The 115,343-nt window shown below is 47.7% G+C and carries 97 protein-coding genes, 6 tRNA genes, 1 pseudogene and 1 riboswitch (2 of these 105 running past the window's edge); of the genes and pseudogenes, 47 read left to right on the top strand and 57 right to left on the bottom strand.

Translation table 11 applies throughout. The features are described from left to right. Together ACXAGQ_RS24045 and ACXAGQ_RS24040 are read left to right on the top strand one after the other, a co-directional pair. Positions 1-41, top strand: the final stretch of a protein-coding gene (locus ACXAGQ_RS24045; protein WP_475257343.1) for a hypothetical protein. The gene continues 322 nt to the left of window position 1, outside the view; 41 of the gene's 363 nt are visible here — the last part of the coding sequence; the start codon falls outside the window, past its left edge; its stop codon occupies positions 39-41. 128 nt (positions 42-169) lie between these two features. Further along, a complete protein-coding gene (locus ACXAGQ_RS24040) occupies positions 170-1,342 on the top strand; it encodes an iron-containing alcohol dehydrogenase (RefSeq protein WP_475257342.1) in 1,173 nt (390 codons plus the stop codon). 310 nt (positions 1,343-1,652) lie between these two features. On the opposite strand, the gene ACXAGQ_RS24035 is transcribed toward ACXAGQ_RS24040, so the two are convergent. The 8 genes from ACXAGQ_RS24035 to ACXAGQ_RS24000 all read right to left on the bottom strand — a co-directional run bounded on the left by ACXAGQ_RS24035 (position 1,653) and on the right by ACXAGQ_RS24000 (position 7,489). Then, positions 1,653-1,729, bottom strand: a tRNA-Asp gene (locus ACXAGQ_RS24035). 41 nt (positions 1,730-1,770) lie between these two features. Continuing rightward, a tRNA-Ser gene (locus ACXAGQ_RS24030) sits at positions 1,771-1,861 on the bottom strand. A 99-nt stretch (positions 1,862-1,960) separates the two neighbouring features. Continuing rightward, a complete protein-coding gene (locus tag ACXAGQ_RS24025) occupies positions 1,961-2,476 on the bottom strand; it encodes a SixA phosphatase family protein (RefSeq protein ID WP_475257340.1) in 516 nt (171 codons plus the stop codon). Between the two features lie 199 nt (positions 2,477-2,675). Then, positions 2,676-3,923, bottom strand: a complete 1,248-nt coding sequence (locus tag ACXAGQ_RS24020) for an ABC transporter substrate-binding protein (protein ID WP_475257339.1) — start codon at positions 3,921-3,923, stop codon at positions 2,676-2,678. A 4-nt stretch (positions 3,924-3,927) separates the two neighbouring features. Further along, on the bottom strand, positions 3,928-5,373 hold the full coding sequence (locus ACXAGQ_RS24015) for an ATP-binding protein (RefSeq protein ID WP_475257337.1): 1,446 nt from the start codon (positions 5,371-5,373) through the stop codon (positions 3,928-3,930). Positions 5,374-5,401: 28 nt separating this feature from the next. Next, on the bottom strand, positions 5,402-6,127 hold the full coding sequence (locus ACXAGQ_RS24010) for a response regulator (RefSeq protein ID WP_475257335.1): 726 nt from the start codon (positions 6,125-6,127) through the stop codon (positions 5,402-5,404). Positions 6,128-6,351: 224 nt separating this feature from the next. Next, on the bottom strand, positions 6,352-6,558 hold the full coding sequence (locus ACXAGQ_RS24005; RefSeq protein WP_475257334.1) for a DUF3283 family protein: 207 nt from the start codon (positions 6,556-6,558) through the stop codon (positions 6,352-6,354). Between the two features lie 157 nt (positions 6,559-6,715). Continuing rightward, positions 6,716-7,489, bottom strand: a complete 774-nt coding sequence (locus ACXAGQ_RS24000; RefSeq protein WP_475257332.1) for a hypothetical protein — start codon at positions 7,487-7,489, stop codon at positions 6,716-6,718. Positions 7,490-7,635: 146 nt separating this feature from the next. Here ACXAGQ_RS24000 and ACXAGQ_RS23995 point away from each other — a divergent pair, with 146 nt between their 5' ends. Next, positions 7,636-8,091 (top strand): GNAT family N-acetyltransferase, encoded by a 456-nt coding sequence (locus tag ACXAGQ_RS23995; protein WP_475257331.1) that lies wholly within the window; start codon positions 7,636-7,638, stop codon positions 8,089-8,091. Between the two features lie 71 nt (positions 8,092-8,162). Here the strand turns inward: ACXAGQ_RS23995 and ACXAGQ_RS23990 are convergent, their stop codons facing one another. Then, positions 8,163-8,681 carry a porin family protein gene (locus tag ACXAGQ_RS23990; RefSeq protein ID WP_475257330.1) on the bottom strand — a complete coding sequence of 173 codons (519 nt, stop codon included), beginning with the start codon at positions 8,679-8,681 and terminating at the stop codon, positions 8,163-8,165. Between the two features lie 39 nt (positions 8,682-8,720). On the opposite strand from ACXAGQ_RS23990, the gene ACXAGQ_RS23985 reads away from it, so the two are divergent. The 9 genes from ACXAGQ_RS23985 (at position 8,721) to ACXAGQ_RS23945 (ending at position 21,262) form a co-directional block, all read left to right on the top strand. After that, entirely contained in the window at positions 8,721-10,184 is a 1,464-nt protein-coding gene (locus tag ACXAGQ_RS23985; protein WP_475257329.1) for an amidohydrolase family protein, read from the top strand. 451 nt (positions 10,185-10,635) lie between these two features. After that, positions 10,636-10,806, top strand: coding sequence for a XapX domain-containing protein (locus tag ACXAGQ_RS23980; protein ID WP_107300564.1), 171 nt, complete (start codon positions 10,636-10,638; stop codon positions 10,804-10,806). Between the two features lie 65 nt (positions 10,807-10,871). Continuing rightward, positions 10,872-11,582 carry a purine-nucleoside phosphorylase gene (gene deoD / locus ACXAGQ_RS23975; protein WP_317522342.1) on the top strand — a complete coding sequence of 237 codons (711 nt, stop codon included), beginning with the start codon at positions 10,872-10,874 and terminating at the stop codon, positions 11,580-11,582. 372 nt (positions 11,583-11,954) lie between these two features. Beyond that, positions 11,955-13,445, top strand: a complete 1,491-nt coding sequence (locus tag ACXAGQ_RS23970; RefSeq protein WP_475257328.1) for a transposase — start codon at positions 11,955-11,957, stop codon at positions 13,443-13,445. A 191-nt stretch (positions 13,446-13,636) separates the two neighbouring features. Then, positions 13,637-16,522, top strand: a complete 2,886-nt coding sequence (locus ACXAGQ_RS23965) for a hybrid sensor histidine kinase/response regulator (RefSeq protein WP_475257327.1) — start codon at positions 13,637-13,639, stop codon at positions 16,520-16,522. Positions 16,523-16,600: 78 nt separating this feature from the next. Next, complete coding sequence (locus tag ACXAGQ_RS23960; RefSeq protein WP_475257325.1) at positions 16,601-17,107, top strand: DUF3016 domain-containing protein; 507 nt, start codon at positions 16,601-16,603, stop codon at positions 17,105-17,107. A gap of 361 nt (positions 17,108-17,468) precedes the next feature. Next, positions 17,469-18,419, top strand: a complete 951-nt coding sequence (tal, locus tag ACXAGQ_RS23955; RefSeq protein ID WP_475257324.1) for a transaldolase — start codon at positions 17,469-17,471, stop codon at positions 18,417-18,419. Positions 18,420-18,501: 82 nt separating this feature from the next. Continuing rightward, a complete protein-coding gene (gene tkt, locus ACXAGQ_RS23950; protein ID WP_475257323.1) occupies positions 18,502-20,493 on the top strand; it encodes a transketolase in 1,992 nt (663 codons plus the stop codon). A gap of 292 nt (positions 20,494-20,785) precedes the next feature. After that, complete coding sequence (locus ACXAGQ_RS23945) at positions 20,786-21,262, top strand: TetR/AcrR family transcriptional regulator (protein WP_475257322.1); 477 nt, start codon at positions 20,786-20,788, stop codon at positions 21,260-21,262. 89 nt (positions 21,263-21,351) lie between these two features. On the opposite strand, the gene ACXAGQ_RS23940 is transcribed toward ACXAGQ_RS23945, so the two are convergent. Further along, positions 21,352-21,873: an NADPH-dependent FMN reductase gene (locus ACXAGQ_RS23940; RefSeq protein ID WP_475257321.1), complete on the bottom strand. Its 522-nt coding sequence runs from the start codon at positions 21,871-21,873 to the stop codon at positions 21,352-21,354. 205 nt (positions 21,874-22,078) lie between these two features. Between ACXAGQ_RS23940 and soxR the strand changes: the two genes are divergently transcribed. From soxR to ahpF, 3 genes are all read left to right on the top strand, one after another. Further along, a complete protein-coding gene (gene soxR / locus ACXAGQ_RS23935) occupies positions 22,079-22,528 on the top strand; it encodes a redox-sensitive transcriptional activator SoxR (protein WP_475257320.1) in 450 nt (149 codons plus the stop codon). A gap of 233 nt (positions 22,529-22,761) precedes the next feature. Next, entirely contained in the window at positions 22,762-23,319 is a 558-nt protein-coding gene (gene ahpC, locus ACXAGQ_RS23930) for an alkyl hydroperoxide reductase subunit C (protein WP_317522350.1), read from the top strand. 228 nt (positions 23,320-23,547) lie between these two features. Continuing rightward, positions 23,548-25,140, top strand: a complete 1,593-nt coding sequence (ahpF, locus tag ACXAGQ_RS23925; RefSeq protein WP_475257319.1) for an alkyl hydroperoxide reductase subunit F — start codon at positions 23,548-23,550, stop codon at positions 25,138-25,140. Between the two features lie 386 nt (positions 25,141-25,526). Here ahpF and ACXAGQ_RS23920 read toward each other — a convergent pair. Then, a tRNA-Asp gene (locus ACXAGQ_RS23920) sits at positions 25,527-25,603 on the bottom strand. 44 nt (positions 25,604-25,647) lie between these two features. Next, a tRNA-Ser gene (locus ACXAGQ_RS23915) sits at positions 25,648-25,738 on the bottom strand. A 405-nt stretch (positions 25,739-26,143) separates the two neighbouring features. Between ACXAGQ_RS23915 and ACXAGQ_RS23910 the strand changes: the two are divergent. Beyond that, a pseudogene (locus tag ACXAGQ_RS23910) lies at positions 26,144-27,186 on the top strand (amidohydrolase family protein); the annotation flags it as partial. 1,015 nt (positions 27,187-28,201) lie between these two features. Here ACXAGQ_RS23910 and ACXAGQ_RS23905 read toward each other — a convergent pair. Continuing rightward, positions 28,202-29,047: an enoyl-CoA hydratase/isomerase family protein gene (locus ACXAGQ_RS23905; protein ID WP_475257317.1), complete on the bottom strand. Its 846-nt coding sequence runs from the start codon at positions 29,045-29,047 to the stop codon at positions 28,202-28,204. A gap of 359 nt (positions 29,048-29,406) precedes the next feature. On the opposite strand from ACXAGQ_RS23905, the gene ACXAGQ_RS23900 reads away from it, so the two are divergent. The 5 genes from ACXAGQ_RS23900 (at position 29,407) to ACXAGQ_RS23880 (ending at position 33,447) form a co-directional block, all read left to right on the top strand. Next, positions 29,407-29,598: a hypothetical protein gene (locus ACXAGQ_RS23900; protein WP_475257315.1), complete on the top strand. Its 192-nt coding sequence runs from the start codon at positions 29,407-29,409 to the stop codon at positions 29,596-29,598. A 390-nt stretch (positions 29,599-29,988) separates the two neighbouring features. Then, positions 29,989-30,468, top strand: a complete 480-nt coding sequence (locus tag ACXAGQ_RS23895) for a hypothetical protein (protein ID WP_187464413.1) — start codon at positions 29,989-29,991, stop codon at positions 30,466-30,468. Between the two features lie 16 nt (positions 30,469-30,484). Continuing rightward, positions 30,485-31,411: a tripartite tricarboxylate transporter substrate binding protein gene (locus ACXAGQ_RS23890; protein WP_475257314.1), complete on the top strand. Its 927-nt coding sequence runs from the start codon at positions 30,485-30,487 to the stop codon at positions 31,409-31,411. A 68-nt stretch (positions 31,412-31,479) separates the two neighbouring features. Continuing rightward, positions 31,480-31,944 carry a tripartite tricarboxylate transporter TctB family protein gene (locus ACXAGQ_RS23885; protein WP_475257313.1) on the top strand — a complete coding sequence of 155 codons (465 nt, stop codon included), beginning with the start codon at positions 31,480-31,482 and terminating at the stop codon, positions 31,942-31,944. A 9-nt stretch (positions 31,945-31,953) separates the two neighbouring features. Next, positions 31,954-33,447 carry a tripartite tricarboxylate transporter permease gene (locus ACXAGQ_RS23880; RefSeq protein ID WP_475257311.1) on the top strand — a complete coding sequence of 498 codons (1,494 nt, stop codon included), beginning with the start codon at positions 31,954-31,956 and terminating at the stop codon, positions 33,445-33,447. 193 nt (positions 33,448-33,640) lie between these two features. On the opposite strand, the gene ACXAGQ_RS23875 is transcribed toward ACXAGQ_RS23880, so the two are convergent. The 3 genes from ACXAGQ_RS23875 to ACXAGQ_RS23865 all read right to left on the bottom strand — a co-directional run bounded on the left by ACXAGQ_RS23875 (position 33,641) and on the right by ACXAGQ_RS23865 (position 34,423). Beyond that, positions 33,641-33,717: transfer RNA gene (locus ACXAGQ_RS23875), tRNA-Asp, on the bottom strand. A gap of 41 nt (positions 33,718-33,758) precedes the next feature. After that, positions 33,759-33,849, bottom strand: a tRNA-Ser gene (locus ACXAGQ_RS23870). Between the two features lie 130 nt (positions 33,850-33,979). Beyond that, positions 33,980-34,423, bottom strand: coding sequence for an NUDIX domain-containing protein (locus tag ACXAGQ_RS23865; protein WP_475257310.1), 444 nt, complete (start codon positions 34,421-34,423; stop codon positions 33,980-33,982). A 173-nt stretch (positions 34,424-34,596) separates the two neighbouring features. Between ACXAGQ_RS23865 and ACXAGQ_RS23860 the strand changes: the two genes are divergently transcribed. Continuing rightward, positions 34,597-35,721 (top strand): M14 family metallopeptidase, encoded by a 1,125-nt coding sequence (locus tag ACXAGQ_RS23860; RefSeq protein ID WP_475257308.1) that lies wholly within the window; start codon positions 34,597-34,599, stop codon positions 35,719-35,721. An 81-nt stretch (positions 35,722-35,802) separates the two neighbouring features. On the opposite strand, the gene ACXAGQ_RS23855 is transcribed toward ACXAGQ_RS23860, so the two are convergent. Beyond that, complete coding sequence (locus ACXAGQ_RS23855) at positions 35,803-37,716, bottom strand: BCCT family transporter (RefSeq protein WP_475257307.1); 1,914 nt, start codon at positions 37,714-37,716, stop codon at positions 35,803-35,805. A 186-nt stretch (positions 37,717-37,902) separates the two neighbouring features. After that, positions 37,903-38,073: riboswitch (Lysine riboswitch) on the top strand. An 83-nt stretch (positions 38,074-38,156) separates the two neighbouring features. Here ACXAGQ_RS23855 and ACXAGQ_RS23850 point away from each other — a divergent pair. Further along, complete coding sequence (locus ACXAGQ_RS23850) at positions 38,157-39,743, top strand: Na+/H+ antiporter NhaC family protein (protein WP_475257305.1); 1,587 nt, start codon at positions 38,157-38,159, stop codon at positions 39,741-39,743. Between the two features lie 116 nt (positions 39,744-39,859). Here ACXAGQ_RS23850 and ACXAGQ_RS23845 read toward each other — a convergent pair whose 3' ends face one another. Further along, complete coding sequence (locus ACXAGQ_RS23845; RefSeq protein ID WP_475257304.1) at positions 39,860-40,600, bottom strand: hypothetical protein; 741 nt, start codon at positions 40,598-40,600, stop codon at positions 39,860-39,862. 282 nt (positions 40,601-40,882) lie between these two features. Between ACXAGQ_RS23845 and ACXAGQ_RS23840 the strand changes: the two genes are divergently transcribed. Continuing rightward, positions 40,883-41,797: a D-alanine--D-alanine ligase family protein gene (locus ACXAGQ_RS23840; protein WP_475257303.1), complete on the top strand. Its 915-nt coding sequence runs from the start codon at positions 40,883-40,885 to the stop codon at positions 41,795-41,797. A gap of 112 nt (positions 41,798-41,909) precedes the next feature. Here the strand turns inward: ACXAGQ_RS23840 and ACXAGQ_RS23835 are convergent, their stop codons facing one another. Beyond that, positions 41,910-42,800, bottom strand: coding sequence for a LysR family transcriptional regulator (locus tag ACXAGQ_RS23835; RefSeq protein WP_475257301.1), 891 nt, complete (start codon positions 42,798-42,800; stop codon positions 41,910-41,912). Between the two features lie 132 nt (positions 42,801-42,932). On the opposite strand from ACXAGQ_RS23835, the gene ACXAGQ_RS23830 reads away from it, so the two are divergent. Continuing rightward, positions 42,933-43,544 (top strand): LysE family translocator, encoded by a 612-nt coding sequence (locus ACXAGQ_RS23830; protein WP_475257300.1) that lies wholly within the window; start codon positions 42,933-42,935, stop codon positions 43,542-43,544. A 137-nt stretch (positions 43,545-43,681) separates the two neighbouring features. On the opposite strand, the gene ACXAGQ_RS23825 is transcribed toward ACXAGQ_RS23830, so the two are convergent. From ACXAGQ_RS23825 to ACXAGQ_RS23815, 3 genes are all read right to left on the bottom strand, one after another. Continuing rightward, on the bottom strand, positions 43,682-45,112 hold the full coding sequence (locus tag ACXAGQ_RS23825; protein ID WP_475244534.1) for a 6-phospho-beta-glucosidase: 1,431 nt from the start codon (positions 45,110-45,112) through the stop codon (positions 43,682-43,684). Between the two features lie 98 nt (positions 45,113-45,210). Then, positions 45,211-46,686 carry a PTS cellobiose/arbutin/salicin transporter subunit IIBC gene (gene ascF / locus ACXAGQ_RS23820; RefSeq protein WP_475244533.1) on the bottom strand — a complete coding sequence of 492 codons (1,476 nt, stop codon included), beginning with the start codon at positions 46,684-46,686 and terminating at the stop codon, positions 45,211-45,213. 126 nt (positions 46,687-46,812) lie between these two features. Next, a complete protein-coding gene (locus ACXAGQ_RS23815) occupies positions 46,813-47,430 on the bottom strand; it encodes a bifunctional 4-hydroxy-2-oxoglutarate aldolase/2-dehydro-3-deoxy-phosphogluconate aldolase (protein WP_475257299.1) in 618 nt (205 codons plus the stop codon). A 213-nt stretch (positions 47,431-47,643) separates the two neighbouring features. Here ACXAGQ_RS23815 and ACXAGQ_RS23810 point away from each other — a divergent pair, with 213 nt between their 5' ends. From ACXAGQ_RS23810 to ACXAGQ_RS23800, 3 genes are all read left to right on the top strand, one after another. Continuing rightward, positions 47,644-48,219: a gluconokinase gene (locus tag ACXAGQ_RS23810; RefSeq protein WP_475257298.1), complete on the top strand. Its 576-nt coding sequence runs from the start codon at positions 47,644-47,646 to the stop codon at positions 48,217-48,219. Beyond that, positions 48,216-50,012 (top strand): phosphogluconate dehydratase, encoded by a 1,797-nt coding sequence (edd, locus tag ACXAGQ_RS23805; RefSeq protein ID WP_475257297.1) that lies wholly within the window; start codon positions 48,216-48,218, stop codon positions 50,010-50,012. The genes ACXAGQ_RS23810 and edd overlap by 4 nt, the downstream gene beginning before the upstream one ends. Before the next feature lie 137 nt (positions 50,013-50,149). After that, the gene (locus ACXAGQ_RS23800; RefSeq protein WP_475251517.1) at positions 50,150-51,529 is read left to right on the top strand and encodes an IS4 family transposase; all 1,380 of its coding nucleotides are present in this window, start codon (positions 50,150-50,152) and stop codon (positions 51,527-51,529) included. A gap of 45 nt (positions 51,530-51,574) precedes the next feature. Here the strand turns inward: ACXAGQ_RS23800 and ACXAGQ_RS23795 are convergent, their stop codons facing one another. Further along, positions 51,575-52,582: a substrate-binding domain-containing protein gene (locus ACXAGQ_RS23795; protein ID WP_475257296.1), complete on the bottom strand. Its 1,008-nt coding sequence runs from the start codon at positions 52,580-52,582 to the stop codon at positions 51,575-51,577. A 216-nt stretch (positions 52,583-52,798) separates the two neighbouring features. Here ACXAGQ_RS23795 and ACXAGQ_RS23790 point away from each other — a divergent pair, with 216 nt between their 5' ends. Continuing rightward, the gene (locus tag ACXAGQ_RS23790) at positions 52,799-53,077 is read left to right on the top strand and encodes a hypothetical protein (protein WP_475257295.1); all 279 of its coding nucleotides are present in this window, start codon (positions 52,799-52,801) and stop codon (positions 53,075-53,077) included. Between the two features lie 64 nt (positions 53,078-53,141). On the opposite strand, the gene ACXAGQ_RS23785 is transcribed toward ACXAGQ_RS23790, so the two are convergent. Further along, positions 53,142-54,467 (bottom strand): ethylbenzene dehydrogenase-related protein, encoded by a 1,326-nt coding sequence (locus tag ACXAGQ_RS23785; RefSeq protein ID WP_475257293.1) that lies wholly within the window; start codon positions 54,465-54,467, stop codon positions 53,142-53,144. Beyond that, positions 54,460-54,993 carry a cytochrome b gene (locus tag ACXAGQ_RS23780; protein WP_475257291.1) on the bottom strand — a complete coding sequence of 178 codons (534 nt, stop codon included), beginning with the start codon at positions 54,991-54,993 and terminating at the stop codon, positions 54,460-54,462. The genes ACXAGQ_RS23785 and ACXAGQ_RS23780 overlap by 8 nt, the downstream gene beginning before the upstream one ends. A 610-nt stretch (positions 54,994-55,603) precedes the next feature. Between ACXAGQ_RS23780 and ACXAGQ_RS23775 the strand changes: the two genes are divergently transcribed. Then, positions 55,604-56,239, top strand: a complete 636-nt coding sequence (locus tag ACXAGQ_RS23775; protein ID WP_475257290.1) for an alternative oxidase — start codon at positions 55,604-55,606, stop codon at positions 56,237-56,239. Between the two features lie 72 nt (positions 56,240-56,311). Here the strand turns inward: ACXAGQ_RS23775 and ACXAGQ_RS23770 are convergent, their stop codons facing one another. The 7 genes from ACXAGQ_RS23770 to ACXAGQ_RS23740 form a co-directional block, all read right to left on the bottom strand. Further along, positions 56,312-58,432: a DUF262 domain-containing protein gene (locus ACXAGQ_RS23770; RefSeq protein WP_475257289.1), complete on the bottom strand. Its 2,121-nt coding sequence runs from the start codon at positions 58,430-58,432 to the stop codon at positions 56,312-56,314. Position 58,433: 1 nt separating this feature from the next. Beyond that, positions 58,434-60,251, bottom strand: coding sequence for a DUF262 domain-containing protein (locus ACXAGQ_RS23765; protein ID WP_475257288.1), 1,818 nt, complete (start codon positions 60,249-60,251; stop codon positions 58,434-58,436). A 641-nt stretch (positions 60,252-60,892) separates the two neighbouring features. Continuing rightward, positions 60,893-61,771, bottom strand: coding sequence for a metallophosphoesterase (locus tag ACXAGQ_RS23760; RefSeq protein WP_475257287.1), 879 nt, complete (start codon positions 61,769-61,771; stop codon positions 60,893-60,895). Further along, positions 61,761-62,831, bottom strand: coding sequence for an ABC transporter ATP-binding protein (locus tag ACXAGQ_RS23755; protein WP_475257285.1), 1,071 nt, complete (start codon positions 62,829-62,831; stop codon positions 61,761-61,763). Before ACXAGQ_RS23755 ends, ACXAGQ_RS23760 begins: the two co-directional genes overlap by 11 nt. 17 nt (positions 62,832-62,848) lie before the next feature. Beyond that, the gene (locus tag ACXAGQ_RS23750) at positions 62,849-63,685 is read right to left on the bottom strand and encodes an ABC transporter permease subunit (RefSeq protein ID WP_475257284.1); all 837 of its coding nucleotides are present in this window, start codon (positions 63,683-63,685) and stop codon (positions 62,849-62,851) included. Positions 63,686-63,687: 2 nt separating this feature from the next. After that, a complete protein-coding gene (locus ACXAGQ_RS23745) occupies positions 63,688-64,569 on the bottom strand; it encodes an ABC transporter permease subunit (protein ID WP_475257282.1) in 882 nt (293 codons plus the stop codon). 62 nt (positions 64,570-64,631) lie between these two features. Beyond that, the gene (locus ACXAGQ_RS23740; RefSeq protein ID WP_475257280.1) at positions 64,632-65,915 is read right to left on the bottom strand and encodes an extracellular solute-binding protein; all 1,284 of its coding nucleotides are present in this window, start codon (positions 65,913-65,915) and stop codon (positions 64,632-64,634) included. Between the two features lie 508 nt (positions 65,916-66,423). Here ACXAGQ_RS23740 and ACXAGQ_RS23735 point away from each other — a divergent pair. Further along, the gene (locus ACXAGQ_RS23735; protein ID WP_475257279.1) at positions 66,424-67,761 is read left to right on the top strand and encodes a hypothetical protein; all 1,338 of its coding nucleotides are present in this window, start codon (positions 66,424-66,426) and stop codon (positions 67,759-67,761) included. Between the two features lie 74 nt (positions 67,762-67,835). On the opposite strand, the gene ACXAGQ_RS23730 is transcribed toward ACXAGQ_RS23735, so the two are convergent. Together ACXAGQ_RS23730 and ACXAGQ_RS23725 are read right to left on the bottom strand one after the other, a co-directional pair. Next, positions 67,836-69,761: an alpha-amylase family glycosyl hydrolase gene (locus ACXAGQ_RS23730; RefSeq protein ID WP_475257277.1), complete on the bottom strand. Its 1,926-nt coding sequence runs from the start codon at positions 69,759-69,761 to the stop codon at positions 67,836-67,838. Then, positions 69,755-71,335: a glycoside hydrolase family 32 protein gene (locus ACXAGQ_RS23725; RefSeq protein WP_475257276.1), complete on the bottom strand. Its 1,581-nt coding sequence runs from the start codon at positions 71,333-71,335 to the stop codon at positions 69,755-69,757. Before ACXAGQ_RS23725 ends, ACXAGQ_RS23730 begins: the two co-directional genes overlap by 7 nt. A 351-nt stretch (positions 71,336-71,686) precedes the next feature. Between ACXAGQ_RS23725 and ACXAGQ_RS23720 the strand changes: the two genes are divergently transcribed. Genes ACXAGQ_RS23720 through ACXAGQ_RS23710 form a run of 3 tightly spaced genes read left to right on the top strand, consistent with a single transcriptional unit; the run spans position 71,687 to position 74,946 of the window. Further along, positions 71,687-73,018 carry an aspartate aminotransferase family protein gene (locus ACXAGQ_RS23720; RefSeq protein WP_475257275.1) on the top strand — a complete coding sequence of 444 codons (1,332 nt, stop codon included), beginning with the start codon at positions 71,687-71,689 and terminating at the stop codon, positions 73,016-73,018. 47 nt (positions 73,019-73,065) lie between these two features. Beyond that, entirely contained in the window at positions 73,066-73,917 is an 852-nt protein-coding gene (locus tag ACXAGQ_RS23715; RefSeq protein WP_475257274.1) for a beta-keto acid cleavage family enzyme, read from the top strand. 57 nt (positions 73,918-73,974) lie between these two features. Further along, on the top strand, positions 73,975-74,946 hold the full coding sequence (locus tag ACXAGQ_RS23710) for a TAXI family TRAP transporter solute-binding subunit (RefSeq protein ID WP_475257273.1): 972 nt from the start codon (positions 73,975-73,977) through the stop codon (positions 74,944-74,946). A gap of 121 nt (positions 74,947-75,067) precedes the next feature. Here the strand turns inward: ACXAGQ_RS23710 and ACXAGQ_RS23705 are convergent, their stop codons facing one another. The 15 genes from ACXAGQ_RS23705 to ACXAGQ_RS23635 all read right to left on the bottom strand — a co-directional run bounded on the left by ACXAGQ_RS23705 (position 75,068) and on the right by ACXAGQ_RS23635 (position 94,030). Further along, positions 75,068-76,540: a C69 family dipeptidase gene (locus ACXAGQ_RS23705; RefSeq protein ID WP_475257271.1), complete on the bottom strand. Its 1,473-nt coding sequence runs from the start codon at positions 76,538-76,540 to the stop codon at positions 75,068-75,070. A gap of 892 nt (positions 76,541-77,432) precedes the next feature. Continuing rightward, the gene (locus ACXAGQ_RS23700; protein ID WP_475257269.1) at positions 77,433-78,335 is read right to left on the bottom strand and encodes a LysR substrate-binding domain-containing protein; all 903 of its coding nucleotides are present in this window, start codon (positions 78,333-78,335) and stop codon (positions 77,433-77,435) included. Positions 78,336-78,557: 222 nt separating this feature from the next. Next, positions 78,558-78,770: a hypothetical protein gene (locus ACXAGQ_RS23695; protein ID WP_475257268.1), complete on the bottom strand. Its 213-nt coding sequence runs from the start codon at positions 78,768-78,770 to the stop codon at positions 78,558-78,560. A 254-nt stretch (positions 78,771-79,024) separates the two neighbouring features. Next, complete coding sequence (locus tag ACXAGQ_RS23690) at positions 79,025-80,008, bottom strand: OmpG porin family protein (protein WP_475257267.1); 984 nt, start codon at positions 80,006-80,008, stop codon at positions 79,025-79,027. Positions 80,009-80,239: 231 nt separating this feature from the next. Continuing rightward, positions 80,240-81,373 (bottom strand): ABC transporter ATP-binding protein, encoded by a 1,134-nt coding sequence (locus tag ACXAGQ_RS23685; RefSeq protein WP_475257265.1) that lies wholly within the window; start codon positions 81,371-81,373, stop codon positions 80,240-80,242. Between the two features lie 24 nt (positions 81,374-81,397). Continuing rightward, on the bottom strand, positions 81,398-82,033 hold the full coding sequence (gene pgmB / locus ACXAGQ_RS23680) for a beta-phosphoglucomutase (RefSeq protein WP_475257264.1): 636 nt from the start codon (positions 82,031-82,033) through the stop codon (positions 81,398-81,400). Continuing rightward, positions 82,026-84,368 carry a glycoside hydrolase family 65 protein gene (locus tag ACXAGQ_RS23675; RefSeq protein WP_475257262.1) on the bottom strand — a complete coding sequence of 781 codons (2,343 nt, stop codon included), beginning with the start codon at positions 84,366-84,368 and terminating at the stop codon, positions 82,026-82,028. The genes pgmB and ACXAGQ_RS23675 overlap by 8 nt, the downstream gene beginning before the upstream one ends. A 15-nt stretch (positions 84,369-84,383) precedes the next feature. Continuing rightward, positions 84,384-85,796: a carbohydrate ABC transporter permease gene (locus ACXAGQ_RS23670; protein ID WP_475257261.1), complete on the bottom strand. Its 1,413-nt coding sequence runs from the start codon at positions 85,794-85,796 to the stop codon at positions 84,384-84,386. After that, the gene (locus ACXAGQ_RS23665; RefSeq protein ID WP_475257259.1) at positions 85,789-86,883 is read right to left on the bottom strand and encodes a carbohydrate ABC transporter permease; all 1,095 of its coding nucleotides are present in this window, start codon (positions 86,881-86,883) and stop codon (positions 85,789-85,791) included. The genes ACXAGQ_RS23670 and ACXAGQ_RS23665 overlap by 8 nt, the downstream gene beginning before the upstream one ends. A 12-nt stretch (positions 86,884-86,895) precedes the next feature. After that, positions 86,896-88,131: a type 2 periplasmic-binding domain-containing protein gene (locus ACXAGQ_RS23660; RefSeq protein ID WP_475257257.1), complete on the bottom strand. Its 1,236-nt coding sequence runs from the start codon at positions 88,129-88,131 to the stop codon at positions 86,896-86,898. Between the two features lie 188 nt (positions 88,132-88,319). Next, complete coding sequence (locus tag ACXAGQ_RS23655; protein ID WP_475257256.1) at positions 88,320-89,291, bottom strand: LacI family DNA-binding transcriptional regulator; 972 nt, start codon at positions 89,289-89,291, stop codon at positions 88,320-88,322. Positions 89,292-89,576: 285 nt separating this feature from the next. Beyond that, entirely contained in the window at positions 89,577-90,206 is a 630-nt protein-coding gene (locus ACXAGQ_RS23650) for a CatB-related O-acetyltransferase (protein WP_475257442.1), read from the bottom strand. 458 nt (positions 90,207-90,664) lie between these two features. Next, complete coding sequence (locus tag ACXAGQ_RS23645; protein ID WP_475257254.1) at positions 90,665-91,555, bottom strand: carbohydrate ABC transporter permease; 891 nt, start codon at positions 91,553-91,555, stop codon at positions 90,665-90,667. 2 nt (positions 91,556-91,557) lie between these two features. Continuing rightward, positions 91,558-92,643 (bottom strand): carbohydrate ABC transporter permease, encoded by a 1,086-nt coding sequence (locus tag ACXAGQ_RS23640; RefSeq protein ID WP_475257253.1) that lies wholly within the window; start codon positions 92,641-92,643, stop codon positions 91,558-91,560. 22 nt (positions 92,644-92,665) lie between these two features. Then, positions 92,666-94,030 carry an extracellular solute-binding protein gene (locus tag ACXAGQ_RS23635; RefSeq protein ID WP_475257251.1) on the bottom strand — a complete coding sequence of 455 codons (1,365 nt, stop codon included), beginning with the start codon at positions 94,028-94,030 and terminating at the stop codon, positions 92,666-92,668. Between the two features lie 103 nt (positions 94,031-94,133). Between ACXAGQ_RS23635 and ACXAGQ_RS23630 the strand changes: the two genes are divergently transcribed. The 3 genes from ACXAGQ_RS23630 (at position 94,134) to ACXAGQ_RS23620 (ending at position 95,672) form a co-directional block, all read left to right on the top strand. Next, positions 94,134-94,748, top strand: coding sequence for a thioredoxin domain-containing protein (locus ACXAGQ_RS23630; protein WP_475257250.1), 615 nt, complete (start codon positions 94,134-94,136; stop codon positions 94,746-94,748). A 134-nt stretch (positions 94,749-94,882) separates the two neighbouring features. After that, positions 94,883-95,137 (top strand): hypothetical protein, encoded by a 255-nt coding sequence (locus ACXAGQ_RS23625; protein ID WP_475257248.1) that lies wholly within the window; start codon positions 94,883-94,885, stop codon positions 95,135-95,137. Positions 95,138-95,465: 328 nt separating this feature from the next. Then, positions 95,466-95,672 carry a hypothetical protein gene (locus ACXAGQ_RS23620; protein WP_475257246.1) on the top strand — a complete coding sequence of 69 codons (207 nt, stop codon included), beginning with the start codon at positions 95,466-95,468 and terminating at the stop codon, positions 95,670-95,672. 140 nt (positions 95,673-95,812) lie between these two features. Here ACXAGQ_RS23620 and ACXAGQ_RS23615 read toward each other — a convergent pair whose 3' ends face one another. From ACXAGQ_RS23615 to ACXAGQ_RS23600, 4 genes are all read right to left on the bottom strand, one after another. After that, positions 95,813-96,370, bottom strand: a complete 558-nt coding sequence (locus tag ACXAGQ_RS23615) for a YceB family lipoprotein (RefSeq protein WP_475257245.1) — start codon at positions 96,368-96,370, stop codon at positions 95,813-95,815. Between the two features lie 218 nt (positions 96,371-96,588). Further along, on the bottom strand, positions 96,589-97,701 hold the full coding sequence (locus ACXAGQ_RS23610) for an NADH:flavin oxidoreductase (RefSeq protein WP_475257243.1): 1,113 nt from the start codon (positions 97,699-97,701) through the stop codon (positions 96,589-96,591). Positions 97,702-97,880: 179 nt separating this feature from the next. Continuing rightward, a complete protein-coding gene (locus ACXAGQ_RS23605) occupies positions 97,881-98,645 on the bottom strand; it encodes a hypothetical protein (protein WP_475257242.1) in 765 nt (254 codons plus the stop codon). A 406-nt stretch (positions 98,646-99,051) separates the two neighbouring features. Then, on the bottom strand, positions 99,052-99,507 hold the full coding sequence (locus ACXAGQ_RS23600) for a MarR family winged helix-turn-helix transcriptional regulator (protein ID WP_475257240.1): 456 nt from the start codon (positions 99,505-99,507) through the stop codon (positions 99,052-99,054). A gap of 1,146 nt (positions 99,508-100,653) precedes the next feature. Between ACXAGQ_RS23600 and ACXAGQ_RS23595 the strand changes: the two genes are divergently transcribed. Continuing rightward, positions 100,654-101,055, top strand: coding sequence for a hypothetical protein (locus tag ACXAGQ_RS23595; RefSeq protein ID WP_475257238.1), 402 nt, complete (start codon positions 100,654-100,656; stop codon positions 101,053-101,055). On the opposite strand, the gene ACXAGQ_RS23590 is transcribed toward ACXAGQ_RS23595, so the two are convergent. After that, positions 101,052-102,365: a 6-phospho-beta-glucosidase gene (locus tag ACXAGQ_RS23590; protein ID WP_475257237.1), complete on the bottom strand. Its 1,314-nt coding sequence runs from the start codon at positions 102,363-102,365 to the stop codon at positions 101,052-101,054. The two genes, ACXAGQ_RS23595 and ACXAGQ_RS23590, sit on opposite strands and share 4 nt — an antisense overlap. A 111-nt stretch (positions 102,366-102,476) precedes the next feature. On the opposite strand from ACXAGQ_RS23590, the gene ACXAGQ_RS23585 reads away from it, so the two are divergent. From ACXAGQ_RS23585 to ACXAGQ_RS23550, 8 genes are all read left to right on the top strand, one after another. Next, a complete protein-coding gene (locus ACXAGQ_RS23585; RefSeq protein ID WP_475257235.1) occupies positions 102,477-103,400 on the top strand; it encodes a LysR substrate-binding domain-containing protein in 924 nt (307 codons plus the stop codon). A 396-nt stretch (positions 103,401-103,796) separates the two neighbouring features. Continuing rightward, entirely contained in the window at positions 103,797-104,336 is a 540-nt protein-coding gene (locus tag ACXAGQ_RS23580; RefSeq protein WP_475257234.1) for an outer membrane beta-barrel protein, read from the top strand. 602 nt (positions 104,337-104,938) lie between these two features. Continuing rightward, a complete protein-coding gene (locus tag ACXAGQ_RS23575; RefSeq protein ID WP_475257232.1) occupies positions 104,939-106,939 on the top strand; it encodes an alkyl/aryl-sulfatase in 2,001 nt (666 codons plus the stop codon). A 221-nt stretch (positions 106,940-107,160) separates the two neighbouring features. Next, positions 107,161-107,976 (top strand): hypothetical protein, encoded by an 816-nt coding sequence (locus ACXAGQ_RS23570; protein WP_475257231.1) that lies wholly within the window; start codon positions 107,161-107,163, stop codon positions 107,974-107,976. Between the two features lie 176 nt (positions 107,977-108,152). Beyond that, positions 108,153-108,410: a hypothetical protein gene (locus tag ACXAGQ_RS23565; protein WP_475257230.1), complete on the top strand. Its 258-nt coding sequence runs from the start codon at positions 108,153-108,155 to the stop codon at positions 108,408-108,410. A gap of 96 nt (positions 108,411-108,506) precedes the next feature. Next, on the top strand, positions 108,507-109,682 hold the full coding sequence (locus ACXAGQ_RS23560; RefSeq protein ID WP_475257228.1) for an amidohydrolase: 1,176 nt from the start codon (positions 108,507-108,509) through the stop codon (positions 109,680-109,682). A gap of 92 nt (positions 109,683-109,774) precedes the next feature. Further along, positions 109,775-111,139: an MATE family efflux transporter gene (locus ACXAGQ_RS23555; protein WP_475257227.1), complete on the top strand. Its 1,365-nt coding sequence runs from the start codon at positions 109,775-109,777 to the stop codon at positions 111,137-111,139. Between the two features lie 226 nt (positions 111,140-111,365). Next, complete coding sequence (locus tag ACXAGQ_RS23550; RefSeq protein WP_107301496.1) at positions 111,366-112,247, top strand: NAD(P)-dependent oxidoreductase; 882 nt, start codon at positions 111,366-111,368, stop codon at positions 112,245-112,247. Positions 112,248-112,279: 32 nt separating this feature from the next. On the opposite strand, the gene ACXAGQ_RS23545 is transcribed toward ACXAGQ_RS23550, so the two are convergent. Then, positions 112,280-112,771, bottom strand: a complete 492-nt coding sequence (locus ACXAGQ_RS23545) for a GNAT family N-acetyltransferase (protein WP_475257225.1) — start codon at positions 112,769-112,771, stop codon at positions 112,280-112,282. 74 nt (positions 112,772-112,845) lie between these two features. Here ACXAGQ_RS23545 and ACXAGQ_RS23540 point away from each other — a divergent pair, with 74 nt between their 5' ends. Next, the gene (locus ACXAGQ_RS23540) at positions 112,846-113,553 is read left to right on the top strand and encodes a hypothetical protein (protein WP_475257223.1); all 708 of its coding nucleotides are present in this window, start codon (positions 112,846-112,848) and stop codon (positions 113,551-113,553) included. 95 nt (positions 113,554-113,648) lie between these two features. On the opposite strand, the gene ACXAGQ_RS23535 is transcribed toward ACXAGQ_RS23540, so the two are convergent. Both ACXAGQ_RS23535 and ACXAGQ_RS23530 read right to left on the bottom strand, forming a co-directional pair. Continuing rightward, entirely contained in the window at positions 113,649-115,139 is a 1,491-nt protein-coding gene (locus ACXAGQ_RS23535) for a SulP family inorganic anion transporter (RefSeq protein ID WP_475257222.1), read from the bottom strand. Positions 115,140-115,226: 87 nt separating this feature from the next. Further along, a protein-coding gene (locus ACXAGQ_RS23530; RefSeq protein ID WP_475257221.1) for a hypothetical protein crosses the window boundary here: on the bottom strand, positions 115,227-115,343 show its 3' portion. Its footprint extends 54 nt past the window's final position; only the last 117 of its 171 coding nucleotides appear in the window; the start codon falls outside the window, past its right edge; its stop codon occupies positions 115,227-115,229.

Here is a 115,343-nt window from a genome sequence, read left to right as displayed (position 1 = left end):
AAACTTCCCCCCTAGCGGAGCTACTGGCCAATAGCCAATAGCCAATAGCCAATAGCCAATAGCCAATAAGCACATAGCATCACATTTTTGCTTAAGTATGAACCACATCCCATACACGAATGGCCTACGCTGTCTATAATTCAAACACGTGTTTAAAAGGATGTTCACTATGTTGCTCTACAAAACGGTGGTTGGAATCAATAAACAGCTCAACAAACTCATCTCGATTCCCTTCCCCCACTTGGAAATGGGTACCGACAGTATTACCCATGCTGGCTCTTTGATGGCAGCGCAAGGTGCAAAGAAAGTGCTTATTGTTACCGATGCCGTCCTCCACTCACTCGGCATGACCGATGCCTTATGTGATTCACTCGAAGGGCAAGGTATTAGTTATGTTATCTATGATGAAGTAAAACCCAACCCGACCATTGCCAACGTAGCAGTCGGTGCCGATGTATTCCGGGATCAAGGCTGCAATGCCATTATCGCTATCGGCGGCGGCTCACCCATCGACTGTGCCAAAGCCATTGGTGCCAAGGTAGTCAGAGATAGGCCAGTACGTAGATTGGCGGGCAAGTTGAAAATAAGAAAAAAGCTGCCTCCCTTTATGGCGATACCAACCACAGCGGGAACGGGTTCGGAAGCCACCGTTGCTGCAGTTGTCTCAGACCCGAGCGCACGGGAGAAGTTTGCTATTGTCGATCCAGTGATTATGCCAGACATTGCCCTGATCGACCCAAAACTCATGGTTGGCCTGCCCAAGCCCATAACAGCGGCTACGGGAATGGATGCACTCACCCACGCCATCGAATCATTTATCGGTACTTACCACACCCCGCTAACCGATAAATATGCCACCCAGGCGACCAAAAAGATCTTTGCCCATTTAACGACGGCTTTTGAAGATGGTAATAACCTTGAAGCCAGGGAGCAAATGGCCGTTGCTTCCTATGAAGCTGGCTGCGCCTTCACCCGTGCTTACGTCGGCTATGTCCATGCCTTTGCCCATCAACTCGGCGGCATGTACAACATCCCCCACGGACTAGCTAATGCCGTACTGTTGCCAGAAGTGCTAAATCTGTTAAAACCATACTGTGAAAAGCGGCTCGCGTTACTTGCCGAAGTCATTGGGTTAAATACCGCAGATGAGTTCATTGCTGCAGTAAGCGATCTCAACACCCAGCTGGCGATCCCAACAGCTTTCCCTGAACTCAAAGCAGAAGAAATTCCACTCATCACCCAACGCGCCCTTGCCGAAGCCCACGGTACTTACCCAGTTCCGGGTTACCTCAGCCAGCAGCAAGGCGAAGGGTTATTGAGGAAGTTTCTTGCCAAGGAATAGAGAGGAACGCAGCACTTTCGGGAGCATTAAATACGAAAAAAGCCTGACGCTTTCGCATCCGGCTTAAATCAGTGGCGGAGCGGCCGGGAGTCAACGCGCACGGCCAGTGCCGCGACCAAGAGGCCGAAGGACTCTCGTCGAGGGAATTTATATACAAAAAAGACCCAGTCTTTCGACTGAGCCTTCAGTGTAGTGGCGGAGCGGATGGACTCGATGGTCCGGCATCCCGGCCCGCAGACAAAAGTGCGCAGCACTTTCGGGAGCGGTAAATACGAAAAAGCCTGACGCTTTCGCATCAGGCTAATGTCGTTGGCGGAGCGGACGGGACTCGAACCCGCGACCCCCGGCGTGACAGGCCGGTATTCTAACCAACTGAACTACCGCTCCAATTCTTTGTAAAGCTCAACCTTGGTCAAACTTTTAGAATGTGGCGGAGAGATAGGGATTTGAACCCTAGATACGCTACAAACGTATGCCGGTTTTCAAGACCGGTGCTTTCAACCACTCAGCCATCTCTCCGTAAGTGCGGTGTATACTATATGGCTTTAGCAGGTATGTAAATCCCTTACAAACCAAGTGGTTGTTATTTCACCACAAACCAATAAAACAAAACAATGTTTACTCAACCTCTTTTGTCAGGTGCTCAGGACGCAACCGCTTGGGGTAGTCATAGTAGAACAAGGTACCCTGCTCTTCATCAACAGCCTGCCAGCAATCGACTTCAAAGCCGAATACAACAACCCCGCAGGTTGGCAAGTTCTCCTCCTTGAAGCCAAACATCTGGGCAAGCACCGTCATTGCTGGGTTATGCCCCACCAGCATCAGGCGCTCAACCACATCGCTGGTTTCGCGGATGATATCCATGAGTTCAAATGCTGACTCGGTATACACCCTTGGGTCTGATTCAAGCTTTGGCGAGCAGTCTAATCCCTCAGAAAAAGCATAAGCCGTCTGTGCCGCGCGCAGAGCCGAACTCGTTTTAATTAACTGCGGCCCCTGCTGCCAACCGTTCAGGCGGTGAACCATCTTCGGAACATTTTTCAGGCCTCGGTTATTGAGGGGGCGCTCATGATCGTCGAGCGAAGGGTTTCCCCAATCAGATTTTGCATGGCGCACTAAAAATAATAATTTCATTGCTCTTCCCCTATATAAAGCAGGCTAGAGACTTAGTCATTTCAGCTAAGGTATAGCCATAACCACACTTTTACTATCCGGGCTTTATCCGGATGTTTGGTATAAGTATATAAAAATTAAAGAGGAAGGCTGTTTCGATTACAAAAAAAGGGCTGCCTGTTGGGCAACCCTTTATGAAATTTTACCCAATAACAAAGCTCTACATGGCTGATTTCACAGCCCGTGCCAGCCTATCGACTGCCTGCTCCGGATCGGCAGTTTTCGCATTGAAGAAGTTACTGACCACATCGAAAATTGCCGCCTGCACGTAACTGGTCGTCGCCAAGCCTTGCGACACACTCGGCACCAGGCCACCGGAACGGCTGCTTTGCTTGAAGACGACCAGAGAATCTTTGGCGCACTGGTCAAACTCGGACAAATCCATATCCATCCGTACCGGAATTGAGCCCTTGCTAAGGTTAAACGAAGACTGGAACTCCTTATCCAAAATTGCCCTAGCCAAGTCTTTTTGCGCTTGGCTATTGGCGTCATCGGTCAACTTGAAGAAGGCAAAGCTATCTATATTGTAAGTAAACAGACCCTGTGTGCCTGGTGCTGCCATACACAGGTAATCTTTACCCGGTATTTTGCCATCGGCTTCGAATTCCCCTTTGGCCCAGTCGCCCATGATCTGCATCGCTGCTTCACCGCTACTCACCATGGCCGTTGCCGAACTCCAATCTCGCCCACGGTAGCTAGCCCCGACATATTCCCGCATCCGGCGGAACTGGGTAAAGACATCGACCATCTTATCTCCGCCAAGCACTGACATATCCAGCTCTACAAAGGCGCGCTGGTAGTCTGCCGGGCCGAGTACGGCAAGGGCTACCGCTTCAAACAAAGTGACGTTTTGCCATGGCTGGCCACCATGGGCCAAAGGAACGAACCCCGCTTGCTGAAGCTTTTCAGCAGCCACAAAAAACTCATCAAGTGATCTAGGCACCTCGACGCCCGCTTTGGCAAACACCTTAGGATTGGCCCACAGCCAGTTAACCCGGTGGATATTGACCGGCACCGCAACATAATCACCGCCATACATCATGATTTGACGGGCGACCGGAGGCAGGATTTTCGACCAGTTATCTTCAGCGGCAACATCATTAAGGTCGGTCAAAAAACCTAACCGCCCCCACTCCTGAATATCATGCCCTTTGATCTGCGCAGCTGAAGGCGGGTTCCCCGAGACCGCACGGGTTTTCAGTACCGTCATGGCGCTCTCGCCACCGCCTCCTGCAATGGCAAAGTCTTTCCAGTCATTCCCCTGTGCTTGGATTTTATTTTTCAGCAAAGAGACAGAACGGGCTTCCCCGCCGGATGTCCACCAGTGCAGTACTTCCACTTCCCCAGCAGAAGCCGAACCACCAGCGAACAACAACAAAGCCGATATCAAGGTGTGTTTCGTGTTCATTGACTCAATCTTCTTTCAACAGGCGGGGAATATACACTTTGACTTCCAAACCGCCATCTACCGCATTATGAATAGCCATATCTCCACCATGGGCATGGATAATATTTCGGGCGATACCCAACCCCAGGCCATGGCCTTCGTCATCCATCGCTACCCGTACATAAGGCTCGAACACCGCTTCGAGCTTATCTTTGGGGATACCCGGGCCTTTGTCTTTAATGATCAAAATCAGCGAGTCTTTCTCATCCACGATGATCAACCTCACTTCATCGCCGTATTTCACACCGTTATCAATCAAGTTGCTAAAGCAACGCTTGAGCGCCAAAGGCTTCCCCATCAAAGGGGCAATCTTCGTTGGCGGGATTGCCACCTTGACGTGATGCTGGTTATGCCGCTCAGCGATGCTAAATAGCAGCTCTTTCAAATCAACTTGAGCCAAGTTCTCATGCAAATCGGTATCTTTTACTGTCTGCAAAGCCCCTTTGACCATCATCTCAAGCTCATCGAGATCACGGTTGAATTTCTCCACCTTGGCATCATCATCGATCAGCTCAGCGCGGAGCCGCAAGCGAGTGATTGGTGTTTTCAGGTCATGGGAAATGGATGAAAACAAATGCTCGCGATCATCAATATAGCGCTGTACCCGCGACTGCATCCGGTTAAATGCCCGGGTCGCCGTTACCAACTCTGTCGCCCCTTCTTCTTTCAGGGGCGGCTGGTAAATATCAAAGCTCATGGCATTGGCAGCATAAGCCAAGCGTTTCAACGGTTTGGTCTGGCGACGGATCATCAAGAAAGTAAATACCAGCAACAATGCGGTCATGAACACCATGAATACCAGCTGCTGACCGGTAATGATCTCATCTTCCAGGGTGACATAAGGTGCCGGCAGCAGTGCCGCGATATACAGCCACTCGTTTTCAGCCAGCTCCAGCTGCACCACCAAAATCGGCGGGTTGAACGGCTCAAGGCTGAGGGTATAGTGCGCCCAGGAGCGAGGCAGATCGCTGAGCAAGATATCATTTTTCAGTACGTGCAATGTTTCAGGGCGTGAAAACTCAACCCTGATCACATCCAGCCGTGGCAGTTTTTCACTGAGGACTTCTTCAAAGGCCCCGACCGCGGTTCGCTTCATCAAGGAGTCAGCAATAGGGTCAATCAAAATCTCTTCTTGGTTGAAAGAGACAAAGAAGCGGGTGCCCCCCATATTGCGCAGCTGGTCGAGCACAATATGGCGGTATTCCAATGGTAAGGATTGGAAGAAGGTCACTGTCGAGGCAAACATATTAGCCATACTGGCAGAAGCCGACTGCAAGCCTTCCAAATCACGTTGCTTTGACTGCCCATACCAAATACTTGTTGCAATGACCTGGGCAAGAAATACGGCCAGGAGGGTAAACCACAGTGTGCGGGCCAGCAGAGATTTGGGCCACCACTTTCTTATATTCATAGATAAACCACCTGCTGTACGAGGGAAGTTATTCCTCGTAAGTTACCTCAGCATTGAACGAATAGCCGTTACCGCGGATTGTTTTGATAAGGCGCTGCTGGGTTCCCTTGTCTCCCAGACGCTGGCGCAAACGGCTCAGCTGAACATCAATACTGCGCGCAGATGGGGTTGCCTCACGACCACGGGTAGCAAATGAAATAGTGTCGCGATCCAGCACCTCGTTGGGGCGGGTCAAAAACAGCATCAGCAGGGCAAAATCACTGCCGCTAAGCTCATAGTCTTTTTCTTTGTCCAAATCGTACAGGCGCTGTGCCGCCGTATCCAAACGCCAATTTGCAAACCGGATAGCCTTCGGTGCCGACGGCATTTGCTGGGCTTCGGTTGGTTTTACCCGGCGCAGCAGAGCCTTGATACGCGCCATCAGCTGGCGTGGGCTGAATGGCTTGGCAATATAGTCATCGGCTCCCAGCTCAAGGCCAATGATCTGATCCATTTCATCCGATACAGCAGTCAGCATAATAATCGGCACATCAGAAGTTTTACGTATGTATTGGCACAGGGTAAAACCGTCATCACCCGGCATCATCACATCCAGCAAGATCAAATCAGGCGTACCCATCGCCAGCCAACGTTTCATTTCCTCCCCTTCAGCAGCGGTAATAACGGTAAACCCCGCTTTGGTGAGGAATTCGTCCAACAGCTCACGAATTTCCTGATCATCATCAACAACAAGAACCTTCTTGCTTGTGCTCATTATCTCTTCCTTCTGCCCTAGCATGGGCTTACCCAAGCTCGACTACACATTCTTCAGGGCAACATCATGCCAAAAAGCAATATATTAGCGCCAAATACATACCAGTGCGCTAACATATCAAACTGAATCAAAAAAGGCGCGTACCGCGCCTTATAATCATGATCTGAATAGATAAAAATGCCAAATCCAGCAAACGTTTGCTATCAGCCCTATACGGCTAACGCTTAAGCGACACCCATTTTGATCTTGTATTTAGACACCGCCTGCTCGAAGAACTCACGCTCGTCGTCATCACCGATGTTATTGGCAACTTCAGCAAAGACCTCGTAACCTTTCTTGCCGTTCTTTACCTGCCAAACGGAATAGGCTGCTTGCTTATCCAATTCCACCCGGTTTTTCTCTGATTCTGAAAGCAATGTCAAATTATGCATGGTATTAATCCTACCCCGATCATTTTGATGGCGATTTTATCCCAAACCCCAGTGATTCCCAAGGCACTCTTGCGGCAGGATGAACAAAAAAGCCCGTCGATTCCCCGATGAGCATCAAGGGAAACCACAGGCTGTTCAGGTAATGGGGCCGCGTCGCTTAAAAGCCGAGCAACCACTTAAAAGTAATAAAGAAACCAGCGACCACTACCATCGTCAGGGCGACACTGGCGACAGGGCTCAATGTCGCCGCACAGGGGTTATTTATTGCATCGGCCAGCGAGGGCTCGTTAAAGTCTGTTTTCTTTTGTGACTGGATCAGCTCGTTGACATAATGCTCAATGGTATCAATTGACTCTTCTACAGAATCAATAACCTGGGCACCGAGCCAACGTTCCTGGTCAATCAATTGCTGCGACTCAACATGGCGTACACCGGAAAAACGCCCGGTACGGCGATCGACAACTGATACTGCCATATACCCTTTATCTTCACTCCATACCCAGCAAGGAAGGTAATTGCCTTCAATGTTTACCTGGCTAGGGAATGGGAAGCGAGCATTGCTGACAATATCTAGCAGCTTGTCTTTGGCATCGCACAAGGTATGCAACTGCTGCAGGCACGTTTCCAGCCAATACGGGAAGTTATTTCTAAAGGCACTTTGGCGCAGCGGGGCAAGGCGGGCAGCCCCCCGAACAACAAACTCTGTGATTTGCTGGCTAACATCGCTCTGGTTAGGCCAACAACTCTCGGCAGAAACCATAGGCACCGTTAAGCGTTGGCAAATTGTGCCTTTCGGGGAGACCAGCTTCAACGCCTGCTGGTTGTCATCAACCGAGGGGAGGTACTCAATATGCCAAGGTTTGGCGACTTTTCGCATAACAGCCCGGTATACCTGCTCAACAGTCGATTGGTAATGTTCATGGTTGCTCATTGGTCACCTCCGGGCGGCTATCTGACTAACCTCATTTTACAATTAAACTGCATTCATATTGGTGATCAGAATCTTGTTTTAAAAAAGAGGTAAAAAACATCACAATGCGTTAGTATCAAACAAAATTTATTGATTACTCACCGATTATGCCGTCACTGACTTTTCAGAAAACACCCACCGATTCCGCACCAATGGCCTTGCTGCTAGAAGCCGATCCCAGCGAAAAGCAAGTACTGGCATACCTCAGTGGTAGCGATATTTATACGGCCTTATTCGAAGAGAAAACCATCGGGGTCTGTGTATTGCAACCCCGAACAGCGACCACGTTAGAGCTAATGAACATCGCTGTAGACCCAAACCACCAAGCACAAGGTATCGGCCGCCAGTTATTGCAATTCGTTATTGCGGAATCCAAAAAGCAACACGCCAAAGAACTCATCTTGGGAACCGGGACATTTGGTTATCAGTTAGCGTTCTACCAACGTGAAGGGTTTCGGGTAGTTGGCATCGACAAAGATTTCTTCTTGGACAATTACGATGAACCCATCTTTGAACACGGCATCCAGCACAAAGATATGCTGAGATTACAACTTATTCTTTAACTCCCACCACATTAGCCAACCAGCTATAGACCAATGTGGAGGGTATCCTTCCGGAAACGAAAAGGGCAAAATTAAAGACCAGCACTGATCCCGAACAAGATAGAGTTATTGGTCACATCGCCCATATCCCGGTACTCATAATTCAATGACAAATCGATAAATGGCAACATGGTGAAGACGACCCCGGCACCGCCGGCAAAACCCCAGCCATCATCACTCTGCCTTGGCTGCCCCGACTGATCAACATCATAGTCGTAATAGTTAGTCCCGAGCTTGCCGTACACACTGCCGATCACCAGTGGCAAATCCGCCCTTAACGTTAACGGGAACGACGTATAGTCAATTTCATTTTTGGCGATTTGGTTTGGCGCATCAACATCGGCACTTCCCTGTACCACACCAGCGTTGATGCTAAAAATATCATTGATATGGTAAGCACCATTAATCCCGTACTCTACCCCGGTATCATCATTGCCCCTATATTCCACCCGTGCACCACCGACTGTCGCGCCAACAGAAAACCCCAATAAATCCGCCGAAGCTGGCGCTGCACAAAATAACAATGTCGCCACTAACCCATTTTTTTTCATGCTTCTGTCCTTTGAATAAAATCTAACCGCCTCATTAATATGGGTAGTGCGGTTAGCAGCAAATTACCAATTCTATTGTTGTTTTCCGTGCAGCGGCTCAACCATGCCTATACTCAAAATGCTGGTTTTGATTTTGCCCTGTCTCATCGGAGGTTCACCCCAACTATGCCCATCAGTTTAAAATCAGCTCTAAAGCCTCTCCTGTTCTTTATTAGCGCACTCATAATGACGGCTTGCGACAGTACCGACGATACTCCAGATGCCGATACCATCTATTTCAACGGCAATATCCTCACGCTCGACAATCACTCAGAAAAAGTCACCGCAATCTCATTTAAGAACGGCAGGGTGCAAGCTATCGGAACACGTATTGGTGTCATGCGCCACCAAGGGGATCTCACCGAAATCATAGATTTGAACGGCAAAACAATGGTCCCTGGCTTCTTTGCCGGTAATAGCCACTTCTCCCAACTGCTCACGGACACAGGCGATATAGAACAAGTACAAACCCTATTTGCCAGCCAAGGCATCACGACACTGGCTGATGTTGGAATTAATCAAGAGGCGCTATCTACCTTGCAGAGCCATGCCAACGCCAATAAGCTGGTGTTGGATATTATTGCGATCCCCAATGTCAGCGAGATGGAAGCCATAGTAGACAGTGATCAAATCAACTTTGGTCAATATAGCAACCGACTCAAAGTACCTGGCTTTTATCTTGCCCTTGACGGTAAAGCTAGCGATTACTCCGCCTGGATGGCCTACCCCTATCAAGACAACCCTGCTTTACCAGAATCAAATTGGCGTAGTGAACCGCAGGTGCCGTTTAGTGCTTTCCAAAACACCTTTCAACTTGTGGTCGAAAATGAGCTCCAGCTATTTATCCATGCGATGGGCGATGCCGCTATTGATGCGATCATCCAAGCAGGCTATGACCTCAAACTTAATGCTGGGCAAGATCAACGCCATGTCGTAGTCATGTCCCGGTTCATGCGCAACAACCAACTGCAACAATATGCCAAACTGGGATTGGTCGCCTGCTTTGACACCAGCAATATTTATCAAGAAGGTGAAGATGATATTGAAAAACTCGGCCTTAGCCGGGCAAATGGGCAGAGTCCAATTAAGCAGGCTTTAGAGGACGACTTACCTGCTAGCAGTATTTGTTTTCCTGGCCCGACGCCTCCCGATACCATTTTCACGCTCTGGTCTTCAGTCAACCGGGTGACCGAAGATGAAGAGATCATGGGCAGTGGTTTAAGGCTGTCACCACTGCAAGCATTGGAAGCCATGAGCGAACAAGCTGCATTTCAGTTTTTCGAAGAAGACGCTAAAGGAGAATTGGTGCCTGGTAAACTGGCCGACGCAATCATCCTCTCTGATAATCCGATGTCAATTGCACCTGGTTTGATTCGGGATATCGAAATTATCGAGACTATAAAGCAAGGCAAGACTATCTATCGCCGTCCCTCCACCGCAACCTCAGAGGTTGATAAACCATAAGACTCATCATTAATAGAGTAAAAAACGCCAATAAGTCAGCACAGCACACCATTAAAAATGAGTGATTGTGAGCCCATCTAAGTTTCTCGCCGCAATGAAATCCATTACAAAGTCACATTTTTACTCATACGGTTTCAGTGTCTTTGCATCTCGGATGGACAAGTTCAAATCACCATAAAAATCGCAATAAATCAATATTTTAAACAATAATTTCTTTTGTTTTTTATATCTTTTACCAGCAATTTACGCAAACGATACCCCTCACTCTTTCAACAGATATAGTAATCAAGAATGTTTTTTTGATGAACAGCTCAGTAAAGTGTGATCAGGATCGCGAGATCCAAAGACCCCCTTGCTTACACTTTATCCATCAAAACGACAACGCAATCTAAGGCGCCAAACAGAGCTGCCATCCAGCGTCGTCATACACAATGAATATGAGGGTAAACACATGAGTGAGATTCTGCTCGCGACTTTTGCAGGATTAATCGTTGGTCTATTTTTCTCGGCCATCAAACTTCCACTGCCAGCGCCACCGGTACTACCTGGCATTATGGGAATCGTCGGTGTTTACCTTGGCGGCGTTGCCTACCAAAGCATCGTTGAACGTTTTTTCTCTTAAACACACATTTTTACTAAACGATACAGCGACAATATAACGTACAAACAACATACCTGGAGTGAATTATGGCTACCCCACATATCAATGCTGAACTTGGTGATTTTGCAGAAACAGTCCTGATGCCAGGCGATCCGCTGCGTGCAAAATTTATTGCTGAAAATTACCTAGAAGACGTTCAACTTGTTTGTGACGTTCGTAACATGTTCGGTTACACCGGCACTTACAAAGGCCAGCGTGTCTCTGTAATGGGCCATGGTATGGGTATTCCATCATGCTCTATCTACGTTCACGAGCTGATCAAAGAGTTCGGTGTGAAGAACATTATCCGCGTAGGTAGCTGTGGTGCGGTACATGACGACGTTAAACTGATGGATGTCATCATCGGTATGGGCGCGTCAACAGACTCGAAAGTCAACCGTATTCGCTTCAACAACCACGACTTCGCTGCAATCGCTGACTTCGGCCTGCTAGAGACAGCTGTAAACGAAGCGCGCGCCCAGAATGTTCCTGTACGAGTTGGTAATGTTTTCTCTGCTGATTTGTTCTACAGCCCAGAAGCTGACCTGTTCGATAAAATGGAAAAGCTAGGCATGCTAGGCGTAGATATGGAAGCAGCAGGTATCTACGGTGTTGCTGCTGAGCTGGGTGCAAAAGCACTGACTATCCTGACAGTTTCTGACCACATCAAGCGTGGTGAAAAACTAAGCTCAGAAGATCGCCAGAAATCATTCGCGCAAATGATGAATGTTGCTCTGGAAACAGCTATCAAGCTGTAACGAACCTACCTGTGGCCGGTGTAACCCCGATTCATCGGCCACGCCTTCATGCTCCACCTCGGTATGCATTCATACCAATACCATTTGTTTAGATGGTATCGGTATGACAGAGAGCGAGAATTATTAGTCTCTACAGCATCGTTTTGCCTTGCTATCACGCAGCTCAAAATTTTGTAAAATGTGGCGTCTTACACAATTTGAATGGCCCTCTTATTGAAGGCCGGCGCAGATAATAAGTCAAAAGCCCGTTGTAGACACTAATGGTACAGAGCAGGGAAACCTGCTCTGTACCACCCCTCTAAAGGGCTCCCCCTACCAGCAATTACACATAACGCGCTTGTTGCTTAAGCCCATGGATAAGGTTAGGCTGACATGATGAATACACGCCGCATCGACAACCACGCTTCGTTACTTCCGCAGTCTTGTAACGGCCATCAACTCAATCATTGCAAAACCGTCAGTTGCAATAATTTCGGTTCAACAGACACCCATAATTACGTTCTCCAGCGGAACAACCCAACCAAGCCGATGCTGGTTTGCAAAGAATGTGGCGCTTTCCCGCCTATCATCAATAACCATGATGTTGTGGAAGAAGCCCTACGATTAAAACAGCAGCAGAGCAGCGGGATGCCAGCGTGCAGCAACCCTGAGTGTGAAAACCTCGGGCGACCTGTGCTGACCCATCGCCACCTATATCACGCCTTTGGCTTCAGCGGCGATCGCCAGCGCTATCGCTGCAAATGCTGCCAAGCAACTTTTGTCGACCGCTGGTCGGGATTCAACGGCAAGAACCAAATACAGCAAAAGCTATTGGCGATGCTGTTTACAGGCTATCCCGTAAGGGATATCTGCCGTCGCCTGAGCATGAACCCGAAGTCGTTTTACGACCAGCTATCACATATTGCCAGTCGCTGCCGCCGGCAACTTGCCATGTTCGATGCCCGCCTGGTCAAGCATGCTCCGACCCTCGCACTGGCTTCCGATATCAGCAATTTACAACCCAATAGCGAAAACGGCGTATTGTGGGTGGCGAGTTGTGAGGCCGAGTCCGGTTATGTCCTGGCTCAAGATATCAACTACCAGCCTGACGAACATGAAGAACGCAGCGAATGGCATGACCCGTATACCAATGGTGCCCGGTTTATGGCCGCGCCTCCAGTCCGGCTTGTCGAAGCGCCATCATTGCAGCCCCAAGGCTTGCTTGCCCATATCGATGCCGTCTACCGGGAAATCATGGCGAGGCCGAACTTCGAAGACCCTTTATCAAGCAAGCCTCGATTGAATTACCCGTCCAAAGGCTGCCTGATCAGACCGCAATACACGGTTTATGCCCACTATATGCACCTGCAACAGATGCTCGCGCACAATGAAGAGCTGGCGATTTATATGCCGCAAGAAACCTTGCTCCGCTCTGCCTGCATATCTATCTTCTGCGATCGCATCAAAGACAAGACCATACATCCGATCTATGTAGAATCAGATCCTCAGTGGCAGCATGGCCAAGCCGCTGGCCGTATCGATATCGTGCTCATGGGTTGGTGGCGAGACCGCTGGGCCTTCACGCGCCATGATGACATCAGTAAAGGGATCTGCCATTTAGGCGGGCAGAAGGATAATGAAGGGAAGTGGCTTGAAATTGCCACCCATAAGGAAATCACCCGCTACCAGCAACGCTTCCAAGACCAGTTCAGCCAGTTTATCAACGAACCACGGCGTAAGCTGCGCCCTGGGGGTCTGCTGCCATTACTCGACATCTACCGTGCCTGGCACAACTTATGCCACCAAGACAAAGACGGCGTGACCCCTGCGCAGCGAATGGGGTTGGTTGCCAACCCGCTGACCCTAGAGCAGCTGCTTAGCTAATCGGGTTTCTCGCTTCTGTTCTGCAGAATCATACCTTCCAAGCCAATAATGATGGGGAGATCCAATTTCTCCCCTTCCTTTTCACATTGCGGTTGATAAGTTCGTGGAACATATATCACACTCCTAGTTACTAATGTCTTAAAGGCGTCACACCTTTCAAGCGCCTACTGCAACGAAATGGATGTTCACGGATGATACCCAACAGAATTAAGCCGATTTTACTCGGGAGCATGCTGTTTATCGGCATTGTACCGGCTTTTATATACAGCTGGCTCAGTAGCGACAAGCTAACGACAGTGGCGACAGAACAGATAGCCAAGGGCTTAAGCAGCCGGACAGAATTGGCAGCCCATAACCTTGATGACATCCTTGACCAGCGCCTGTTGAGCATCCGCAAGCTGGCCAGCTCACCGGTTTTCGACCTGCCAGTACAGGAGCATGGCATTGAGCACTCCGAGGGGCAACTCACCTTCATTAGCAACTACCTAAAAGAGCTGACAGAGGTTGACCCGAGTTTCAGCCAAATTGACCTAATCGAAACCCACCAGCAAAGATTCACGGTTGTCGCCAGCTCAGCCCAACGCCAGAATTCCGATTTAGCTATTACGCTCGAGCAGGCAGGCTTCACCAACATCATTGAGCAACTCGCGAGCTTAACCAGCGGGGATATCCGGCTGCTCATGTCCCCGCCGCAGTCTCATAACGATCTTGCGTACCTGTATATCATCAGCACAGTCACCCATCAGCACCATATCAATGATACCCACGAAACATTCTTGGTGATCAGGTACGAGCTCAACGAGCTCAACGCACAGCTGACCTTCCTAGGGGAGCGGATCAGCGACAGTGACTACATCATGCTGATCAACGACGAGGCGCAAGTCATCTTGTCCGGGCGCCACCAAGGCCAGCAGCTGGCGATATTTGATGACTTTCAAGCCTACTTCAACCAGCAGGATCATTTAGCGCAGTACGGAGCAGAAACTAACAACCCTAGTGACCTCCGCCGCTTTACTAACCGGCAAGGGCAGGCAATGGTCACCACCGTCGCCCCACTCACTGTCCAATTGGCTGGACAGGGCAACTGGTACCTGGCATCCATCTCGCCTGAGCATACTGTTACCGCGGTCATCGACTACCTACAGCAATATTTCATGCTAGCGCTGTTGCTTACTGCGGGCATTGTAGTCGTATTATCGCTCATGCTTACCCGGCACATCACTGCCCCTATCGCCGCGTTGACCCGGTTTGCCGCCCAGTTCAAACTCGGCAACTACAGCCGCAGCAACAATTTCAAAGGCCCCCATGAGCTAAATGTGCTGCATGATGCGCTAAACCAAGGGGCTGACAAGATAGCCTACGACACCCAGCGCCTTAACCAGGCTCTGCGCAAAGCAGAATCCGCAGACAGGGCTAAGTCGGCTTTCCTGGCTAACCTCTCCCATGAAATCCGTACCCCGATGAACGGCATGCTCGGATTGTCCCAGCTACTGCTCAAAACCGATCTCAACCAAGAGCAAGAACAACATTTACGTACCCTGCTTGAATCCGGTAAGCACATGATGACCCTGCTTAACGACATTTTGGATTTCTCCAAAATAGAGCAGGGCCAGCTGCAACTTGACCCCACCCATTTCTGTTTTACCGATCTGGTTGGGGCAATAGAAAGTACCTACCACTCACTGGCAAAAGAGAAAGGTATCCATTTTGTTATCCACTGTGATTTTGACCGTCGCCAATGGTTTTATGCAGATAAGGCGAGGATTCGGCAGATACTGTTCAACTTGATCAGCAATGCGCTCAAGTTTACCGAAAAGGGCAATGTCTCCGTTTCCCTTTCTTTAACCAACACGCAACCAAACGGTGAGCAGTATCTGCATATTGAAGTCGCCGATACCGGAATTGGGATCCCGGCAGATAGGATCAACACTATTTTCGACCCGTTTGCCCAAGCAGAGGCATCAACAAGCCGGCGCTACGGTGGCACAGGATTAGGGCTAAGTATCGTCAAGCAACTGGCGCAGCTAATGCAAGGGCAAGTTTCCGTATCCAGCGAACAAGGTGCAGGCTCGACTTTCCGTGTCAGTGTCGTGCTTCCCTCCGGGCAGTACACCGTCGAAGAAAGCAATGAAGCGGACTTCGACAGCCAGGCTTTTGCCAATCTCAAGGTGCTGATTGTTGAGGACAACCACCTAAACGTGTTGATTATAGATAGCTTCCTCAAACAACGGGGCTTTATTACATCGACGGCAGAAAATGGGGCAGAAGCTTTACAGGTGCTGGAAAGCCAGGCTTTTGATCTGATTTTAATGGATAACCATATGCCGGTTATGGATGGCATTGAAGCAACACAGCGGATCCGCAAACTGCCATCACCCGCTTGTGAAACACCTATCTTCGCCTGTACTGCCGATGTATTTGCCGAAACCCAGCGCAATATGCTTAAAGCTGGTGTCGAATGTATGATCACCAAGCCTTTGGACGAGCGTAAACTGGTTGACGCCCTGCAGCGTTTCAAGCACAAAATTACCCGCATGGCCGCCCTTCACGCCCAATACGATGTCCCTCGCAATGAAGGCAGCAAGCCCACAGCCGAAGAACAGCCGCCGGCTTTTGACAGTATCCATGTTGACCGGGATTGCTCGCCCGCCAGTTCTTCAGCCATTGAAATAGCGCAAAGCGAGCAGGGTGGTAACCAGCTAGATCCAGCGAACTTCCACTACATCGAACTGCCCCCATTGCTGGACATGATGGACAACGACCAAGCCATGGCCTCTCAGTTTCTACAAATGTTTGCCGCCGAACATGGCCGTGATGTCGAAAAACTAAAGACAGCGATTGAACAAGAGGATTTCGACCAGGCTATTCTGGTCAGCCATTCACTCAAAGGGGTTGCAGGAAGTGTCAGTGCGAACCGGGTACACCAATCAGCTATGGCAGTAGAAAAGCAATTGAAGAACAAGCAGCGGCCAAGTGCGGAAGATATTAACGATTTATATCAAACATTGGCGGCAACCATCGACGAAATACAGAACCAGCTAGGGCATGTCGAAGATATGGATGAGTTTTTGCTTTAGCGCAAATTTATAAAATCACAGCTACACTTTTTATCTAAGGCCATTCTTTGAATGGCCGTATTAAGGAGAGCGCTGAACATGTCCAGTCGATTCGCACTACCGATCCTTTTAATCCTATTGCTTCTTTGTTCTCAGCATACCCTTGCTGATCAGCAATTTACATTTGATCAGGCAACCGTTAGCTGGCGAAATGTCGACCAATACCGTGATATAAAAGCAGCAGATCAAAGTCAGGCCCGCTTCGAGGAAAGAGTCCTCAAAACATTATCGGATGCTTTCGCCAAGACCGCTGAGCAAAATCTCAGTGCAGGGCAAATGCTCAAAATTGAGGTCACCGATCTCGATTTGGCCGGTGAGGTACGGTTCCGCGCGCAACTTGGCAAAGAGCTACGCGTGCTAAACGATGTCACCCCACCTCGTATCACCTTTAGTTATCAAATCATGGAAGGTGACACCGTTATTCATCAAGGCGATGAAAAGCTCAGCAACCTTGGTTACCTCAGCAGTGTTATAGGTCCTGCCAAAGATCGCCCTTTCGCCTATGAAAAGAAACTCATCGAGCAGTGGGGGAAGAAAGCACTATAGGTTTACAGCCTTGCATCCATAGCGCTCACAGCCAACACAAATGATCATAATGCAGATCATATGCTCACTCCATAGACCATTGTAATCCGACTTAAAACCCGCAATACAAATTAGAATATCCACTCGAATATACTCTCCAGTGAAAATTTTGAGATCAACGCACACTTTGCGCGGTTTTTTGATTGACAAAATATGCCAAAACGCTAATTATCGAAGCATCAATTGTTCTTATGCGATCCATCTGCTCATAAGCCATGTTTTTGGCCTGAAACAGAAAGATTAAGAAAATGTAATTATACCTTTGCCAGCAGGATTTTTAGCTAGCATTGAAACAAGCCCAACGAGGATAAGGTCGGAAGATATGAGTACTAAACTGGAACAACTGCGCGCGCTAACAACTGTTGTTGCTGATACTGGTGATATTGAAGCTATTAGTAAGTACAAGCCTGAAGATGCGACCACTAACCCATCTCTGATCTTGAAAGCGGCTCAAATTGCAGAATACGCTCCTCTTATCGAGCAATCTATCGCTTACGCCAAAGCACAAAGTGACAATAAAGAACAACAAATCCAAGACACTTGTGACATGCTGGCAGTGAGCATCGGTAAAGAGATCCTTAATGTGGTTCCGGGCCGTATCTCAACGGAAGTTGACGCGCGTCTTTCTTACGACACCGAAGGCAGCATTGCCAAAGCGCGCCAGCTGATCAAAATGTACAACGATGCCGGCATTACAAATGACCGTATCCTGATCAAGCTCGCTTCTACTTGGGAAGGTATCCGTGCTGCCGAGGTACTAGAGAAAGAAGGCATCAACTGCAACCTGACGCTACTCTTCTCATTCGCTCAGGCCCGCGCTTGTGCCGAAGCGGGTGTTTACCTGATTTCTCCATTCGTTGGCCGCATCATGGACTGGTACAAGGCTAAAGAAGGCCGTGACTTCGAAGCTGCTGAAGATCCAGGTGTTATCTCTGTGACTAGCATCTACAACTACTACAAAGAGCACGGCTACAACACTGTTGTTATGGGCGCGAGCTTCCGTAACACAGGTGAAATCCTTGAACTTGCAGGCTGTGATCGCCTAACTATTAGCCCACAGCTACTTCAAGAGCTTGAAGATGCACAAGGCGAAGTGGTTCAGAAGCTGGTTGCTGCGACTGACATCAAAGAGCGCCCAGCGGCGATGACTCACGCAGAATTCCTGTGGGATCACAACCAAGATGCAATGGCCGTTGAGAAGCTGGCTGAAGGCATCCGTAACTTCGCTATCGATCAGGGCAAACTAGAAGCCATGATTGCAGAGCGTCTGTAATCCTACAGATATAATTTTAGAAAGCGGCCATTTGCCGCTTTCTTCCTTTTTCGATTAAGACAAATTCATAGTGGATACAAATATGGAACGTAAAGTGTTGGCAAATGCAATCCGTGCCCTGAGCATGGACGGTGTACAGCAGGCAAACTCTGGTCACCCAGGTGCACCTATGGGTATGGCTGATATTGCCGAGGTACTGTGGCGCGACCACATGAACCACAACCCACAAAACCCTGAGTGGGCTGACCGCGACCGCTTCGTGCTGTCTAACGGCCACGGTTCAATGCTGATTTACTCGCTGCTTCACCTAACAGGTTACGAGCTATCAATTGACGATCTGAAAAACTTCCGTCAGCTGCACTCAAAAACACCGGGTCACCCTGAGTATGGTTACGCACCGGGCATCGAAACGACAACGGGTCCACTAGGCCAGGGCATCACCAATGCTGTAGGTATGGCAATGGCTGAAAAAGCGATGGCTGCCCAGTTCAACCGTGACGGCCACGACATCGTAGACCACTACACTTACGCTTTCATGGGCGACGGCTGTCTGATGGAAGGTATCTCCCACGAAGCGTGTTCTCTAGCCGGTACTCTAGGCCTAGGCAAACTGATCGCATTCTGGGATGACAACGGCATCTCTATCGACGGCCACGTTGAAGGCTGGTTCTCAGATGATACGCCTAAGCGTTTCGAAGCTTACGGCTGGCACGTAATCCCAGCAGTAGACGGCCACGATGCAGACGCTATTAATGCTGCAATCGAAGCGGCTAAAGCGGATCCTCGTCCAACCCTTATCTGTACCAAGACTATCATCGGTTTCGGTTCGCCTAACAAGTCTGGCTCTCACGACTGTCACGGCGCACCACTAGGCCACGACGAAATCGCAGCAGCACGCGAGTTCCTAGGTTGGAACCACGGCCCATTCGAAATTCCTGCCGATGTAGCAGCGGAATGGGACGCGAAAGAAGCCGGCGCAGCCAAAGAAGCAGCTTGGAACGAGAAGTACGAAGCCTACGCAGCGGCTCACCCTGAGCTAGCGGCAGAGTTCAAGCGCCGTGTTAACGGTGAGCTACCAGCACAGTGGGAAGAGAAAGCAAACGCAATCATTGCTGATCTGCAAGCTAACCCAGCCAACATAGCCTCTCGTAAGGCATCTCAGAACGCACTAGAAGCGTTCGGCCAGATGCTTCCAGAGTTCATGGGCGGCTCTGCTGACCTTGCGCCTTCTAACCTGACCATGTGGTCTGGTTCTAAGTCGCTAGAAGCCAACGACTTCTCGGGCAACTACATCCACTACGGTGTACGTGAGTTCGGCATGACTGCAATCATGAACGGTATCGCGCTGCACGGTGGTTTCGTACCATACGGTGCGACTTTCCTCATGTTCATGGAATACGCACGTAACGCAATGCGTATGGCGGCACTGATGAAAGTGCAGAATATCCAGGTTTATACCCACGATTCTATCGGCCTGGGTGAAGATGGCCCGACTCACCAGCCGGTTGAGCAGATGGCATCTCTGCGCCTCACACCAAACATGAGCACATGGCGTCCATGTGACCAGGTTGAGTCTGCAGTAGCTTGGAAACTGGCTATCGAGCGCAAAGACGGCCCAACGTCTCTGATCTTCTCGCGCCAGAACCTAGCACAGCAGGAGCGCAGCGAAGCACAGGTTGCTGATATTGCAAAGGGTGCTTACATCCTGAAAGATTGCGAAGGCAAGCCAGAGCTTATCCTTATTGCAACTGGCTCTGAAGTTGAGCTAGCGGTAGAAGCGGCTGCACAGCTAACAGCAGAGGGCAAACAGGTACGCGTAGTATCTATGCCATCTACCGATGCATTCGACAAGCAGGATGCAGCATACCGTGAAGCGGTTCTGCCATCAGACGTAACTGCACGTATCGCTGTTGAAGCGGGTATTGCTGACTTCTGGTACAAGTACGTGGGCTTCGACGGCCGTATCATCGGTATGACATCTTTCGGTGAGTCTGCACCAGCAGGTGAGCTGTTCAAGATGTTCGGCTTCACCACCGAGAACGTAGTAAACACTGCTAAAGAACTACTAGGCTAATCAGCAGTATTGCCTTAACTGAGTAGCTTTAACTGATTAGATAGACGCCAAGTGAATCACTTGGCGTCTTTTTTATACCCAATTTTTCACCAACCTGGCCGCTTCCTTCAACATAACCGCTCCCCCAAGCTCGTAGCCCCCTTTCTGGCAGCGATAGCCTTCCCTCTGACATTCTTTTATGTGTGTCTTGCCCATCCCAGATATTTTACAGTACAATATACCAATAAAACATTATACTGATCCATTAAGCCATGAGCCCATTACAGCTCCCTATCACAAAGCAGGAAACACCATGGCAAAAGTAACCCCAGAAGAAGCATTGAAGACTCGGCAGCATATCTTGGATGCGGTCGTCCAGTGTTTGCTAGACCCGCAGATCGGCTACGATAAAATGACTTATACCCGCTTGCAGGCTATGACGGGCATTTCACGCGGCGGTATTCTCAACCACTTCGGCAAGAAAGAGCACTTTTTGGCAGCGCTTGATGGCCAAGTCTTCAATACCGCACTGAAAGAGTTGAATTTATCGAGCAGAAACGCATTCTGCGCATCGTTCGAGCAGGCAATGACCCGGCCGACGTTCAATGCTGTGATTCAATTACTGCTCAGCAATACCTCGCACCATATCGCTACCGAGCAAGCCAAGCAGGCATGGCATGATCTTGAAAACCGAATAGAGCAGCGCCTCGGGGCTGAGGCAAAAGAAGATGATCTACCCCGTTTACTCGGCCGCAGTTTTTTTATGCAGACCACCCGAAAAGCGGCTTGATAGATACTGGCAGCGCCCCCGATAAAACAGCGCCCCCCAGTATTGCAGGAGGGGGCGCTGTTATTGATTTGCTGCTGTTATTGATTAGCTTAAAGATTTCCCATCACGGATTTAAGGCTGGCATTTAAGTCGCTATTGGTAAGCACACCTTTCTCGACATCGAAATTGTCATAGAAACTCGGGACAGATAAAGAGCCTTTCACGTCTGCATCAAAAAACGGCGCCGATCCTAGAGCTGCGGATAATACAGATTGTGCACCGCCAGGGCCCGGTGAGGTTGAAAGCATAATGACTGGCTTTCCTTGATACACTTTCATATTAATGCGCGATGCCCAGTCAAACACATTTTTAAACGCCGCAGTATAAGACCCGTTGTATTCAGCAAATGAAATAACCACGGCGTCGGCCTCACCAATTTTGTTATAAAACCGTGTGGCATGTTCATGGATGCCAGAAGACTTTTCTCTCTGCTCACTGTAAATGGGCATATCAAAATCATTTAAATCAAGCACTTCAACTTTTGCACCTTCGGCCAAGCCTGCAGCGTATGTCGCCAGTTGTTTATTGATAGATGTTGTACTGTTTGTTGCGCCAATTGCCAAAACTTTCATTGATTACCTCGATATAAAGCAAAATAAATTAAAGACAAAGCTCAATGTTGATTAGAAACATGCCTCGAGAGCGTGATAGAAAAGAATGATAAGACCTCAAGTTAGGTTGAGGTAAAGCGTTTTTTATGCCTAAATTAAAAATAATTAGACAGCACCAATTCAACGTACCTAGTGCCTCTGCACAGCATGAGGCGGAGTAATTAAGATGAGTATGACCGTCGGCCAAGTAGCAAAGCGTTCTGGCATTAATGTTTCTACCCTGCATTTCTATGAAGAGAAAGGCTTGATCGTCAGCTCTCGGGATCACGCCAACCGCAGGCAATACGATAGGCAGATATTACGCCGGATCGCGGTGATCAAAGCAGCCCAGAATATCGGCCTCTCGCTGCAAGAGATCTCAGAAGCTCTCGCCGATCTCCCTAAAAACCGCGCGCCAAAACAAGAAGAGTGGGAAAAACTCGCCCGCGACTGGAATCAGAAGCTAGAAGAGAGGATCCAAGCACTGAAAAGCCTTCAGTCAAAATTGGGGAGTTGCATCAACTGTGGTTGCTTGTCTCTGGGCCATTGCGAACTGTATAACCCAGAAGACTCCAAAGGGATCTACGAGCCAGGGGCAAGGCTGGTGACTAGCGACGGTGATTTGTCACAAACTTAAATGCGATAGGCAGAAGTCGCTATTATCCCCTGTCCTACCTTCACACTTATCGCTTGCGGCTTCTGCAAATTCTCTTCAATAGCTTTCTTCTATCACGGCCTCATTTCTTAAATAGGTTTCACCTATCGAATCAATTGGAACGTCCAATTTCACTATTTTCCGGCCTCGATGCAATATATCTCCATCGACGCGGGACAGCGTCAAACACGATAAATTAGAAAGAGAGTTAAAGCATGATCAATACAGAAATCAAACCATTCCAGGCGACTGCATTCAAAAACGGCGAGTTCGTAGAAATCACAGAGCAAGACGTTAAAGGCAAGTGGGCAGTATTCTTCTTCTACCCAGCAGACTTCACTTTTGTATGTCCAACAGAGCTTGTTGACCTTCAGGAAAAATACGCAGAGCTTCAGTCTCGTGGCGTAGAAGTTTACTCAGTATCAACTGACACGCACTTCTCTCACAAAGCGTGGCACGACACTTCAGACAAGATCGGTACTATCGAGTACTTCATGGTGGGTGACCAGACTGGCACAATCACTAACAACTTCAACGTTATGCGTGAAGGTCAAGGTCTTGCAGACCGCGCTACTTTCCTAATCGACCCAGAAGGTGTTATCCAGGCGATGGAAATCACTGCTGAAGGCATTGGCCGTGACGCTGAAGACCTACTACGCAAGGTTAAAGCTGCTCAGTACGTAGCCGCTAACCCAGGTGAAGTTTGCCCAGCTAAATGGAAAGAAGGTGAAGAGACTCTAGCTCCATCTCTAGACCTAGTTGGTAAAATCTAACACCAAAATCTACTGAATAGCGGACACTGTTCAGTTTGATAGGCACGCTTTGGCTTTCCTCCTAAAGGGCTGGGGCGTGCCGCCCCTAAAAACAATGTCCGCATCCAAATAGACAATCCACCCGACAGAATGTTTGCCGACTTGCGCCCCCTTTTTATATTCCTTTAAAGCAAGAAGGTATTGGGTATTGATCAATACCAAAAACAGAATTTAAGAATAGGCACGATTATGTTAGATCAAGCAATGAAGCAGCAGCTTAAAGCATACCTAGAAAACCTTAAAACAGATGTACAACTTGTACTTAGCCTTGATGACAGCGAAACCGCTAACAAGCTTCAGGCTTTGGCAGATGATATCGCGTCTCTAACAAACAAAATTAACGTCACACGCGATGACAGTGCCAGCACACGCCAGCCAATCATGCAGGTGGTGAACCAAGAAAAAGGTACCGCCATTGGCTTTGCTGGCCTGCCGATGGGCCACGAGTTTACCTCTCTGGTACTTGCCCTGCTTCATAGCGGCGGCCACCCAATTAAGCTTGATGCCGAAACCATTGAGCAAATCAAAGATCTCAGCCAACCGCTGAACGTAGAAATCTTTATTTCACTGTCGTGCCAGAACTGCCCAGAGGTAGTACAAGCCTTCAACATGATGTCAGCTATCAACCCGCTGATTAAAACAACCATGATTGACGGCGCAGCATTCCAAGACGAAGTAAAGTCTCGCGACATCATGGCAGTGCCAAGCGTGTTCATCAACGGTGAACTCTTCGGCCAAGGCCGTATGTCACTGGCAGAAATCCTGAACAAAGTGGACTCAGGCGCTGCAGAGAAGAAAGCGGCAAGCCTAAGCAAGCAAGAACCGTTTGACGTACTTGTTGTTGGTGGTGGCCCTGCGGGTTCTTCAGCAGCTATCTACGCAGCGCGTAAAGGGATTCGTACCGGTGTTGTCGCTGAGCGCTTTGGTGGCCAGGTCATGGACACCATGGCTATCGAAAACTTTATTTCGGTGAAGGCAACAACCGGTCCTAAGCTGGTCGCTAGCCTAGAAGAGCACGTGAAAGAATACGGCGTTGAAGTCATGACTGAGCAGCGCGCTGCGAACATCATCGGCGCAGAAGAAACAGCCGATGGTTACATCCATGTCGAGCTAGAAAGCGGTGCCGTTTTGAAAGCCCGTACTGTTATCACTAGCACAGGTGCACGCTGGCGTGAGATGAACGTTCCGGGTGAACAAGAATACCGCAACAAAGGTGTTGCTTACTGCCCACACTGTGACGGTCCATTGTTCAAAGGCAAGAAAACAGCCGTGATCGGCGGTGGTAACTCTGGCATCGAAGCGGCTATCGACCTAGCGGGTATCGTTGAGCATGTAACGGTTCTTGAATTTGCAGATACACTACGAGCAGACCAGGTTCTGATTGATAAAGCGAACGCAACGCCGAACATCGAAATCATCAAGATGGCGCAGACTACGCAAGTGCTGGGTGACGGTAACCGTGTAACTGGCCTTGAGTACAAAGACCGTAATACAGATGAACTGAAGCAAATCGAGCTTGCCGGTATTTTCGTTCAAATCGGCCTGATGCCAAACAGCGAATGGTTGAAAGAAACGCAAGTTGCACTATCACCACGCGGCGAAATCGAAATCGACGCACACGGCGCAACCTCGCTGAAAGGTGTGTTTGCAGCAGGTGACGTGACAACCGTCCCTTACAAGCAAATCATTATTGCAATGGGCGAAGGTGCTAAAGCGAGCCTAGGTGCTTTCGACCACTTAATCCGTAACCCTGCACCAGCAAAAGTTGCTGAGACTGCATAACGGTTTTACCAACCTGAAGCATTCCAGTCTTTTGTTTAAAAGATTGTGTTGAAAAGAATACGACGCCACTTCTGAGCAATCAGAAGTGGCTTTTTTGTTTTGGCTTCAATGTAGTGGCGGAGCGGCGGGGACGCCTAGTTCGGGCTGGCGCTCAACCGAGGACGCGTCCGTCCGGGACTCATCAGTCCGCAGGACTGACGCCTATGTTTAACGCATACAAAAAAGGCCCAGTCTTTCGACTGAGCCTTCAGTGTAGTGGCGGAGCGGATGGACTCGATGGTCCGGCACACGGTGGGGACGCCTAGTTCCGCAGACAAAAGTGCGCAGCACTTTCGGGAGCGGTAAATACGAAAAAGCCTGACGCTTTCGCATCAGGCTAATGTCGTTGGCGGAGCGGACGGGACTCGAACCCGCGACCCCCGGCGTGACAGGCCGGTATTCTAACCAACTGAACTACCGCTCCAATTCTGTATAAAACTCGATGGTAACCATCCAATTTCTAGAATGTGGCGGAGAGATAGGGATTTGAACCCTAGATACGCTACAAACGTATGCCGGTTTTCAAGACCGGTGCTTTCAACCACTCAGCCATCTCTCCGTAAGTGCGGCGTATAATAATGGGCTAAAGCCAAGCTGTAAACCCCAAAAACAACCAAGTGATTATAATATCGCCTAATCCATCGTTTTTTTGTGTATTACATTAGTAATTCATCTTTTTCGACTAGGAATCAAGCAAAATCATGCTGCTACAATACTGTCTATACTCTTTTTACATTAGATAAAGGCAATAAGTTAACGTGATAACATGAAACCAGCCTCGTTCCTTTTCGCGATAATACCTGCGTTCTTCTCTGCTCACGCTTATTCAGCCCCAAATGTAGAGAAAGTTCTGACTAATGCCTCAATTTATGGCCACTCCGACGCTGAAGCTATCGCGATCTCGCAGGGTAAAATCGCCTATATTGGCTCAAGACAAGCAGCATTGAGCAGTACAGATAGCGATACTGAGATCATCGATCTCGACGGAGCCTTCGTAATGCCCGGTTTTATCGATAATCACAACCATGTATTTGAAGCGGCATCACCGGCTGGGGGAGACTGCCTGCTCGAAACCGATACAGCTTTGACATCACTTATCCCTTACCTGGAAGACTGCCATGATAATACCAGCCGCGGGCAGTGGATCATCGGTTATGGCTTTTTACTAGACACGGTATTGGATGAACGCAATACCTCAACACCGCTCGTGGTACTCGATTCCATTTTCCCTGACCAGCCAGTAATCTTCATGGAGAAAACTTCCCACTCTATGTGGGTCAACTAACAGGGATCCTGCTTGATAACGCCGGTGACATTGTGATGGAAGAGGCATGGAAAAATAGGGAGAGTGACTTTAGCCAAAACAGCACAAAGTCCTCTAGCAGAACTACAAAAAACAACCCCAGTTATGACGGGTTACTCGCAGGCCTAGAGGAAGCCGCAGCCCACGGCATTACCACGATCGGTGACGGGGCAATCCATGAGTCGCTCAATGCCATCGAATCAATGAGAAAACAGGGTATCAGCAAGCCCTATACCCTTACCCATGTCGAACTTATCGACCGAAAAGATGTGCACCGCTTTGAATCGCTGGATATCAGCGCGGACTTTCAAGTCGGTTCAGACTACGTTGCCTACCACCAACATCAGTGGGCAGAAGCATTCCTGGGAGCCAAACGCACAAGGGCTTTGATGAAGCTGGACGCGATCTACAACACAGGGGCTAATGTCACACTCAGCAGTGATTGGAACGTACACAGTATCAATCCACTAGAAGGTATCGCCAATAGCCTTATCATGGGCAAGGCAGGGCTCCCCTCTATTGCAGCTGCTATTGACGCCTATACCATTAATGCTGCCTATAGCCTTGGCCTTGACGAGATTACAGGAAGTATTGAGGTCGGGAAATCGGCTGACTTTGTGATATTAGATCAAGACATTACCAAAATTCCTTTTACCACTATAACCTCGTCGAGGGTTTTATTAACTTTTCTTCAGGGGAAATAGTATTCGAGAATAAATAATTGAAGTGTAAATTTATATATAAAAATAAGCATCATTTTTGAAGTTAAAATCTAATCAACATAAATAACAATCACTTACATGTTAAAAACATAACAGCCATCACAACATGTGCAGATTTTTTAACACAATAAAAAGTAAATATTATTTTACATATAAATGAAGTCATAAAGGAATATTTATATTCCTTTATGAAGCCCTCCCAAGCCTCACCTATTTACATCGGCATATTCAATACCCCAAAAATCCTAACAACACATAAGCGAACCTTAACCAATGCATAATTCTGCGATCAAAATCGCAGAAACAATTAAAAAGATCAGATACTTTTGTGATGTCGGTTCCATATGCAGAAGGGTTGACAATACGGATGTCAGAACAAATTTGCGACTGCCAGTTCATTAAATGCCTCAAGTGTGGGCAGGAAGATAGTTACTTAATCAACACAGAAAATAACACGCTAATCTGTATCTGCGGTTATATCACCCCCTTACCTATATGTATTTGCAAATAAGAATACCAAAGGATTATTATGAATTATTTTCAATGCCCATCCTGCGCTAAACGTGTCCATTTTCACCGTATACATAGAAATAAACTTGAACGCTTAGTCAAGAGCAAGTACGCAAAATATCAATGCAGTAACTGTTCATCGATCATTCTGTCTCACATGTCTATGGATGACATACAGTTAATACAAGATAGAGAGAAAGAGACTGATTTCCAGGATTAAGTGCAATGAAAGACTTTCATACTATAGACCTAAAATTAAGGCAGCAATTTTATATTGAACACCTTATTAATCTTCATTGGCGGTACTTTAATGCCGTTTCTGATGATGACATAAAGGAAATTCACTATCTTTCAACGATCATTGATAAAACTAAAGCAAACTTAATTTCATTATCAAATTACTGATATGATGGTGCCCCAACCACCTAAAATCCCAAATTGAAATGGGGCACCCTTCATCTTACTTATCTATCTGCTTACTGATCTATCACAGAGCCAGCTTCCACAATGGCCTGCCTCCCCAAAGTAGCCAAAACACTAACGACGGCACGTACTTTTTCTTCCGCCACAAAAACTGGGCCTGATGCTTGAGAAATGCAGCTTTCAAGAACGCGTCAGCCAGTTGTTCTGATTCACGGGCATTTACGTCCCTGAGTTCTTCTAAGTCACTGCCCGCGGGTAACTGACGCCCCATCCCTTGCTCCAGCCATTGCCGAACCACTGAGTGAGATCTTTCATGCAATTCCGCTTTAGAGACAACCTCTTGAATTAGCCCTATTGCTTTTGCTTGCTGGGCATCGGGCTTCCAGCCCTCGCTGCCAAGCATGCGTGCCGCATTTTCCTCACCAATTAAGCGTGGCAGGTGCACGCTGGAACACCCTTCAGGCGTGACGCCCAATACCGCAAACGGCGTTGAGAATGTTGCGGTGTCAGAGGCAATAACTCCATTGGCCAATGTCGCTGATGTTACGCTGGCACCAATTGCAGGCCCATTCACAGCTACCAGCAATGGCTTGGTACAACCGAGGAAAACTTCAAACAAAGCTTGGTTATTTTTGGCTATCAACTGGCGTAGTTTACGGGGTGCCATCACCTTTAGCGTGCCACTAAGGTTCACCCCTGCCGAGTAATAGTCCCCCGCCCCGGTAAGGATAATGGCTTTGACCTTGACCTCAGCATTAGCCTTCTCAAAAACCTCCTGCAAAGCGTTCATCATATCCATCGTCCAGCCATTTAATTTCGCCGGACGATTCATGGTTATGGTCAAGATCCCCTGCTCGAACTGAGTCAATAACTGGCCAGCAGAAACTGTACCTAGCTGCATGTCATTCATGATGAGCGCCTCCTTCCTTTGGCGGGTAATTTGTTATTCCAGTCAACTTTTTTTGTAACTCTCTACAACACTGGCTAAAGGGATATAACGTAAGTCTAATCTTTAAACACGGCTGTTTAATAAATCAGCAACTGCGGTATTGATCACTCTATTAGACTGCTTCAGCTATTAGGGTAGAGGTAAAAGTTAGAGCAAAGAAACTAAGATTCACCGCTGCCTACAAATTGTTTGATTGGGGCTTATATGAGCCCTTATTAAGCCTAAATTGAAAAGCCTGCTGAGATCATTTCTGTGCCATCTGTCTAGAAACTGGTTTTAGCCTAGCAGCCTTTGCAATTTAGTATTGCGGAGTATGGCAGATGGAAAAACTTAAACGTGCAAAGGAATTATTTACCAGACCATTAACCCTAGACGAACTTCATCAACTGGATCTGCTTGAGCGGCAGGCAAAAGGCCAAGAAAAGCTCTATATCGCCTCCTTGTGGGACGCGGCCTATGCCCTTGTTGAGCCAGCAGTGCTGCACCAAGCCCGCGAAGCCGGGCTACTCTAGCCATCATCCTTATGGCTCTTCTTTCAAGGGGAAAGGATTAGCTGTCTTTCCCCTTCTGAACCCTCAATATTTTAATTAATTTGAATGAATTAAAATAATGTTGAATTCGCTCTTTCTGTATACCTCACTTTAAAAACAATTAACTTGAGCCACTTCATAATATTATTTCACAACACATTTATTTAATAATACAAATAACCCAGCAACAGCACTATATCGCTAAAGTGATTAATATCACCATAATTTCGCTAAAAAAACCTAATTAAGCGATCAAAATCATGAAGATATATTTACAACAGTGATGAGTTTATCACTTTGGTAAAAACCTCTTTGATCGGCCTAAAATAATACAATAGCTTGAGTGTGTACCGAGGACATTAAGGTGTAAGGATGAACACACAGAAGCAAATTGCGCTAGATGCAATCGAACTTGTTAGGCCAGCCATCGAGCGCCTATTCTCACGAACTAACCGTCAAGAGCTGCATATTGTAGTGATGGATCCCCGCCTTAAACCCTGGGAGTCCAGTTTTGAGGAAGCCATTTTGGTTGAAACCTCTATCGGACAGCCTGATGCATGGACCATCCCTTTTGATCAGCTTGCCCGCAAGAAAGCACAACAAGCTTGGCGTGACTCCCAGGCCAATATTAACCACCAAACGGCGCACCCATCGTCGTTGCGAGATGACGATGTGCTGTATTACGGCTCCTTTGTCTACGGCAATGTTGTAGTCGCCTGCAGCGGGGTGCAGCAATGGTATGACATGCTGATCAGTGGCTGGATTGCCCTGGCCATCGAGCAACTCACAATCAACGACTACCAAACCCAGAAAACGAATAATCCGACTCAAACCTACCGACGTGAACAATAAAATAGGTATTAAAAAAATGAATAAATTACTAAAAGCAGTGATGATCTCCGCAGGTGTATTAGTTTCAGCAACAGCCGTTGCTGCCGATTACCCAACCAAAAACATCCGCTTGGTTGTCCCTTTCGGTGCCGGTGGCGGTACTGATGCTGTTGGCCGTACGTTAGCCAATAGTGCCAAGGATGTACTTGGCCAGAATATCTCTATCATGAACCGTACTGGTGGTGCGGGTGCGGTGGGCATGAGCTTTGGTGCCCAGCAGCGCGCTGATGGTTATACCCTAACAGTAGTTACTCGCGAGATTGCGTCACTGCCTCAGATGGGCCTGATGCGCCACACAGCAGATGACTTCAAACTGATCCGTATGGTTAACCTTGACCCAGCCGTTGTACTGGTTGCCGCTGACAGCCCATACAACAGCATCAACGACCTGATTGAAGACGCCAAGAAAGAGCCTGGCAAAGTGAAGTTTGCTTCTACTGCTGCGCCTAACTTCTACCTGATGGCGCTGGAAAAAGACCAGGATATCAAGCTTAACGCTATCCCTTATAACGGCGCTTCTGAAGCGATTCCAGCGGTACTAGGCAACCACACAGATGTCACTATGGTGACGCCGGGTGAAGCCATTGCACAGCTTCGCTCTGGCCAGTTGAAGGCACTGGGCGTGATGTCTGAAGAGCGCATCGACTTTATTGAAGATGTCCCTACCCTGAAAGAGCAAGGTGTCGATGTGGTAACCGGTACATGGCGTGGTATCGGTGCGCCGAAAAACACCCCTGACCACATCATTGAAAAGCTTGGTGCAGCATTTGACCAAGCAATGGCGACAGAGGAATTCAAGTCATTCATGGAAACAGGTGCAATGACGATTCACAACCTCAACGCCGAAGAGTTTACCAAGTTTGTCTACGAAGATACGCAAGCACTAGGCTCTCTAATTAACTAATGATACCCAGGAGCCAGCACACCATGCTGGCTCTTTTTTTGAACTCGCTCAACACAAGGATGGATTCTATGTTGAATAGAAACTTTCTTTTCCCGTCCCTGATCATTTTATTAGGTGCCGCTTCCCTTTTCGTTATCAGCCATTTCGACAAGCCAATGTTCCAAGATGCTAGTGTCGATGCCTCTTTCTTTCCAACCGTTGTCACGATTGCCATGATGGTTATCTCGGCGGTGTTAGTCTTTCAGCATTTGCAGAAAACCAACCGTGACGAACAAGAGAGCCCCCAAGAGAAAGAAGCACCGCTATTTTCCAAGCTGTCTGTTTTTGGTGTCGCCTACTTAATTGGCTATGCCTTCTTGATCCACCTTCTCGGCTACCTGTTTGCCAGCCTGATTGCTTTCGTCTTGTACCTGATTTACTTCAAGGTGAAGAAACCCCTTTATTACGTGATTGCAACAGTATTCGTTGTATCTGTGTATTACCTGTTTGGCGAAGTGTTTGTGATCGCGCTTCCTGACGGCATCATTCTGTAGAGGCCGCATATGTTAGAACATTTATTTTCAGGCATCCTAACCGCCTTCAGCCCAAGTGTTTTCCCCGTACTGGTCTTCGGCGTACTAGGCGGGATCATCCTCGGTGCCCTGCCCGGCCTCACCGCGACCATGGGTGTTGCCATCTTGCTGCCTTTTACTTTTGGTATGGAGCCAACCGCTGCACTGGTCATGCTCATCGGCGTTTACATCGGTGGTATCTATGGTGGCTCTATTGCCGCGATTTTGCTCAAGACACCCGGCACCCCCGCCTCTGCGGCGACCGTGCTTGACGGCCATACCCTGGCAGCAAAAGGCCAAGCAGCCCGCGCATTGAGTATCTCAGCCGTTGCCTCGTTTATCGGTGGCCTTATTAGTACCATCGTGCTGATCGCGATTGCCCCGCTGTTGGCTGACTTCGCCCTCAAATTCAATGCACCTGAATATTTCGCGCTGGCCTTGTTCGGCCTTACCATCATTGCCAGCGTGTCGTCGAAAAATATCCTCAAGGGCTTACTCGCTGGCTGCATCGGTTTGCTCGTCTCCACTGTGGGCCTAGACCCGATCAGCAGTGTACCTAGGTTTACCTTCGACGTGATGGATTTATACAGCGGCATTAATGTGATTCCAGTTCTGATTGGTTTGTTCGCTATCTCAGAGGGTCTCAACCAGCTTGAGAAGCTCCACACCCAGAAAAAAGCTGCGCCACCGAAGTTTGACCATAAACTACTGAGCAAAAAAGACCTGAAAACCATGCTGCCGACCGCGGTGAAAAGTGGCTTGATGGGTACCTCTATCGGCTCGGTACCGGGGGCAGGTGCCGATATTTCAGCATTCGTTTGCTATAACGAAGCCAAGCGTTCTGCAAAGAACCCGGATGAATTCGGCAAGGGGTCGGTACAAGGCTTAGCGGCAGCAGAAGCGGGTAACAATGGCGTTACCGGTGGCTCTCTGGTTCCGCTACTCACGCTGGGTGTCCCGGGTGATGCGGTGGCTGCCGTTTTACTTGGCGCATTGATTGTACAGGGTCTAACGCCGGGGCCATTGCTGTTCAGTCAAAGCCCAGAAGTCGTCTATGGGGTGTTCAGCTCCATGCTGGTTGCCAACATTGTCATGTTGCTTATCGGCTTGCTCGGCATCCGCTTCTTCTGCCGTATTATTGAAGTGCCTAAGATCATCATGATCCCAATCATCATCTTCCTGTCGGTGATCGGTGCCTACGCCATCAATAATTCAATGTTCGATGTGGGTATTGCAATCAGCTTTGGCTTGCTAGGGTTTATCCTCAATAAAATGGAAATTCCGTCATCCCCCATCTTGCTGGCGATTATCCTAGGGCCAATGGCCGAGACTAACCTGCGAAAATCGCTGCTGATGTACGACGGTAGCTGGTCATTCTTGTATGAACGCCCTATCGCGCTGGCCTTCATTGTCCTGGCCGTTTTCTCAGTGTACTCCACCATGAAGCTCAAGAAAAAGCAGGCACAAAACCCTGTGACGCCATGATATACAAAAAAGCCTGGCGCCTATATTTAACACAAATAACGAAGCCTCGTCATTTCTGACGAGGCTTCGTTATAGTGGCGGAGCGGATGGACTCGATGGTCCGGCACCCCGGCCCGCTGACAAAAGTGCGCAGCACTTTCGGGAGCGGTAAATACGAAAAAAGCCTGACGCTTTCGCATCAGGCTAATGTCGTTGGCGGAGCGGACGGGACTCGAACCCGCGACCCCCGGCGTGACAGGCCGGTATTCTAACCAACTGAACTACCGCTCCAATTCTTTGTAAAGCTCAACCTTGGTCAAACTTTTAGAATGTGGCGGAGAGATAGGGATTTGAACCCTAGATACGCTACAAACGTATGCCGGTTTTCAAGACCGGTGCTTTCAACCACTCAGCCATCTCTCCGTAAGTGCGGCGTATAATATAAAGCTTACCGGAATGTGTAAACCCCAAAAATGTTTGTTTGCTCACACATTAGGCAACAAAAGGCTATTCTAACCATTTAACCAGCAATAACACTTAAAAAAGTGTGTTTTCATACTGATTTAAGCGTAATTCCCGATCCCCAAAATGCCTGTTTAGGTATTTTCTCACGCTTAACCAAGGCACGAAGAGACTCAGGAAAAAGGTTCCACTGCTCAATTTCCTTGCAAGGCACCCAGAAAAACTCAAGATGGGCTTCATTGGAAACAACTGGGTCTTTATGCGACAAACCCGTTTCAACCTCAAACAGCAAGTTGATTTCAGCCTGAGGCTGACCATCAAGGAACCACTCATTTTCAGCCGCCCCGACAAAATCGCCTACGTTGGCACTTATCGATGCTTCCTCAAACAGTTCACGGGCCAATGCCACTGGTGCCGATTCGCCAAACTCTATATGCCCTCCGGGCAAGAAAGTCATGCTATCGCCAATCGCCCTGACCAATAGGATATGGTTACCATCGCGGATTACACCACGAGCAACATAATGAAAAGCCACTTTATCTTCCTGTTTGCCATTTTTCCGAAAGTTTACCGCAGTGAACCGATGCCCCGAAGCTATACCTGCGCGCGCTAGCTAGAATATCAACGCCCTGTAACAGATAAATGCTTCAAAACAGCTATATTTACAGCTAACCTCTTTTTACCTCAACAAACATAAGATTGATAACAATGAAAATTTTCAGCAATTTCGAAAGTGGTAACATCCATATCGTCAGTGCCGATTCGCCAGACAACATCCAGCTGACCATCCCTGCCGATAACCAGTCAGATATATCGCAATGGTTCCATTTCCGCCTCGAAAGCGAGCCCCAGCAACAGCACCAGTTCTCAATCTTAAACCTGGCCAAATCAGCCTACCCTGAAGGCTGGCAGGACTACGATGTGGTTGCATCGTACGACAGAGAGGAGTGGTTCCGCATTCCAGCCGAATTTGACGGCGACACCCTGAGCTTTAAAGTCGTCCCGGAATACGGTTCAATGTATTTCGCTTATTTTGCCCCGTTCAGCTATGACCGCCACCAGGATCTATTGCACCAAGCGCAAACCCAATTCAACTGTAAACTGGAAACCCTTGGCGCAACCCTTGATGGCAACGACATGAGCTTGCTGACGATTGGCGAACCGTCAGACGATAAGAAAAACATTTGGATCATTGGCCGCCAGCACCCGGGTGAAACCATGGCCGAGTGGTTTATCGAAGGCCTATTACAGCGCCTGCTTGATGATACCGACACGGTTGCCAAAGCCCTGCTAGACAAAGCGGTATTCCACATCGTGCCAAACATGAACCCAGACGGCAGTATCCGCGGACACCTGCGCACCAATGCCATTGGGGTCAACCTCAACCGTGAGTGGCAAACCCCATCAATGGAGAAAAGCCCGGAAGTCTTCCTGGTTCGCGAACGCATGCTCTCTACAGGCGTCGATATGTTCCTTGATATCCATGGTGACGAGGCGATCCCATATAACTTCGTCGCAGGCAGCGAGGGTATCCCATCGTACAATGAACGCCACGCCGCTTTGGAAAACGCTTTCAAAGCAGCCCTGCTCACTATCACCCCAGAGTTCCAAGTTGCCCATGGCTACGACAAAGACGAGCCGGGCAAAGCCAACCTGACTATTGGCTCCAACTGGGTTGCCGAGCAGTTCAAATGCCTGTCTTACACTATCGAGATGCCATTTAAAGATCACATCAGCCACCCTGATGAGTTCTACGGTTGGTCACCGGAGCGTAGCGTCGCCTTTGGCCAAGATGTGTTAGCTGCCGTGTGGGCTGTGGTCGATCAGATCTAACGCCTTCTTTAAACACAAAAGCTATAGATACAAAAATGCCGAGTCAAATGAGTCGGCATTTTATTAGATCTTGGCAATTACTTATGCTTCCTGCTCGGCCATTACTTCCAGCCGGGTTCGCATTAGCTCGTTGAACACCTTGCGGGCTTCCTGCGCTTCTTCCGAGGCTGCCAGCTTGTTTTCTTTCGCAGTCATGGCCTCATCCATCAGTTGCTGAAGCTGATCCAAACGCTCTTGGGGTGCATCGCTGAAATCCATTCCAGATTCCCCGTTGGCCACCGCTTCGGCGCGGATCTTCTTCTTCAACTTCCACACTTTGTATAGCGCTTCGCGCTCAGCTTCTGCCGCCGCCATGGCGATTTCTTTGAGCTCCTCGAATTTGGTCAGTGCCATACCTTCTTTTGACCAAGGGTCGACATCTGGCAGCTCCTCAATGTTAATCACCGGATCTTCATAGCCTTCCTGATGGGCCAAATCGAGCGTTGCTGCCTTCACCGCCGACATCATCAGCATTACTGCAATAACAAGCAGTGGCAAGCCACCGACGATAGCCGCCGTTTGCAAGGTCGATAGGCCGCCCATAAACAGCAGTACCGATGGCATGAATGACAACGCAAAGGCCCAGAACAGGCGGTTCCAGCGCATCGGGTCTTCGGTCACGTTGTTCTGTACAACCGATGCCAAGATATAGGAAATAGAGTCAAACGTCGTGGCAGTGAAAATCAAACACAGCAGGGTAAATGCTGCGATCACCAAGGTACTAAACGGCAACTGCTCAAGGATAGAGAAGATTGCCTTGGTAGGACCTTCTGTATTCAGAATACCCACCACGTCCAGCGCGCCGGAAAGCTGCAGCGACAGACCATAGTTACCCAAGATCATGAAGAACAGGAAACACCCCATCGAACCGAAGAAAATCGACCCGGTGACCATTTGCTTGATGGTTCGGCCACGGGAGATCCTCGCCACAAACAAGCCCATGCTCGGGGCAAACACCAGCCACCACGCCCAGTAGAAAATCGTCCAGTCCTGCGGGAAGTGGGTATTTTCAAATGTGCCATAGCCGCCGAATGGCTCAGCCCATGTCGCCATCACAAAGAAATTCGACAACATGCGGCCCAGTGAATCCAAGCCGGTTTCCAGCATGAATATCGTCGGGCCGGTCACCAAAATAAAAGCTAGCAGCCCCAAAGCGCCCCAGAAATTGATATTACTGAGAAACTTGATGCCCTTCTCCATGCCGGCATACGCCGAGTAGGCAAAGATGGCGGTACACAGCATCAATACGATGATTTGGGTGACGGTATCTTTCGGTACACCAAACAAATAATTGGCACCCTCGGTGATCAACGGTGCAGCCAAGCCCAGCGTTGTGGCACCACCACCGAGTAAACCGAAGATAAACAGCACATCGATAACCTTGCCAAGCCAACCATAGCTGCGCGCTTCGCCAATCACCGGCATCAACGCCGCCGATACCTTAAGCACAGGCTGCTTTCGCACATAAAAGAAATACGCAATTGGCAGGGCCGGTACTAAGTAGATAGACCAAGCTATTGGTCCCCAGTGGAACAAGCCGTAAGTTGCCGCCCAGCGGACCGCTTCTTCACTGCCAGGCTCTAACTGGAACGGCGGCGCCTGGTAGTAATACGCCCACTCGATGGTTCCCCAGTAAAGAATACTGGCACCGATACCACCACAGAACAGCATGGCCGCCCACGACGCCGTCGTAAACTCGGGCTGCTCATCAGGATCACCCAGTTTGATTTGGCCGATATCGGAAAAAACGATGTAGATCATAAAGAAGAATGCACCGACACCGAGCGCCAAATAGAGGAAACCGAGTTTATCGGTCATAAACGTTTTGGCGATAGCAATCCATTCTGCCCCTTGCACCGGGAACAGCAGCAAGGGCACCACAACCGAGATCAACATCCCCAGCGCCCCGAAGAACGTCGGTTTATCGATCAATTCAAAGTGTTTGCGAGAAAACACGTTAGCTCCTTAAAGTTAAAACCCTGCAATGGGTAAAATGGATAATCCGAGGAAAGGGCCAACGCTTCAAACCAAGATTCTAATCATGGCGATGAAAAAAGCTGATTATTAGCTGACATAAATATTCAGCCGTATATAATGTTAGACTTATGGCCGCAATCCAGTAGGATTGACGGTGATAAACCCTAAATCAGTAGAGGCGCGCTGCCTATAAGTAAACGTGTGGAGGGTGATACCTGTGAAGCCGGAGAAAGGAGTCAGCGCCGAAGTGACTGCAGCCATCAACTCAGTCGCTGGGTCTGTGTCGAATAGGCACAGAACTGCCATAGTATTTACCTATGGAGCGCTACCTGAGGGGGTAACAAGTCTTCTTTTTCTGCGTCTTAGTTACACTTCCTTTCGGTAGATCTCCACCTGAAACACATAGGTGTGATGAGATCATGAACCTTGTCGATTTTTCGGACTCGCTAATGTCCGTTATCCCTGCCATGCTGGCTGTTATCCTTGCGGTCACCACCAGGCGGGTTTTGCTTTCCCTCGGAACGGGTATCTTTGCCGGTGCAATGATGCTGAACCAATATTCTCCGCTTGAATCCCTGCAATACCTGGCCGGCAAAGTGCTGGCTATTGTATGGGTCGACGGCGCGATGAACAGCGATAACGTCAATATGATCATCTTCATGTTGCTGCTTGGCGCGCTGATCAGCCTGATGAGTGTTTCCGGTGCTACCCAAGCGTTCGCCGACTGGGCAGCGGTACGCTGTAAAGACCGCCGCAGTGCCAAGTCACTGACGGGTTTGATGGTATTCATCTTCTTTATCGACGACTTCTTCCACAGCCTATCGGTGGGTGCTATCTGCCGCCCAGTGACTGACCGATTCAATATCTCTCGTGCCAAACTCGCTTACCTGCTGGACTCCACAGCAGCACCAGTTTGTGTATTGATGCCTATCTCTTCATGGGGTGCCTACATCATTGCGCTGGTTGGTGGCATCATGGTGGCACACGGCGTGACCGACCAGAGCCCTATCTCAGCGTTTGTCGAAATGATGCCGATGAACCTTTACGCGGTTTTCACCCTGGTGATGGTGCTGTGTGTAATTGCATTCCAGCTTGATATCGGCCCAATGCGCAAGCATGAGAAGTGGGCGCTTGAAGGCAAGCTGTGGGATGAATCAAAAGGCAAGCCAGCAGGCCTGGATGTAGAAGCGCCAGAGTCAGCCAAAGGCGGCATGATTGATATGGTACTGCCTATCCTGACCCTGACTATGGCAACCGTATTTTTCATGGTGCAGTCAGGTGCGGATGTACTGGCTGCCAACGGAGAAGCCTTCAGTGTGATCGGCTCTTTTGAGAACACCGATGTAGGCTCATCGCTAGTATACGGTGCGATCTGCAGCTTGGTAGCCTCTATCGGCCTTGCCCTTCGCTTGAAGCTAGATGCAGGCAGCTGGATGAAAGCCGCCCCACAAGGCATTTCAGCGATGATGCCCGCTATCATTATCCTATTCTTTGCCTGGACGATTGGCGCCGTTGTGCGTGACATGCAAACCGGTATTTACCTGGCTTCAATGTCCAACGGCAACCTGCCGGTTGAGCTGCTTCCTGCGGTTGTCTTCCTGCTGTCTTGTGCCATGGCATTTGCTACCGGTACCAGCTGGGGTACGTTTGGCATCATGTTACCGCTAGCGGGTGATATTGCCGCGGCCAGTGACATCGCACTGCTGCTTCCAATGCTGTCTGCGGTACTGGCCGGTGCGGTATTTGGTGATCACAGCTCGCCAATTTCAAGCACCAGTATCTTGTCGGCGACAGGGGCGGGTTGCCACCACATGGATCACGTCATGACCCAGCTTCCTTACGCATGCTCTGTGGCCTTCGGTGCGCTGCTGGGTTATCTCGCTATCGGCTACACCCACTCAGCTTGGGCAGGTGTTGCTGTGAGCGGCCTATGGTTCATGGCGTTCTGTGCCTTTGCTGTACGCAAGAGCAAGCCTGTTGTCGCAGCCGAGCCTGTGACGAGCTAAGTTGTCTGACAGGCTTTAAATACAAAGGCCTCACATACAAAAGCTGCAAATAAAAAGAGCAAGGCCACGGCCTTGCTCTTTTTATATAACTAAGTTGCTTCATGATGTATGTTCAGCTACTGGCTATGCTTTATCTGCAACTCTGAAAAATATGCATCATTGCCTGGCTCAGTAATAAACCCAATGACCCCTTTGTGCTCAGAGCCGTGGAACAAGCGGTCAACCACCAAGATTTTTTCGCCATCAACATAGAAAATCGCTTGGTTATTATTGATTTCGGCTTTCAGGTGGAACCATTGCCCGGGACGGATATTAGCTGCGCTTTCATATTTGCCCGGATCCGACTCCCTCAATTGTTCAGCGGTGTTATCCGGATAGGAGAAATACTGAACCGTCATTTCACGCTGCGCTTCATCTTCTGACAGGGCATTGGAAGGGCGGAAATAAACACCTTCATATTTGGACAAATCTTCACTGACCCTAAAGACGATACCCACAAAGCCATTTGCCGTTGATGTTGCTGCTGCATTCTGCTGCGGCTCACCAGCCATATTTATTTCAATGGTGCCATCACGAAACGGGATAGTCTCCAACGCTAAATATGTACAGTGATCACATCCTCCTTGCTCAGCAGACTTATGCTCGGGTAACACCGCAACATGTATCCCTTTCTGTCCGTGGTAATCAACCACTTCAGCCTTCACACCTTGTGCCGTCGTCTTATCCAAGTTATCTAGAGGATAGCTTTCAAACTCCAGTGCAGCTGCGACCGTCGCAAACAGCCCAATGTACAAGGAAATCAATAAGGAGGTTAACCACATACCCAATGACTTATTTTGCTGTTGTTGTCTGTTCATAGCCCAATACCTAGCAGGATATTTATTTCAAGTTAGCTGAAAAGAAATTCATTCCTTGCTCAAAAATAAGACAACATTCTCTGTGATGAAAATAAAGTTATGCACAATGTCATACTTTTTAGGCATTTAAATCCAATATGAAGCACAAAGCATTACAATAAGCTACTAAACACTATACAAGCAGTTTTATACCCTTATTTTTCGATTGTTCGCTATAAAACAATCGGTTTGAATTTCCATTGATGATTTTTTCACACAGCAAAGCTTAATCGGAACACAACCATGAGAATTGGAATTTTATACGGCGGTGAGTCTAGCGAGCGCGAAGTCTCATTAAAGTCGGGCAATTGTATTGCCGAGGCCGTTGAGTCATTGGGTTATGAAGCGATCAAGATTGATCCCCGGCACATTGATATCACCTTGCAGGGCTTCTTCAACCTAGACAAAGTTTTCATTGCCCTTCATGGCGGTATGGGTGAAAGCGGGCACCTGCAAGCCCTGCTCGATTTACTCAAGATCCCCTATACTGGCAGCGGCCTCTTGGCCTCGTCCATTTCCCTCAACAAACTCAAGACCAAAGAGATATGGCGCTCGAATGGATTACAGACCGCTGATTGGATCAAGGTCAACAAACATACGCCAGCAGACACCATCAAAACCACCTTGGCAAACCTGACCTACCCCGTAGTGGTCAAACCCTTAAACCAAGGCTGCAGCATCGGTGTATCAAAAGCCTCCTCGCCGGAAGAGCTTTATACGGCTTTGGTTGATGCGTTTGAGTATGATGATGACATCCTGGTCGAACAATTCATCACAGGTCGCGAATACACCTGTGCCATCCTTGATGGCAAACCTCTACCTGTGGTGCAGATCAAATCAGACAGCTTCTTTGACTGGGATGCCAAATTCGGCGAGCAAACGGCGACTTATCACTGCCCGTCTGACTTAACGGCAGTACAAGAAAAAGCCATGCAGCAAGCTGCCCTAACCGCCTACAAAACCTTGGGCTGTCGTGGCTGGGGACGAGTAGATACTTTCCTTGATGAAAATGGACAAATCTGGCTTATCGAGATGAACACAGTACCGGGAATGACAACCCGAAGTGTTTTCCCAATGGCAGCCAAAGAGGCTGGGCTTAGCTATAAAGACACTATCGCCGCATTGCTTGAAAGCGCTACGTTTGATGAAGTGGTATAACATCGCTCGCTGTTGTTAGCTAGCTTTAGTAAACAACAACTTGCATGAAAGTTATTCCTCACTGATCCATGCCGGTTCTCCCTCCGGCATGGAGCCATTCACCCAGATGAGCTCAACCCCAGCCTTTCATTTCTTCCTCAATTGGCACGCACTCAGCCAAACACCCCTGAAGCCATTGAGTAAAACGATACTCCAAATCACTGGGCGTCTGCTTTTGCGACAACAGAATGTATTTATGACCTGACGGGATGAACCCAAATGGCGCAACCAGGTTTCCCCGCTTGAGATCATCCACTACCAAGGGATAAGAACCCAACGCAGCCCCCAACCCATCGACCGCCGCCTGGAAGCAAAAGTAGAAATGGGCAAATGTTTGGTGACTATTACCAGCTATTCCATGCTGCCCCGAGACGTTTATCCAGTCATCCCAGGCTGATTGCCTTGTCTGACTATGCAGCCGTTTAACACAGGTCAAATCATGGCGAACCTGTTGCCAGTAATCCGGCGAAAATACTGGGCCTACCCACTCCTCGACCAAAGGCACCTTGTTGTAGTCATGCTCTATCTTGAAATCGTCGCGACGAATAGCCAGCGATAACCCAGTTGTTCCGAGCGTAACGGGGCCACCGGCTGTCGAGAGACGAATATCCGCGCCCTCTACCTCATTGTGAAAATCAGCCAAGCGTGGCATTAACCAGCGCATGGTCAATGTCGGCTCGCACGATATTTCCAAGCACTGTTGCTCGCTTTTCATCAATTGCCCCACACCATCTTCAAGTGCAGAAAACGCGGTTTGGGTATATTGCTTAAGCAGCTCCCCTTCTTGGGTCAGATAAAGATGACGCCCCTGCTTATAGAACAAAGCATGGCCAAGGTAGCCTTCCAGCACCTTGATCTGCTTACTGACCGCCCCATGGGTAATATTGAGCAGGTTCGCCGCTTCACTCAAGCTAGGCGAAGACGCTGCAACGTGGAAGATGTGAAAGGCTTTGAGATGACGCATATGTGACTTTTTCTCACAATTCAAAGGAGAGTATTTCGATTATAGCGAGCATAAAACTACTCTACAATCGGGACTATTCAATTCACAGCCTTAGTCATAGACATAGGTTTTAAGAAAGGTTTAGGAGTCGGTTTGGAATTAATCAGCTTAGCGTTATTGGGTATTTTAATTGTGATAAGTCCTGGTGCAGACTTTGTTTTGGTACTAAAAAACAGTATCGGGAAGGGGCGTCAAGCAGGGTTGTGGACTGCAGCCGGGATCAGCGCCGCCATTTTTGTCCACATCAGCTACTCTATGCTGGGGATGAGTTACCTAATCTCACAGAATGAAGTGCTGTTCAATGCCATCCGCTATGCTGGCTCGGGGTACTTAATCTACCTCGGCATCAAAGGGCTCATGACAGCCAATGAAGGCTTGGAAAAGATTGAAACAGATACCGTCGAGAAACGCGCAAGCCGCTACTTCCTGCAGGGCTTTCTATGCAATGTGCTTAACCCAAAAACAATGCTGTTCTTCCTGAGTATTTTCAGCCAGCTTGTTGCTTCAGACAACGCACAGAACTCACAGGCATTCTTTTACGGTGGTTACATGGTTGCGCTGCACGGTATCTGGTTCTGCCTGGTTGCAATCATTTTCACGTCAGCCTCACTGCAATCAACAATGCAGCGTCTGAAGAAGCGCCTCAACCAAGCGTGCGGGGCAGGTTTGATAGCCTTCGGCAGCATACTGGCTTTCCAGTCATAGCCCTTCCCATAGATAAATTAATAGGTGATAACCACAAAAAAGCCGGTAAGCCTCAAAGGGCCTTACCGGCAAACTGTCAGAGTTCCCCTCAGACAACAGAACACATCTAACCTAAACGGCATTAAATCCGTTAAGTTTTAAGCTAGATCTTCGCCATTGCTCGCAATGACTTTTTTATACCAGTAGAAGGATTTCTTGGGGGTACGATCCAAACTACCGTTGCCTTCGTTATCGCGGTCGACATAGATAAAGCCATAACGCTTGCTCATTTCACCCGTCGATGCCGCAACCAAATCAATACAGCCCCACGGCGTGTAACCCATCAGTGGCACACCGTCGGCAATCGCATCCTTCATTGCTTCAACGTGAGAGCGCAGGTAGTCGATACGGTAGTCATCGTTGATCTCACCGTTCTCATCGAGAGTGTCTTTGGCACCCAGGCCATTTTCAACCAGGAACAATGGCTTTTGGTAACGGTCGTACAGCGAGTTCATGGTGATACGCAGGCCAAGCGGGTCAATGACCCATCCCCAGTCACTGGCTTCCAAATGCGGGTTTTTGATCGACTTAACGACGTTCGCCGCACTGGTATTGCCATCGTTCATATCAGCAGATGCACAGCGAGAGGCGTAGTAGCTAAATGAGATGAAGTCGACGGTATTTTTCAAAATCTCGAAGTCTTCTTCGTGGATTTCCAGCTTCACACCTTTCTCATCAAACACCTTCTGGGCGTAAGACGGGTAGTAGCCGCGTGACTGGACATCAATGAAGAACAAGTTTTCGCGATCTTTCTGCATCGCCGTGAACACATCTTCCGGCTTGCATGAATACGGGTAGAACTGGCCACCAGCCAACATACAACCCACTTGGTTTTCCGGGTTGATCTCATGGGCGATTTTAGTCACCAACGCACTGGCTACCAACTCATGGTGCGCCGCTTGGTATTTAACCTGATCGTGGTTCTCGCCTTCCTGGAAAGCAATACCGGCACCAGAGAACGGGCTTGCCAGCAAAATGTTGATTTCATTGAATGTCAGCCAGTATTTCACTAGGCCGTCAAACGCCTCGAAACAGGTACGGGCATAACGCTCAAAAAACGTGATCATCTTGCGGTTACGCCAAGAGCCATACTCGTTGACAAGGTGCATAGGTACATCGAAGTGGCAAAGGGTCACCAATGGCTCGATGCCGTATTTCTTGCACTCTTCGAATACCGAGCGGTAGAAATCGATACCCGCTTGGTTCGGGGTTTCTTCATCACCATTAGGGAAGATACGCGCCCAGGCAATCGACATACGAAATACCTTAAAGCCCATCTCGGCCAGCATCGCAATGTCTTCTTTGTAACGGTGGTAGAAATCGATGGCCTGATGGCTTGGGTAGAATTCGTCCGCGTCCAATTCCACTTTATCAACCTGACCCAGTTTAACTGGCATCCGGTTTTCACCGTAAGGGATCATATCTACTGTGGTAAGCCCCTTGCCGCCTTCGCGGTAAGCACCTTCAGATTGGTTTGCCGCAATCGCGCCACCCCATAGAAACCCTTCCGGGAATTTAATATCAGACATGGTTTGCCTCTTGTGTTTTCGCTAATTACCGCACGTTACCGCGAATTGTTGCTAAGCCACCCCATTTAGAGGTGGCTCATTTTACTCGTTATGAAAGACTAGGCCGTTGCAGGTTTTGCCGGCACTGGTGTTTCAACTTCTTCAGCGCTTTCTTTTGCTGCCGTTGGGTTTGATTCATCCTCATCGTTAGGGATATCTTCAAAGCCTAGGACAAGCGTCAGTACGAAAGACAGAACCACTGACAGTGCCATCAGACCCAGTACCCAAACCAGGCTCATCGGGTCGTTAACGTCGATGAACTGGACACTGGTGAACAGGCTAGGCGCTGCCATTGAGTGACTTGCAATTCCCGCCATACCCGCAAGGCCACCCACGATGAAGCCAGTGATAAGCGTCGCGATTAGAGGGCGCTTCAGGCGAACCAATACACCGTATAGTGCAGGCTCAGAGATACCGGCCATCAGTGCAGAGGCACCTGCCGCCATAGACGTTTGTTTAAGCGCGATGTTCTTGGTCTTCCATGCTACTGCCAGACACGCACCACCCATACCGATGTTTGCGCCGATTTCCGATGGCATTACCATGCCTTCAGTACCCGTTTCAGCAATGGTTTGGATGATAGTTGGCGTAAATACGCGGTGCATACCGGTAAGTACCAATAGCGGCCATAGGGCACCCATGATAGCAACAGCCAGTGGACCCAATGCGCCGTGGATTGTGTATACCAGCGTCGAGATTGCAGTACCGATCCAGATACCCATAGGACCAACAAGCAAGATACCGATTGGCGCAGCAATCAATACGATCAGCATAGGTTTTAGGAAGTTCTTCGTCACAGCAGGTGTGATGCTATCTACCCAACGCTCGATGTACGACTGAATCCAAGTCATGATCAGGACAGGAATAACCGTATAGGTATAGCGAACTGATGTTACTGGGATACCGAACAGCTCTACCGCACGGCCATCTGCTGCCTGGGCCATTAGGTCAATAAAGTTCGGGTGAACCAACACACCGGCAATACCGATGGCCAGCGACATATTGGTTTTGAATTTAATGGCTGCAGATGCCGCTACCATGATAGGCAGGAAGAAGAAGGCACCGTCACCAATAGTGTTGAGCAAAATGATAGTCGAGTGATCGGCTTCGTAGATGTTGAACATCAGCAGCAGCATGGCAGCCAGCTTAACCATCGAGCCACCGATAATCGCAGGGATCAGTGGCGACATGGTACCAACAAGCGCGTCGAGCATTTTAGCGCCAATCACTTTCGGCGTTAGCTTAACCTTAGGCGCCGGTGTATCTTCAGCAGGCGCGCCATCAAAGTTACACAGCTTCATCACTTCTTTGTAGGCAGCAGCCACATTGTTACCAATGATCACCTGACATTGGTCACCATTGTGTACGACACCCATTACACCCTTCACGCCTTTAATGGCTGCGGCATCAATTTTCGCTTCGTCTTTCAATACGAAACGTAGACGGGTCATACAATGGGTAAGGGCGACAACGTTATTGGCCCCCCCCAATTTTTCAACGACCGAGCGGGCTACCGCGCTGAATTCTTTCGACATCTTCTCAACTCCTGCGTGTACGGAGAATAGTTGGCTAGCGTAATTTGCGGCCTATTCCCCAATAAAATGCGTTAAATGTCACCCGATAAAATGTAAATTCTGGTGACCATCAATTTGTTATTTTGCTTACTGGTTGATTTCACTCACCAGTTGACCAATGGCTTGCCAATCGCCTTGGTCGATTAAGTTGTTCGGAACCATCCAAGTGCCGCCACAAGCAATCACTTTATCCAGCGCCAAGTAGTCCGCCACGTTGGCAGGGCTAATACCGCCTGTCGGCATAAACTCAACCGGATAAACCGCCGATAGCGCTTTTAGCATGCCAATGCCACCTGAAGGCTCCGCCGGGAAGAACTTCAATGTTTTCAGGCCAAGCGACATCGCCTGTTCCACCAGACTCGGATTATTGACACCCGGGATAACGGCCACATTCTTCTGCTGGCAGTACGCCACCGTGGCCGGGTTCAGGCCAGGGCTCACAATAAAATCAGCACCCGCTTCAACCGCCTGATCAACCTGCTGGGTTGTCAACACTGTGCCAGCGCCGATTAGCATGTCCGGGTAGGCTTCGCGCATCAGGCGAATCGACTCAGCTGCCGCTTCGGTGCGAAACGTAATTTCGGCACACGGCAAACCGTTCTCTACCAAGACTTTAGCCAGTGGTTTTGCCTTGCCAGCCTCTTTGATAGCAATGACTGGCACGACCTTCATCGCACTTAGTTTGCTTTCAATTGTCTGTTCCATTTCTCTCCCCTCTCCATGGCACAGCCGTTCTCTATAACCGGAACAACTTTGTTGCTGTGCTTTACATGGTGTTTTGATGAATTCTTGATTCAGTGGTTCACAACCATTCAAGTTACGGGTAACATGTTACCAATAACATTCGTAAAATAAACCCGATTTTGAAGATCATCTGAAAAATGAGATCCAGATCAGAAAAAGATTCAAGGAGCTTATATGGTGGGGAAAAGCATCATAGTGATGGGAGTGTCTGCATCAGGGAAAAGTACTATTGGTTATGAACTTGCCCAGCGGATTGGCGGTAAGTTTATCGATGGCGATGACCTGCACCCGAAAGCCAACATCCTGAAAATGGCCCATGGGGAGCCACTGAACGACCAAGACCGTAAACCTTGGCTAGAGCGGATCCGTGATGCCGCATTCAGCATTGAAAGCAAGAACGAAACCGGTGTCATTGTGTGCTCAGCACTGAAAAAATGTTACCGGGAACAAATTCGTGAAGGAAATCACAATTTAGCCTTTTTGTACCTGGCTGGATCTCAAGAGGTGATCAGAGAGCGTATTCGCCTTCGCCAGGGGCATTTCATGAAAGAGAACATGATTGCCAGCCAGTTTGCCGTTCTTGAAACGCCAGTCGATGAGGCCGATGTCATCACCGTAGACATTGACCAGAGTATCGAAGCGATTTTGGACAAGGCTGTTATTGCACTGACCGAACAAACTGATGCAAAGCAATCTGAAACAGAACAAGTGATGCCAATGCCAGCTACCGCCCAGGAGATCACCGCATGATCCACCCAACGATTACCTTGATCACCGAGCGTATCAAAGCCCGCAGCCAAGTTATCCGTGCGAACTTTGAAGACAAAACAGCTTACCAGGCAGAGCAAGGCAAAGGCCGGGCAAGCCTGTCCTGTGGCAACCTTGCCCACGCGGTAGCAGCTTCCTGCCAGCAGGAAAAGCAGCAGATCCTCGATTTCACCCGTGCCAACCTTGCCATTGTCTCGTCTTACAATGACATGCTGAGCGCCCACCAGCTTTACAAAAACTACCCAGATCAAATCAAGTCAGCGCTGCAATCGCTCGGCCATACCGCCCAAATTGCTGGCTGCGTACCTGCAATGTGCGACGGGGTTACCCAAGGCCAGCCGGGTATGGATATGTCACTGTTCTCCCGCGATTTAATCGCCCAGTCCACCGCTTTCTCGCTAAGCCACAATGTATTCGATGCCACATTGCTGCTGGGCATTTGCGATAAAATTGCCCCGGGGCAATTAATGGGTGCGCTGAGCTACGCCCACCTGCCAACCGCCTTCATTCCGGCAGGCCCGATGCCAACAGGCATAACCAACGATAAGAAAGTGGCTGTGCGCCAACAGTATGTCGCCGGTGAAGTGGGCAAAGATGCCCTACTAGAGATGGAGTGCCAAGCCTACCACTCCGGAGGCACCTGCACGTTCTACGGTACAGCCAACACCAACCAGCTGGTCTTCGAAGCCATGGGCTTGATGCTGCCGGGCTCGGCCTTTGTCGCACCAAATACGGAATTACGCTCAGCCCTAACCGAGCACGCCAGCCTTGCACTGGCATCCATGACGGCAGACTCCGCTAGCTACCGCCCTCTTATTGACGTATTTACCGCTGAAAACTTGGTCAATGGCGTGGTCGCCTTGCTCGCCTCAGGCGGCAGTACCAACCACACGATCCATATGCTGGCTATCGCCCGTGCAGGCGGTCTCGTCCTCACCTGGGATGATATCAGCGAGCTATCTGACATCGTGCCGCTACTGGCCAAGATGTACCCGAATGGCCCTGCGGATATCAACGCCTTCGAACAAGCCGGCGGTGTACCTGCACTGATGAAAACACTGCATGAACGCGGCCTGCTGAACTCAGATGTGAAAACGGTGTTTGGCGAGTTCGCCGATCAGCTTACCCAGCCAGCTATCACTGATAGCAAGCTGGTATGGCAACCTGTTGGCGAGAGTAGCAACGCAGAAGTGATCGCGACCAACGGCCAGGTATTCAACCAAACTGGTGGAACCAAAGTACTCAAAGGCAACCTTGGCCAAGCTGTTATCAAGGTTTCTGCGGTCAAGCAAGAACACCAGTTCATTGAAGCGCCAGCCAAAGTCTTCCGCTGTCAGCATGACGTAGAAGCGGCCTACCAAGCCGGAGAGTTCACTGGGGACTGTGTGATTGTCGTCAGCCACAATGGCCCTGCAGCCAATGGTATGCCGGAGCTACACAAGCTGATGCCAATCCTTGGCAATATCCAAAAAGCCGGCCACCAGGTCGCTTTGGTTACCGACGGCCGCTTGTCTGGCGCATCAGGCAAGATCCCAGCAGCTATCCATGTGTCACCGGAAGCGCTACGTGGCGGTACCATCGGCATGATCAAAGATGGCGATATTGTGAAGCTTGACTGTAGCACCGGGCTATTGGAAGTGGCGGTTGATTTTGACCAACGCCAGCCGATTCAACTCGATACCGAAGCCAGCCAAATTACTTGGGGAAGGGATATCTTCAAGGTAATGCGTGAAAATGTTGGCGGTGCCGATGAAGGCGCGAGCTTCTTGTTCTAAGCCAGAAACATCGAAAAAATGGGAGCCATTAGGCTGTCTCTTATACACAAGTCCCCCGCCTCATGGCGGGGGCTTTTTTTGAACTCTTTTTCTTTATTGCGATCCGATCTTACACAATATGAGTAAAGGTCATCATCATGATAGGGAATTCTACTTTAGAATGGGCTCAACAAACCTTTTCGCATGCCAAGCTTGGCGACTCTAGACGTACACAACGACTAGTCCAATTAGCCAGTGATATGGCATCTAATGTTGGAGTGTCTATTGTGCAAGCCTGCCCTAATCCCGCCTCTATTGAAGGGGCATATCGCCTCATCCGTAACCCTGATGTTGAAGCCAATGCGATAGCTGAAGCCGGTTTTGTGGCAACAACTAACGAGGCTGAAGCGCATGACTTATTACTTGCCCTTGAAGACTCCACCGCTCTAACCTACACGCATAAAAGCCTCTCCGATGAACTTGGTCACGTGAACTCGGGAAATCGAACCCGGGGGATGCTAGCTCACTCTGTTCTGTTGTTTGCACCACGCGAGCAAAAGGTTGTGGGGCTAATCGAACAACAGCGGTGGACGAGGGATATTGCGACTCGAGGCCGGGGACATAAGTTCGCCAAGCGACCGTATGAAGAGAAGGAGACCTTCAAGTGGCAACAGGCATCAACCGCAATGTCTGAACGTTTAGGTCAACTCCAAGCCCGAGTCATTTCAGTGTGTGATAGGGAGTCAGACATCTACGAATACTTACATTACAAGCTGACCAACCAGCAGCGTTTTGTTGTGCGCTCGACCTATAGTCGCTGCATTGAGGAAAGTGGTTATAAGCTCCATGATTATGCAAAGGAGTTATCCCCATCGGGACAACGAACTGTCCATATTGCTCAACGGGGTGGTCGCAAAGCGCGTAAAGCAACATTAGATGTATGCTTTGCTCCTATTACGATTAAGGTTCCAGCCAATAAGTGTGGCAAGTCACTTTCTCTGTATTATGTTGGTTGTAAAGAGCGAGGTGACAACAACGAAAAATTGGAGTGGCACTTACTGACTTCAGAGCCAGTGACAACGTTAGCGAAAGCCCAGGAGATAATCAGTTACTACGAACAGCGCTGGTTGGTTGAAGAGTTCCACAAGGCGTGGAAAAGTGATGGAACCGATGTCGAAGCACTGCAACTTCAATCAAAGGACAACCTGGAGAGAGTTGCCGTCATTCAAGCGTTTATCGCTATCCGCTTGTTACAACTTAGAGCAGAAAGCCGCGGACAAGAAACCAGTAGCTGTGAGTCTGTTCTACCCGGAATATGCTGGAAATTATTATGGGTCAAACAAGAAAATAAGCCCTTACCAACAACAGCTCCAGATCTGAAATGGGCTCGAGTTACATTAGCAAGGCTAGGCGGATGGTATGACAGTAAGCGAACAGGGCGGCCCGGTTGGGCCGCCCTATGGCGAGGCTGGTATAAATTAGCAGCAATTCAAGAAGGATACCTTATAGCCCAATCCTTTACCTCTGATGAGATGTGATCAAGAGACAGGCCATTAGGCTCCCATTTTTTTATTGGCTTTTCCCTACAAGCTTTCGCCCCGGCTGATGGTAAAGCCCATATCGAAGACATTGCGCTCGCTGCGTTTGCCGTCAAGGGCTTGGAGCAATAGCTCCGCACTCTTCTCGCCAATTTGGTAACGCGGCGTATAGATACTGGTTAGGCGTGGCGTGATAGCCTGGCCGATATCCAAGGCGTTGTAACCAACGACACTGATCCGCAGGGGTACTTCGATACCTCGCTCATTACAGGCGAGGATAGTGCCGATAGCGATATCATCATTGGTACAGAACACGCCGTCTAGCTCCGGGCACTCTGCCAAGGCACGGCTTAACAGTTCTCCCCCGAGGGTGAAGCTGGAGTGCTCATGGGTCAGGATATGGTATTTCGGCAAACCGGCTTCTTCCATCGCCTTGTCATAGCCTTCCATACGCAGTTTGGTACGGGTATCCAAGCGGGCACCAAAGTAGGCTATGTGGCGCTTGCCCTTATCTAGCATGGTTTTCACCGCCGTATAGGAGGCGTGGATATGATCCAGCCCCACCACCATATCGACTGGATTACTGGGTAACTCCATCGCTTCGACCACAGGTACCCCGGCAGTTTTGATCATCTGCAAGGTACGCTCGGTATGGGAGGTTCCGGTCAGGATAAGGCCATCAACCTGGTAGGAAAGCAAAGAGGCTATTTTGCGCTCTTCAATTTCTTCATCGTAACTAAAGTGGGCAATCAGGATCTCGTAACCGTTGGCATTGGTGACCGCTTCGATGCCCTGCGCAAAGCTGGCAAACACCTGGTTCGACAATGAAGGCAACAGCACTCCTATCGCCTTGCTGGAAGACTTCGACAACATGGCTGGCGCGCGGTTTTGGATATACCCCAGCTCTTCCACCACTTCGGCAATCTTATCCCTTGTCTTGGCTGACACAGATTCAGGATTGCGCATATAGCGACTCACGGTCATTTTGGTGATGCCGACACGGTCAGCAATATCTTGCAGGGTAGGACGCGCTTTTCGTTGTTCTTGTGTCATAACAATAGGATAAGTTACAGCTAGGTTTGAAATGTTACAGTAACATATCATTTGATATCCCCTAATGGCAAACACAACGCATTATTTAATACATAAATTGACACCCTAGACAGTTTTCAAGGCAATACGCATGAAATTGCACTTAGACATTGTTTGATAGGAGGAACAAAAGTACGCTGTCAACCAGCTAAGCATCTGAATTAAAGGAGTAAAAACATGAAAGCAATGGAGTTGCCAAAATTCTTCTATCTAGTCAAAAATGTATCAATTATCGGTGCCGTACTAGGTTGCCTCGCTGGATCACTCGTCGTTCTAGGGGGACTGGACGCATTTAACTGGGGATTTATGGCCGGTATATCAGCAATTGCTGGAGGGGTCGCGACCATCATATCATCCCTAGTCGGGTTAGGGCTGGTCTTCTGTTTCCTGGCAATCGTAGAGGCGCAAATAGATACTCGTAATATTGTCGCTCGCTCACTAGAACAACGTGAATAGCGCAATTATTAGCAAAAAATAGAGCCAGCCTCAGAAAGGCTGGCTCTTTGCTAGAAGATATTTTTTAACGAACTGGTGTCGTCACCACATCCCCTATAGCCCCCTCACCGATACCCACGGTGAACGGGAAAGTCACATGGTGGAAGCGTGTCGTGGTCTGCCCATCATGGATAGCGATATTAAAGTCATAGGTACCGCCGACCGCCATGATCTTGTCATCCTCCGGGTGGCCGGTATCTAGCTTACGGGTAAATACCACGGTGTACTTGCCGTCTTCCCACGTTGAGTGAACCTGGTTGTTATCCCCAGCCGAGCCAGCGCCCTGGCGATTCAGGCGTCCTTGCAGGTACTGGCCTTCTTCAATTTTGCTTGGATCGTAAGGCATCACGTTCACCCCTTCGATCATCGCAATATTCTTGCTCAGGTCGATAAAGTCTTCCTCGTTAAGGGCATAGAACCCTGTTACCGACTTATCGTACATGTACTTAGGCAGGCCGGTAGAGCGATCCAAGTTCCAAGTAAAGACCGTGGTACCGGCATCATTCAAACGGTACTCCAGCACATAGCCATCATCCGCGCTGCCAGTCGGTGCCGAGCGGGTCGAGCGCCACTGCATCAAGTCGACAAACTTACCTTCAGCCTTCAGTTGGTCTATCTCTTCGCGGGTCTTCACCTTGTCCCAGTTCACACCGTAACGCTCGGTACGGGTATCTGGCAGGTATTTGCGGATATCTTTCTGATTCAGCCCTTCAAGGCCGATAACATCCAACATTTGGACATCGCGCATGGTCGCCTGACCGATATCCCGCATCCCGCGGTGGCAGGACATCCAGCAGCCCTGCTGGGTAAATTGATCAACACTGCCATCATCTATCATGATCGAGAAGCGATCTTCATAGATCGGTGTATATGGGTTCTTTCCTCTATCTCCCCCTATAACGGTCCACTTACCATCCTCGAACAACAAAGTGTCATGCATACGGGCAGGAAACGGGGACTGGGTTTCCCACGTTGCTTTTACATAAAGGTTTTCATCATCATTGGCAAATTGAAATTCAACATCGATAAAACTCGGCTTGTCTGCCATTTTATCGAGACGGTCATGTTTGATGAGCATCTCGCCCATGCCTTTTTCTTCACCCTGATGGCAACTGGTACAGGTCTTGTTGTCAAAATCACTGCGCAAGGTGCCTTTATGCTGTGGTGAGTTTATCCAGTCGTAGGTGATCATGCCAGGAAAGAACATGGTTTTTTCAACAACAGGGACTTTGTTCCAATCAATATCAGGTTCGACATCATAGACGCTCATGTTATAGGCATTCGCCGTAAACGCGACACTAGATATAACGCCAATGGCTAGCGCATGGCGGGCAATAATAGATTTATGCATTTTTATTTACTCCCATCATGCGAGCCAAAGTACCGTCTTTTAATACCACCTGATGAAATATGGTTGCGCAGGTATGCATGGCAATTAACAGGTAGCAGAGAATTTCCATCATCGAATGAATCTGATAGGAGAAATCAATCAAACCCGAATTTCGCTCGGCAAAACCGGGAATGGTAAATAAGCCGAACACCACGGTATCTTTAGCCTTCGCCATCGCGATTAATAAGCCAGACAAAGGCATTGCCAACGATATGGCATACATTGCAAAGTGGGCGCTGTGAGCAATAAACTTCTCGAGTTTTCTCCCTTGGGCATCTGGCTTTCCAGCCCAGTTTAGCCATAAAATACGGATACCAAATAACACCAATACCAATATACCAAGAGACTGATGCAAATCGAAACTGAATGAATTTGGGATGGGGTCAAACAACATAATGATTAGTGCTGCTATAAAAGCAATTCCAGCAATAAGGTGAATCACCTTACTGGCTGTACTAAAATGCACAACAGGTGCCGAGACTTTCATGATTACTTCCTATATGTATATATAAATCGCCACTTACCTCTTTGGTGTTATTTTAAGGTTTCAAGTTATATACGTTTATTGACAGTAATCAATTTGCTTCCCGGACAATATTTATCGGGGTTAAATACCACTATTTTAGTATAATTTTAAATTAATCATGAAAAGATAAATATAAAGTAAAAATTCCAGATAATATTTCCTCACCAATACTCACCCATCCTGTGAAGTAAAATTCACAGCCATAATTTTGACCCACACCCAATGTAACTAAACATTTCAAAGGCAATTAATTACAACTCAAAATGGTATCAATATCAGCAGATGCAGTAACCATTATCAATACATGGACATTGCAGCAAGGTTGTACTTTTAAGTGAGCCATAAAATTCGTGTTACAATTTGGAAAATCACTTTTCCCATATCATTTATACATTTACCTTTAAATATAAACCACTGTTTTAATGGGGTCTTTAACAACTGACATAATCACTTACTGAGTTGAGTGCTCGTTGATTGAACGACACAGATGGTTACACGAATAGTTTATATATTGTGAGAATATTTTAATTGCCAAGCAATAAAATACATCATAATAAATAGGAGATTCACCATGTCAGACTTCAAGCTTACCCATAAGAGCGCAACCAAAGTCTCTGAGCGTATCGCATTACTCATTACGCAATTTCTAAAGTTCTCCCTTAATCTCTTCTATGGAAAGAAATATGCCAAGCGTGCAGTTATCCTTGAGACCATCGCTGCGGTACCGGGCATGGTAGCCGGTATGTTCAACCACCTTAAATCATTACGCCGGATGCGGGATGATGCAGGCTGGATCAAGGAGTTGCTTGATGAAGCGCAGAACGAGCGGATGCACCTGATGATCTTCTTGGATATTGCCAAACCAAGCTGGGTAGAGAGGCTACTGGTATTGCTCGGGCAAGGTGTCTTTCTTGTGGTGTACTGCTTTATCTATTTGTTGTCATCACGGATTGCCCATCGAGTGGTCGGCTACTTCGAGGAAGAAGCCTGCAAAAGCTACACTGAGTACCTCGAAAAAATTGATGCCGGAGAAGTTGAAAACACGCCGGCTCCGGACATTGCGATTGAATACTACCAGCTCCCGGCCAATGCCAAGCTAAGGGATGTCGTCTTGCGTATCCGCGAAGACGAAGCCGGTCACCGAGACAGGAACCACGGTTTTGCCGATGCTTATGAGAGCAAAACCTTACCAGCGCACCAGAACTAGTCCCCTATTGGCTGGAGTCTACACGATTAAAAAGCCTGACTGTCATTAGTCAGGCTTTTGTTGGCAGCTATCTTATTCAATCACAGCTTTATTTTTTTCGTTAAGCATCTCTGCTAATGAACTATAACCATTTCCTCTGAAACTTCCTTTGGTGTTGTAAAGTACTGGGGAATCATCAAATTTAACGTCTCTCTCTTGTGAACAATGGTACACAGCAATGTGTCCACCATACTGCCACATTCGCTCACCAAGCTGTTGGTTATACCACTGTAACCTCTGCCGCAATCCCTCTTCAAGGCTGCTCAGCTCAGAAGCTCGTTTAGCTTCGAGTAGGTTTGAGAGTGACATCTCCGGGTTATTAATTAGATCATTAAGTAATGCTTTAAATGGACCATCAATATCAGTATTTTTTCCTTGCCGGATAATATGGGGCCAATCGTCAAACTTAAGGTTGCTGTAGTACCAAGGGCTCGTTGCGCGCCAATAATCGCCATAGTAAAGCAACAAGCTTTTTAGTTTATTCGTATCCTGTTTGTCATTGCCCCCTTCAGGGAAACACTTAACAAAAGCTTCTTTCACTAGCTCAAGATCATCGACCTGAAGTTCTGGTGTCAGCTTGACAAGGTGCGTGATATTAGAAACGTCTGGATTACCCCGGGTACCGCGACCATCTAGGTTATGCTTATGATCTTCTAACTCCCAGATCATTGCCTCTAACTGATAGCCATCTTCCCTCTCACTAAGCGCTTTTACCCAGCGCTCTTTTAGGTACTCTTCGCTATTCTTCGTATGGGAGATAAAGCCCGACTCCCTTATACTTGCAATATCCTCTTTTAACCTTGCCACGGCTCGGACATGGTTATGGTATCGTAAGTAGAATTGCCTGATGGCACGGATGAGAGCAACAACTTCCCTTTCATCGTTCAGATCTTGCGCCGAGACCTCTTTACACACTAACAGTAAGCCCCAAGCAAATAACACTTCACGTCGCTCTGTCGCATTATCCTCTTTGTTATACCGTGCCAACCATGGTGTCTGCTGCTTATTGAATAGCGCCCATAAAAGTGCATAACATTTGTCATACCATGTCGAGGATGGGTAGAAACTATGGAGCTTTTCCTTGAGGCTATCAAGCACCCTAAGTGCATGAATATAAGAAGATATCGTATCAAGTTCCAAAACCTGACACTGTAGACTGACGCTACATAGCCCCGACTTAACCCCTTCTTCAAGGTGCTGGCCAGCGCTATCTTGCTGGTAAATAGATAAACCGGTAATACAAGCAAGGAACTCATTGAAGCCTTTATCCGCATTAGGGTTAGAGTCGCTAACCCCTGTGCCTTTATGCCGCCAGAAAAGATCCTGCCAATCTTCCCACTGCCTGCCCCAGTCGTTTTTATTTTTGATGGTGCGCTCTTTAGCCAGTAAATTCGCTTTTACGTTTTCGCTTTCCTGGACTTGCTCGCCGCGAGCATTAAGGTAGATATAAAGCGATTCCCCTTGCGCGCTGATATTGGTATCGAAATACCAACACTCAGTGAAATCCGCCAGATAGTCATACCACGCCTTGTAGTCTAATCCTGGTTGGGCTTCGAGCCACTTATCGATTATCGCTAAGTTTTCCAGTACGTTTCTTACCGTTAAATCATGACGGTAACTTTGGAAAAACCATGACTGTTCAGTGATCCCTTTAACATCATTTTCAAGAACATAGCAAAGTAGCTCAGACATAAATTGCTGCGCTGACTCCCTAACCCGATAAGAGAGCTTTGGCTCATTTCCCCGACAGAAATCCCGCCTAAAGATATCAACCTGCTCAGACCGGTAGGCAAGTACCATCAGAGTTAGATACAAAGAGGTGATACGCTGCTGTCCATCAATCAGGAAGTAGTGCCCACCATATTGCGAGTCACTATAAGCGTAGATAAAACCAATATTTGCAGCACCATTCCTTTTTTTGAAAAATTCAGCAAAGTCTTGCTGCAAGTGGGCCACCTCTGCGGTACTTCCACCTTCCTCAATAACAGGTACTGTCAATTGTGCAAAGCGATTGAATTCATCCAACAGCGAACCTAGCAATCCTTCAACTTGTGTTTTTCCCCAAACATAGTCACGCTGGATTTCAGGAATAACCAAGCTCTCAACGTATCGGTTGACGAATAACTCTCTATACGAATATTTTCCGGCTTTCATATTATAGTCCCTTCACCAAGCGCGTAATTTCATCGCAGATAAACTGCTGATGCGTGTCGATGTCCAATTTGCCCCAGCGTTTCAAATCATCATCCATATCGGGCATCATCTTAGAAAAAACATCGAAAGTATGTTTTGGCACAAAGCTACCACGAGTAATGCGTGTCAAGATCACTTCCCGTTTACGGTTAAAAAAGTGACATCCCAATGCACTGTTATCCCGCTGTGATAGCAAACACATATTGCCAATACTATCTAGTTGCCGACAGCCTTTAAGAGCTGAAGCTATCTTCTCTTTCTCATCTTCATCCCGTACATTTTTCTCCAGCAGCATCATTAATTCCCCGTCAGGTTCATCTATCATGTCACTGATATTTTCTCTGTCTTCGACTGATAATTGATTACCCTTTCCTTCTGGTGTCTGTGGGAATATATGTTCTAAAGACCATTGCTCTGATTTAAATGCAGCAAAATTAAACCTTGGGGGCTGTTTTTGTTGGGGAAAAACACTGATTGCGAGTAATACAGCGTGAAGACGATCATTCTGCTCACCATACCTCCAGCCATCTAGCGCTTGGGGAAGATCGTCTAGTTCTATATCATCACCCAGCAAATATTTTTTTTGCTTCACCTTGAGTAACTGTAATAATGTAGAACGCGTCTTGGCCAGCATACACTTTGTGAGGAATTGGAAGCGAGTCATCAAGTTATTGGCTTCTTCTGAGCCTTTTACGCTGAAGGCAAACCCCAATAAATGGTAAGTCTCATCATCATTAAAAAGATCATCGAGTTTGGCATAGACATATCTCAGTGCAGCATAGACTTGAGTAGATTTTTTATCAGTCAAGTCATTATAGAAGTGAAATAATGGGCTGGTGCCTTCACCGTGTTTATATTGATAGTTTTGTTCTGATTTGATCAAATACTCTGCCGTCAACTGCAGTAAGGCGTACATGGGGTCAGTCACGTTGTTGAAATAAAAACTATTTACCTCAGGCTTATTCGCCCAGCTCTGAATTTGCTCCCAGATCCGACTGACACCTAGACGAACCTCCATAACTTGATGGAAGTGATGTTCAGAATCAACAACCTGCTCACGCCCAGCTCGGGTGATCAACAGCGCTTTAATCAGTTCCGTTTCCGTCAAAGGCACTTTGTTACTATTGAGATTTTTAAACACGACCTCACTCTCAACATGCGCCTCAACCGAATTAACGATTAACTTCACCTTCTGTAAGATAAACTGATGGAAATGCTCGCGCTGACTCTGCGTTATTTCGTTTAGGAAGTCGCTAATTCGATTTGCTGCTTGATGAAGGTAGTAGACGTCTTGCTTATCAAGCGTATTGTCTTCAGCAATAAACTGCCTCCATTTTTTCCCTAGCATATCAGCTAGCGCTTCTGGAGAGTAAAAATACCTAGCAAAAAAATCATCTCTGATCGCGTAATCTAATTTCCCGAGTGCAATATTTTTCGATTTATCATCAGATAACAGGTGAAAAACAGAGAGCAATACAGATAGTGTCGTCAATCGTTGCTGTCCGTCAATGACTTCTAAGCACCTTTTGAAACCAGCCTCCTTTTCTAAGGCAATTGGCTTAACCGTTATATATTGCAGAAAATATTCATCGGAGTTTGATTGAAATTGCTTCCACAGGTCATCAAGTAAAACGCTTACCGCTCCTGAAGTTTCTGAGCCCCACTTATACCCACGTTGGTATGCGGGTATATGGTAAAAGCTGGCATTATATTGACTTAAACAACCTGCTTGGTTATCAGCTTCAAATATATCCCTAATTGCAAAAACGAGCTCTCTCATTATTTATCCCTATAATTTCAAGCGCAATAAAAAGTAAAATCTATACTCAAGGTGCTCTTCTGAGTCATCCAAAGTAAACTATTATCAAAAATTTTAATTTATCAACATTCTCATGCTATTTTGTTTTTTGTTCAAGTAGTTAGTGATTGTTTTTTGATGTAATAATGGTCTTAACAGCTCAAATTCAAATTATAATTTCGTAAATTACAATGAGGGCAATCTTCAGGGAGGAATAATGCTTTTACCTTCAACACATCAACTGTTGGTAAAATAAAAAACCGCTCCAATCATTTATCGTTAGTGACGAATAACAATGATGGGAGCGGCGAACAACTGGCTCGAAAAACGCGAAAATAGTGAAAGTTCTCAGAGTCTGCCGAGGCAGCCTCAAATAGTGCAAAAAGCGGTGAGAAGTATGTGCTTGTGAGATGAAACAATTAAGTCATTGATATTGCAGTTTAAAGAAAAGAGGCCACCCAAGGGCGGCCAATAGAAAGGAACCTTACGTTATGAGTCTTCGTAATGTGCAATTAGTTAGGCACTGGTTCTTAGCTTTTTCATCATGGCAAGCTTGAGTGACCGATTAAGGACGATTTGGTGTCGGTTTTACTACCATTGTTCGCCGGCATGTATACAAGCTGTCACATTACTGTTTCGACATTGCTGGCCTCACTTGCTACTACTTGCCATCCATCACCGTCAGATTGCAGTTGCAACTTCAACATCGCAACATGGCTTCCCCTCTCTCCAGCAGACAGAAGTGGCACAGCAAAAGATTCTGCTGATTGCCCTGGAGTGTCCGCAAAGACACGGTGATCATGGCCGAAAAATACCGCATCAAGACCCGTCAAGGCCGTAAGGCAACGACTCACATTTTCAGCTTGATACCCAGAAGGCGACGAATTCAACCCCGAATGGGAAAGAGCTATCACAAGATCCGCGCCTGCTTCTCGCATCTCTGGGATATAGCGCTGCGCCGTTTCGATAATATCCAGTACTTCAACCTCACCCTGCAAATGTGCTTCCCATTCCATGACTCTTGGGGTCATAAAACCAATCACCCCGATATGCAAAGTCTGCTCGCTGCCAGTTTGATCGATAACCGTTTTTTTCATAATCTGATAGGGACTAAACAACGGTTGTTTCTGCTTAGCGTCTATCAAATTGGCACAAACCGCAGTAACAGCGCTGCTAGACAGGGCTAACCGCAGGTAAGGTAAGCCAAAGCTCAATTCGTGATTGCCAAGGTTGAACACTTCATAGCCGGCATTTTTCATCGACTGATAAATGGACAAGGGCTTGCTACCATCGTAATCACCGTTAGCCAGCGGACCACCATGAATCAAGTCACCATTGTCCATCATTAAACAGTTATCAAATTGCTGTTTTAGCTGGCGCACTGTGTTCAACACCGCGGGTAAACCACGGTATTCACCAAGACCATCGTCAGCATGCATGTCGTTGGTGGCACAAAGCACAAGCTCCACAGACTGGCAAGAAGGCTGAGACTCAATCTGCATAACAGGCTTTACCTTGCTGATCAAAGAAATACATTTTCTGCTTGCTAACCTGTAGGGTGATTACCTCGCCTGGGCTTAACCGGCGATCATCTGTCATCACAGTCAGCTTATGTCCGGCAAAGTGGCAATGAAGCAATTGGGACTGACCCAGTAGTTCAACCGCATCAACCTTGGCACTTAGCATGATAGAATCATCATTGTGTGCTGAGCCGCTTTCTACCCATTTAATATCTTCAGGACGGATCCCCACCGTCACTTCGCCATCCGCTACAGGCATCGGCCCAAATTCAAACGACCATGAGTCCACTAGCAATCTGCCCTGAGAGGCGACTACGGGTAGGAAGTTCATTGCGGGACTACCGATAAAGCTGGCGACAAATCGGCTGGCGGGACGGTAGTAGACTTCCCTCGGTGTACCGACTTGCTCGATACGGCCTTGATTAAGGATAACAATCCGATCTGCCAGGGTCATCGCCTCAACCTGATCGTGTGTGACATAAATGCTGGTCACGCCTAAATTACGCTGTAGCGATTTGATCTCAAGCCGCATATGAGCACGCAAAGACGCATCCAGATTGGACAGGGGTTCATCGAATAAGAACAGCTTTGGCTTACGGATGATCGCTCGTCCCATAGCCACTCGCTGGCGCTGGCCACCTGACAGTTTGGCAGGTTTACGGCCCAAGTATTCTTCAATTTTCAATCGCGAGGCAACTTCCTTCACTCTTAGATCAATGTCGTCTTTGGCTACGCCTCGGTTTTTTAGGCCATACGCCAAATTGTTGTATACCGTCATATGCGGGTAAAGGGCATAGTTCTGGAACACCATTGAAATGTCGCGAGTCGCTGGCTTCAGGGTATCGATACGACGCTGTTCAAGAGAAATCTCACCGACTGTTGGTGATTCAAACCCTGCAATTGTTCTTAGGATCGTCGACTTGCCACAGCCCGAAGGGCCAACCAATACAATAAACTCACCATCATCAATCGATAGATCTACCCCTTTGATAGCGTGATGGCCGTTTTCGTATGTTTTTTCCAAATTAGAAATTGTTAGCATGATTTTTTCTCTAAAACTTATTTTTCACTGTCTACCAAGCCTTTTACAAACCAACGTTGGAAAAAGACGACAATCAGGATCGGTGGCAGCATCGCCATCATCACGGTGGCAAACGCATAGTCATAACGCGGCATGGTGTTTTCGTTGAGCTCGCTGAGGATGTTGCTGATCCCCATAACGATAGTGGTATAGCTCTCATCTGTGGTCATCATGATTGGCCACAAGTAGGAGTTCCAACCCACAATGAACATAATGATGAAAATGGCTGCAATGGTTGTTTTTGATAACGGCAGCAAAATATCAACAAAGAAGCGGAAAGGTCCGGCATTGTCCAACTGGGCAGCTTCTATCAACTCGCCCGGAATAGTTTTGTAGAACTGGCGAAAGTAGAAAGTCGCCGTCGCTGAAGCAATAAGTGGTAACACCAACCCAGTGTAACTGTTCATCATCCCCAAGCCTGAAACGACTTCGTACGACGGAATGATCCTGACCTCAAGTGGCAGCAGAAGAGTAAGGAAAATCAGACCAAACCACATGGTGGCATGCTTTAGCTGAAAGAAAACCAAAGCATAGGCTGCCATCATTGACACAATAATCTTACCGACTGCATAGCCCAATCCCATAATAGTGGAGTTGACCAGCATCGTTTTTACCGTGACACCGGTAAAGCCCATTGGGTTATTCAGTACTTCCCAATATATAGACAGGTCACCGGTTGGGATCCACTGCAGACCATGGCGGACAATGTACGTCGATGGATAGGTCGAGCTAGCAAAAATGAGCCATATTGGTGCCAGTAGGAAAAGTACCCCCAACACCAACGCCATATGCGTTAATACGTTATTATTTCTCATGATCAGTAATGGACTTTTTTCTCAAGGAATTTGAATTGAATGACCGTCAAGCCCAACACCAGTAGCAATAAGATCACTGATTGCGCTGAGCTACCACCAAGATCCAAGCCAAGGAAGCCATCTTGGAACACCTTGTAAACCATCGACGTCGTGCTGCCCCCTGGGCCACCCCCAGTCATGGTATCGATAGTGCCGAACGAGTCGAAGAAGGCATAGGTCAAGTTGATTACCAGCAGAAAGAATCCTGTCGGTGCCAAGAGTGGAAATGTAATCGTCCAAAAGCGTCGGGTATCGGATTCACAGTCCAGCATCGCAGCCTCGCTGACAGCTTTCGAAACAGATTGAAGCCCTGCCAAGAAGTAAATGAAATTAACCGACACCTGTTTCCAACTGGTAGCAATAATTAGCGCAAACGTGGCGTCAAATGCATTGGTCTGGGCATTGAAATTCCACCCCAAGGATTTCAGAAAGTGAGAGATTACCCCTATGTGCTGATTAAACAAAAAGGCACCGATAATACCGGCTACTGCTGGAGCGACCGCATACCCCCAAGTGAGCAATACCCTGTATTTGCTTTGTCCATGTAAAATACTGTCGACTTTCACCGCCCAAAATAAAGCCAGTGATAGAGAAAGGGCTGTCACAAAAAAGGCATAGACAAGTGAAAAGCCAATCGATCGGATATACTCACTTGAATTAAGCACATCGATATAATTATCAAACCAAACGAAATTGGATGACATTCCCCACGGGTCTTCCATCATGAAAGACATCATTATTGCCTGAGCTGCCGGATATAGAAAAAAGATCACAATAATCAATATCTGTGGAGCCAAAAAGAAATACGGCAAATACGGGGATTTAAAACGCTGATTAATGTTCATATTATCCCATAGATAATTTTTGATTGGGTTACCTAGCAAAAAGTAGGTAACCCGACTGTAAGTTACTGAACAGTACGCTTATAACGCTGTAATAGAACCGAGCTATCCTGTTGAGCTTTGTTCAACGCCTGTTCAACAGAGCTTTGGCCACTGAACAATTTATCAAACTCACGATCCATCACAGTACGAATTTGCTGGTAGTAACCAAGGCGCAAACCTTTAGACCATTCCCCTGATTTCAGGCTAAATTGCTGAATACCAATTTCCTGACCTGGGTTTTCATCGTAATAACCAGACTGCTTCACCAATTGGTAAGCGGCTTCTGTCGCTGGTACATAACCCGTTGTCGTATGCCATTTGGCTTGGGTCTCAGGTTGGGTAAGGTAATTCAAAAATGCCGCCACCGCTTTTTCCTGCTTATCGTCACCGGTATTAAGGGCAAAGACAGCACCGCCACCGGTAAAGGTGTGATAAGGCTCATCAGTGATTGATTGCCAGTACGGAAGGAAGGTCGCACCAAGTTCAAAATCAACAGTTTGCCTTACCCCTTCATAGTTGCTTGAAGAGCCCAGCCACATAGCTACATCACCGCTCTCAAACGGGGTTTGATTCGCTCCCCAGTCACTGCCGTAGTAACCAAAGTAACCTTTGTCATTCCACTCTTTCAATTTGGTGAAGTGCTGAACCATTTCATCCGAAGCCAGATAGATCTCTGTCGACGGACCATCATAACCATTGCTTTGGTTCGCCAATGGCAAGTTACTGCTTGAAACGAAACTTTCAACCATGATCCATGTTGTCATGGATTGAGTAAGAGCTTCATAACCCTCATCTTTAAGAGTTCCGGCAACTTCCTCAAATTGCTCGAAGGTGCGAGGAACTTCCACTCCCACCTCGTCAAGGATATCTTTGTTGTAGTACATCACTGGTGTAGATACGCTAAACGGAAAACCAATCATCTGGCCTTCTTTATCCGCGTACATATAACGCACTCCCGGCAGGTATCCTTCTATTTCAAAGTCATATCCATTACGAGTCATTAATTCTTCAAACGGTTTCACCACATCAGGAGCATTAATTAGCATGGCAGAGCCCACTTCATTAATTAGCATCATGTTAGGCGCTTCATTGGCACGGAATGCAGCAATACCGGCAGTTAGTGTTTCTGCTCCTTTAAATACAGGCGAAACTTTATACTCCGATTGTGATTCATTGAAATCAATAACAATTTGATTTAATGCTTCACCTCGTTGCCCGCCCATATTATGCCACCATGAAACTTCCGTCGCGGCAAAGCTATTCATTGACAGAAGCATTAGTGATAACCCATATCCCATTTTTCTCATGACTGTACTCTCAGGCTAAAAATTAAAACAACAACACCAAAAGTGATTTTTGGCTTTTATTAATTGGATAATTTATGGCTGAGAAGGTTATTTTTATATTATTTCAATTTCATTTCTCTAGAGTGTTGTTTAAATGACGTTTTGATAAAAACAAACATATAGTAGAGTTACATCACAGGCTTATATTTCACTTATATTTCAAAATTAAGCAAAATATTACCCACAAGCTAAAAAAACAAACTAAAACCCATAATTTATATTTCAGTACTGTAATATTAGACACAAGCACTTCAAGCCGAAAGAAACAAAAATGCAATAATCAATTGCTATATTCTCTTTTATCGAAATTAAAGTAAAAATTAGCAAGGCTTGCTATTACTATTTGAGTTTCAGTAGCAAGTCTCAGACCGTCGCAGGATAAAAGGCCAACAGCATATTCTTTATCTGCCTTCTCACTTGCCCTGACCATCCACTAAGTAACGGTATTTTGCATCATTCTGGAGTTCGCATGCCACAACCTCTGCCTCTTTGGGCCGGTGATTCATTCCATTGGTCATACTGCCTGTTCAATCAAACACCCTACCCGGTAGAAACCAAGGTGCTGTCATCCCAACTTGAAATCGACGACCAATTCGAACTAATACATGTCAACTATTTCGGCACTCAGGGTTCGCGCTTTGCGACCGGCAGCCATGAAAGTATGGACGTTTGGCTAAAGGCACTAAAAAATACGCTTGTCCGAGGGCAGTTAACCGAACAAGGGCAACAGTTACTTAGTCAACTCGACCAGATGCAATCGCTAGGTGACCTCGACAATGCTGGCAGCATTACCCGATTCGGTGTCCAGCAATTGAAGAATATCGGTAAGCGTATTGCCGAGCAGTTTGAAAAAGATAGTTTGCTGGTCGTGGCAGCCAATGCCTGCAAACTGAGAACTCAGCAAAGCCAGGAAAGCTTACTCAGTGGTATGGGGGAAAAGCGAAAACTCACCACGGTCAGACTAGGTAAGATCATGGCCAATATCATCAACCCCCATGACAACAGCCCCTCATCCCCATATTACAGCCAATACCATGGTGTTAACCGCTCGATGGTTTACCTTGCCAGGGAAAATTGTTTCAACGAGCATTTTGCCAAGGTGCCGTCTTCGCTCAAGGCGTTCATCGCGCAATATGTGGTTGGTCTAGATACGGTATCTGTCGGCCGGGCAATGTTTGCGCTGTTGAAGATATGCCAGCATGAAGCCTCAATCAATGTCCTCAGCGGTACCTACAACCGACTACAGACCCATATGTGTGAATCTCCAAATGGCATGGACAGTTACCACTGGGTCCGAACCCTTTTTTGTCAGGAGCAGTATTATCTGCGTGGTAATTCACTGATCAATCAAGGTATACACAAAGTCATGGGGAAATCGATGCTGGAGCATTTCCTCACCTCCAGCCAAACGGCAGCTACTTCACCATCAAGCGGTGTTGATGTTGAGTGCCATATCGGCCATACCGCCGGGATCACATTCATGTTGATCGGACTCGATCTATTGAAAGATGAAGGGTTTGACTGCGACAGGCTAGTCAGTTGGTACAACTGGGGACAAATGCCAATGGCCGGTAATATCATTTGGCAGTTGGTAAGAAACAAGCAAAACCCGAGCGATCTCCGGGTCAGAATGCTACTTAACGAACAACCGGTTTTGTTCCCTTTTACCGACGATCCTGCTGATGAATATATGAGTTGGAACAAGGTATCAAACTATTACCAGCAAGTTCTGAACAAGATCCCCGAATACCCGGAGTTCCTCAAAGGGCTTGATGGCAGCCATCTGACGGATGCCTTTGCACTGTAAAAAAGGCCGGTAGCGAGTCACTCAACGCTTACCGGCCAAAGAACACAATGTTGCGGGGTATCCCTAATTACCAGTTAGGCAGGTACCAACCATTTCACGTCATACGCCCCCAGCGTAATCTGATCCGTAGGTTGCAAAGGGGAGTGATTCAAAATATCTAGCACAGATGCAGTGGCTAAAATATCGGTGATTGAAAACGGAACCTGTTGCTCTTGCTCGCTGAAGTTACAGATAGCCAGCATTTTCTGGTCGTTGTCATTTAAGCGGACATAAGCAAACAAGTGTGGATTGTAAGTTTCCAGGATCTCTGTGCGGGAAGCCCCAAACACTTCATTGTCCTGACGAAGCTTGATCATTGCTTTTAGCGACTGATTCACCGACGCCTCAAACGAGCCCGGTAACTGCGCTTTGGCAATAGCGTCTTCGGTAACAGCAGGGCGGTTCACCCAGCGGGCGTCATCGACCTTGCTACTATCTTCTAGGTAGCTGTGATCGTTGAGGATGCCCAGCTCATCGCCTTGGTAAATCAGCGGAATACCACCAATACTCAGGTTAATACTGTTGAGCAAGCGGATTCGCTTGAGTGCCAGCTCAATCAACAGGTTATTGTCTTGCTCCAAGGCACGCTCCAGCCCTGCCAGCGATGCAAGCGAACCGCACACCCGGCAATCGCCCGTGGTCGGGTTTTCCTGGAACGGCACACCTTCGGCAAACGAACCGTCGAATCGGCCAGTATAGAATTGGTTAAGGAAACGACGGTGGTCGAAGCCATTGATACCAAGCTGGCCAGCGATGGCGTCATCGAACGTCCAGCCGATATCATCGTGGCAACGGATATAGTTTACCCAACTGCAGTCCGGTGAAATCTCAAAGCTCTTTTTCAGCGACGCGGTTAGCAACTTGGTCTCGCGGGTCGCCAGGCTCTCCCACATCAAGGCCATCATCAATGGGTTGTAAGACAGCTGGCACTCATCCTTGCCGATGTACTGGGCCACTTCATCCGGGTGGACGATCGCTTCTGACTTGAACAACACCGCAGGCGCGACAATTTGCAAACAGCTGTTGAATGCCTGGATCAAAGTATGGGCTTTCGGCAGACTCTCGCACTGGGTCCACTTTTCCTTCCAGATAAACGCCAGTGCGTCCAAGCGAAGCCCTTCACAGCCAATGTTAGCCAAGAACAGCATCTCATCGGTGATCGCATTAAAAACCGCTGGGTTGGCATAATTAAGATCCCACTGGAAGCTATTGAATGTCGTCCACACCCACTCTTGCTGTGACTCGAGGAAGGTAAAGCTGCCACGGCGCACTGTCGGGAAAATTTCACGACAAGTCTGGTTGTAATCATCCACCTCTTGTTTGTCTTTGAAGAAGTAGTAGAAGTCTTTGAATTCAGGATCGCCAGCTTTTGCTGCTTCCGCCCAACGGTGCTCGTCTGAAGTATGGTTGAAGACAAAATCCAGCACTAGGCTGATCCCTTCTGCCGACAAGGCGTCTGCAAGGGCAACCAGATCTTTTTCAGAACCCAGCTTAGGGTTGACCAAGCGGTAATCAGACACAGCATACCCGCCGTCACTGTCTCCTTCCGGCGCTTTGTATAGTGGCATCAAGTGAAGGTAAGTGATCCCCATTGACTTGAGGTATGGGATCTTAGCTTTGAGTTTTTTCAGATCACCGGCAAACAAATCAACATACACCGCCATCCCTAACATTTTCTCGTCGCGGTACCAGGTTGGTGATTTAAGGCGGCTTTCATCCAAATTCTTCCACTTGCGCTTACGGGCAGCAAACGCCTTGGCCAACACCACCACCAGCTGCTGGAGGTGAAGGAAAAAATCATAACGCTCACCGTAAAGCTGATGCAGCTTGATCACCAAAGCCGGGAAGTGTTCATCCAGGCGTTTTAGAAACGCCTGCTCGTCTTTTTTGGTCAACTTAGGTAGCTCGATAAACTCAAGTACCTGGCTCAATGCTTTTTCTGCCTGTTGAGTCGTTAGCATGACAGCTCTCCTTGCGCTTTTGTTTTCCCTGTTCCTTCTAATTGCTCTAGCCCTTCTGGCTCCTCACCCTCTTCCAGCTTACCAACCAAAGACGCCAATACCAGATTACGGACTGGCAGTTCGCCTCGTTCGACGCTGATGGCACATTTCGCCTCCGTATTTCGGGCAAAAGCCAAATTGGTAAAACTGAACTCACCACCGTTTATCAGTAGCTCGACCGAGCCTTTATCTACCAAGGCTGTTACGGTAAATACATCATCCACCTCAATCGCCACGGGCAATTCCACTGCATAATCATGGGGGTAATGTTCATCGATACGTGCCATGCCAAATTGGCCATTGCGCAGCGAACGTACCTGCAGACCGTCATCAAGGCGAGTAAATTGAAACTCAAGCTCCTGATCTTCAAACAGCGCAACAGACAAGGTTTGCCCTTGGTCAAGCGCCGCCTCAAACTCGCACTTCATTACCGAGCTCTGGCTGCCCAGTAATACTGTCGACTGCCCGGATACCGGTAATTCTTCAATAAGAGCCTCAACGGGCTCGTGTTCCAAAACAGTACCGAGTTCACGGACAAAACGCTGACCAACCCGCAGCCCTGCTGAGCTTTGGAACAAGAAGAGCTCGCGCGGCAGAGCCATCGAGCTGCGAAAAGCCTGGGTTGGCAATTCCAGTGAATATTGGTGATTGCTCATCCAGGTACTGACAATACGGCGTCCATCTTCACTCGGAATATCTGAGAAAGATTGGGTTGCGTAATAATCTCGGCCAAAGTCGAGCCACAGCGTTTCTTCAGGATGATTACGGTTAGTAAAGGTTTCACCATCGAAATCACCGATGAAGTACTGGGTACCTGCACCACCGCAATGTGCCCCTTCACCAATACCCACCACCAATATCCAACAGGTCTCTTCACTGCCTTCTACTTTCAGTTCGAATAAATCCGGACATTCCCATGGTCCTTTACTGTGTGCACCATGGCGGTAGCCGAATTCACTGACCAACTGCCAGTCGAGTAAATTTGTCGAGCGATAAAATTCAATATGCTGACCACAAGACACCACCATCACCCAGGCTTTGCTCGCTTGGTGCCAAATCACCTTAGGGTCTCGGAAGTCAGGATTGCCCCTAGCTGGAATAATGGGCTGGCCGCCCAGGTATTTCTGCCACGTTTCCCCGTCTTGGCTATAGGCCAAAGATTGCTGCTGGATAGGATCTTCAACCTTTCGGCCATCAGCCAAAGTCACCTCTGGCTGAATAAACGAGGTATAGAAGGCCAACAGTCCCGGCTTACCCGGTTCAAATAACCCAGACGTATTGTCCCAATCGACAATCGCACTGCCGGAAAAACACATTCCTGACTCATCAGGGTAGAGTGCCGGAGACAATTCCTGCCATTGGATCAGATCTTTACTGATCTTGTGGCCCCAGTGCATTGGCCCCCATACCGTGTCATGCGGGTAGTATTGGTAAAATTGGTGATAGTGCCCGTTGAAATGCACCAAGCCGTTAGGATCATTCATCCATCCTTGGTTTGGCGTCATATGGAGTTTGGGGCGATAAGCCTCTGCCATGTTTTGCTCTTCTTCCGTATCAATCCATCTCGTTGGTGCAGATTATGCACCATCAACGTAAACGCTTACGTTAACCCGATCACATTAAAGAAAACAACAGTATCAACAAAGTGCAAAAAACAGCAATTTTAGTTATTTACCCTCTTCACCATTGGCTTAAAGCCATTAAAATCTCACCTAAACACGCCAGCACAACGTAAAATTTACGAAAAACTCCTGAAATTTAGCTATAACCATGCTTTTCTTGCCCCCCTATTCTTTTTCCTCATACCCCTGCACTTTTATTCGTTTGCCACAGTGTCTGGGTTCGCTCAACAATCAAGTCACTAACGATATGCAAGGAATCTAATAATGAGCCATGTTTTCCACCGCCATTGCCATATGCCGCTCCCCACAGTGGTTAGTGGGCAAGGGATATACCTGACTGATAGCGAAGGAAAGCAATACCTCGATGGTTGCGGTGGCGCTGCAGTCTCGAATTTGGGCCATAACCACCTAAGGATAAAAGCGGCCATCAGCCAACAGTTAGAGAGCATTCCTTATGTCCATTCCGGTTTTTTCACCAGCAATAGCAGTGAGCAGCTGGCTAAACGACTGGCAGAGCTTGCACCTGACGCCTTGAACCACACTTACTTTGTCAGCGGCGGATCCGAAGCGGTAGAAGCGGCGTTGAAATTGGCACGGCAATACTTTGTCGAGAAGGGTAAACCAACGAAAAGCCACTTCATCGCCCGTCGACAGAGCTATCATGGCAATACCCTCGGTGCACTTTCGGTCGGTGGTAATGAGTGGCGGCGAGAGCCTTTCAGGCCGATACTCTCGGCAGCCCACCATATAGCCCCTTGCTATGCTTACCGCGATCAGCTGCCGGGAGAATCAGAGCTGGCTTACAGCCTTAGGGTCGCGAATGAGCTAGAACAACAGATCTTAGAGCTAGGAGCCGACAACGTAATGGCATTCATAGCCGAGCCGGTGGTCGGTGCAACCGCAGGGGCGCTGCCTGCCACCGCTGGCTATTTCAAGCGGATCAGGGAGATTTGTGATACTTATGATGTGTTACTGATCCTTGATGAGGTAATGTGCGGTATCGGCCGTACCGGTACCTTTTTCGCCTTTGAGCAAGAAGGCATCGTGCCTGACATCGTCACAGTTGCCAAAGGGCTTGGTGCTGGTTACCAGCCAATTGGCGCCGCCATCGTCCATGACAGCATCTACCAGGCCATCGCAGACGGTTCCGGTTTTTTCCAGCACGGCCACACTTTTATGGGGCACCCGATGGCATGTGCCGCAGCACTGGCAACCGTCGATACCATTGTCGATGACGGCCTACTCGATAACGTCAAACTTCGTGGCAAGCAACTCATATCAAAACTCAACAAAACCTTGGGGGGATTGCCCTACATCGGAGATATCCGGGGCAAAGGGCTGTTTATCGGCATAGAATTAGTCGTAGACAAACGATCGAAAGCTCCGCTGCCCATCCATTCACAGGCGCACAAGGCCATAAAATCAGCCGCCATGACCAACGGGCTGATGTGCTATCCAATGTCTGGCACGATAGACGGCAAAACTGGTCACCACATATTGCTTGCGCCGCCTTTCATTATCGAAGAGCACCAACTGGATGAACTGGTCCACAAGCTCCATGCCTCATTATTACAAGCGTCAGCACAGTGGATGTAGTTGCTGGGCTATGGGGTATGTTTAAAAGACAGGAAAGGAACAAACTAATGGAAAACAGGCTCTCTATCGGTCAGACAGCGATAATTGTGGCGCCTAACGGGGCAAGGAAAAACAAGGCCGACCACCCAGCCCTGCCAATGGCGCAGCAGGAAATCATCGACGAGGTTATCGCCTGCCGCGACGCAGGGGCGGCGATGGTACACCTCCATGCCAGGGATAAAGAAGGCAAGCATTCTTTGGCGATCGACGATAACCTCCACCTCTACCAAGCTCTAAAAGAGCAAGTGGGTGAAAGCATTATTGTCCAGTTAACCACGGAAGCTGTCGGGCAATACTCCCCCAACCAACAGATGGCCTTGATCAACGAAGTAAGGCCGGAAGCGGCCTCCTTGGCGCTTAGCGAATTAATCCCCGAACGCCACCACAATGATATTGCCTACCTTGATAAGGCAAGCGGCTTTTTCCACGGGATTGCCGAGCAGGGGATCATCGCCCAATACATTCTCTACAGCCCGCAAGATCTCGAACGCTACTTTGCGATGCTAGAACAAGGGCTACTGCCTGCCTATAACCACCATATCTTGCTGGTGCTTGGCCGCTACGACAAACACCAAATCGCCTCACCGCAAGATCTCTCACCTTTCCTGCAACAGCGGTTGTTTGACCATGAAAAACGCTGGGCAGTTTGCGCTTTTGGAAAATATGAACACCTTTGCCTGACAGCGTCTATGATTATGGGTGGAGATATTCGAGTTGGCTTTGAAAATAACCATGTTAATCATCAAGGTACATTAGTCTCAAGCAACGCAGAACAAGTGGCTAACCTTGCCGAAACCGCCACGCAAATAGGTCTCGCAACCCTTGATGCTAACCATTTTCGCCAGCTTCTCACTGCTTAGCCAGGAGCAGTAACATTGGCTTTGCTTTTTGCGTATAACTCATCAAAAGGGACTTCTATGGGATCTATCAACAAGCTTCTTGCCTACACCGGCGCCGCTGTTTTACTGGGTACCTCAACGCTATCATTTGCCGAAAGCCGTTTTGTCACCATAGGTACCGGTGGCGTGACTGGGGTGTATTACCCAACAGGTGGGGCAATCTGCCGCTTGGTCAATAAAGACAGAAAAGATCACAATATCCGCTGCTCGGTCGAAAGTACCGGTGGCTCCATCTACAACATCAATACTATCCGTGCCGGTGAGCTCGATCTGGGTATCGCCCAGTCTGACTGGCAATACCATGCCTACAACGGCACCAGCAAGTTTGCCGACAACGGGGCATACAAAGATCTGCGTGCTGTATTCTCTATCCATCCAGAACCGTTCACCATCGTTGCCCGCGCCGATTCGGGGATCAAGACCTTCGAAGATCTCAAAGGCAAGCGCGTCAATATTGGTAACCCTGGCTCAGGCCAACGCGGTACCATGGAAGTGCTGATGGAAAGATATGACTGGAAAATGGGTGACTTCAAACTGGCTTCCGAGCTAAAAGCCTCTGAGCAGTCAAAAGCACTTTGCGACAACAAGATCGATGCCATGATCTACACCGTCGGCCACCCAAGTGGTGCTATCAAAGAAGCCACAACGTCTTGCGATAGCAAAATCATTACCGTTGCCGGTGACAAGGTGAACAAGCTGATTGAGGACAACAGCTTCTACCGCGTCGCAACAGTACCTGGCGGTATGTACAAAGGCAACGCCATTGATGTCACTACCTTTGGTGTGGGTGCGACATTCGTTTCCTCAACCTCAGTCTCTGACGACGTAGTGTACAACATCGTCAAATCGGTATTCGAAAACTTTGACGACTTCAAGAAACTCCACCCAGCCTTTGCCCACTTGAAGAAAGAAGAAATGATCCGAGACGGTCTTTCTGCCCCGCTACACCCTGGTGCAGCGAAATACTACAAAGAAGTTGGCTTGATGTAATTTGATTATCAGCATGACATGCTTGAACCAAAAAAGAGCGCCTATGCGCTCTTTTTATTGATGGCAAACATTTCAGAAATAATAAGGTTAAGTGCAGCAGACTTACTCAAACAATGATTAGTTAAAGACTCATGATCTTCTTGAACTCTTCTTCGCTATATTTTTTCTCGGTGCTCTTGGTTAGGTCCGTCATCATCTTGTAGCGAATCTCTGTCGCCATGCTCAAGGTACGCTGCAGCTGACCGTATGAAAAATCCGATGCCATTTCTACCGCCGTCGCCTTATCCTGGTTGTACATATCTTTGAGCAACATATCCATATTGCTGACTTGCTTGTACAGTTTGCTCTCTTCCTTGTCCCAGGTCGCTTTGAGCATCGGCAGGTACTTATCCGGGTTAGCCGTTGCCAGTGCGGTCAGGCTGCGGAACTGCCAGTATGCCGAATCATCACTGTAAGTATCCGTCCCCACCGTGTAAGGCGTCGGGTATTCTTGCAGGCTAGTGTATAGCGGCACCAGTACAGACTCGGACAGCACACCGTAGCTCTGCCAGATGATCCCCTGGAATTCCTGCGGCATGTCAGGGCGAAGCTGAATAATATGCGACTCAAGCTGGCGTTCTACTCGAATAGGCCTCTCACCTTTGTCAGCCAGTTTTGTTCCCTCATAGGTTGAGCCCAAAACACTGGCGACATCTTTTACTGAAATCTTATCATCAGGCTTCATGAACAGTGGATACTGCTGCTCACGGGTATCTTGTACCTGTGAAGGTGTCAGCATCGACTGTCCCAACCACTCACGGTCGACATTGTAGACATCACCAATCACCCCGAAGGCTTTGGCGAAGTTGAACGAGCTGGCATCTGGCTTATCAAGCAGCTTGTGCTGCTTAACAAAATCCAGCAGCCCTTCTGAGTGCATCACATCCTTCGCATCAAGATCAACACCATGGGTACGTAAACCATTGGCGATCATCGCATAGCTATCATCCGGCACTTTCACCGCAATCCAGTGGTGGCCCGAGCCGATTTCAAACAGCCAAGCTTCATTAACATCGGCAATGTACAAGCTGTTCCCTTCGCCAGCACCATACTCTTCAATGTATTGACCCAGCAGTTCGACCCCTTGCTTGGCGGTTTTCACCTGCGGCAGGATAAGTGTAGGAATCACTGCTTCAATAATCCCTGGCTTCACTAATGGATCAGCTTTAGCGGCTTTTTCATTGACCTCGGCACTGGTGGTAGCAGAGACGGCAACGTTGTACTGGTTGATACCGCGCTCTTCGTAATACTTGCCTTCTTTATCGACCGTCAGCGCATCCCAATCAGGAATTGCCGAGTAAGCGTAAAACTGGGTAGGCATTGGCACAACCAGCCCGTTACCCAAGGTCCAATCGCCCTTCTCATTGATTTGCTGAGGGCGATAGGCAAGGTGTTTATTCCAGTTATTTATGCCAAAGTCTTCGTTGCGGGCAATCAGAATGCTGCCGTCTACCGAGGCACCCTTACCGACAATCAAACCCGTACACGCATTAGCACTCATGCTAAGTGCTGACAAAACGGCAGCACTCAACAGCGTAATAGACATCTTCTTCATCGTATCTCTCCTATGGTGTGAACACCTATTGGAATATTGAAATATTATTCAATTATTCTTTTTATTTTGATTAATTCAGCACAAAGACCGAATCATTAATCAAAATGCAGTGTAAACACAATCGGGGAGAATATTTGCTGATAAGATCACGAATAACGACTTAGGAGCATTAAACCACACCGAACTGTGAGTTCGGAACATCAAGGGTTAAAACGATTGATTGTCACCCGCTTAAATGATTTCTTTCCCAGAGTATCATTACTTTTACTAATGTAAGTTCTTTCTCCCTCTCTTCTAATTCACCTCGATTTATCCAAATCGCACCTTATATTGATAATTTTGCCAACAACTAAAGCCCCAATTAACCTGCCTATCAATACCCACCACTTTTTGTGAATAAAGTTACTTTCCGTGCAAGAACTTAACTTTCATTTCTGCGTACTTTTCTAACTCTGTCACAAATATGGAAATTTGTATCTTACGCGAGCGTCAAATTTCGCCGCGAAACCCTTTCTAGAGTGACTAGCCAAAAAACGAGGTGAAAAATGGAGCTAAAAACTGCTTACCTGATAACAGAAAACGATTCGCGCACACCTGGGCGTAAGTACAACGACATTAAAATATCTAATCTAATTGAAATTTTGAAATCCTACCGCAATACCAATATTCGCTATATCGTTTTTGACCACGACAAAAGGGAACTATTAAGGGGCTACCAGAGTTGCTTTCGGGTATCAGCCTCAACTGAGATAGGACAACAGCTCAAACGGTACTTGGCTAATAACTTAACTTGTTCACGTCAACTTATTATCAAGGAGACAGAGTGTATTATTAAAACAACACGAAGACCGTAGCCCCCGCGCAGCAACACTCTCAATCTATCCACCTAAGTCTAGGAATATTCAACACTCATCATCTCACTAAGCCACTGAGTAAACACACACACTTTGCGGGCATGGCGTTTATAGTGAGGCACAATCAGGTAATAGCCATAATGGCTGACCATGGCAGAATTGAGTGGGTTGAATAGCGACTGGTCAGCAAGTAAATCGTCGACCATAAAATCGGGCAAGAGAGCTAAGCCCAGCTGGTTTCTCACCGCCTCTAATGACAAATAGAAATGCTCAAACCCCACACCGTAGAAGTCCACTGGGAATGCAATGTCATGATGGATTTTGAACTGTTCCCATAATTGAGGACGGGTAACCTGCGGGAGGAAAACATGATTTGCTAAATCATCAAGGAGCCTGATTGGCTTTTGCTGTAACAGGTTGGCTGATGCCACCAGCCGGAGGGTTTCACAGCACAGGAGAATGGCATTGTCGTAATGTTTGGCGAGTGGTAAACAGCGAATGATAATGTCGTTGTCGGTGCTGATGTCAGTAACCTGGCCATCCCCCGTTTTCAAATGCACCTGGATATGGGGGAAGGCTTGGGCAAAACCGTTTATCTTTGGTATCAACCACAAGCTGGCAAATGAAGGCGTGACATTGACCGTTAATACTTCTTCAACTTGATCGAGTTGGCGCAGGCTGGCTGTCGCATTTTGCAGCGCTTCTAACGCTTCAGCAATCTGTGGGAGATATCGCAACCCCACACTGGATAACCGGATCCCGTTGAGGTGGCGTTCAAACAAAGGCTGGCCCAATTGCTGTTCTAGCTGGGCAATTTGCTTACTCACCGCCCCCTGGGTAAGGGATAGCTCTCTGGCAGCCTTGGAAAAGCTCAAATGATTGGCGACAGCGATAAAGGTTCGAAGCGCTCTTATCGAGGGAAGCTCTTTCATGTCTAACACAGCCGTTACCCTATTCCTTTAGGTCCAGCCATTAATTTATGGTTTAAATAGGCAATAGGCAATAGGCAATAGGCAATAGGCAATAGGCAATAGGCAATAGGCAATAGCACTATTAGGGGAGTATTCTGAAATACAATAAATAGCCAAACAGACTTTTTATATAAATAAAAAGCCTGCTTAAATTAATATCGCTTGCATTTTAAATGGCAAAATTAAAACTAATTAATTCGGTTTTACGAGGCTGCCGCCTTTGGCATAACACATATTTTGCTGCAACATGATGGCTTTACCATCGATATAACAAACTTGATAGGACTCTGAATGCCTACCAGAAATACTGCCATTGTCTGAAGAGGAACTAGAAGAACTTGATGATGAAGCCAAAACCCCAAATGCTGGTACCACCAAAACTAACGCCAATAATAGTTTTTTCATCATATACCCCACATCCGTATATAGCGGCATTATTGCCTACACAATGAGTGTAGCGAATAAAAAGATGTGTGATATACGTAAATTCATGCATATTCGCGTAAACTTCAGCTTGCAGTAAGGTTTAGTTTACGTCCAATATACATTCTTAATTAATTTTCTCTTAATAAATATAACAGTAACTTATTATATTTGTTGAATTTGTTATTCCAGGCTGCGAAAACAGCCTGAAATTATCAATAGTAAAATAGGGAAAATTAGAAGTTGTAGTTAATACCGGCAATAAATAGCGGGATGTAACCATCGAACTCAGTGTTCTTGTTGTCTTCGAACTGGATATCTTTATAGCTCACTTCACCAAAGACACGCCAGCTGCTGTTCAGTGCATAGTTCGCAGAGATACCTAGCTTCCAGTAGTCTTCAGACCACTCGTGGGCACCAGTACGGTCATTTTCTTTTTCAAATTTACCGAATTCACCCCAGAATGATGCACTTAAGTCACCCCAGCTGTACCAAATACCTGGCTTGATGATGGTCTCTGTTTCAACAAAGTTATCACCTGATTTTGGCTTAAGTGTACCTTCTTGGTAGCGGAAGTTCAGCCATGCTCCCATGTTATCGGCAATTTTATAGCCGAAACCAGGTTCGATTTCCCAGTAAGGGAACTCACTGCTACCACGGTTGTATTCTACGTGGTACATCGCATAACCATGGATATCTAGGCGATCGGTAATGTTGTAGTTACCAAATACCTTAGCTTCCGGTGTTGTACGCTTGTCGATAGATTCACCGGCAAGTTTTACACCCCAGCCAACACTACCCCAGTCTTGGCCGTAGCTGCGGTTTGCCCAGATTTCCTGGATTGAGTTAACACCTCGGTCGTAGTCAGCATGTTTCAAGTTACCGTTGAACAGCTCTTCACGCGCTGAGTAAAAGCCAAAATCCCAGCCAGGAAGATCATCATGGCGGAAGCTACCCTGTGCCAGGGTATATTTCAGTTTACCTTCGCTTACTCCGTCATCACGGATCACGCGTTCTACTTCAATATTGGTTCCTAACGTACCATGGAGGCGACCCTCTTCTTTCGCCGGTGCGTTAGTTGCCGTTAGCAGCTCTGCTTTAGAAGCCTCGTTTTCCAGACGGACTAGCGTTGATTGGTTTTCTGCTTCCTGTTCAGTTTCCGCTAAGGCTTGTCCAGAGAAAATGAGTGCCAAGCTCATTGCCACGACTGTTTTATTCATAATATTTCCCTATTATAATTTTGCGTACAGTAGATGTTTTGCCCGCGCCAACGGGCAGAGTATTGTTGTCCTGCAAACAGACTCGCATGCTGTCAGGACAATTTTTTCAACCTGCGCCAACAGGTTGAGGAATACTTAAACGTCAATGAGTTAACTCAGACGTTGGATATTAAGCCCGCCGCCAAGCGGGCTTTTTATTTTGACTTTCAGACGCTCTTCGTCAGAACCGAATTAACTGGCCTGGCGAACTTGTGGCGGTAAGGTAATTAAATCGTCCAGCGTAAAGCTACGGGTAAATGCCTTGCCCTTGCTATCAAACAAGTGACATTTTTCCGCCGGAATATGGATATTCAGGTGCTGGCCCACTTCCACATGCACGGTGCCCGGTACACGTACCAGAACCTCCTGTCCACCGCGCAGCAGCGTGGTGTAAAGCAGCGATTCAGTACCCAAACGTTCCATACCCTCAACGCGGACACCGACACCACTCTCAGCCAAGTGGATATCTTCCGGACGAATCCCCAGTGTCATCAAAGCGCCTTGAGTTGCCGCCTCGGCATTCACCTCCGCCTCAAAGGTGTAGTCGCCCACTTCAACAGTGGCGCGATCCTCTGTGGCATGCTTGAGTGTTGCCGGGATCAGGTTCATCTTCGGTGAGCCGATGAAGCCTGCGACAAACAGGGTTTTCGGGAAGTAGTAAAGATCCAGCGGTGAACCCACCTGCTCAACCAAACCGTCTTTCAGTACCACAATCTTGTCAGCCAGTGTCATGGCTTCTACCTGATCGTGAGTCACGTAAATCACGGTAGATTTAAGCTTCTTGTGGTAATCCGCCAACTGAAGACGCATGCGAACACGCAGTGCTGCGTCCAGATTCGACAATGGCTCATCGAGCAAGAACACCTTCGGGTCACGAACAATGGCACGGCCAATCGCCACACGCTGGCGCTGGCCTCCTGAAAGTTGGCTTGGGCGCTGACCCAGTAGCTTGGTCAGCTCCAACATCTCGGCCACGTTCTTCACTGCCTGCTCGATTTCCTCTTTAGGCTTCTTCGCCAGTTTGAGGCCAAAGGCAATGTTCTCGAACACTGTCATGTGCGGATATAGCGCGTAAGACTGGAACACCATGCCGATCCCGCGATCGGTCGGTGACAGGGTATTCACCAGGTCACCGTCGATCAGCATCTCGCCTGATGAAATTTCCTCAAGGCCTGCCACCATTCGCAGCATGGTCGATTTACCACAGCCTGATGGGCCGACGAAAACCGTAAATTCGCCATCTTCGATTACCAGGTTGGCATCCTTGATGATGTGGGCACCATCAGGATAGATTTTGTTGATGTTCTTAAGTTCTAAACGCGCCATTTTTTACCTCTGAATCCTTACTCGTTACGCCAAAATCTGCGATACCACTAGCTTACTGGTGTCTGCACAAACCCAGTCCGCATGGCCAACACGCTCTTTCGGCCCGATGCCAACAACCTTCATACCCGCTTCTTTCGCAGCATCAACACCGGCTTCAGCATCTTCCACTACGATACACTCATCGGCGTTAACACCCACCTGGCCCGCTGCGTGGATGAATACATCTGGCGCAGGCTTAGAGCGGTTTACCGACCAGCCATCACCAATTGCATCAAACAATGGCGTCAGGCCCAAACGGTGCAGGATTGGGCGGGCATTCTTGCTTGCCGATGCCAGCGCAACCTTGATACCGCGCGCATTAAGCTCAAGCAGGAACTGTTCGATGCCCGGTAGCACATCTGCTGCCGTGATAGAGCTCAGCAGCTCAACGTAGTAGTTGTTCTTACGCTCCATCAGGTCAGCGATTTTCTCCTCGCTGATCTCACGGCCGTTAAGAATAATTTCCAATGATGCACGGCGAGATACGCCGCGCAGCTGTTCATTGATTTCACGATCGAAGTAGTAACCTTCTTCGTCGGCCATACGCTGCCACGCTTTGTAATGCAGCTCAGCGGTATCGGTGATCACACCATCCAGGTCGAAAATAAATGCCTTACACATTGAAAGTTACCTCAGTCGATTCGATAACACGTGGCTCACCTGCCACTTCGATTTCCAGTGCCTGACCTGTAAATTCAGGGCGGACAATTTGTACTGTTTCCTGATCGACAGTGACTTCTAGACGCTCGCCTTTCCAGTAGATTGGGAAGTTCAGGCTGTCCCACTGCTTAGGTAGGTTAGGGTTGATGCGAAGCTTGCCGCCCAGCATACGAACGCCACCGAAGCCGTATACCACACACTGCCACATACCGCCGATAGACGCCGCGTGGATACCGTGATCAGAGCTCTTCATGTTCTGGCCAATATCGATGCCTGCCGCCTGCTGGTATAGGTCGTAAGACAGTTCAGCGTTGCCTACATCCGAAGCCAATACCGAGTGGGTAGACAGGCTCAGCGACGAGTCATGCAGTGTCTTCGGCTCGTAGTAGTTCCAGTTCGCCAGCTTGGTTTCCAGGTCGAACTTGTCTTCCTGCTGCAGGAACAGCACCATGATGTCGGCCTGCTTGGAAACCTGCATCTCGTTAACCTGCTCAAGGTTGTAGTCCTGGAACAGGCCACCAACGAATGGCTGCTCTTTGTACTTGGTCAGATCGATGATTTCTTTCTGTAGGTAAGTGTCATCCTGCGGGATTACCTTATCTTCAGGGCGCGGCTGTGGCAGGTAAACGTTATCGACGCGCTCTAGCCACATCTTGCGTGCTTCTACTAGGTTCAGCTTGTCAGACAGTTTCGCCAGTAGCTCTGGGTTAGACTGCTCAAGGTCTTCGTAGTAGCGGATCGCCAGCTTGATGTTTTCCACCGCCATGTAGTTGGTGAAGGCGTTGTTATCGATGTGCTCTTTGTACTCATCCGGACCGATTACGTTACAAATACCCCACATGTTGCGATCTTCCAGCCACTCCAGGCGGCTAGTCCAGAAAGTCGCGGTATCGAACATGATCTCGTAGCCCATGTCATCCATGAACTTCTGGTCACCGGTGATCTGGTAGTACTGCCATAGGGCATAAGTGATGTCACAAGTGATGTGCTGCTCGATAAAGCCAGACCAGATCTTGGTTGATTTACCAGTGATGATGTCAACGGCACCCCATACAGGCGTTACTTCTTCACCTGTTAGTGCTGATTCCCATGGGAACTGCGCACCAATGTAGCCGTTGTCTTTCGCTTTCTTGCGCGCGCCATCTAGAGTCTTGAAGCGGTACTCAAGCAGGCTGCGAGCAACTTCAGGCATGGTGTAGATGAAGAACGGCAACATGAATACTTCTGTATCCCAGAACGAGTGGCCTTTGTAGCCTTCGCCAGACAGGCCTTTCGCGCCGATACCGAAGCGAGAGTCGTGCATTGGGGTAAAGATGTTTAGCTGGTACTGGGCGAAACGGATTGCCAACTGGTCAAAGTCAGAGCCACCGATAGTGATGTTCATGCCTGCCCAGCGCTTGTCCCACTCTGCCGCACTTTCTTCAAGTAGCTCATCAAAGCTGCGGTCAGCGTTAGTCTTAAGGTTTGTCAGTGCGTGGTCACGTAGCGACTGTAGCTCGTAGCCTTCAACATCGAACTGCTTGTCGCGAGATGTGTGTACTACACCGACTTTTTCCGTACCGAACGTTTCACCCGCTTTCAGGTCGTGGTGGATGTTCAGCCATACTTTACGGCGGTCCATCTGTAGGCCCGGGTCGATTTCAGTCTCTTGGCCGTTGACGAAGTAGCGGTGTGACGTCAGGAAGACGAAATCTACCTTGCTTTCAGTGGTGTGCTGCAGAAGCTCGATGAAACGCTTGTCGTAAATACGCTTTTCGCCTTCGTGGAAGTGCTGTGCGCCAGAGTTCGAAAGCTGGGCATCAACACCCGAGCGGATTTCGATTTTCGCATCGCTGTCCAGGGCTTTCACCTGCACATCAAATGCCATCAGGTGAAGGTTCGCTTGTGAGAAGAAGCGACGGAAGCGCATCTCGAAGCTCTTGCCTTCGGTATTTTTCCATGTGAACTCACGAGTCAGCTCGCCGTTTTTCACGTTCAAGCGGCGTGAATAGTTGCTCACTTCGCCTGCTTCAAGGTGGAAGCGGCGGCCGTCGATGAAGATTTCAATCGCACTCATGTCAGCTGCGTTTGGCAGTTCAGTTACTTCTTCTTCATCGAACTTGTTGTACGTACCAGCAACGAACAGGTTGCGAGTCTGGCCAACGTATTTTTCTTCCGTTGCACTACGCGCACCCATGTAGCCGTTACCTTGGCTCATAACAACTTCACATTTGCCTTGGAATGCTGAGTCAAACGCGGTTTCCTCAACGATCCAGTTTTTCAGTTCGCCTTGACCAGCGTTGTAGTTCATAAACATCGTAAAATTTCCTAATTAACCTTTAACAGCGGAAGAAATATCGTTACCAACGAAGTAACGTTGGAAAATAATGAAAACAATCAGTACAGGGATCGTGGACAGGAAGGCCCCGGCCAGGATCAGGTTCCAGTCGCCTGCAACACCGTAAGCGTTACGTAGGCTCAATAGACCAACAGGTAGCGTGTAGGCGTCTGTCGGGCTGTTGATAACCACCAGCGGCCAGAAGAAATCATTCCATGCGCCCTGGAAGCCCAGGATGGTCACCGACATGATGGCCGGCTTCGCCAGCGGCATGAAAATACGGAACAAAATAGTGGCTGGGTTGGCACCGTCGACAATCGCGGCTTCTTCCAGCTCCTTCGGCACACTCTCGAAGAACTGCTTCATGATCAGTACCTGCCCGGAAGCCACAATGGCGGTTATCACGGCCCACGGCGTATTGAGCAAGCCAATGTCACGGTAGATCAGGTAGTTCGAAATAAAAGTCACCTGACCCGGTACCATCATGCTCAGCAGCATGAACGCAAACACAAAGCGCGCACCGGTAAACTTCAATCGCGCCAAGGCATAACCTGCTGTACAAGCAAAGAACAGGGTCAGCAGTACCTTGCCGAAAGCGATGAAGAACGAGTTCATGGTCCAGCTCATAAACAGGCTCTTGCCGGTCTCAAGGCTAACTGACTCGGTGTAAACCCTTACGTAACTCTTGAACACATAACCAATCACACCCGGCGCAAGGTTGTCCCATGCGGCGACTCGGCCACGGCGCTCCATGCGGTTTGGTGACAAGGTGCTATCCACCAGCACCTGTCCACGAGGGGCTGTAATGTTGAGCGGCAAGGTATCCACGACAGGGCCATCACCTTCATAGCGGACAGTGAACTCCCATGTCGCGCTGTTGCCTTGACGGGTAAACTCACGCTTACCGCGTTGCTCGACAAACGTAACGTCGCTAGCCTCACCGATAAGCTTTGGCTCAGAAACTACGGCGTAATCGGCCGCAAACTCGGTGGTAATAGCCGCGGCCATGCCGGTACCCGGACGGCGGCGAGGCACTTCAATCACCGGGATAGCAAGCTCGTCACCCTCTTCGACTGCGTAAGTCACCTGGAAAGTGATATCCGCACCCGGAGCAAAACCTCCGAACCATGGGGCATTATTGCCGTCATTACCCAGCTGGTAAGCTGCCGACCAGTTGGCAGGCTGTACCTGGGCAAAGTTGAACTTGAACGGCTGCTCCAACGGGTCATCTTTCAGACTCGCCATGAAAGCGACCACAAACGTACCCAGCATCACGGTCGCAATCATCATCAGCGCGCCGTAAACCCAGGCCACCTTGGCCCAGCGACGGCGGGCGTGGAACTTACTGATTTGCTCCATGCTAACCGCAGGTTTGTCAGCCGGTTGTGCCAGTGCCAAATCAGACATCTGCTTTCTCCTTCACACCGAAAATTTTCTGTACATAGACCACTACCAAGGTAATGAAAGCCAGTACCAGTGATGCTGCACTTGCCATACCGATCTGCGGAGAACCGCCCGGTGGGAATGCATTGTGGTAAACGTAGTAAGCCAGCGTGATACGTGACTCTAGTGGTGCAGCTGAGCCCAACAGTGCAACCTGGTCGAACATCTGCAACGTACCGATGATGCCGAAGGTAATAACCACAAAGGTCACGGGAGCTAGCTGCGGAATAGTGATATGCCAGTGCTGCTGCCACTTTTTGGCGCCATCAATTCGGGTAGCTTCGTAAAGCTCCTCTGGGATCCCTTGCAAGCCAGCTAAAAACAGCAGCATGAAGGTTGGGATCGTGGTGTAGATGTTCTGGATAACAATCGCCCATAGCGTCAGTGGCATAGGGCCGACGTCTTCTCGAGTATTCAGCCAGTTCACTTCAACCACATGGCTTGAGGCTTCAACCAAACCTGTCATCGAGGCAATGAAGGTCACCACACCTGCAAACAAACAAGACAGGATGGCCCATGCCGGGTCAAACCAACTTGCCGGCAAACCGCGGATGCGGTCACGCCATACCAACACCAACTGGCTGGCCACGGCGGTAAGCACAAAGCAGGTCAAGTAAGGTGAATTCGCTGCAACCGAAGTCAGAAAGCCGTTGAGGTAGCCGTTTTTCTGGTAGAACCAAATGAAAATCAGCGTTACTGCGGCACTCGACAAAATACTCGGCAGGTAAAAAGCTGTTCGGAAGAAAGACTTACCGCGGATTTTGGAGTTGACCAAAATCGCCAAGCCCAATGCCAATACCGTTTGGATAACCGTCACTATCACCGAGAAGGCCACCGTGTTACCCAGTGCCAACAAGAACAAATCATCCTTGAACAAGGCGAAAAAGTTATCCAGGCCAACCCATACCGCCTCGGAAAACAGATCGTATTCCGTAAAACTAAAGTAAACGGTACGAACCAAGGCATATAAGAAGAAAACAACCAGGGTCAGAACGAATGGCCCAGCTAGCAGCCATCCGTAAACCTGTTCGCGTAAGCGAAGGGAATTCATTGCAAACCTCGCTTACTTGCCAGTCATGGCGTCATATTTCGCCTGAGCCATCTTGATCGCTTCGTCAGCGGTCATCTGCTCAAGCAAAACAGCATTCAGGGCTTCGTTCACTGGCTGCATCCAGTTCGAACCGTGCTGACCGAAGGCAAACGGCATCACGTGGCCACTAGAGGCACCATCGAAAATGGTTTTCGCTAGCTGGTTTTCCTGATCAGGTTGGGCAAAGTACTCCGCTTCTGACAGGTCAGCGCGGCTAGGTAGGGCAAGGCCTGAATCCAGTACCCAGCTCTGTGCTTTCTGGCTGGTCAGGATATCAACAGCCTTACGGGTCGCTTCGACATTGGCACCGTCACCATTGATGCCCCATGCAACCGTAAACAGCAGGTTGCCACGCTCGCCAGTCTTGCTGTCGATAGGCATCATGGTTGAGCCGTACTGCATATTCGGCGCTTTATCGCGCAGGTAACCACTGATCCAGTTACCTTCGATAGCCACTGCCGTCTCTTCGGTGCCTAAGCAACCGCCACCCCAGCTCTGACCGATATCAGACGCCAAGATGCCCACGCCTTCTGCTTTTAGCGAGGTGTAGAATTCGAACGCACGACGGAAATCATCATCAAGAATAGTCTGGCCATTTTCGTTAAATGGCTTCCAGCCAGTCGATAGCGCAAATGGAGCGAAACGTGCGTAGTCAGGCATCACACAGATACCAGAAACCTCATCGCCCAGCTCAGCTTTAATCGCTTTTAGCTTAGTCAGCAGATCTGCCCAAGAGTCTTTGTTAGTTGGGTAGTCAACACCCGCATCGTCGAAGATATCTTTGTTAAATTGCAGTGCTAAAGTATTGAAATCTTTAGCAACACCGTACTGCTTCTCTTCTAGGGTGAACGCTAGGTTCAGGTTAGGAAGGATTTGCTCTGAGACCTTGTCCAAGCTCTTGTCGTTTGCGGCAACCTTGCCAGAGTTAACCAACGCCTGCGCCATCAAAACATCAATGTAAAACGCATCCGGCGCCGTACCCGCAGACAAACCATTGATGATGTACTGCCCGAAGTCACTTTCAACCGGCATGTATTTAATGGCAATACCTGCCGCCTTGAAATCCTCAACCAGGACATCATTCACCAGTTTGTTCATGGCAACGACATCATTGCCGCCCCAACCCGCAATCGTCACTTCAGTTGCAGCCATTGTGTGGGAAGCCATGCCCGCTAACAGCAGAGATAACGCCAATGCTTTTTTGTTCATTGTTGTCCTCACCTTTTCGTCCAATCCGTAAATTCTGAGCTGAGTTTACGATCTAAACGTAAACGCTTACGTTAACAGGATCACAAAAACGTAATAGGCAGGGGGCATTTGCTATAGAGATAAAAAAAGCGCGACTCTCGTCACGCTTTTACGTTGAAATATAAGGGGAAGGTATATTTTTGCTTTGATTAGCTTGTTTTGCCGCTTTTCAATGTGACAGGGATCACAGCACCACGGGGCATTTCACCGGCAATCGCCGCTTCAAGTAACTCAGACACTTTTTCGGCAATATCATGCGGGTCCTGGACAATCGTGGTCAGATCTTTCGATACCCCAGGCAAACCGTCATAACCGACGACAGAGAAGTCCTCAGGCACCTTGTAACCTCTATCTTGCAAGGCTGCAATCAAACCGATCGCCGTCTCATCACACTCACAGACAAAGCCATCAAGGGATTCCAGCTGTTTTTCGTCCATATTGAGGAAATAGCGGTAAGCGGCAATCTCTCCCAGCGGCTCACTGGTGGTGCGGATCTCCCTGACTGGCAAGCCCTTGCTCGCCATTGCCGACATATAGCCTTGGTAACGGAACTGGTAACCGCCGCCGTAAACCGTCGGGGTGACAAAAGCGATTTGCTTGCGGCCACGCTCAAGTAAGTGCTCGGTTGCCTGGCGGGCACCATTAAAATCATCTGGTGCAACCCAGAACACACCATCGCTACAACCTATTGAAACAAAAGGAACTCCAGTCTCTTTCAGGTACTTGGCACGGGCATCGTTATCTTCGACCCCGAGCAAAATTGCCCCGGTGATCTGGCTGATATCGGTATCTTGCTCAACCGGTAACAGGTTCTGGCCCTTTTTGCGAATTGCAGAAGATAAAGCAGGCCAGAGCATACCTAGATAACGCGAAGCAACGAAGTCATGCGGCCCCATGGAAATAGCAATGGTATTGCTATGCCCTGCCGTCAACTCACGTGCCGAAGTATTCGGGATGTAGTTAAGCTCAGCGCAGATGTCTAAAATGCGCTTACGTGTTTTTTCGCTAATCCCCGGCTTATTGTTCAAAGCCCGGCTGACCGATGCAATCGAAACGCCAGCTCTTTCTGCCGCTTCTTTGATGGTCGCTTTTGGAATTTCGACTGGTTCCATGACGTTCATTTTCTTCCCCATAACAGATCACTTAACTATTTTCGTAAAGTTTACGTAAATACTCAAGGTCAATTTTCTCAATCTGCTGGACACTTTACGCCTCAGAATCACACAAAACAACACGAACAGCTTAACTTTTTACCAACTTTTAGGTACTTACATCACGCTTTAGCCTTTACGTAAATCTAAGAAAGCCAAAATCAAAATCTAGCCATTCGAGTTATTGATGAAAAAACCGACGTAACACAAGTAAATAGCAGCCTACAGAAAGCGTCTAAAGGCTGCTAACACTGATCAGTTCACGTAACTAAGGTGAGCGTGTTCCAATGCATCAATATCATTGCTGCAGATCACATCTTTGAGGGTATCGAACTTGGCTTCAGGCCAATCGTAGATTTTCAAGGCTAACAGGCGTTCGATAGTTTCTGGCGCAAAGCGTTTACGTATCGTTTTCGCAGGGCTGCCACCGACAATAGTATAGGGCTCGACATCTTTGGTGATCACGCTATTGGCCGCGACAACCGCCCCTTCACCAATGGTAACACCTGGCATGATCATCGCGCGCATGCCTATCCAGCAGCCATCACCAAGATGGGTGTCCCCTTTTGATTGGTAGGCTTCGTCAATCTTATCCATAAACGGGTAAAGCGAAAACCAATCAGCACGATGGGTATGGTTGCCCCCCATCAAAATCACTGCTTCGGCACCAATACAGACATAATCGCCGATATAAAGCTTGTCGATTTCCCAGCGGGGCTCGCGGTGGCAAGTTTGCTCGTCACCATGGAGGTAACGCACCACGGAGCGCTCAAAGCCATTATCGTAAGCATCGCTGTAATAGCTATGGGTGCCTTTGATGGAAATGTTTTTGTTCTTGACGGTTTGATGGAGCATTTCCATTTTCGTCCAGTGCTTGTTGTTCATCATCGTTTCGTTCTCATATAAAAAGAAAAATGAAAGCCGATGGAATAGCGGAGTAAGCCATAGCAAACTGCTTGCGTTAACTTATTATCGGCAAGCTAGGGTGCACATAGGGTTTGGCATGGTCTCGCGTCATTCTACGGCAGTAAATAAGTGGGTGTTATTTACTGCCTGCACTAAGCGATTTGGGGCTGCTTGAGGTAAGCAATTTTGGCAACGAAGATGCACACGCGCTTGCGGGTAAGCTTAGTCATTTTGTGCACCTCCGTTATTGAATGGTTATGTAGAATTTATGATCAGTTTCAGATCAGTGATCATAGCGATAAACCGCCCTAGGTCAACCTTTGGTAGGCAGCCATTGAAGCAAACTAACCTTGTCAAAATGGTCGTTCGTTTAATGCCCTTAGCGGTTTTTTCTCTGCCAGCGCTTCCTGACGCCGCTTCAGTTCATCGACGAGATCTTACCCTTTGATCCCCGCCCCAGCCATCGACTGGACAAAGCGGCGCTGGAAGAACAAAAACACGGCCAGTACCGGAAGCGTGATCAAGGTAGCGTAAGCCATAACCTCACCCCATGAGGTATTCACCCCGAAGAACTGCTGTATACCGACCATCACCGGCCTGACGTCTTCACTCTGCACCACCATAACCGGCCACAGGTACTGGTTCCAGTTGGTTAGAAACTGCAAAATAGCGACCGTCGCAAACACCGGCTTCGACATTGGCACGATGATCCACCAATAGATTTGAAAAGGCGTCGCGCCATCTACTGCTGCAGCCTCATCGAAGTCTTTCGGGATATCCTTGAAGAACTGGTAAAACAAGAAGATAGAAAACGCATTGGCGACGCCCGGCAAAATCTGCACGTGGTAACTATTAAGCCAAGACTGGGCAAGGATAAACTGCCCATCCTGCCATTCTACCCACGGCAATTTAGCCACCAGCATCAAAAGCGGGATCACGATGGCTTCAAAAGGAACAATCAGCAAAGCAATAATCCCTGCCAAAACCCACGCCTGTCCTCTCCAGCGCAGCCTTGCCAAGGCAAACGCCGCCATAGAGTTGATCAATAGCCCCAGCAACACACTGACGCTGGTAATGAACATCGAGTTGTAGAAGAAGCGGACGATATTGCTTTTATCAAACACTGCGCGGTAGTTGTCCAATGACAGCTCGCCGCTTGGCAAGATTGCCCGCAGTGAATACAGATCTTTGAAAATCTGTGCCTCTGGCTTGAACGATGACACCAGCATAAATAACAACGGAAAGGCGAAGATATAGGCGAGGAAAAGCATCACCGCGTACATCAGGATCCGTTGGTAACGGTTATTGAAGTGGAGACGTGACACCATGACTACTTCTGCCTCCGGCTCATAAAGCGCTTCTGCAATAGGGCGATAATAAAGATAACAACAAAGTACACCACACTGATGGTTGCCCCGTAGGCGATATCCATCTGCCGGTACCCTTGGGTTATCGCGTGATACATCACCGTTGAGGTTGAATCCTGCGGCCCGCCCTGGGTCATCACATCAACCTGGGTAAACAAACCGAATGCCGCAATGGTGGTTGAAATAACAATGAACACCAAGGTGTTCTTGAGCCCCGGCAGGGTGATATAGCGAAAGCGCTGCCAACGGTTGGCACCATCAATACTGGCCGCTTCGTATTGCTCTTTCGGGATCCCTTGCAGGCCAGCCAAAAAAATCAGCATCTGCACCCCAGCCCCCTGCCATGCCGACATAATAACAATTGAAGGCATTGCCCAGGCTTTATCCCCCAGCCAGTCCACCGGGCCTAGTAGCCCTAGCGAAAACCAGCGCAAATAGACATTAATTGCGCCCATGTCCTTGTGATAGAGGAAAGTCCAGACTATCGACACCACCACCATCGAGGTCACAACCGGGGCAAAAAAGACCGTTCGGAAAAACAGCGTCCCTTTTAGACCTTGGTTGACCAAAAGCGCGAGCCCCAGAGCCACACAACCTTGCAGCGGCACCACCAGCAAAACGAAACTCAGGGTATTCCACAAAGAGCGCCAAAACACCGGGTCGCGCGCCAGCAACACAAACTCCTTGTCATCCCAGACTTTGATACTGGCAAGTTGGTAGTAATAACGCAGGCTGGGGTAATCGGCTCTCAGTACCGTCCGTAGCCGGGGGTATATCGGCTCATCATCCTCATCCAAAATCAGCTCGCCAGCTTCATCTTCCAAGGGTGAAAGCACGACGTAGCTAATACCCAGCAGCCGCTCATAGTTTTGCATACCGACAAACTCAGTCGGGTACGGAGACAACAGCCGCTGATTGGTAAAGGTCATGGCGATTGCCATGACAAATGGCAGAATGACAAAGAAGGCAAGACCAAAAAACGCCGGCCCCCCCATCATCCAACCCCAAACTTTCTGCCTCTTCTCTAATGCCATTCCTTTGAGCAACATTTCTAATTTATCTTCCTATCCATCATTTTTCCTGCGGCAGCGAAAAACCAAAGCCCCGGTTGTTGTAGATACTGCGCTCAATATTATCGACGGCCATATCCAACTCTTCCTGCGGTTCACCACCATCTAAAATATCGCGCATTGCTTTGGCAAACGATGCAGAAATAATCGCGTAAGCGGGTGTCGCAGGCCTGTTTACAGTGTATCGCTTCGTAAAATCGTAAAATACTCGCCACTGGCCTTCTATGTTGTAGTTCGCGGTCAACTCGGCAGCAGAGGATTTTGTCGGTATGAATCCGGTGCTTTTTGAAAAAAGCGCGATTTCTTCAGGCTGCATCACGAAGTCAATAAAGGCTGCCGCACCATCGGGCGCCTGGCAACTGGTGGTTATCGCCCATTGCCAAGAGCCTCCTCCTATAACTGGGCCATGCCCCATATCCGGCACGGGCAGAATAGCCAGATCTTCACCAAACGCCTGTTGATACTGCCTAACTGACCAACTGCCGGTGTAATGGATCGCCGTACGGCCATTAATAAACCCTTGGCTATCAGCTGGGCGGCGGTCAATCAATCCAAACTCAACGAGTTGGGAAAGCCACTCGGCAAAGGCCACTGCTTCTGGTGAGTTCAGAATACCTTCTGCTTCTACATAGTTTGAGCGGTCAATCAAATCAGCCCCAAAACTTTGCATGAATGGCGCCCAACCATAACTTGGCCACTCATCGCCCCATCCGGTATTGATATCGAATGGGTATGCAAACTCCCCTGACGCTTTCAATTTCTGCAAGGCGGTATCGAACTCATCCTTGGTCCAAGGCGAAGACAGGGTGGGCACCCGAATTTGATAACGCTCCAAAATGGAATAGCGGGTAAAAAGCGTCAGCGCAACATCGAAAGCCCCTACAGAGTACAGTTGGTTTTGATACATCCCCCGCCCACCGACACTAAGACCTCGATACGTTGCAGGAGTAAGCAGAGGGAATAAAGGCCGTAAGAATCCCGACCAGGCAAAGTTGGGGACGGTCGGTTGGTCGACACCCAAAATGCAGGGCAACTGACGCGCCAAGGCTGCGGCGGTGATCGATTCGGTGTATGACGCCTGCGGCAGTAACTCAACCACCACTTTCCATTGCTGCTGGGACAGATTAAAGCGGGCTACCTGATCAGCGCTGGCTTGCATCTCATTGGTGCCCGTCTGATGGCGCCAAAGCGTGATTTCTGTTGGTTGCCCTGACGCAAAAGCTTCAGCAACCAACCCCGGCACTGCAAAAATGGCAATAATGCTTTTGCCAGCGAACGATAACCCCATCTTTAGCCACACATCATCATCAATCCCTACCTCTGATCTTAGGGAAATTCGCGCCAGATTAACACTACCCCCGGCCAACTATTCACCTTAAGAAAGAGCAAAAAAACACCACAAAATATTTAGGTTTTATATCAAACCTAAATATGTATAATCACCAGCACGAAATAAGAGGGGTACAACCGTGAAAACAAATAGCCTGATAACCATGGTGTTCTGGATGCTGCTTGCTGCCCAGGTCAATGCCGCAACCAAACCGATAGAGGGGATCCACTACGAAACGATAGATGCCCCGGGTGATATTAAACTGGCACCTGTTACAGAAATCTTCGCCCTTGGCTGCCATGCTTGCCACTCACTGGAGCAGATTTTTTCCAGACTGGCTCGGCGAATTGAGCAACCGATTGACAAAGTCCATGTTGTCTACAACCGGCCGACTGAAATGCAAGCGTCTTTGTATTACACCGGTCGGTTAATGGTTACTCCGGATAAACTTGACGCCTTTACCGCAGATTTATTTGATGCGGTTCAGGGTGGCGGCAGTGCGGAAGTTAGGCTGAATGATGCCATGGGGACTATCAAACGATATACCACTGGCGACGATGGTAAAACGGCAGAAAGGAACATCAGAGCCATCAAAGCAGAGGTAGATAGAGCCAAGCAAATCAGTACGGCCTATGAAGTCAACGCGGTACCGTCCCTGATCATCAACAGCAAGTATGTGGTGCTATTCCAGGCGCATAAGAGTGAAGAGGATATCGCCACCACCGTGAAGGCATTACTAAGTAAGGGTTATTAAATAAGGCTTAATAAGTAGGTAAGAAACATAAGGTTCAATGACAAACTAAAAAGCTATTGTTCGCAATAACAATCGGCATGGATGCCCTCTGACAGACAAATTCGAACAAAAAAATCATATTACGAGGTAACACCATGCTGGGACTATTGATTGGCATCATGATCCTAACCAATACCGCTGTTTTCTGTGTCCTGCTGCGACTCAACAATCGCTATCGCAGGTTACGCAAGCAATACCAATGCATCCACTTCAAAATCATCAGTATCAACCAAGAACTCGACATTGCCCGGTTTACTATCCGCAAGCTTGTCGATAGAGAAATTAAAGACGATGAAAAACTCAACAATGTACGACGCTCACCTACTAACTTTGGCGAAGAAGCTATTTAGCACCTATTGGTCCAATATCCAATTCTCGACATTCAACGATCAGAACATCACGTGGGACATGTTAACTCAGGATGCCAAATCGGCCTGGATAGAAGTGGCGCGGGAGAAAAAAACGTTCGAACGCCATCAACCGCCATCAATTCCTTTAATTTCAGAAGCTTAAATTAAAAGCTATCTTTATCTTTTCAATTACCCAAGATAAACACCAAAGAGCACTTCAACACAAAGCATAAGAAAAATTGATCACACTCAATAGCTTTAATCAATTTGTCTTATAATATAGCTAAAGTAAATTTTAAGTTTTAAAAAAAACAAGGAGCATGAACACATGGTATTTTCACAGCGCTTTGTTAAACCACTCTTGGCGATCTCTGTTATCTTGGCTGGTTCAGCGATTGCGACTCACATAAAGTCTAGAAACAGCGTGCAGCTTGATTTACCAACCACTCAGAAATGCCAGGCTGAAGGTGCAGGTATGGATTGCGAAGATAGCCGCAGCGTGCGGGACACAAATGGCTATGTTTTAGTGAATTAATTCCCTTCTAAGGATGGGCGCTTTCATGGTAGGAAGAGTCAACGTTTTCTTTCCCATCCTTAGTACTGAGGAATCAGTTAGCAGATAGCACTCTTGAGGCGTGTAAGTCTCTCTTTTAACGCCTCAAGAGTCTTTTAATGCTAGTCTAACAGCTCGATGACGAGCTTATTGTTCTTGATCACCAAGTTAGGCTCGGCTGATTTGATCAAAGCTTCCTGTACCTTCGAGCTATCCAGTTTATAGACCGGTTGCTTAGATAGCGCATAGCCAATCATGGAAACCGCAGGTTTCAGCAGTTGTTTGATTTCAGGAGTCAGTTGCTTGCTGCTTTCATCAAAGCGCTCTAAACGCAGCGATTTCAGGTAAACCTCACCAGTGTCTTTATCATATTCAGGGACAGCGCTGAATTCGACATCCAAATCCAAACCGATATTTTTCATGCTCAGCATCTGTACTTGGGCATTGGTACTGGCGAATACCGACACGCGGTCAGCATCTGCCCGGCCAATTTTGACTTCCAAATCGTCTACCGCAACCTCGGCATACATGACATTTTCAACCCCGACCGACTGATCCAGACTGACCGAATCTTGCAGGTAGTTAGTCATATCCTGCTCTGAAATGCTGTAACTGGCGCAGCCCCCAAGCAAAGCGGCAGCTAATGCCACAGCAAGTAATTTGGCTTTTGTTTTTATCATCTATCACTACTCTTTTCTGTCTACCCTTCAATTGTTAGCACAACAAATGAAAAGTGGTTCACGCCGATCCACTGGCGCTTTATTTAATTGCCATCAATACACCATCCCTGCCCGCATCAAGTCATGACGAGGTCAGTATTCCACGACAAAAAGCAAGATCAAAAAAGCCAGCAACACTTTGCTGGCTTTACCATCAATAAGACTCAAATCCGGCCGAATTACATTTGCGCGAGCTGGTTCTTTCTTTCCTTGTTCACCACGCAGAAGTTGCCGCGCTTGGTACGGCACTTAGAGCATCGCTCACACTCAACGGGCGCCCTATTCCCTTCCTTCCATCGCTTGATCAAATGCGGCTCGGACAATAGTGGACGTGATAATGCGAAATATTGGATACCTGTGTTCTCAGCAATTTTTTCTATCGCCGCAATGTCTGTCAGGCCGCCAACGGTAATAACAGGCACGCTGACTTCCTGGCTGATGGCATGACCATATTCATGGAAGTAACCTTCTTCCTGGATGGTATGGCCATCGAAAGACTGGCCAACCATGGTGTTTGCCTTACCATGGATGTTGCCCGAGATGATGATTGCATCAACCCCGACCTCTTCGAGCTTCTGGCAAACGGTGCGGGTCTCATCAAAGCTCACGCCACCGTCGAAAAACTCGGTCGCCGTCAGTTTCACTAGGATAGGGAAATCCTCACCGACCAATTTTCTGGTCTCGGCGTAGATCTCCATCAAAAAGCGCATGCGGTTTTCCAAGCTACCGCCGTACTCGTCTTCACGACGATTGTAGTAAGGACTCAAGAACTGGTTGATCAGGTAAGTATGGGCAGCATGGATCTCAACCCCGTCAAAACCTGACTTTTGTGCGCGCAAGCTAGCTTCGGCAAAGGCTTTGACGATGTAATCAATTTCATCTTTGGTCATTGCCTTGCCCAGTGTTTGGGTGCCTTTTTCCGGCACTTCGCTTGGCGCGAAAATGACCCTTTCACCGAGGTTGAAAGTGGTTTTGGTGCCACCGTAGGCCAACTGCATGACGATTTTAGAATCGTTGCGATGCACCAGCTCGGTCAGCATCTTATATTCTTCAATGAAGGAGTCATTGTAGATCCCCATCATGCCGGCATTGGGCTTTTCTTCTTCAACAATGTTTGCATAACCGGTGACGATCAGGCCGACTTCACCCTGCGCGAGCTCTTCATAGATGGCGTATAGCTTGTCTGTCATATGGCCATCTTCTGTTGCCATATTCTCCCACGTCGCGCTGCGCATAAAACGGTTCTTCAACGCCATCTTGCCAATGCGGGTTTCAGTAAACAAAGTGCTCAAGTCCAATCCTCTACAAATATCGTGTGGTATAGCCAAAGTGGTGGGCGATAATACCGACATTCCCTATAGCAAAACTTAATCTAGATTAAGTTAATGACACAGACTGCGGGCGAATATGCGCCAAGCACAAAAAAGCCACCGCTTTCGGTGGCTATTGCATCTTGATTCCCTTTCAATAATCAAAAGTAGTAAGAAATGCCGACTTCAAATTTATTGTCGTTGTCACGGCCTATGCCGCCCTTTGCACCTTTCAAATCAACATGGGTATAAACATGGTCAACGTTCATCCATAGCTTGCCGCTGTCCGTCACTGGTGCACCGAAGCCGGTTTTCATTTCAAATTTCGAACCGACATTGGTATCCATCCACTGGGGCTGGAAGATGGCATAGTTACCGCTCTCGCTCAGTGCCAAGGAGGCAAACAGGTTGGCCTGATAACCACTCACGCTTTTCTTCGCTGCGCCCGATTTTATTTCACCCGTTACATAAGCCAGATTCGGGTAGATGGTTAACGCGTCCATCGGAATATTCACTTTGGCAATACCGCCCAACGCAACAATGTCACTTTCCACACCTTTATGTTTCCAGCCTTTCATGTAATCAACACTGGCACCGGCTTTTGGCGCTAGGCTCGAACCGGTATCCAGCACCTGGAAGTAGCGCAGGCGAGAGTTTTGCCCATCAGTACCCTTGAAGTTGTTCTGGAACTTAACGCCATGCTCAATAAGACCAAGGAAGGTGTTCCCCTCACTGTACTGACCGGCAAGGCCAACATTCACTTTACTATTGCCTTTGCTGTCGGCGCTCAACCAAACAAAGGTATTGGTTTGGGTTAGATCCGCTGGATTAGGGTCTTGCTCAGCGGCGTGTACCGGAGAGAGTAATGAAGCGGCACCTAGTGCGGTAATTGTCATTACAGCAGCGAATTTTGGTTGTTTAAACATGGCGTATTTTTCCCGTGACTTGTTTCGTTGCGGGGATAATAGGTTTAATATCAAACCTTATCAACAGTAAAGAGTTAACACCAAACCTAAATTCAGGCTTCATACAGCATAATTCTTCTTTCAGAACTCTACAAAAACACAGTTCACAGCCAAGCAGCTGTTATTTAATGACTATAAATGGTGAGACAAAAATGAGATGGCATGGAGATAGAAACATCACACTTGATTTAATGTCAGCCCTATTGGTTTTTATCGTCAACGGTTAGTATCAGACTCACTAACCACAGCAACCTATCCCGTACCTTCGTCAAAGAAAGTGAAGCTCAGTATGAGTAACAACAAAAAGCTGGTGAGGGGAAATAATGGAGAAGGGAAAAGAAAGGGCCAACTTATGGCCCCCACTCAATTAATACTCGAAATACTCAGGATACTCGGTTTTGATGATTTTGGTCATTACCCGCTGGGTAGCTTCCAGGTCTGCTTGGTCAATGCCTTCGGTAGAACCAATCAAGATGTTCATCAATACCGGCATCAACTCATCGTGCATTTCCTTGCCCTTTATCGTCAAGTGAATCCGCTTGGCATTCTTGTTCGTCGGATCCGGGGCTGAAGCAATCAATCCATTTTTAGTCGCATGGCGGATAATACTGGAGATAGTGCCTTTGCTTCGGGTCATACGCTTAGCCAAGGTCGTCGGTCTGATCCCATCTTCGTAGGCCAACTCCATGAGCATGGTTAGCTGCTCGGTGTTGATATCACTGTAACGCTCAGAGATTGCAAGTTGAATCTTATTGTTAAGAAGTCGAGTTGCAACCCATGCCAGGCCGCTTGTAGTCTCGTGTGCCTTAATTTCTTTTGTCATGATTTAACCCTTAATCACTATACGCGATGGATCATATAGTTCGATTAAAAAAAAAGCCACTCTAATTAATATACCCAAGTTACCTCAAGGTGCAGGATTCAGAGGGTTGTCAGCGCATTCAATACAAGGCGAAGGTTTGCAGGAATGGTATTCCCTTTCAAAAAGCTTCAACGAAGGAGTGAGTGAGCTGACACCCTCCCGAAGGGCGAGTTTTTTTAAGCTTCTATACCGCGTTATTGTGTCTTGATTTAGAACCACTAGATCTTCAAAACAATGCCTTGTCTATAAGCTTATAAATTCTCGCTGAACCTGCATCTTGATGTAGCTTGGGTATAGAGTGGCTAAACAGTCGAAGACATATCTAAGAAAAGTAGTATCAAACACACAATACATAACATGAACATTCGGTATATTTTGCCCGATATACCAGCGGGTGAGTTGCAGCCGGCAGATTGCTCTGCCAGGAGGCTTGTTTAGACCGGAAGCCTCAACAGGTAAGCGTCGCATAGGGACAACACTTACCCAGCGAAGTTATCACTTACCTTGAGCTTTAAGCCGGTGGCTAGGAACCGGCTACTTTTCTATGACCATCCACCAAGCCTAGCGAACTTGGTGCAATGCTTTTTACCAGGCATCAACTAGTAAGATCCCCAAGTGTGTTTCACATAAAACCTCCTTGTTGACGGAGCGAAATACTTGAGAGGTAATATTTTAATATCAAGCATGTTGACGGGGAATTTTCCCAGACTTGTAATCACGCGAAGTTAAATCAATAAACTTTGCATTTATAATCATATAAATATGAAGGTTGCAATAATTTACTAATGGAGCATCACTTTATAAAAAACGTTCATTTGTAATGCAAAACATTCCAAACATAGCAAAAGGGATGATATAGAACCTTTATGATGTATTCAGAATTAAGCTTCAGTGGCGATGTTGGAGGAATGGCTAGTCTGGGCTTGAGAGCAAATTAGAGCCAGTGCTAACAGAGGCATTGACTGCATGGAATTTTTTTTCAGTTACGGGAAAGAATTCCCATATCGCCACCTCACAATTTGCATTCCGTAACAGAATCTCAATAGTGACTAACTATTCATTTTGATAATCTAATCACTAACAATAAGCGATTGAGGTTTTTAAGGAATGGTACTGATACTGCTATGCATTGTTTGTGGGTTACTGATCCTGTTAGCGTTGAAAGAGAATGGCCAGTATCGAAAGCTATTTGGCGCCAGTGCACTCATTGCTGTTCTTGTCACCAGCTTTTCCTTGTTTGACCACCTACAAAAAGAACGCCACTTACGAGCCTTAACACCTTCTGCGCCTCAGTTCGAATTTGAAACCTACAGCCCCGAAGATTACCTCAACACAGAAGGCGATAGTTTTAGCTTTGATGATCTCGAAGCGATAGCCTTCGAGCTGGCTCGCCAATTGAAGGAATCAGAAGATTACATCCAATCCCTTCAGCAGCGACTTTATAGTAAGCGTCAATTTATTCTGGAAAACTGGGACGGTAATGAGCCACTTGATATTATTGAGCCTTAACGGAATTGAGGCATAAAATCTAAGTTAGCATCAATTGTTTCCTCTAAGGCTTCCTTCAAAATAGTGCCTGTCGTCACCAATGGATTGAGTATCAGCGCGCGATGAGCTGCATTTCGGTCACCTGTAACAGCAGCTTCGACAGTCAGCGATTCAAACTCTTTCATTAGCTGGATTAAACGTAATGTATCTGACGGGAACGGAGCAACGTTCAGTGGCAGTGGTCCAGCTTTGGTGATCATACAACTTACTTCAACGGTACAGTCATCTGGCAAGCCTCCAATAGAGCCATTATTTCGGGTGTTCACATGCATGATCGTTCGCTTGTCGTTATAAATCGAACTCATCAACTCACATGCCGCTTCCGAATAATATTGTCCACCGCGTTTTTCCAGCTCTTTAGGCTTCTCGTTTAGCTCAGGATCACGGTAAATATCAAACAGGCGCTTTTCCATCGCCTTCACCACCTCTCCTCGTGTTCCTTCACCGTCCGCTTCCTCTAACTCCTGCCCCATAATATCTTGGCTGGTGTAGTAATAACGAAGGTAAGCACATGGGATCATCCCCATATTGCGCAATAATTCCGCAGGCCATTCAAACGGTGGAATGTTTTGCGGTACCAAAAGATCGTTACCCGACAAGATCTCTTCGACAACATCCTGAAGCTTTTCTTGGCCATCATGCAAAATCTGTCGTGCCCAGATGAAGTGATTCAGACCGGCAACCTGTAAGACAAAGTCCTTTTCGTCAGCTCTCAGCATCTGCGCGATACCTTTTTGCATGATAACGGGCACATTACATAACCCTACGGCTTTTACCTTGGTATGTTTTAGTATCGCCTCTGTCACCATACCTGATGGGTTGGTAAAGTTCAGAAGCCATGCATCTGGACATAATTCTTCCATCTCCTTCGCGATGTCCAAAGCAATCGGTATGGTACGGCAAGCATTGGCAAACCCGCCAAGGCCATTCGTTTCTTGGCCAATCATGCCGTATTTTAAAGAAATGCGCTCATCACGAATTCGGCCTTCCAAGCAACCTGCGCGGAACTGAGAGCAGACAAAATCTGCACCTTTTAATGCAGAACGGCGATCCAGCGTTACATGAACATCAATATGTGCCATGTTGTTTTTAGCTAGCATCCGACGGGTCAGGTCACCGATGATACTGACCTTCTCGTGCCCCTCCTCAATATCTACCAGCCAGAGTTCACGGATCGGTAACTCGTGGGTACGCTTGATTAGACCTTCAATCAACTCCGGCGTGTAGCTTGAACCGGCCCCAATAATCGTAATTTTCAGCTTCTGTTTCATAGTACTTTCCTCGTTATAAATAAGATTAATTGATTTAAAAGCATCACTAGCCGCTACACAAACCAATAAACATCTGCTATGCATTAGGCAGGCTAATCTATGAGGTGAAGCATGAATCAAAAACAACAGATGGTGTCCAATATGTATACCTTCAGCGTGGCCGCCAAGTTCCTCAGTTTTACCAAGGCAGCCGAAGAGCTATTTATCTCTCAGGGAGCGGTAAGCCAACGCATCAAGCTACTTGAGCAACAGCTTGGCTTTAATTTGTTTATCCGCATGACGCGGCGCCTGGCATTGACCAAAGAGGGAGAACGGTTGCTACTGGCACTTAACCAGTCTTTCGATGTGATTTTTTCTGAACTCGAAGATATCAAGTTCAACGAACTGCGGGGGGAGCTGTACATCGGCGCGGCACCGACCTTTGCGCAAAACTGGTTACTGCCAAAGCTGCCAGACTTCCAACGCTTGTACCCAAACCTCAACGTCAAACTCCGAGTAAAAGCCAGCCGGCTCGATTTCCAGCACGAACCTGTAGATGTCGCAATTTACTACAGTGAAAGTGATCATGCAGGGTTTTATCATCACCGGTTATTTGATGAAAAGCTGTTGCCGGTATGCAGCCCAGAATATTTCGACGCACAGCTTCAAGGGAAAGGCTCAATGCTGAGTAAGCTTGAGCGGGCGACCTTCATTCACTGTAACGAGTCACTAGAAGCTAGCGAGCCGAGTCAAGAATGGAAGATATGGCTAGAAAATCAGAAAGATGAAGAGATCATGCAGCTTAATGTGATGACACGAACCTATATCTTTAACCATTCTGACATGGCTATGACTGCTGCCAAGAACAATATGGGCATATGCATAGCACGTGAATCACTAGTCCATCACAGCTTAGAATCCGGTGAGCTGATTGCTCCTTTCGATGGCGTAAACTCAGGGCGTGGTTATGATCTCATTTGCTTAAATGGACAACAGCACAGACCAAGAAACGCCGCATTTATAGAATGGCTACAAGCTCAACTGCCAGTTGAATAAAAATTTCTCCTCCAGTCAAAATACCTTGCCGAATCAATAAAGGTTGCCTATTAAGTGGAATAACTTAATGAGGCAGCCTTTGTAATTAAGTGTAATAAAACAATTCCAACCCTGAACCAAAATCATTTCGAGTAAATGATAATCAGTGAAAAGAATTAAAACACTTGATCGTTCGTATTTAAACGGAATCGCAATTAAAATCTAACGCTGCAATCTTGATTATGTTGTCTGACAAATAATAAATATTCACTATGGCTGCTCTTAGTGAAATGAGTATCTCATCTTGAGGGGTACATATGAAAAATTCAGCCATATAACATATAGATTATATTTTTCCTTAATGAAATCTTAATGAAAAACTTTCTAACAAATTAATCCAATAGGTTTATAAGTAATTTGAAAAAACACTTTTTATTATTAATTACTGGTTGCCTGTTAACCTCTGGTGCAGCTTTCTCAGGTGATTATCGTATCGGGTTTGGCGTGAGTCAATTTGAGGCACTCGGAAATGTAAATACAGAGAAAGGGTTTACCCTTGAATATGAATATGACTGGAATGATATTGTGGGAATGCATTCTTCATTTTCGCAAGGTGACTATAAATTAATAGATAGTCACCGTTCATCCCGGGAAAAATTCAAAACTGTCAAAGCGGGAGTTGATGTCGGTTGGACTTTATACTCCAGCAATATGGCACTGAAACCATACGTAACGGCAGGAGTACACACGACCAAATGGCGTGGGGTCAGCTGTGACATGACAAGCGCTTGCCTCACGGCCAGCGATAGGGATACCAACATCTACCATGGTATTGGCATTAGGGCATCCAGTGAATATTTTTACATGCAACTTGCAAAAAACAATCTTCACTTCAATATAGGAGGAGCAAATATTGACTATGATCAGATAAGGTTAACCCTTGGGATAACTTTTTAGCTCATAACGATGCTATGAGCAGACGACATTCTTGATTTCATATTTAAATTCCTAACATGCTATTTAGCATCCCCTGCTTAAACTAGCGGGGGTATTTTTACTCATTTTTTATTCAGGATTAATCACTTAGAATTTTTAAATCATATGAAATCATCAAGTCGTATAACTAACAAATTTTCTGTTTAACTAGCCACCCTGACATAAAAAGAATTTATAGACGATGTCTAGAACTATTTTTATTTCACAACCTAGTCGGCTTCTAATATTACAAATAGTTATAATGAATATAACTATAATTGTCAGCCTGTTTGTATCAGCACTAGGATTTGGAACACCGATAGGAACCTTAGCCGGACTCATACTCATCATCACTATCATCTACCGGGTGATTCTCGGCTTTTATAAACTTCAAAGATATGAAAGAAAAAAGATATGAAAAAAAATGCTAGATAAAGATATTTATTTGCACTTTCAGCTATAGAAAAAGATGAAGTCACTATATCGGTTTCCCTCTAACCGAGGGGGCGACTCGTTCACAAAACAAAGAACAAACCTCTAGGGGCAGTGCTTCCTTAACTATTATGACCAAAGAGACGACTAAAATGAAAAAAACACTATTATCTATCGCCGTCGCTGTGACATCATGCGCGGCAAGTGCTGACTATGATGCGTTAGAGTACATCGGCAAACCAGCCACAAAGCACACCATAGAAGCTAACAATGCATTAGACAAAACACTACCTTGGCACGACACTTCTGCCTTTGAACGCTCAGAACGGGGGCTTATTGCTGTTTTTGGCGATCATGATGCGGCAGAGCTTCGTAATTCACGTGGGTATCTGGAAGTTGACAACATTCGCAGTGATCGCCCTGATACGGTTAACCCATCTATTTGGCGGCAAGGAGCAATGAACTATGCATCAGGAGGGCTTTATGAAGTCACCGACGGCATATATCAAGTTCGTGGTGCCGACATTTCTAATATGACCATATACCGCTCCGATACCGGGTATATTATCCATGACCCGCTGATCACCAGGGAAGCCGCCTCAGCCGCATGGGACTTTGCCAAACAGCACCTACCTGCCATCAATGGTGAGCACAAAGTCACAGGGGTCATATATTCCCATACCCACCCAGATCATTATGGCGGTGTTCGTGGATTGTTTGAGGATGGGCAACTGCCTGATGGGGTAAATATCTACGCTCCGAAGGACTTTATGGAAGAGTTGCTCAGCGAAGGTTTGCTGGCCGGCAATGCCATGGGTCGCCGCGCTCAATATCAGTACGGGAATACACTGCCAGATTCGGCATACGGGGTGGTTGATAACGCGCTCGGCATGGGCACCTCCAAAGGTGAAATCACGCTGATCCCACCGACAGTGATCATTGAAGATCGTGAAGAGACCGTCATTATTGATGGCTTGGAAATGCTATTCATCAATATGCCGGGAGCTGAAGCGCCAACCGAGATGATCAACTATGTACCCGCTTACAACGCGTTGAACACTGCGGAGCTCACCTACGACGGCCAACATAACATTTACACCTTCCGTGGGGCACAAACCCGTGACTCGCTTGCTTGGACTAAATACCTCTCGGAGATAAAACATCGCTTTGCAGATAAAGTCGATAACATCCATGCCGCACACTCTGCCCCGGTCTGGAACAACCCGGACACTGAGAGCAACGAAGTCGCAGACTACCTCACCATGCAGCGTGATAATTATGGCTTCATCCATAACCAGACTCTGAGGCTCGCTAACCAAGGGGTTAAGATCAATGACATTGGCCGAGCAGTCGAAGCGATTGTACCGGAATCTCAGCAACAGACCTGGGCAAGTCGCGGCTACCACGGATCCTACTCCCACAATGCCCGTGGCGTCATTAACCAATATTTGGGTTACCACGATATGAACCCGACCAACATCAATCCTTTGACCAACGTTGACCGCTCATGCTTATACGTGGAAACAGTAGGCGCTGATATTATGCTTAAGCAGGCTCAGTATCATTTCAACCAGGGCGCCTACCAAGAAGCCTCTACGCTGTTAAATGATATCGTCAACTGCGATCCTTCCGATAGCAAAGCCCGCGACTTGCTGGCTGATAGCTGGGAACAGCAAGGTTATCAGTCTGAAACCATGGCATGGCGAAACTCATACTTACAAGGCGCTTCAGAACTCCGCACCAACCATATACCTGAAGCATTAAAAGCAGTGTCATCTGACATAATGTCACAGATGACAACAGCAGGATTCCTAGACTTTATGGCTATTTCGGTTGATGCCAGCAAAGTCCCTGCTGATATGGCATTCAACTTTAATCTTATCCACCCAGAGATAGACGAAGTATATTACGTTGAATTTAGCAACGCTAACCTTGCTCCTCTCCAGGTGGAAGAAGCCGTTAGCGGCGTTGATCTAACCCTATCTATAGAGCGCGATGATTTTATTGCCGCTATTACTGGCAAGACAACGCTAGAGCAGTTGGTAAAAGATAAAAAAGCTCAACTTGAGGGTGACGCATCAGTATTGGATACACTGAAGAGTGTGTCGGTGCAATTTAGCCAAGACTTCGAAATCGTACCACTGATGAAATAATCATTTCAGGGGAGATCTATCAAAATGTCATGTAGACTCCCCCATTTCAAGATGGAAATTGATTATGGTGAAATATATAAACCGTAACACACTTGAATTTATTCGAGAAACAAACATTCTCAGCAAAAAACACGAGTACGCATTGATAAATATCTTTTTGATCAGAGCTAAGTGCCGTTGTTGCAACAAAATCGCCTCTATTCCCAGTTGTGATTTTTACTATGCTACGTGCAAAAATGGCTGCAAGAAGTCATCAGGTATATGACATGATATTAGGCATAAAAAAATCGCTTATTTATATTCTATTAACTTTACCAACATATACTGCATTTGCTTCTCAGTATTCAGATACCCTACAAGATATGTCTGATCCGATGGCTGTATTCTCTCAGTTTGGAGCAGGGTACGGTGATAAGGGGATTAATTTAATGTTTGGCCATGCCTACGATACAGGTGTTGTTAACCGAAAGGCCATGCATATATTGGAAGTCAAGGGCATCGCTGGTGATGCTATAGGATGGCGAGAAAGTAACAACAACTCCATCAGCGAGCTTCGCTACCGCCATTTTGAAGCAAGCATGGAAACGGGAACAGGCACCAATATTGACCTGAATTACAACCTTAATTCGGGCCTCGGCTCCGGCACGTATGGACTCATTCAAGCCTTACCCCAAGTAGGCCGTTTTCAAGCTTATCCGATGTTAGCAGCCGGAGCAGCGGCCATTGATTTAAACAAGACAGACTACCGCCTTGAGACTGAAAACGGCACTATTGGCGGTCACCACCTACTTGGACTACATGGCTTGGCTGGAATGTACAGTCGATACAACGTAAGTAACAATATTTGGCTCAACTATAATCCAATGTCTTTATACGGCGCTACAGGAGAATTATCTGGTGAATCTCATTTTTTACACGAAGCAGCGGTTTCATACCAAATAACACCACGTTCAAATATTAGGTACTTTGCTAACTGGTCAAATGATACTCGTTATGCTAATGGGGATCATAGATTAATGTTCACTTACCAAGTGTAGTAATTTCATCTTAGAAATATATTTTATATTTATATTGGGTATCTGTTTCTGGAATACTATTCATCATTCAGGTGATATTCATTCTATTTTAACCGCATTGATATAGCATTTCAATACAGATAGCCATGCAATAGCATCGGCACTATATAGTAGTAAAAATCATTTACGAGGTTAATATGAAAAACATCAGCACTAGATCAAGTTTAATCATTATAAGTTTCCTCATGGTGATCCTTGGGGTATTCCTAAGTTTTTTAGGCTTAGCTTTCACGATGCTGCTATCTCCATCGTATTATTTGATTGGCCTGTCTATTCCTTTTTATTTGTTCGGTAAAGTTATTGAAGCAATAAAAGAAAATACCAACGTCAAAATTGACATTTTTAATGAAGGCAAAGATGACTTACCTGTCATCATCAAAAAGCATGTATTTTAACTTTGCTTAACGTAATCGATGAGATAACCATCACACCAGCCCAATTAGAATCGGCGTAAGCTATGCAACCTACCTACTATAGCTGTACGAACTGTTATGATTACGCCGATTGAATCCTTTGACCCTATTTCCTTCCGCCGCTTCCTTCACCAACATCCAGAGTTGTCACACCAAGAGCGCCAAAGCGCAGACTTCATTGCCCAACAGCTACATCAATTTTGTTTGTCACCGAAGACAGAGTTAGGCGGCCATGGGCTTGTGGTTGAGTTCGACAGCGGAAAGCCGGGTGAAACTAGCCTGTTTCGTGCCGATTTCGATGCCCTTCCGATCCACGAACAAGCCAGCCATGAGCATATCTCTTGTCATGAAGGTATCATGCATGCCTGCGGCCATGACGGACACACCGCCTCTTTGATGGTGGTCGCCAAACACCTTACAGAACACCCCCCATTATCGGGCCGGGTGTTATTGCTGTTCCAGCCCGCAGAAGAAACCGGTGCGGGGGCTGCAGCCATGCTGCAAGAGCCATGGCTTGCCAATCAACGCATCGACAATGTCTATGCCTACCATAACCTGCCCGGTTACCCGCTCAATACCGTCGTGATCAAGCCTGATACCTTCGCTTGTGCCTCAACCGGTGTCACCATCGAGCTGCTTGGCAAAACATCCCACGCCGCCAAGCCAGAAGACGGGATCGCCCCAACGCTGGCGATGACAGAACTGATCAAGCTGCTACAATCCTTACCCAAGCAGTTTCCAGATGTCTTTTCCCTCACGACGGTTGTTCATGCTTCACTCGGGAAGACCGTTAATGGCGAAGCGGCATTTGGTACCGCACCGGGATATGCCAAAGTGGTTGCCACTTTGCGCAGCGAAAACACCCATACCCTATTAGCAATGAAATCACTCATTGAACAGCAAACCCCTGAGCTTTGCCAAAAGGAAGGCCTTGGATACGAAGTCTCTTGGCAGGAATGGTTCAATGCCGTCGTAAATTCACCTTCACATTGCCAGCAAGTTATCAAGCAGGCGCAGTCACTCGGCCTGCCAATTGCGAACATCGATAAGCCGATGAGATGGTCTGAGGATGTCGCTGAATTCCTCGCCAAGTGGCCCGGCGTACTGTTCTGTGTCGGTAGCGGAGAGACGCATCCCCAACTGCATAATCCCGATTACGACTTTCCGGACACGCTCATCACAACGGTTAGCCAGCTGTTTTGTGCCTTGATCGAAGAGAAACACGGCAACGTGGCGAACAAGGCGGGTGATTAACAAATCAGAACGATTTTTCAACAGGAAGGCTCTAGATGTTAGCGGGTGGATTGAAATATAATAATACAATTCGTCACCTCTAATAACCATTTATGCAACAAGGAGCCCTCTTGCAACTCTCTCCATTTGTAAAGAAAAACCTGAAAACCGCATGGCCGCTCGCCATGAATGCATTGCTTATGCAGTCGATGCTACTTATCGACACCCTGCTGATCTCACCACTTGGAGAAGTTCCTGTTGCGGCTATTGGTATCGCCACGGCCATTGTTGCCTTCCTGCTTGGATTTCAAAACGCATTAGCCAACGGTACCCAACTGGTGATCAGCCGAGCATTCGGCTCAGGCCGCTCCGAAGCATTGAGCGACTCTATCCTGAGCGGAATGGCAATCAACTTCGGGGTGGCGATTTTGTTCTCTCTGCTATTGTTTATCTTCGGGGAGCAGTTGGTTGGATTTATTACCCAAGCTCCAGAACTGTTAACATTAACAGTCGGCTACTTGCAGATTTCCACTCTCACCCTGCTGTTCAGTGCCTTAACCCAGGTATTGATTGCCTGCTTCAATGGACTAGGTAAAACAAAAATTCCCTTCAAAGGTTATCTACTCGAGTTACCTGTTAATACGGTGGCGACATACATACTCATCCACCAATTTGGCCTAGGAGTATTAGGAGCCGCTCTTGGAAGCTTGGTAGCGATCTTAGTCCGTACCGGTTTCTTGGTTTACTGTTTGCGCATGGACGATATGATCACTCTGCGCAAACCGGGAAAAGTCAGTCATTTCATCTACCTAACCAAACGTCACTTCAGTGAGATTTTCCCAATTGCCGCCAATATGGCAATGCTGGCTGTTGGCGCGACTATCTATCAATTGCTGTACTCACAGCTGACTCTATATGCCTACGTAGCGATCACTTTGATCATGCCGTGGATCCGTATGGGTACCCAAATGACAACGGCTGCCGCCCACTCAACGGCGATTCTGATCAGTCAGGCCATAGGTGCCAACAAGCTTGATGACCTAAGGGAAAACGTTGATACCAGCATCAAAATTGCTGTCATCCTATCGATGATTACCAGCGTGTTTTTCTTCACCCTGAGCTTGTGCTTGCCGTTTATTTACCCGGAAATGGAGCCTGAAACGTTCCAGGCACTGGCTGTGATTGCCCCGCTCTACATCTTCCTGCCTTTGGTGCGCGGCTATAACACGGTGCACGGCCATGCGCTAAGGGCGCTGGGCAAGACCAAAGCGGTATTCGCTATCAATTTCTCCGGCCAATGGCTAGTGTCACTGCCTCTGCTGGCTATCCTCATCCAATTCTTCGACGCACCGCTGTTTTGGGCGTTCGCAGTCATGCCATTCGAGGAATGTATCAAGGCGATCCCATTCCGCCACCTAGCGCGCAAGACGCTTAATGAGTTCGACCAAAGCAAAGCGGCTGAGCTGAATTACCACTAAATCGGCGACGTTTAACCGGGGAGATACTTTCTGTTTGCTAATAAATTTATCTCACTAGCACGATATCTCCCCTGAGCACAATTCAAAATCAGCGCAGATCTGGCCTAGATCAAAAAACTGTGAACTGGCGAAGATTTCAAAGCAATCTACATTTGCTTTAAAGCGAACAGACGTATATCCTTAAGCCATATAGTCATACAATAGTATTTTTTAGTAGGAGTCTGAAATGACTAAACCAGTAATTGGTTTCATCGGTCTTGGCCTTATGGGCGGCAACATGGTTGAGAATCTTCAAAACCGTGGTTACGAAGTTAACGTAATGGATCTTAACAAAGATGCAGTTGCTGCTGTTCTAGCTCGTGGCAACGCTTCTGAAGCTGCTTCTGGTAAAGAACTAGCTGAGAAAAGTGACATCGTTATGCTTTGCCTAACAACTTCTGAAGTTGTTGAGAAAGTAGTTTACGGTGAAACTGGTATCCTAGCGGGTATGTCTGAAGGCAAAACACTAATCGACTTCGGTACTTCTATCCCAGCTTCTACTAAGAAGATCGGTGCTGACCTGGCTGAGAAAGGCGCAGGCATGATCGATGCTCCTCTAGGCCGTACTCCAGCTCACGCTAAAGATGGTCTTCTGAACATCATGGCTGCTGGTGACATGGAAACTTTCAACAAAGTTAAGCCAGTTCTTGACGAGCAAGGCGAAAACGTATTCCACCTAGGTGCGCTAGGTTCAGGTCACGTGACTAAGCTTGTAAACAACTTCATGGGTATGACGACTGTTGCAACTATGTCTCAGGCGTTCGCAGTAGCTAAACTAGCAGGCGTTGACGGTCAGCAACTATTCGACATCATGTCAGCTGGTCCTTCTAACTCTCCGTTCATGCAGTTCTGTAAGTTCTACGCGGTAGACGGCGAAGAGAAGCTAGGTTTCTCTGTTGCTAACGCAAACAAAGACCTTGGCTACTTCCTTGCTCTATGTGAAGAGCTAGGCACTGAGTCTCTAATCGCTCAAGGTACTTCTACTAGCCTACAAGCTGCTGTTGATGCAGGCATGGGTAACAACGACGTACCAGTTATCTTCGACTACTTCACTAACCTTAAGAAGTAATTCGAACATAATTTAAAATACGGCGCTGCAGCTTATGGCTGCAGCGCCGTTTTTGTTTTTGGTGTAAGCCTAAACCTGATAAAACTCCGGCCATTGATAACGAGTTCTGTCTCTTTGATAAAACCAAAGCGAGTAATCGCCCTCCAATTCTCCCTTGTTGGGGGAAACAAGGCGGTAATGGATTTTAGGTCTAACTCGACAAACGCGACATGCTCGAACAGTTTAAAGATGTTATACCCATAACCCCAATAATCAGGATGTAACACCAACGCAAAATCTGCCTCTCCGTTTTCAGGTTGCAGGCCACCCCACCCGGCAAATTCCCCATTGATAACTAGAGCCCACGGGCCATATCCATACTCATCCCAAAGCTGTTGCTTCGCCTCAAGGAAAGCCGTGCAATTTTCTTGCGTAAAAACACCGGTCAACAACGGTAGCAGTGCCCTAACTTGATCATTGTTCATCAAGTCGATGAGCTTTTCCCTTTCTACGTCCCAAAGCGAGACTAACTGTATATTACCCATAGTGCGTTTCTCGGGTCATGATGCAAATATTCTATATACTATTCACTATAAATACCGACATAGAGCCTGATGAAATGTCCAAACTCAAATATGGCGTTTTAAGCCTTGTAGGCGTACTTTTTCTGATTGGCTGCAGTCCGTCAAGCAGCACCTCCTCCACTGACTCACTTTCAATTAATCAGCCCATTACCGCAAGTGAAAGAAATATTGCCCAATGGGTAGATATCAAAATATTAGCCCCCGAGGGACTTTCGCTTGAGCAGGACAATATCCACTACCTAACAGGCCAAGCCGATCTTAACAACGATGGGATTGCTGAGCATTTCGTGTTGATACAAGACAGCTATTTTTGTGGCAGCGGCGGTTGTACCGCGGTCATCTTCGATAATACTGGCAACATCATCAGCCAGATGTCTGTTGTCAAACCGCCTGTACTGCTGGCTGACAGTACGAGTAACGGCTGGCAGGATTTCCTAGTATGGAGTAATGGAGCGTTTCGCTTGATGAAAAATAACGGGAGTTCGTATCCAACGAATCCGTCACTCGAGCCAGAGTTCGACAGGGGCACCGACCAGCAAGCAGCGATGAAGAAAGTCGCCGAGACCGAGCTATACCAGCAGGATGGCTACGATTTAGAGCCCTTGAGTAGCACCGCAATATGGTCTCCGGCGAGCGTTTATCGCTTTACGTTCAAACATTACGGCGATCCACAAGCGGTATATCACGCCCAAGTCGATGCGAAAAGCGGCTCAGTCGATATCAAGCCGAGTTCATCGCAGTAACCAAGAGCTTAGCTACTAGGAACCATAAAAGTTCAAATGACTATACGCCATTTGAACTTCTGTTATTTAGGTATCAAGTAATCACTATCTAACTATCAGTGACCAATGGCCTGATTCGCCAATTTATCCGGTTTATCGAAAATAGCAAATTTTGTGATCATCTGTTCAGAGTCTTCATTCATGCCCACAACATCAACCTCTGAGCCAGCTTCCATGAACTTGATAACCACCTTATCCAGCGCGCCAACAGCGGTAATATCCCAGAAATGTGCATCGGACAAGTCTATCGTGACGTACTTGGTCGGGTGATTAAAGTTAAACATATCAATGAAATTGTAGGCAGATGCAAAGAAAATCTGTCCGTGTACCTTATGGATTGTATGCTCATTGCGAACCACAATATCATCCGTCACTTTCATGATCTTGCGGCTGTGGTTAGCGTAGAACACCGTTGAAACCACGACGCCCACCACGACCCCAATTGCCAAGTTATGGGTCAGGACAACAGTGACAACCGTCGATATCATCACCGCATTGGCATTGAGCGGATGATGTTTGATATCAAGGATCGACTTCCAGGAGAAGGTGCTAATTGAGACCATGATCATCACAGCCACCAATGCCGCCATCGGAATCTGCTTGAGGTAATCGCCCAAAAAAACAACCATAACCAATAGGAAAATACCTGCCGACAGTGTTGACAGACGCGTCCTGCCACCTGAATTCATATTGATCATCGACTGGCCTATCATTGCACAACCTGCCATCCCCCCAAACAGAGCAGAGACCATATTTGCGACACCCTGACCTTTGCATTCGGCATTGTTGTCACTGGGTGTATCAGTAATGTCATCAATGATTTTTGCGGTCATCATCGACTCCAGCACGCCGACCACAGCCAAGGCCAATGAGTAAGGGAAAATTATCTGTAATGTGTGGATGGAAAACGGCACATTCGGCAGCAGGAAAATAGGTAGCGAGTCAGGCAGTGCGCCCATGTCACCAACAGTGCGAACGTCTAGCTTGAACATCACCGTAATTACGCTGATAGCAATGATACACACCAACGGTGAAGGCAATAGCTTGCCAATTTTAGGGATGTAAGGGAACAAATAGATGATACCCAGCCCTGCAGCGGTCAGCGCGTAAACATGCCAAGTCACGCCGGTTAACTCTGGCAGTTGTGCCATAAAAATAAGGATAGCGAGAGCATTAACAAAACCAGTGACAATCGAACGCGACACAAAGCGCATCAAATCACCCAGTTTGAGCAAGCCGATAGCATACTGTAAGCACCCTGCAAAAAATGAGGCCGCTAATAGATACTCAAGGCCATGCTCTTTCACCAGTGTTGTCATGAGCAAAGCCATTGCACCGGTCGACGCTGATATCATGCCAGATCGTGACCCTGTAAAGGCAATGACAACGCAAATTGAAAAAGAAGCATACAGCCCTACTTTAGGGTCTAAGCCTGCAATGATGGAGAAGGCGATAGCTTCTGGTATCAAGGCCAATGCCACCACGACTCCTGATAATAAATCTCCCTTGATGTTGTTGAACCAATTTTCTTTGTAAAAACTCAGCATAATATCTCTTTTTTATTTCATGTATTTAAAGCGAACGAATGAGAGATATTATGGTTATGGCGGCGTGATAATATTCTTACCCTCCGATTAAATAAATAACAATAAAACAGCGATAAAAATGATGGCAATAATGATCAGATTGAGGTATTTAAAATGAAGGAAATCATCACTGATAACAAAGTCTATTCCATCTATTGATTCGTT

The sequence above is a fragment of the Photobacterium sp. ABD4_091 genome (assembly GCF_056160145.1).
This window is presented reverse-complemented; position numbering and strand designations above follow the sequence as displayed.

What these genes read in the sequence shown, in the direction of transcription:
- ACXAGQ_RS23760 (WP_475257287.1), bottom strand. Translation starts at nt 61,771, where the DNA reads ATGCAGATTGAGTCTCAGCCTTCTTGCCAGTCTGTGGAGCTTGTGCTT.
- ACXAGQ_RS23685 (WP_475257265.1), bottom strand. Translation starts at nt 81,373, where the DNA reads ATGGCGCGTTTAGAACTTAAGAACATCAACAAAATCTATCCTGATGGT.
- ACXAGQ_RS23705 (WP_475257271.1), bottom strand. Translation starts at nt 76,540, where the DNA reads ATGAAGAAGATGTCTATTACGCTGTTGAGTGCTGCCGTTTTGTCAGCA.
- ahpF (WP_475257319.1), top strand. Translation starts at nt 23,548, where the DNA reads ATGTTAGATCAAGCAATGAAGCAGCAGCTTAAAGCATACCTAGAAAAC.
- ACXAGQ_RS23590 (WP_475257237.1), bottom strand. Translation starts at nt 102,365, where the DNA reads ATGAAACAGAAGCTGAAAATTACGATTATTGGGGCCGGTTCAAGCTAC.
- ACXAGQ_RS23625 (WP_475257248.1), top strand. Translation starts at nt 94,883, where the DNA reads ATGCTGGGACTATTGATTGGCATCATGATCCTAACCAATACCGCTGTT.
- ACXAGQ_RS23665 (WP_475257259.1), bottom strand. Translation starts at nt 86,883, where the DNA reads ATGAATTCCCTTCGCTTACGCGAACAGGTTTACGGATGGCTGCTAGCT.
- ACXAGQ_RS23840 (WP_475257303.1), top strand. Translation starts at nt 40,883, where the DNA reads ATGAGAATTGGAATTTTATACGGCGGTGAGTCTAGCGAGCGCGAAGTC.
- ACXAGQ_RS23565 (WP_475257230.1), top strand. Translation starts at nt 108,153, where the DNA reads ATGAAAAACATCAGCACTAGATCAAGTTTAATCATTATAAGTTTCCTC.
- ACXAGQ_RS23540 (WP_475257223.1), top strand. Translation starts at nt 112,846, where the DNA reads ATGTCCAAACTCAAATATGGCGTTTTAAGCCTTGTAGGCGTACTTTTT.
- ACXAGQ_RS24020 (WP_475257339.1), bottom strand. Translation starts at nt 3,923, where the DNA reads ATGAACACGAAACACACCTTGATATCGGCTTTGTTGTTGTTCGCTGGT.
- deoD (WP_317522342.1), top strand. Translation starts at nt 10,872, where the DNA reads ATGGCTACCCCACATATCAATGCTGAACTTGGTGATTTTGCAGAAACA.
- ACXAGQ_RS23535 (WP_475257222.1), bottom strand. Translation starts at nt 115,139, where the DNA reads ATGCTGAGTTTTTACAAAGAAAATTGGTTCAACAACATCAAGGGAGAT.
- ACXAGQ_RS23600 (WP_475257240.1), bottom strand. Translation starts at nt 99,507, where the DNA reads ATGACAAAAGAAATTAAGGCACACGAGACTACAAGCGGCCTGGCATGG.
- ACXAGQ_RS23605 (WP_475257242.1), bottom strand. Translation starts at nt 98,645, where the DNA reads ATGTTTAAACAACCAAAATTCGCTGCTGTAATGACAATTACCGCACTA.
- ACXAGQ_RS23945 (WP_475257322.1), top strand. Translation starts at nt 20,786, where the DNA reads ATGGCAAAAGTAACCCCAGAAGAAGCATTGAAGACTCGGCAGCATATC.
- ACXAGQ_RS23835 (WP_475257301.1), bottom strand. Translation starts at nt 42,800, where the DNA reads ATGCGTCATCTCAAAGCCTTTCACATCTTCCACGTTGCAGCGTCTTCG.
- ACXAGQ_RS23735 (WP_475257279.1), top strand. Translation starts at nt 66,424, where the DNA reads ATGCCACAACCTCTGCCTCTTTGGGCCGGTGATTCATTCCATTGGTCA.
- ACXAGQ_RS23755 (WP_475257285.1), bottom strand. Translation starts at nt 62,831, where the DNA reads ATGCTAACAATTTCTAATTTGGAAAAAACATACGAAAACGGCCATCAC.
- ACXAGQ_RS23985 (WP_475257329.1), top strand. Translation starts at nt 8,721, where the DNA reads ATGGGTAGTGCGGTTAGCAGCAAATTACCAATTCTATTGTTGTTTTCC.
- tkt (WP_475257323.1), top strand. Translation starts at nt 18,502, where the DNA reads ATGGAACGTAAAGTGTTGGCAAATGCAATCCGTGCCCTGAGCATGGAC.
- ACXAGQ_RS23960 (WP_475257325.1), top strand. Translation starts at nt 16,601, where the DNA reads ATGTCCAGTCGATTCGCACTACCGATCCTTTTAATCCTATTGCTTCTT.
- ACXAGQ_RS23595 (WP_475257238.1), top strand. Translation starts at nt 100,654, where the DNA reads ATGGTACTGATACTGCTATGCATTGTTTGTGGGTTACTGATCCTGTTA.
- ACXAGQ_RS24010 (WP_475257335.1), bottom strand. Translation starts at nt 6,127, where the DNA reads ATGAGCACAAGCAAGAAGGTTCTTGTTGTTGATGATGATCAGGAAATT.
- ACXAGQ_RS23725 (WP_475257276.1), bottom strand. Translation starts at nt 71,335, where the DNA reads ATGGCAGAGGCTTATCGCCCCAAACTCCATATGACGCCAAACCAAGGA.
- ACXAGQ_RS23845 (WP_475257304.1), bottom strand. Translation starts at nt 40,600, where the DNA reads ATGAACAGACAACAACAGCAAAATAAGTCATTGGGTATGTGGTTAACC.
- ACXAGQ_RS23970 (WP_475257328.1), top strand. Translation starts at nt 11,955, where the DNA reads ATGATGAATACACGCCGCATCGACAACCACGCTTCGTTACTTCCGCAG.
- ACXAGQ_RS23715 (WP_475257274.1), top strand. Translation starts at nt 73,066, where the DNA reads ATGGAAAACAGGCTCTCTATCGGTCAGACAGCGATAATTGTGGCGCCT.
- ACXAGQ_RS23745 (WP_475257282.1), bottom strand. Translation starts at nt 64,569, where the DNA reads ATGAACATTAATCAGCGTTTTAAATCCCCGTATTTGCCGTATTTCTTT.
- ACXAGQ_RS23740 (WP_475257280.1), bottom strand. Translation starts at nt 65,915, where the DNA reads ATGAGAAAAATGGGATATGGGTTATCACTAATGCTTCTGTCAATGAAT.
- ACXAGQ_RS23675 (WP_475257262.1), bottom strand. Translation starts at nt 84,368, where the DNA reads ATGTTTATGAACTACAACGCTGGTCAAGGCGAACTGAAAAACTGGATC.
- ACXAGQ_RS23895 (WP_187464413.1), top strand. Translation starts at nt 29,989, where the DNA reads ATGAACACACAGAAGCAAATTGCGCTAGATGCAATCGAACTTGTTAGG.
- ACXAGQ_RS23615 (WP_475257245.1), bottom strand. Translation starts at nt 96,370, where the DNA reads ATGATAAAAACAAAAGCCAAATTACTTGCTGTGGCATTAGCTGCCGCT.
- ACXAGQ_RS23780 (WP_475257291.1), bottom strand. Translation starts at nt 54,993, where the DNA reads ATGAAAGTCTCGGCACCTGTTGTGCATTTTAGTACAGCCAGTAAGGTG.
- ACXAGQ_RS23815 (WP_475257299.1), bottom strand. Translation starts at nt 47,430, where the DNA reads ATGGAACAGACAATTGAAAGCAAACTAAGTGCGATGAAGGTCGTGCCA.
- ACXAGQ_RS23670 (WP_475257261.1), bottom strand. Translation starts at nt 85,796, where the DNA reads ATGTCTGATTTGGCACTGGCACAACCGGCTGACAAACCTGCGGTTAGC.
- ACXAGQ_RS23940 (WP_475257321.1), bottom strand. Translation starts at nt 21,873, where the DNA reads ATGAAAGTTTTGGCAATTGGCGCAACAAACAGTACAACATCTATCAAT.
- ascF (WP_475244533.1), bottom strand. Translation starts at nt 46,686, where the DNA reads ATGTCGAAAGAATTCAGCGCGGTAGCCCGCTCGGTCGTTGAAAAATTG.
- ACXAGQ_RS23575 (WP_475257232.1), top strand. Translation starts at nt 104,939, where the DNA reads ATGAAAAAAACACTATTATCTATCGCCGTCGCTGTGACATCATGCGCG.
- ACXAGQ_RS23720 (WP_475257275.1), top strand. Translation starts at nt 71,687, where the DNA reads ATGAGCCATGTTTTCCACCGCCATTGCCATATGCCGCTCCCCACAGTG.
- soxR (WP_475257320.1), top strand. Translation starts at nt 22,079, where the DNA reads ATGAGTATGACCGTCGGCCAAGTAGCAAAGCGTTCTGGCATTAATGTT.
- ACXAGQ_RS23900 (WP_475257315.1), top strand. Translation starts at nt 29,407, where the DNA reads ATGGAAAAACTTAAACGTGCAAAGGAATTATTTACCAGACCATTAACC.
- ACXAGQ_RS24040 (WP_475257342.1), top strand. Translation starts at nt 170, where the DNA reads ATGTTGCTCTACAAAACGGTGGTTGGAATCAATAAACAGCTCAACAAA.
- ACXAGQ_RS23660 (WP_475257257.1), bottom strand. Translation starts at nt 88,131, where the DNA reads ATGAACAAAAAAGCATTGGCGTTATCTCTGCTGTTAGCGGGCATGGCT.
- ACXAGQ_RS23650 (WP_475257442.1), bottom strand. Translation starts at nt 90,206, where the DNA reads ATGAACAACAAGCACTGGACGAAAATGGAAATGCTCCATCAAACCGTC.
- ACXAGQ_RS23995 (WP_475257331.1), top strand. Translation starts at nt 7,636, where the DNA reads ATGCCGTCACTGACTTTTCAGAAAACACCCACCGATTCCGCACCAATG.
- ACXAGQ_RS23710 (WP_475257273.1), top strand. Translation starts at nt 73,975, where the DNA reads ATGGGATCTATCAACAAGCTTCTTGCCTACACCGGCGCCGCTGTTTTA.
- ACXAGQ_RS23690 (WP_475257267.1), bottom strand. Translation starts at nt 80,008, where the DNA reads ATGAATAAAACAGTCGTGGCAATGAGCTTGGCACTCATTTTCTCTGGA.
- ACXAGQ_RS23695 (WP_475257268.1), bottom strand. Translation starts at nt 78,770, where the DNA reads ATGAAAAAACTATTATTGGCGTTAGTTTTGGTGGTACCAGCATTTGGG.
- ACXAGQ_RS24000 (WP_475257332.1), bottom strand. Translation starts at nt 7,489, where the DNA reads ATGAGCAACCATGAACATTACCAATCGACTGTTGAGCAGGTATACCGG.
- ACXAGQ_RS23655 (WP_475257256.1), bottom strand. Translation starts at nt 89,291, where the DNA reads ATGAACGTCATGGAACCAGTCGAAATTCCAAAAGCGACCATCAAAGAA.
- ACXAGQ_RS23965 (WP_475257327.1), top strand. Translation starts at nt 13,637, where the DNA reads ATGATACCCAACAGAATTAAGCCGATTTTACTCGGGAGCATGCTGTTT.
- ACXAGQ_RS23785 (WP_475257293.1), bottom strand. Translation starts at nt 54,467, where the DNA reads ATGCATAAATCTATTATTGCCCGCCATGCGCTAGCCATTGGCGTTATA.
- ACXAGQ_RS23560 (WP_475257228.1), top strand. Translation starts at nt 108,507, where the DNA reads ATGATTACGCCGATTGAATCCTTTGACCCTATTTCCTTCCGCCGCTTC.
- ACXAGQ_RS23825 (WP_475244534.1), bottom strand. Translation starts at nt 45,112, where the DNA reads ATGTCTGATATTAAATTCCCGGAAGGGTTTCTATGGGGTGGCGCGATT.
- ACXAGQ_RS23795 (WP_475257296.1), bottom strand. Translation starts at nt 52,582, where the DNA reads ATGACACAAGAACAACGAAAAGCGCGTCCTACCCTGCAAGATATTGCT.
- ACXAGQ_RS24005 (WP_475257334.1), bottom strand. Translation starts at nt 6,558, where the DNA reads ATGCATAATTTGACATTGCTTTCAGAATCAGAGAAAAACCGGGTGGAA.
- ACXAGQ_RS23545 (WP_475257225.1), bottom strand. Translation starts at nt 112,771, where the DNA reads ATGGGTAATATACAGTTAGTCTCGCTTTGGGACGTAGAAAGGGAAAAG.
- ACXAGQ_RS24025 (WP_475257340.1), bottom strand. Translation starts at nt 2,476, where the DNA reads ATGAAATTATTATTTTTAGTGCGCCATGCAAAATCTGATTGGGGAAAC.
- ACXAGQ_RS23850 (WP_475257305.1), top strand. Translation starts at nt 38,157, where the DNA reads ATGAACCTTGTCGATTTTTCGGACTCGCTAATGTCCGTTATCCCTGCC.
- ACXAGQ_RS23770 (WP_475257289.1), bottom strand. Translation starts at nt 58,432, where the DNA reads ATGAAAGCCGGAAAATATTCGTATAGAGAGTTATTCGTCAACCGATAC.
- ahpC (WP_317522350.1), top strand. Translation starts at nt 22,762, where the DNA reads ATGATCAATACAGAAATCAAACCATTCCAGGCGACTGCATTCAAAAAC.
- ACXAGQ_RS23570 (WP_475257231.1), top strand. Translation starts at nt 107,161, where the DNA reads ATGCTACGTGCAAAAATGGCTGCAAGAAGTCATCAGGTATATGACATG.
- ACXAGQ_RS23990 (WP_475257330.1), bottom strand. Translation starts at nt 8,681, where the DNA reads ATGAAAAAAAATGGGTTAGTGGCGACATTGTTATTTTGTGCAGCGCCA.
- pgmB (WP_475257264.1), bottom strand. Translation starts at nt 82,033, where the DNA reads ATGTGTAAGGCATTTATTTTCGACCTGGATGGTGTGATCACCGATACC.
- edd (WP_475257297.1), top strand. Translation starts at nt 48,216, where the DNA reads ATGATCCACCCAACGATTACCTTGATCACCGAGCGTATCAAAGCCCGC.
- ACXAGQ_RS24015 (WP_475257337.1), bottom strand. Translation starts at nt 5,373, where the DNA reads ATGAATATAAGAAAGTGGTGGCCCAAATCTCTGCTGGCCCGCACACTG.
- ACXAGQ_RS23765 (WP_475257288.1), bottom strand. Translation starts at nt 60,251, where the DNA reads ATGAGAGAGCTCGTTTTTGCAATTAGGGATATATTTGAAGCTGATAAC.
- ACXAGQ_RS23775 (WP_475257290.1), top strand. Translation starts at nt 55,604, where the DNA reads ATGTCAGACTTCAAGCTTACCCATAAGAGCGCAACCAAAGTCTCTGAG.
- ACXAGQ_RS23790 (WP_475257295.1), top strand. Translation starts at nt 52,799, where the DNA reads ATGAAAGCAATGGAGTTGCCAAAATTCTTCTATCTAGTCAAAAATGTA.
- ACXAGQ_RS23550 (WP_107301496.1), top strand. Translation starts at nt 111,366, where the DNA reads ATGACTAAACCAGTAATTGGTTTCATCGGTCTTGGCCTTATGGGCGGC.
- ACXAGQ_RS23890 (WP_475257314.1), top strand. Translation starts at nt 30,485, where the DNA reads ATGAATAAATTACTAAAAGCAGTGATGATCTCCGCAGGTGTATTAGTT.
- ACXAGQ_RS23640 (WP_475257253.1), bottom strand. Translation starts at nt 92,643, where the DNA reads ATGTTGCTCAAAGGAATGGCATTAGAGAAGAGGCAGAAAGTTTGGGGT.
- ACXAGQ_RS23810 (WP_475257298.1), top strand. Translation starts at nt 47,644, where the DNA reads ATGGTGGGGAAAAGCATCATAGTGATGGGAGTGTCTGCATCAGGGAAA.
- ACXAGQ_RS23645 (WP_475257254.1), bottom strand. Translation starts at nt 91,555, where the DNA reads ATGGTGTCACGTCTCCACTTCAATAACCGTTACCAACGGATCCTGATG.
- ACXAGQ_RS23905 (WP_475257317.1), bottom strand. Translation starts at nt 29,047, where the DNA reads ATGAATGACATGCAGCTAGGTACAGTTTCTGCTGGCCAGTTATTGACT.
- ACXAGQ_RS23880 (WP_475257311.1), top strand. Translation starts at nt 31,954, where the DNA reads ATGTTAGAACATTTATTTTCAGGCATCCTAACCGCCTTCAGCCCAAGT.
- ACXAGQ_RS23980 (WP_107300564.1), top strand. Translation starts at nt 10,636, where the DNA reads ATGAGTGAGATTCTGCTCGCGACTTTTGCAGGATTAATCGTTGGTCTA.
- ACXAGQ_RS23750 (WP_475257284.1), bottom strand. Translation starts at nt 63,685, where the DNA reads ATGAGAAATAATAACGTATTAACGCATATGGCGTTGGTGTTGGGGGTA.
- ACXAGQ_RS23585 (WP_475257235.1), top strand. Translation starts at nt 102,477, where the DNA reads ATGAATCAAAAACAACAGATGGTGTCCAATATGTATACCTTCAGCGTG.
- ACXAGQ_RS23800 (WP_475251517.1), top strand. Translation starts at nt 50,150, where the DNA reads ATGATAGGGAATTCTACTTTAGAATGGGCTCAACAAACCTTTTCGCAT.
- ACXAGQ_RS23885 (WP_475257313.1), top strand. Translation starts at nt 31,480, where the DNA reads ATGTTGAATAGAAACTTTCTTTTCCCGTCCCTGATCATTTTATTAGGT.
- ACXAGQ_RS23620 (WP_475257246.1), top strand. Translation starts at nt 95,466, where the DNA reads ATGGTATTTTCACAGCGCTTTGTTAAACCACTCTTGGCGATCTCTGTT.
- ACXAGQ_RS23730 (WP_475257277.1), bottom strand. Translation starts at nt 69,761, where the DNA reads ATGCTAACGACTCAACAGGCAGAAAAAGCATTGAGCCAGGTACTTGAG.
- ACXAGQ_RS23555 (WP_475257227.1), top strand. Translation starts at nt 109,775, where the DNA reads ATGCAACAAGGAGCCCTCTTGCAACTCTCTCCATTTGTAAAGAAAAAC.
- tal (WP_475257324.1), top strand. Translation starts at nt 17,469, where the DNA reads ATGAGTACTAAACTGGAACAACTGCGCGCGCTAACAACTGTTGTTGCT.
- ACXAGQ_RS23860 (WP_475257308.1), top strand. Translation starts at nt 34,597, where the DNA reads ATGAAAATTTTCAGCAATTTCGAAAGTGGTAACATCCATATCGTCAGT.